103 protein-coding genes, 1 other RNA gene and 2 pseudogenes are annotated in these 101,356 nt (G+C 67.0%); 44 read left to right on the top strand and 62 right to left on the bottom strand.

Annotation, left to right across the window (positions count from 1 at the left end; all coding sequences use genetic code 11):
• The 5 genes from WC597_RS14325 to WC597_RS14305 all read right to left on the bottom strand — a co-directional run.
• Positions 1-1,004: DUF2336 domain-containing protein (locus WC597_RS14325; protein WP_372694300.1), on the bottom strand; the 1,004-nt coding region annotated here is incomplete at its 3' end.
• On the bottom strand, positions 1,001-1,852 hold the full coding sequence (locus WC597_RS14320; RefSeq protein ID WP_372694298.1) for a hypothetical protein: 852 nt from the start codon (positions 1,850-1,852) through the stop codon (positions 1,001-1,003). The genes WC597_RS14325 and WC597_RS14320, both read right to left, overlap by 4 nt.
• A 95-nt stretch (positions 1,853-1,947) precedes the next feature.
• Complete coding sequence (locus WC597_RS14315; protein WP_372694296.1) at positions 1,948-2,988, bottom strand: ABC transporter substrate-binding protein; 1,041 nt, start codon at positions 2,986-2,988, stop codon at positions 1,948-1,950.
• Between the two features lie 44 nt (positions 2,989-3,032).
• A complete protein-coding gene (locus WC597_RS14310; RefSeq protein ID WP_372694294.1) occupies positions 3,033-4,007 on the bottom strand; it encodes an XcyI family restriction endonuclease in 975 nt (324 codons plus the stop codon).
• The gene (locus tag WC597_RS14305; protein WP_372694292.1) at positions 4,004-4,864 is read right to left on the bottom strand and encodes a site-specific DNA-methyltransferase; all 861 of its coding nucleotides are present in this window, start codon (positions 4,862-4,864) and stop codon (positions 4,004-4,006) included. Before WC597_RS14305 ends, WC597_RS14310 begins: the two co-directional genes overlap by 4 nt.
• Positions 4,865-5,596: 732 nt before the next feature.
• On the opposite strand from WC597_RS14305, the gene WC597_RS14300 reads away from it, so the two are divergent.
• The gene (locus tag WC597_RS14300) at positions 5,597-8,494 is read left to right on the top strand and encodes a PAS domain S-box protein (RefSeq protein WP_372694290.1); all 2,898 of its coding nucleotides are present in this window, start codon (positions 5,597-5,599) and stop codon (positions 8,492-8,494) included.
• 71 nt (positions 8,495-8,565) lie between these two features.
• Here WC597_RS14300 and WC597_RS14295 read toward each other — a convergent pair.
• The 3 genes and pseudogenes from WC597_RS14295 to WC597_RS14285 form a co-directional block, all read right to left on the bottom strand.
• Positions 8,566-8,712, bottom strand: a pseudogene (locus WC597_RS14295) (IS5/IS1182 family transposase); the annotation flags it as partial.
• A 21-nt stretch (positions 8,713-8,733) separates the two neighbouring features.
• A pseudogene (locus WC597_RS14290) lies at positions 8,734-8,940 on the bottom strand (transposase); the annotation flags it as partial.
• A gap of 171 nt (positions 8,941-9,111) precedes the next feature.
• A complete protein-coding gene (locus WC597_RS14285) occupies positions 9,112-9,822 on the bottom strand; it encodes a LamG-like jellyroll fold domain-containing protein (protein WP_372694289.1) in 711 nt (236 codons plus the stop codon).
• 109 nt (positions 9,823-9,931) lie between these two features.
• On the opposite strand from WC597_RS14285, the gene WC597_RS14280 reads away from it, so the two are divergent.
• Both WC597_RS14280 and WC597_RS14275 read left to right on the top strand, forming a co-directional pair.
• Positions 9,932-10,330 carry a host attachment family protein gene (locus WC597_RS14280; protein ID WP_372694287.1) on the top strand — a complete coding sequence of 133 codons (399 nt, stop codon included), beginning with the start codon at positions 9,932-9,934 and terminating at the stop codon, positions 10,328-10,330.
• Positions 10,331-10,628: 298 nt separating this feature from the next.
• Entirely contained in the window at positions 10,629-13,805 is a 3,177-nt protein-coding gene (locus WC597_RS14275) for a TonB-dependent receptor domain-containing protein (RefSeq protein WP_372694285.1), read from the top strand.
• Between the two features lie 60 nt (positions 13,806-13,865).
• On the opposite strand, the gene ilvA is transcribed toward WC597_RS14275, so the two are convergent.
• The gene (gene ilvA, locus WC597_RS14270) at positions 13,866-15,380 is read right to left on the bottom strand and encodes a threonine ammonia-lyase, biosynthetic (RefSeq protein ID WP_372694283.1); all 1,515 of its coding nucleotides are present in this window, start codon (positions 15,378-15,380) and stop codon (positions 13,866-13,868) included.
• A gap of 167 nt (positions 15,381-15,547) precedes the next feature.
• Here ilvA and nadA point away from each other — a divergent pair, with 167 nt between their 5' ends.
• Genes nadA through nadC form a run of 4 tightly spaced genes read left to right on the top strand, consistent with a single transcriptional unit; the run spans position 15,548 to position 19,944 of the window.
• Complete coding sequence (gene nadA, locus WC597_RS14265; protein ID WP_372694281.1) at positions 15,548-16,663, top strand: quinolinate synthase NadA; 1,116 nt, start codon at positions 15,548-15,550, stop codon at positions 16,661-16,663.
• Between the two features lie 58 nt (positions 16,664-16,721).
• Positions 16,722-17,579: a metalloprotease gene (locus tag WC597_RS14260; RefSeq protein WP_372694279.1), complete on the top strand. Its 858-nt coding sequence runs from the start codon at positions 16,722-16,724 to the stop codon at positions 17,577-17,579.
• Positions 17,576-19,090, top strand: a complete 1,515-nt coding sequence (locus tag WC597_RS14255) for an L-aspartate oxidase (RefSeq protein WP_372694277.1) — start codon at positions 17,576-17,578, stop codon at positions 19,088-19,090. Before WC597_RS14260 ends, WC597_RS14255 begins: the two co-directional genes overlap by 4 nt.
• Entirely contained in the window at positions 19,087-19,944 is an 858-nt protein-coding gene (nadC, locus tag WC597_RS14250) for a carboxylating nicotinate-nucleotide diphosphorylase (RefSeq protein WP_372694275.1), read from the top strand. The genes WC597_RS14255 and nadC overlap by 4 nt, the downstream gene beginning before the upstream one ends.
• A 34-nt stretch (positions 19,945-19,978) precedes the next feature.
• On the opposite strand, the gene WC597_RS14245 is transcribed toward nadC, so the two are convergent.
• The gene (locus WC597_RS14245) at positions 19,979-21,130 is read right to left on the bottom strand and encodes a cell wall hydrolase (protein ID WP_372694273.1); all 1,152 of its coding nucleotides are present in this window, start codon (positions 21,128-21,130) and stop codon (positions 19,979-19,981) included.
• Between the two features lie 450 nt (positions 21,131-21,580).
• Between WC597_RS14245 and WC597_RS14240 the strand changes: the two genes are divergently transcribed.
• On the top strand, positions 21,581-21,766 hold the full coding sequence (locus tag WC597_RS14240) for a hypothetical protein (RefSeq protein WP_372694271.1): 186 nt from the start codon (positions 21,581-21,583) through the stop codon (positions 21,764-21,766).
• 251 nt (positions 21,767-22,017) lie between these two features.
• Complete coding sequence (locus WC597_RS14235; RefSeq protein WP_372694269.1) at positions 22,018-22,374, top strand: DUF6481 family protein; 357 nt, start codon at positions 22,018-22,020, stop codon at positions 22,372-22,374.
• Between the two features lie 64 nt (positions 22,375-22,438).
• Here the strand turns inward: WC597_RS14235 and WC597_RS14230 are convergent, their stop codons facing one another.
• Positions 22,439-25,714, bottom strand: a complete 3,276-nt coding sequence (locus tag WC597_RS14230) for a PAS domain S-box protein (protein WP_372694267.1) — start codon at positions 25,712-25,714, stop codon at positions 22,439-22,441.
• 203 nt (positions 25,715-25,917) lie between these two features.
• Between WC597_RS14230 and WC597_RS14225 the strand changes: the two genes are divergently transcribed.
• From WC597_RS14225 to WC597_RS14210, 4 genes are all read left to right on the top strand, one after another.
• A complete protein-coding gene (locus WC597_RS14225; protein WP_372694265.1) occupies positions 25,918-27,099 on the top strand; it encodes a cell wall hydrolase in 1,182 nt (393 codons plus the stop codon).
• An 80-nt stretch (positions 27,100-27,179) separates the two neighbouring features.
• The gene (locus WC597_RS14220; protein WP_372694263.1) at positions 27,180-29,117 is read left to right on the top strand and encodes a PAS domain-containing protein; all 1,938 of its coding nucleotides are present in this window, start codon (positions 27,180-27,182) and stop codon (positions 29,115-29,117) included.
• Between the two features lie 65 nt (positions 29,118-29,182).
• Complete coding sequence (locus WC597_RS14215) at positions 29,183-29,590, top strand: response regulator (protein ID WP_372694261.1); 408 nt, start codon at positions 29,183-29,185, stop codon at positions 29,588-29,590.
• A 71-nt stretch (positions 29,591-29,661) separates the two neighbouring features.
• The gene (locus WC597_RS14210) at positions 29,662-30,621 is read left to right on the top strand and encodes an aldo/keto reductase (RefSeq protein ID WP_372694259.1); all 960 of its coding nucleotides are present in this window, start codon (positions 29,662-29,664) and stop codon (positions 30,619-30,621) included.
• Between the two features lie 76 nt (positions 30,622-30,697).
• On the opposite strand, the gene trxB is transcribed toward WC597_RS14210, so the two are convergent.
• Positions 30,698-31,705, bottom strand: coding sequence for a thioredoxin-disulfide reductase (trxB, locus tag WC597_RS14205; RefSeq protein WP_372694257.1), 1,008 nt, complete (start codon positions 31,703-31,705; stop codon positions 30,698-30,700).
• A gap of 69 nt (positions 31,706-31,774) precedes the next feature.
• On the opposite strand from trxB, the gene WC597_RS14200 reads away from it, so the two are divergent.
• The gene (locus WC597_RS14200) at positions 31,775-32,056 is read left to right on the top strand and encodes a hypothetical protein (RefSeq protein WP_372694255.1); all 282 of its coding nucleotides are present in this window, start codon (positions 31,775-31,777) and stop codon (positions 32,054-32,056) included.
• Positions 32,057-32,371: 315 nt separating this feature from the next.
• Here WC597_RS14200 and WC597_RS14195 read toward each other — a convergent pair whose 3' ends face one another.
• From WC597_RS14195 to WC597_RS14175, 5 genes are all read right to left on the bottom strand, one after another.
• A complete protein-coding gene (locus tag WC597_RS14195; protein WP_372694253.1) occupies positions 32,372-33,337 on the bottom strand; it encodes a mitochondrial fission ELM1 family protein in 966 nt (321 codons plus the stop codon).
• Positions 33,338-33,521: 184 nt separating this feature from the next.
• Positions 33,522-33,995, bottom strand: coding sequence for a transcription elongation factor GreA (gene greA / locus WC597_RS14190; protein ID WP_346494833.1), 474 nt, complete (start codon positions 33,993-33,995; stop codon positions 33,522-33,524).
• Between the two features lie 146 nt (positions 33,996-34,141).
• A complete protein-coding gene (locus WC597_RS14185) occupies positions 34,142-34,342 on the bottom strand; it encodes a hypothetical protein (RefSeq protein WP_346494834.1) in 201 nt (66 codons plus the stop codon).
• A gap of 54 nt (positions 34,343-34,396) precedes the next feature.
• Positions 34,397-35,062: a glutathione S-transferase family protein gene (locus WC597_RS14180; protein WP_372694251.1), complete on the bottom strand. Its 666-nt coding sequence runs from the start codon at positions 35,060-35,062 to the stop codon at positions 34,397-34,399.
• Positions 35,063-35,120: 58 nt separating this feature from the next.
• A complete protein-coding gene (locus WC597_RS14175; protein WP_372694249.1) occupies positions 35,121-35,333 on the bottom strand; it encodes a cysteine protease in 213 nt (70 codons plus the stop codon).
• A 99-nt stretch (positions 35,334-35,432) separates the two neighbouring features.
• Between WC597_RS14175 and WC597_RS14170 the strand changes: the two genes are divergently transcribed.
• Entirely contained in the window at positions 35,433-36,716 is a 1,284-nt protein-coding gene (locus WC597_RS14170; RefSeq protein ID WP_372694247.1) for a dicarboxylate/amino acid:cation symporter, read from the top strand.
• Here WC597_RS14170 and WC597_RS14165 read toward each other — a convergent pair.
• The 5 genes from WC597_RS14165 to WC597_RS14145 all read right to left on the bottom strand — a co-directional run bounded on the left by WC597_RS14165 (position 36,706) and on the right by WC597_RS14145 (position 42,550).
• On the bottom strand, positions 36,706-36,990 hold the full coding sequence (locus WC597_RS14165; protein ID WP_372694245.1) for a DUF1294 domain-containing protein: 285 nt from the start codon (positions 36,988-36,990) through the stop codon (positions 36,706-36,708). The genes WC597_RS14170 and WC597_RS14165 overlap by 11 nt on opposite strands.
• Positions 36,991-37,054: 64 nt before the next feature.
• A complete protein-coding gene (gene carB / locus WC597_RS14160; protein ID WP_372694243.1) occupies positions 37,055-40,351 on the bottom strand; it encodes a carbamoyl-phosphate synthase large subunit in 3,297 nt (1,098 codons plus the stop codon).
• A gap of 25 nt (positions 40,352-40,376) precedes the next feature.
• Positions 40,377-40,691, bottom strand: coding sequence for a hypothetical protein (locus WC597_RS14155; protein WP_236547491.1), 315 nt, complete (start codon positions 40,689-40,691; stop codon positions 40,377-40,379).
• A 136-nt stretch (positions 40,692-40,827) separates the two neighbouring features.
• A complete protein-coding gene (locus tag WC597_RS14150) occupies positions 40,828-41,529 on the bottom strand; it encodes an HAD family hydrolase (protein WP_372694241.1) in 702 nt (233 codons plus the stop codon).
• A gap of 61 nt (positions 41,530-41,590) precedes the next feature.
• On the bottom strand, positions 41,591-42,550 hold the full coding sequence (locus tag WC597_RS14145) for an acyl-CoA thioester hydrolase/BAAT C-terminal domain-containing protein (RefSeq protein ID WP_372694239.1): 960 nt from the start codon (positions 42,548-42,550) through the stop codon (positions 41,591-41,593).
• 102 nt (positions 42,551-42,652) lie between these two features.
• On the opposite strand from WC597_RS14145, the gene WC597_RS14140 reads away from it, so the two are divergent.
• Together WC597_RS14140 and WC597_RS14135 are read left to right on the top strand one after the other, a co-directional pair.
• Positions 42,653-43,342 carry an SDR family NAD(P)-dependent oxidoreductase gene (locus WC597_RS14140; RefSeq protein ID WP_372694237.1) on the top strand — a complete coding sequence of 230 codons (690 nt, stop codon included), beginning with the start codon at positions 42,653-42,655 and terminating at the stop codon, positions 43,340-43,342.
• Positions 43,343-43,392: 50 nt separating this feature from the next.
• A complete protein-coding gene (locus WC597_RS14135; protein WP_372694235.1) occupies positions 43,393-44,649 on the top strand; it encodes a S41 family peptidase in 1,257 nt (418 codons plus the stop codon).
• A gap of 1 nt (position 44,650) precedes the next feature.
• On the opposite strand, the gene WC597_RS14130 is transcribed toward WC597_RS14135, so the two are convergent.
• The 6 genes from WC597_RS14130 to tkt all read right to left on the bottom strand — a co-directional run bounded on the left by WC597_RS14130 (position 44,651) and on the right by tkt (position 51,836).
• Entirely contained in the window at positions 44,651-44,884 is a 234-nt protein-coding gene (locus WC597_RS14130; RefSeq protein ID WP_372694233.1) for a YbdD/YjiX family protein, read from the bottom strand.
• Positions 44,877-46,964, bottom strand: a complete 2,088-nt coding sequence (locus WC597_RS14125) for a carbon starvation CstA family protein (RefSeq protein ID WP_372694231.1) — start codon at positions 46,962-46,964, stop codon at positions 44,877-44,879. Before WC597_RS14125 ends, WC597_RS14130 begins: the two co-directional genes overlap by 8 nt.
• A 261-nt stretch (positions 46,965-47,225) precedes the next feature.
• A complete protein-coding gene (gene purT, locus WC597_RS14120) occupies positions 47,226-48,422 on the bottom strand; it encodes a formate-dependent phosphoribosylglycinamide formyltransferase (RefSeq protein ID WP_372694229.1) in 1,197 nt (398 codons plus the stop codon).
• A 4-nt stretch (positions 48,423-48,426) separates the two neighbouring features.
• Complete coding sequence (locus WC597_RS14115; protein ID WP_372694227.1) at positions 48,427-48,831, bottom strand: VOC family protein; 405 nt, start codon at positions 48,829-48,831, stop codon at positions 48,427-48,429.
• Positions 48,828-49,673 carry an alpha/beta hydrolase gene (locus WC597_RS14110; protein WP_372694225.1) on the bottom strand — a complete coding sequence of 282 codons (846 nt, stop codon included), beginning with the start codon at positions 49,671-49,673 and terminating at the stop codon, positions 48,828-48,830. The genes WC597_RS14115 and WC597_RS14110 overlap by 4 nt, the downstream gene beginning before the upstream one ends.
• 171 nt (positions 49,674-49,844) lie before the next feature.
• Positions 49,845-51,836, bottom strand: a complete 1,992-nt coding sequence (gene tkt, locus WC597_RS14105) for a transketolase (RefSeq protein WP_372694223.1) — start codon at positions 51,834-51,836, stop codon at positions 49,845-49,847.
• Between the two features lie 94 nt (positions 51,837-51,930).
• On the opposite strand from tkt, the gene WC597_RS14100 reads away from it, so the two are divergent.
• The 7 genes from WC597_RS14100 to WC597_RS14070 all read left to right on the top strand — a co-directional run bounded on the left by WC597_RS14100 (position 51,931) and on the right by WC597_RS14070 (position 54,987).
• On the top strand, positions 51,931-52,179 hold the full coding sequence (locus WC597_RS14100; protein WP_372694221.1) for a hypothetical protein: 249 nt from the start codon (positions 51,931-51,933) through the stop codon (positions 52,177-52,179).
• A complete protein-coding gene (locus WC597_RS14095) occupies positions 52,179-52,499 on the top strand; it encodes a cell division protein ZapA (protein ID WP_372694219.1) in 321 nt (106 codons plus the stop codon). The genes WC597_RS14100 and WC597_RS14095 overlap by 1 nt, the downstream gene beginning before the upstream one ends.
• Positions 52,500-52,559: 60 nt before the next feature.
• Positions 52,560-52,722: non-coding RNA, 6S RNA (ssrS, locus tag WC597_RS14090), on the top strand.
• 205 nt (positions 52,723-52,927) lie between these two features.
• The gene (locus WC597_RS14085; protein ID WP_372694217.1) at positions 52,928-53,485 is read left to right on the top strand and encodes a 5-formyltetrahydrofolate cyclo-ligase; all 558 of its coding nucleotides are present in this window, start codon (positions 52,928-52,930) and stop codon (positions 53,483-53,485) included.
• Positions 53,486-53,516: 31 nt separating this feature from the next.
• The gene (gene vapB / locus WC597_RS14080) at positions 53,517-53,750 is read left to right on the top strand and encodes a type II toxin-antitoxin system VapB family antitoxin (RefSeq protein WP_372694215.1); all 234 of its coding nucleotides are present in this window, start codon (positions 53,517-53,519) and stop codon (positions 53,748-53,750) included.
• On the top strand, positions 53,747-54,169 hold the full coding sequence (locus tag WC597_RS14075; protein ID WP_372694213.1) for a type II toxin-antitoxin system VapC family toxin: 423 nt from the start codon (positions 53,747-53,749) through the stop codon (positions 54,167-54,169). The genes vapB and WC597_RS14075 overlap by 4 nt, the downstream gene beginning before the upstream one ends.
• A complete protein-coding gene (locus WC597_RS14070; protein WP_159849512.1) occupies positions 54,166-54,987 on the top strand; it encodes a TIGR00282 family metallophosphoesterase in 822 nt (273 codons plus the stop codon). The genes WC597_RS14075 and WC597_RS14070 overlap by 4 nt, the downstream gene beginning before the upstream one ends.
• A gap of 4 nt (positions 54,988-54,991) precedes the next feature.
• Here the strand turns inward: WC597_RS14070 and WC597_RS14065 are convergent, their stop codons facing one another.
• The 9 genes from WC597_RS14065 to purL all read right to left on the bottom strand — a co-directional run bounded on the left by WC597_RS14065 (position 54,992) and on the right by purL (position 62,776).
• Positions 54,992-56,068, bottom strand: a complete 1,077-nt coding sequence (locus tag WC597_RS14065; protein ID WP_372694211.1) for a glycosyltransferase family 4 protein — start codon at positions 56,066-56,068, stop codon at positions 54,992-54,994.
• A 64-nt stretch (positions 56,069-56,132) separates the two neighbouring features.
• Complete coding sequence (locus WC597_RS14060) at positions 56,133-56,705, bottom strand: tyrosine-protein phosphatase (RefSeq protein ID WP_372694209.1); 573 nt, start codon at positions 56,703-56,705, stop codon at positions 56,133-56,135.
• On the bottom strand, positions 56,702-57,136 hold the full coding sequence (locus tag WC597_RS14055) for a hypothetical protein (RefSeq protein WP_372694207.1): 435 nt from the start codon (positions 57,134-57,136) through the stop codon (positions 56,702-56,704). Before WC597_RS14055 ends, WC597_RS14060 begins: the two co-directional genes overlap by 4 nt.
• 5 nt (positions 57,137-57,141) lie before the next feature.
• Positions 57,142-57,489 (bottom strand): hypothetical protein, encoded by a 348-nt coding sequence (locus tag WC597_RS14050; protein WP_372694205.1) that lies wholly within the window; start codon positions 57,487-57,489, stop codon positions 57,142-57,144.
• Between the two features lie 60 nt (positions 57,490-57,549).
• The gene (locus WC597_RS14045; RefSeq protein ID WP_372694203.1) at positions 57,550-58,941 is read right to left on the bottom strand and encodes a cytochrome P450; all 1,392 of its coding nucleotides are present in this window, start codon (positions 58,939-58,941) and stop codon (positions 57,550-57,552) included.
• A gap of 28 nt (positions 58,942-58,969) precedes the next feature.
• The gene (locus WC597_RS14040) at positions 58,970-59,284 is read right to left on the bottom strand and encodes a type II toxin-antitoxin system RelE/ParE family toxin (protein WP_372694201.1); all 315 of its coding nucleotides are present in this window, start codon (positions 59,282-59,284) and stop codon (positions 58,970-58,972) included.
• 5 nt (positions 59,285-59,289) lie between these two features.
• On the bottom strand, positions 59,290-59,544 hold the full coding sequence (locus tag WC597_RS14035) for a type II toxin-antitoxin system ParD family antitoxin (protein ID WP_372694199.1): 255 nt from the start codon (positions 59,542-59,544) through the stop codon (positions 59,290-59,292).
• Between the two features lie 581 nt (positions 59,545-60,125).
• The gene (locus WC597_RS14030) at positions 60,126-60,563 is read right to left on the bottom strand and encodes a DUF305 domain-containing protein (protein ID WP_372694197.1); all 438 of its coding nucleotides are present in this window, start codon (positions 60,561-60,563) and stop codon (positions 60,126-60,128) included.
• On the bottom strand, positions 60,560-62,776 hold the full coding sequence (gene purL / locus WC597_RS14025) for a phosphoribosylformylglycinamidine synthase subunit PurL (protein ID WP_372694195.1): 2,217 nt from the start codon (positions 62,774-62,776) through the stop codon (positions 60,560-60,562). The genes WC597_RS14030 and purL overlap by 4 nt, the downstream gene beginning before the upstream one ends.
• A gap of 110 nt (positions 62,777-62,886) precedes the next feature.
• Here purL and WC597_RS14020 point away from each other — a divergent pair, with 110 nt between their 5' ends.
• Together WC597_RS14020 and WC597_RS14015 are read left to right on the top strand one after the other, a co-directional pair.
• A complete protein-coding gene (locus WC597_RS14020; protein WP_372694193.1) occupies positions 62,887-63,027 on the top strand; it encodes a hypothetical protein in 141 nt (46 codons plus the stop codon).
• Positions 63,024-63,275 (top strand): Tat pathway signal protein, encoded by a 252-nt coding sequence (locus tag WC597_RS14015; RefSeq protein WP_372694191.1) that lies wholly within the window; start codon positions 63,024-63,026, stop codon positions 63,273-63,275. The genes WC597_RS14020 and WC597_RS14015 overlap by 4 nt, the downstream gene beginning before the upstream one ends.
• A gap of 169 nt (positions 63,276-63,444) precedes the next feature.
• Here the strand turns inward: WC597_RS14015 and WC597_RS14010 are convergent, their stop codons facing one another.
• A complete protein-coding gene (locus tag WC597_RS14010; RefSeq protein ID WP_372694189.1) occupies positions 63,445-64,242 on the bottom strand; it encodes a hypothetical protein in 798 nt (265 codons plus the stop codon).
• 74 nt (positions 64,243-64,316) lie between these two features.
• On the opposite strand from WC597_RS14010, the gene WC597_RS14005 reads away from it, so the two are divergent.
• Complete coding sequence (locus WC597_RS14005; protein ID WP_372694187.1) at positions 64,317-64,742, top strand: hypothetical protein; 426 nt, start codon at positions 64,317-64,319, stop codon at positions 64,740-64,742.
• Between the two features lie 57 nt (positions 64,743-64,799).
• The gene (locus tag WC597_RS14000) at positions 64,800-65,000 is read left to right on the top strand and encodes a hypothetical protein (RefSeq protein ID WP_372694185.1); all 201 of its coding nucleotides are present in this window, start codon (positions 64,800-64,802) and stop codon (positions 64,998-65,000) included.
• Positions 65,001-65,131: 131 nt separating this feature from the next.
• On the opposite strand, the gene purQ is transcribed toward WC597_RS14000, so the two are convergent.
• The 9 genes from purQ to purC are packed head-to-tail and all read right to left on the bottom strand — an operon-like array spanning position 65,132 to position 69,788.
• Positions 65,132-65,794 carry a phosphoribosylformylglycinamidine synthase subunit PurQ gene (gene purQ, locus WC597_RS13995; RefSeq protein WP_372694183.1) on the bottom strand — a complete coding sequence of 221 codons (663 nt, stop codon included), beginning with the start codon at positions 65,792-65,794 and terminating at the stop codon, positions 65,132-65,134.
• A 33-nt stretch (positions 65,795-65,827) separates the two neighbouring features.
• Positions 65,828-67,030, bottom strand: coding sequence for an MFS transporter (locus tag WC597_RS13990; RefSeq protein WP_372694181.1), 1,203 nt, complete (start codon positions 67,028-67,030; stop codon positions 65,828-65,830).
• Between the two features lie 58 nt (positions 67,031-67,088).
• The gene (locus WC597_RS13985) at positions 67,089-67,568 is read right to left on the bottom strand and encodes a YbhB/YbcL family Raf kinase inhibitor-like protein (RefSeq protein WP_372694180.1); all 480 of its coding nucleotides are present in this window, start codon (positions 67,566-67,568) and stop codon (positions 67,089-67,091) included.
• 29 nt (positions 67,569-67,597) lie between these two features.
• Positions 67,598-68,002, bottom strand: a complete 405-nt coding sequence (locus WC597_RS13980) for a type II toxin-antitoxin system VapC family toxin (protein WP_372694178.1) — start codon at positions 68,000-68,002, stop codon at positions 67,598-67,600.
• Entirely contained in the window at positions 67,999-68,259 is a 261-nt protein-coding gene (locus WC597_RS13975) for an AbrB/MazE/SpoVT family DNA-binding domain-containing protein (RefSeq protein ID WP_372694176.1), read from the bottom strand. Before WC597_RS13975 ends, WC597_RS13980 begins: the two co-directional genes overlap by 4 nt.
• A 44-nt stretch (positions 68,260-68,303) precedes the next feature.
• Positions 68,304-68,540, bottom strand: a complete 237-nt coding sequence (gene purS / locus WC597_RS13970) for a phosphoribosylformylglycinamidine synthase subunit PurS (protein WP_372694174.1) — start codon at positions 68,538-68,540, stop codon at positions 68,304-68,306.
• Positions 68,540-68,824 (bottom strand): virulence factor, encoded by a 285-nt coding sequence (locus tag WC597_RS13965; RefSeq protein WP_372694172.1) that lies wholly within the window; start codon positions 68,822-68,824, stop codon positions 68,540-68,542. The genes purS and WC597_RS13965 overlap by 1 nt, the downstream gene beginning before the upstream one ends.
• Positions 68,824-69,030, bottom strand: a complete 207-nt coding sequence (locus WC597_RS13960; protein ID WP_372694170.1) for a hypothetical protein — start codon at positions 69,028-69,030, stop codon at positions 68,824-68,826. The genes WC597_RS13965 and WC597_RS13960 overlap by 1 nt, the downstream gene beginning before the upstream one ends.
• A complete protein-coding gene (purC, locus tag WC597_RS13955) occupies positions 69,030-69,788 on the bottom strand; it encodes a phosphoribosylaminoimidazolesuccinocarboxamide synthase (protein ID WP_159849540.1) in 759 nt (252 codons plus the stop codon). The genes WC597_RS13960 and purC overlap by 1 nt, the downstream gene beginning before the upstream one ends.
• A gap of 286 nt (positions 69,789-70,074) precedes the next feature.
• On the opposite strand from purC, the gene WC597_RS13950 reads away from it, so the two are divergent.
• Positions 70,075-70,398 (top strand): DUF1476 domain-containing protein, encoded by a 324-nt coding sequence (locus WC597_RS13950; RefSeq protein ID WP_372694168.1) that lies wholly within the window; start codon positions 70,075-70,077, stop codon positions 70,396-70,398.
• Positions 70,399-70,582: 184 nt separating this feature from the next.
• On the opposite strand, the gene WC597_RS13945 is transcribed toward WC597_RS13950, so the two are convergent.
• From WC597_RS13945 to purB, 5 genes are all read right to left on the bottom strand, one after another.
• Positions 70,583-71,215 (bottom strand): fasciclin domain-containing protein, encoded by a 633-nt coding sequence (locus tag WC597_RS13945; RefSeq protein ID WP_372694166.1) that lies wholly within the window; start codon positions 71,213-71,215, stop codon positions 70,583-70,585.
• A gap of 106 nt (positions 71,216-71,321) precedes the next feature.
• A complete protein-coding gene (gene purU, locus WC597_RS13940) occupies positions 71,322-72,164 on the bottom strand; it encodes a formyltetrahydrofolate deformylase (RefSeq protein WP_372694164.1) in 843 nt (280 codons plus the stop codon).
• Entirely contained in the window at positions 72,164-72,685 is a 522-nt protein-coding gene (locus tag WC597_RS13935; RefSeq protein WP_372694162.1) for a DNA-deoxyinosine glycosylase, read from the bottom strand. The genes purU and WC597_RS13935 overlap by 1 nt, the downstream gene beginning before the upstream one ends.
• A complete protein-coding gene (locus WC597_RS13930; RefSeq protein WP_372694160.1) occupies positions 72,682-73,413 on the bottom strand; it encodes a 2OG-Fe(II) oxygenase family protein in 732 nt (243 codons plus the stop codon). The genes WC597_RS13935 and WC597_RS13930 overlap by 4 nt, the downstream gene beginning before the upstream one ends.
• Positions 73,414-73,417: 4 nt before the next feature.
• Positions 73,418-74,716, bottom strand: coding sequence for an adenylosuccinate lyase (gene purB, locus WC597_RS13925; RefSeq protein WP_372694158.1), 1,299 nt, complete (start codon positions 74,714-74,716; stop codon positions 73,418-73,420).
• A gap of 154 nt (positions 74,717-74,870) precedes the next feature.
• Between purB and WC597_RS13920 the strand changes: the two genes are divergently transcribed.
• From WC597_RS13920 to WC597_RS13910, 3 genes are read left to right on the top strand one after another with little or no spacing between them, the layout of a single operon-like run.
• Entirely contained in the window at positions 74,871-75,191 is a 321-nt protein-coding gene (locus WC597_RS13920) for a multidrug efflux SMR transporter (protein WP_372694156.1), read from the top strand.
• A gap of 22 nt (positions 75,192-75,213) precedes the next feature.
• Positions 75,214-75,870, top strand: coding sequence for a glutathione S-transferase (locus WC597_RS13915; protein ID WP_372694154.1), 657 nt, complete (start codon positions 75,214-75,216; stop codon positions 75,868-75,870).
• Between the two features lie 57 nt (positions 75,871-75,927).
• Positions 75,928-76,059 carry a hypothetical protein gene (locus WC597_RS13910; RefSeq protein ID WP_372694152.1) on the top strand — a complete coding sequence of 44 codons (132 nt, stop codon included), beginning with the start codon at positions 75,928-75,930 and terminating at the stop codon, positions 76,057-76,059.
• Here the strand turns inward: WC597_RS13910 and WC597_RS13905 are convergent.
• The gene (locus WC597_RS13905) at positions 76,056-77,738 is read right to left on the bottom strand and encodes a lytic transglycosylase domain-containing protein (RefSeq protein ID WP_372694150.1); all 1,683 of its coding nucleotides are present in this window, start codon (positions 77,736-77,738) and stop codon (positions 76,056-76,058) included. The genes WC597_RS13910 and WC597_RS13905 overlap by 4 nt on opposite strands.
• An 85-nt stretch (positions 77,739-77,823) precedes the next feature.
• On the bottom strand, positions 77,824-78,636 hold the full coding sequence (locus tag WC597_RS13900; RefSeq protein ID WP_372694148.1) for a uracil-DNA glycosylase family protein: 813 nt from the start codon (positions 78,634-78,636) through the stop codon (positions 77,824-77,826).
• Positions 78,637-78,831: 195 nt separating this feature from the next.
• Here WC597_RS13900 and WC597_RS13895 point away from each other — a divergent pair, with 195 nt between their 5' ends.
• The 6 genes from WC597_RS13895 (at position 78,832) to glyS (ending at position 87,738) form a co-directional block, all read left to right on the top strand.
• The gene (locus WC597_RS13895) at positions 78,832-80,487 is read left to right on the top strand and encodes an electron transfer flavoprotein-ubiquinone oxidoreductase (protein WP_372694304.1); all 1,656 of its coding nucleotides are present in this window, start codon (positions 78,832-78,834) and stop codon (positions 80,485-80,487) included.
• 205 nt (positions 80,488-80,692) lie between these two features.
• On the top strand, positions 80,693-82,558 hold the full coding sequence (locus WC597_RS13890; protein ID WP_372694146.1) for a tetratricopeptide repeat protein: 1,866 nt from the start codon (positions 80,693-80,695) through the stop codon (positions 82,556-82,558).
• Between the two features lie 5 nt (positions 82,559-82,563).
• The gene (locus WC597_RS13885) at positions 82,564-83,436 is read left to right on the top strand and encodes a 4-(cytidine 5'-diphospho)-2-C-methyl-D-erythritol kinase (RefSeq protein WP_372694144.1); all 873 of its coding nucleotides are present in this window, start codon (positions 82,564-82,566) and stop codon (positions 83,434-83,436) included.
• Positions 83,437-83,643: 207 nt separating this feature from the next.
• Positions 83,644-84,537, top strand: a complete 894-nt coding sequence (locus WC597_RS13880) for a fasciclin domain-containing protein (protein ID WP_372694142.1) — start codon at positions 83,644-83,646, stop codon at positions 84,535-84,537.
• 100 nt (positions 84,538-84,637) lie between these two features.
• Positions 84,638-85,531, top strand: coding sequence for a glycine--tRNA ligase subunit alpha (locus tag WC597_RS13875; protein WP_372694140.1), 894 nt, complete (start codon positions 84,638-84,640; stop codon positions 85,529-85,531).
• On the top strand, positions 85,531-87,738 hold the full coding sequence (glyS, locus tag WC597_RS13870; protein ID WP_372694138.1) for a glycine--tRNA ligase subunit beta: 2,208 nt from the start codon (positions 85,531-85,533) through the stop codon (positions 87,736-87,738). The genes WC597_RS13875 and glyS overlap by 1 nt, the downstream gene beginning before the upstream one ends.
• 313 nt (positions 87,739-88,051) lie before the next feature.
• Here glyS and WC597_RS13865 read toward each other — a convergent pair whose 3' ends face one another.
• The gene (locus WC597_RS13865) at positions 88,052-88,405 is read right to left on the bottom strand and encodes an endonuclease domain-containing protein (RefSeq protein ID WP_372694136.1); all 354 of its coding nucleotides are present in this window, start codon (positions 88,403-88,405) and stop codon (positions 88,052-88,054) included.
• 214 nt (positions 88,406-88,619) lie between these two features.
• Between WC597_RS13865 and ppdK the strand changes: the two genes are divergently transcribed.
• Positions 88,620-91,298 carry a pyruvate, phosphate dikinase gene (ppdK, locus tag WC597_RS13860; protein ID WP_372694134.1) on the top strand — a complete coding sequence of 893 codons (2,679 nt, stop codon included), beginning with the start codon at positions 88,620-88,622 and terminating at the stop codon, positions 91,296-91,298.
• A 342-nt stretch (positions 91,299-91,640) separates the two neighbouring features.
• Positions 91,641-92,168 (top strand): porin family protein, encoded by a 528-nt coding sequence (locus WC597_RS13855; RefSeq protein WP_372694132.1) that lies wholly within the window; start codon positions 91,641-91,643, stop codon positions 92,166-92,168.
• 72 nt (positions 92,169-92,240) lie between these two features.
• On the opposite strand, the gene WC597_RS13850 is transcribed toward WC597_RS13855, so the two are convergent.
• Positions 92,241-92,501, bottom strand: coding sequence for a hypothetical protein (locus WC597_RS13850; protein WP_372694130.1), 261 nt, complete (start codon positions 92,499-92,501; stop codon positions 92,241-92,243).
• A gap of 144 nt (positions 92,502-92,645) precedes the next feature.
• On the opposite strand from WC597_RS13850, the gene WC597_RS13845 reads away from it, so the two are divergent.
• Both WC597_RS13845 and WC597_RS13840 read left to right on the top strand, forming a co-directional pair.
• Positions 92,646-93,839: a M48 family metallopeptidase gene (locus tag WC597_RS13845; RefSeq protein ID WP_372694128.1), complete on the top strand. Its 1,194-nt coding sequence runs from the start codon at positions 92,646-92,648 to the stop codon at positions 93,837-93,839.
• 40 nt (positions 93,840-93,879) lie between these two features.
• Entirely contained in the window at positions 93,880-94,341 is a 462-nt protein-coding gene (locus WC597_RS13840; protein ID WP_372694126.1) for a DoxX family protein, read from the top strand.
• Positions 94,342-94,344: 3 nt separating this feature from the next.
• Here WC597_RS13840 and WC597_RS13835 read toward each other — a convergent pair whose 3' ends face one another.
• The 5 genes from WC597_RS13835 to WC597_RS13815 all read right to left on the bottom strand — a co-directional run bounded on the left by WC597_RS13835 (position 94,345) and on the right by WC597_RS13815 (position 99,936).
• The gene (locus tag WC597_RS13835; protein ID WP_372694124.1) at positions 94,345-95,496 is read right to left on the bottom strand and encodes a beta-ketoacyl-ACP synthase III; all 1,152 of its coding nucleotides are present in this window, start codon (positions 95,494-95,496) and stop codon (positions 94,345-94,347) included.
• A 115-nt stretch (positions 95,497-95,611) separates the two neighbouring features.
• On the bottom strand, positions 95,612-97,666 hold the full coding sequence (locus tag WC597_RS13830; RefSeq protein ID WP_372694122.1) for a capsular polysaccharide biosynthesis protein: 2,055 nt from the start codon (positions 97,664-97,666) through the stop codon (positions 95,612-95,614).
• A 215-nt stretch (positions 97,667-97,881) separates the two neighbouring features.
• On the bottom strand, positions 97,882-98,715 hold the full coding sequence (locus tag WC597_RS13825; protein WP_372694120.1) for a CoA ester lyase: 834 nt from the start codon (positions 98,713-98,715) through the stop codon (positions 97,882-97,884).
• Positions 98,715-99,392 (bottom strand): SDR family NAD(P)-dependent oxidoreductase, encoded by a 678-nt coding sequence (locus tag WC597_RS13820; protein WP_372694118.1) that lies wholly within the window; start codon positions 99,390-99,392, stop codon positions 98,715-98,717. Before WC597_RS13820 ends, WC597_RS13825 begins: the two co-directional genes overlap by 1 nt.
• Before the next feature lie 46 nt (positions 99,393-99,438).
• Positions 99,439-99,936: a GAF domain-containing protein gene (locus WC597_RS13815; protein WP_372694116.1), complete on the bottom strand. Its 498-nt coding sequence runs from the start codon at positions 99,934-99,936 to the stop codon at positions 99,439-99,441.
• A 361-nt stretch (positions 99,937-100,297) separates the two neighbouring features.
• Here WC597_RS13815 and WC597_RS13810 point away from each other — a divergent pair, with 361 nt between their 5' ends.
• Both WC597_RS13810 and WC597_RS13805 read left to right on the top strand, forming a co-directional pair.
• Positions 100,298-100,576 carry a BrnT family toxin gene (locus WC597_RS13810; protein ID WP_372694114.1) on the top strand — a complete coding sequence of 93 codons (279 nt, stop codon included), beginning with the start codon at positions 100,298-100,300 and terminating at the stop codon, positions 100,574-100,576.
• The gene (locus tag WC597_RS13805; protein WP_372694112.1) at positions 100,530-100,808 is read left to right on the top strand and encodes a BrnA antitoxin family protein; all 279 of its coding nucleotides are present in this window, start codon (positions 100,530-100,532) and stop codon (positions 100,806-100,808) included. Before WC597_RS13810 ends, WC597_RS13805 begins: the two co-directional genes overlap by 47 nt.
• Positions 100,809-100,964: 156 nt before the next feature.
• On the opposite strand, the gene WC597_RS13800 is transcribed toward WC597_RS13805, so the two are convergent.
• Complete coding sequence (locus WC597_RS13800) at positions 100,965-101,261, bottom strand: TonB family protein (protein ID WP_372694302.1); 297 nt, start codon at positions 101,259-101,261, stop codon at positions 100,965-100,967.
• Between the last annotated feature and the right edge of the window lie 95 nt (positions 101,262-101,356).

Genomic DNA, 101,356 nt, shown 5'->3' with positions numbered 1-101,356 from the left:
TTGTCCTCGGCGCCCAGGACGGCGACGGCGTAGGTCAGATAGACGGCGCGGTCCATGTCGGCCGCCTTGCAGACCACCGACAGGGCGTCCAGGTCCTTGCGCTCGACGATGCCGCGCGCGGTGTGGAAGTCGATGTCGGCCAGTTTGGACAGGGCGATCAGGAAGGGCGTGCGGCCGTTCGAGCGCAGGAAGCGGATCAGCACCTGGGGCGTCAGCTGGCCGGCGGCCTTCAGTTCGTCCACATAGGCCAGGTTCTCGGCATAGTCGGCGGGCAGGGCGCCGTCGTCGGTGGCGACCCGCGTGCGGCCGGCGGCCAGGGCCGCCTCCAGCAGGTCGGGGTCCATGCGGGCGTTCTGTTCCAGGATCTGGTGACGCAGCCGGGCCTCGACGACGAAATACATCTCGTTCAGCAGGTCGGCGGGCAGGCTCTGGCGCTCGACCGTGGCGGCGTGCAGGGCCGGATTGGCCTTGGCGCGTTCGACGGCGGTCTCTGACGCCGCGCGCGACAGGCGGGCGCCGTCGTTGCGCAACAGGGCGTCCAGGGTGTCGTCGTCGCCGCGCTCGACGATGATGTCGGACACGGCCTCGGACACGACGGCGCGGCCCGAGACGGCGCGCAGATGACCCTGGCCGCGCTTGCGCACGACGTGGATCAGGTCTTCGTCGGTCAGGACGCTGGAGGCGCGCAGCACCTGTTCGGCGACCTCCAGCTCGTCGTCGGCGAAGCGACGGATCAGGCTGTGGGGGGCGTTGGGCGCCTCGGCGAACCGGGCGGCCAGTTCGGCGCGGACCGCGACCTCCATCTCGTCGGACAGCTTGGCCAGGACCGAGCCGTAGAGGTCGGTCTCGTTGGCGTTGTGGTCGGGAACGCCGAAGAAGTGGTCGGTCAGTTCGCGTAGCAGCAGGCGGCGCTTCTCGCTGGACTCCTCGCCGGCCAGGGCGATCAGCTGCGGCAGGCGCGAGCCGGGGATCACGGCAGGTTCGATCACGGCTTGATCGCTCATGGCAGGTTGTCGGCTTCGGTCTGGGGCACGGCGCGCAGCGAGCCGTTGGCGTTGCGGATCAGGGCCGGCGGACCGTCCGGCTGGGCCAGGTCGTTCGAGCGCGGCGTCTGGGTCATCTCGACCGGCAGGGCGTCCAGATAGGTCTGCTGCGGCGCGGGGATGGCGTCGGGATGACGGCCGGCCTGGCGGTGGACCGAATAGTAGCGGGCGCTGTTGTCGCCGGTCGGGGCCATCTGGGCCGCCTGCTGATTGGCGGCGACGGCGGCGGCGTCCACGGGAACGCCGGCCTGGGGGCGTTGCAGGCGATAGATGGGGGCGTCGCGGCGCGGGGCCATGGGGTCGGCGACGGCCGTCTGGGCGGCGGGTTCGACCGGTTGCGGCTGGGGCTCGGGGGCGGCCTGGACCACCGTCTGCTGCCGGGCGGGCGCGGGCGCAGCCTCGGCTTGCGGTTGCGGTTGGCTCTGGACCGGCTCGGGCGCCTGCGGTTGAGGCGCGGGGGTGTAGGGGGCAGGGGCGGCTTGCACGGGGGCAGGGGCGGGCTGGCCCATCCAGGCGCTGGCGGGCGTCAGGCCGTTGCTGCGCGGTGTGGCGGTGGAGGGTGCGGGCGCCAGGCGGGCCAAAGGAATGGCGCCGGGGATGGTGCGGTTGGCGGCGACGACGGTCGGTTGCGGCGCCTCTGGCCGCGTCACGGCGGGCGTAGGAACGGACCGCGCGGCGACCGGCGGCTTGCCCGGCCACGACAGGTAGCGCAGGCCGGATGGATTGGTCGACGCCTGCTGGGCGACGGCGGCGCTGGCCAGCGCGCTGGCGGCGGTAATGACTGTTGTTAAGACGAGGGCGCGGCGCAAGGCGGCTCTCCGGTGAGGAATTGCAGCCCGCACACTAGGGTTCGACCACTTAATCCCGCGCTAACGCCACGGCAGGTTCCGACACCAAAGGCGTGTCAGCCGCGACCGGGCAGATAGTTGTCGGTGAAGGCGTCGCGCCAGTTCAGCCCCGCCTCATAGACGCCGGCCTGGGAGGTGACGTCGAAGAAGGCCTGCCAGCGCTCCTCGGTCAGGGCGCCCAGGCCGTAGAGGGCGGCGTCGCCCCCGTCGACGATGGCGTTGTCGCGCAGCTTGTCGCGGGCCTGGTCCAGCACAGCCTGGGTCATGTCCGGGTTGTCCTTGCGGATCAGGGCGTCGGCGGCCGAGGCGTCGCCTCGAATATAGTCGCGCCACCCCTCGGCCGAGGCGGCGATGAAGCTGCGCAAGGCCGCGCCATTGTCGCGGGCGAAGGCGTTGGGCGCCAGGACCATGGCGGCGTAGGAGGGATAGCCCTCGTCGGCCATCAGGAAGACCCGGGGATCGAAATCGGCCGCCTGTTCGATGGCGTAGGGATCGCTGGTCAGATAGCCCTGCTGCACCGCGCGCGTGTTGGCGATGAAGGCGGCGGGGTCGTAGGCGTAGGGGCGCAGCTGCTCGTCGGTGAAGCCGTAGCGGGCCTTCAGCCAGACCCAGAAAGTGCTGACCGCCGTATCGGACAGCAGGAAGGGCCGGCCGGTCAGGTCGGCGATGGTCTCCAGCGCCGGATCGGGATGGGCCATCAGGACCTGGGGGTCCTTCTGGAAGAAGGCGGCGACGGCCTTCACCGGGGCGCCGGCCGCGACAAGGTTCATCGGGATGAAGCTGTTGGAGCCCATGCCCAGTTCGACGGCGCCCGAGGCCAGCAGGTGCGGCACGTTCACGCCAGGACCGCCCTGGACGATCTGGACGTTCAGCCCGCGCTTCTCATAGGCCCCGCTGGCCAGGGCCTGATAGAAGCCGCCCTGCTCGGCCTGGGCGCGCCAGTCGGTGGCGAAACGCAGGCGCACCCGACCCTGTTCGTCCACCGGCGCCTCCACCCGCCCGCAGGCCCGAAGCCCCACGGCGCCCGCCGCCACGGCCGCACCGCCCGCGATCAGAGCGCGGCGGCGGGTCAGCAAGCGATTCCCCGGTACAGTCATGCGCCTGACTTACGGGGGGATAGGGGCGTTGGGAAGGCGCGGCGTCAGTCGGGGTCCGCGATGCCGGTCAATGAGATCACGCGATCTCTAAAGTCGAGGAACGCTGCGCCTTCCTCTCGGATGATGTCGGAAATCCGATAGAAGCGGTTGGTGCTGGGAGATTCTTTCTCAGAAACTGCGACATCGATCTTGTCCACATTCACGACGGTCCAGCATTCCACGAAGCCGGCGCTCTTGGCTTTCTGGTGGCTCTTTTCGGCCTCGCCGATTCGGTTGTGAATATTCGAAAAGTCCGAGCCCGCCTTCACCTCAATGGCGATGAGTTGTCGATACGAACCCGACGACATCGCTTCACGGATGATGATGTCGGGGTCTGGTGCGAACTCGATAAAGACCGCTCGACCGGCCGCATTCTTCAGTTCGATCCTGGTGTCGGTGCTGCTGACGACGGCAGACGCGACGATGTCGTGGATCGCGTTGAATACGGTCTTGATGCCCGCGACGCCTTTTCTAACATTCGCTCCGCCTCGCAACTGCGGGCCGAGAGTCAGTAGGGTCAGATCGTCGAGAAGACCTGCACTGATCTTCTTGCTTCCGATGGCGGACAGCAGCACGGCCCCCGCCTGGCCCAAGGCGTCACAGGCCGCCGGAAGGTCCGCAAGGACTGAAGGAGCGATGACGCCCTTTTCTTCCATTCTTTTGAGCCGGCCGAAGCCGGTCGCCGACGTGTAGAATTCCTTCTGACTGAACCCATACAGAAGTCGATAGTAGCCAATCAGTTTGGGATTCTCTTTCAGGATCGCCGGAACGGGGAACATCATTTCACCTCGCAGGCCGTGGCCGGCGAGGATGGACAGGCTATGAGGCGGGACGTGCGTGGCGAGTTCCTGGTCGATCGCCGGAATGCTCAGAGATTTGACCGTGCGGCTCAGTGCGTTCTGCAAGAACGCTTCACGAATGCCGGAAAGGGACGTCGCGAAATCGACCTGGGTTTCGGGCATCGGCAGGACGAACGTCATGCCGCGATCTTGACGATCTTGCTTTCGCCCTCCGACAGGCGTTCAGCCGCCAACTTCACGTATTTGGGATTGAGTTCGATCCCCAGATATTCCCGGCCCAGGTTCTGGGCGACCAAGCCTACCGTGCCTGATCCGAAGAAGGGGTCGAGCACATACTGGCCGGGCTTGGTGGACGCCTTGATGCACGGTTCGATCAGTTTCGAAGGGAAAGTCGCGAAGTGCGCACCTGGAAACGCCTGGGTGTGAATATTCCAAACCGAACGAAGGTTGCGGCCGTTGGGTTCGATGACGGCAAGTCTGTCGTAAGAATATTTTTCCGACTTGGTGAACATGAAGATGTATTCGTGCGCGCGTGTCGGCCTATCTCTAACGCTTTCCGGCATTGCATTTGGCTTGTTCCAAATGATGTCGGCGCGAAGATACCATCCATCGTCTTGCAGCGCGAAGGCGAGCCTCCAAGGTATGCCGAGCAGATCTTTGGACTTAAGCCCGTCTGGCGTGTTCGGTCTGACGCTCATTGCGCGCGCGGGGTTCTTCTTGTCCGGCGCGCGCCAGCCTCGGTTCCCGCTGGTGTATCCGTCCCCGATGTTCAGCCAGAATACGCCGTCGTCAGCCAGAACGCGTCGGGCCTCTCTAAACACTGACCGAAGGCTGGCGATGAATTCCGGCAGGGTCTCTTCGAGGCCGATCTGGTCGTCCGTGTCATAATCACGCAGCCCCCAGTATGGCGGGGATGTCACGATGGTCTGAATGCTTTCCGAAGGCAGCCGACGCAGGGTCGTCAGCGCATCGCCCTCGTAAATTGCCGAACCCGACAGTGGCAGTTTCGCCGGTCGTATGACCTTGGTGGTGCGCATTCGATCCCCGATTCAAGGTGAATCAATATAGCGGCCAAAAGGGTCTTTGGTCGATCACAAAGCGGGTGTTTGCGGTGCGTGCGCAGATGGCCGGCGCCCCAATTGAGCGAGGGGACGAAGCGTGCGGGCAAGCCCGTGCTCTTCGTCCCCTCGCCAAGTCCGGGTTGGACTTGGCCGTTCGGGTCAGGGCCTTGGCGTCAGCGTCGTTTCGGGCGAACCCGAAAGGGCGGTCGGCTGTACCTCGTCGCGCTCCTGGTCTTGGGCGTCCCACGGTATTGCGACCGTGTCGTCCCTCGATCCCGATCCGGTTCTCCGGTTCCTTGTCGATCCTGAGACCGTCGAGGACTGGAGCCTGAATCCCGCCTACCGCACGTTACGATCCGAAGATCGCCCGATCGCGCCGGGTCGGAGAGCCGGGCCGGTTCGCTTGATGTCCGGGGTCTCCCCTGGATTTCCGCGCCGCCGTGTCCCTTGGCCTGTTGACGTTCCGATGAAACCGGCTATGAGGCAAGCGCCCGATCTCGCCCCGGTGTGCACGACTGGCCCGGCGGCGGTGGACAAGCCTGTGAACATCGGTGGACGGATCAAATTCGCGGTTGCGGATCAGCGTCTTGCCTTGTCCACAGAAACGCGGCGATAGACGACTGTGTCCGGCGCCGGACGGATCGATTGCAACCGGTCGCCGTGCTTTGTGTTTTGTGAAACCAAGACCGCTGTCTTTGGGGAAAGTGCTTGCCCGATAACGTCTCCAGCCAGGCCGAGAAAGCCGGGATCGATCGCGATCATCTGACTCAGATGTTCGCCCATGCGCCTGGGTTCATGGCGTTGCTGGTCGGGGCGGATCACAGGTTCGAGCTGACCAATCCCAATTATCAAAAGCTGATCGGCCATCGCGAGGTCTTGGGGCGCACGGTGGCGCAGACGCTGGCCGATGCGGTCGACCAAGGCTATCTGGATCTGCTGGACCGCGTGTATCGCTCAGGCGAGCCGCACCGGGCCGAGGGCGCGCTGTTTGCCGTTCAGGCCGAACCGAACGGCGAGCCGGTGGATCGCTACGTCGATTTCGTCTTTCAGCCCCTGAAGGACGCGAGCGGTCAGGTCTGGGGCATCTTCGTTCAGGGCGTGGACGTCACGGAACGGCATCAGGCGGCCAAGGCGCTGGCGGTCAGCGAGGCGCGATACGGCGCCCTGTTCGCGGCCATGGCGACGGGATTCTGCGTCATCGAGATGAAGTTCGACGCGGCGGATCGGCCGGTCGATTACAAGATCGTCGAGGGCAACCAGGCGTTCGAGGCGATGACCGGCCTGGTCGATCCTTACGGCAAATGGGTCAGCGAGATCGCACCGGGGCTGGAGCAGCACTGGTTCGATCTTTACGGCGGCGTGGCGCGCACGGGACAGCCGGCGCGGTTTGAAAACCCCGCCGACATCTTCGGCCGCTGGTACGACGTGCAGGCGCTGCGCATCGGTCAGCCGGGCGCCTGGCAGGTCGCGATCCTGTTCAACAACATCACCGAGCGCAAACAGAGCGAGGCGCGTCAGAACGCCCTGCTGGAGCTGAACGACGCCATCCGCGACCTGACCGACCCCGGCGAGATCGCCCAGGCGTCCGCCCAGGTTCTGGCCCAGACGATGGGCGTCAGCCGCGCGGGATACGGCACGGTGGACACGGTCGGCGAGACCATCACCATCGCGCGCGACTTCAACCAGCCGGGCGTGAGCAGCATCGCCGGCACCCTGGCCTTCCGCGAGCATGGCTCCTACATCGAGAACATCAAGCGCGGCGAGACGGTGACCATCGCCGACGTGGCGCTGGATCCCCGCACGGCCGCGACGGCGGAGGTGCTGAAGCGGATCAGCGCCGGGTCGTTCGTCAACATGCCGCTGATGGAGCAGGGCCGGGTCGTGGCCATGGTCTTCGTCAACCATGCGACGCCGCGCCATTACAGCGACAGCGACCTGCGCCTGATGCGCGACGTGGCCGAACGGGTGCGGTCAGCGACCGAGCGCGCCAGGAGCGAGGCCGCCCTGCGCGACAGCGAGGCCCAGTTCCGGGTCTTCGCCCAGGCCACGCCGATCCAGATCTGGGCCAGCTGGGCGGATGGGTCGCTGTATTGGTTTAACCCCCAGGTCTATGCCTATACCGGCCAGAAGGATGGCGATCTGGACGGGGCGGAGGGGTGGATCAGCAATGTTCACCCCGAAGATGCGCAACGGGCGATCGAGACCTGGTCCCGAGCGCTGGCGAGCGGCCAGGTCTATGAGACCGAGTTTCGCGTGCGTCGGCACGACGGGGTCTATCGCACCTTCATGGTGCGGGCCGAGCCGGTCCACGACGAGGAGGGCCGGATTACCCGCTGGGTCGGGTCCAACACCGATATCGAGGATCTGCGCAGCCAGGCGGCCGAACTGGCGATGTTCAACGAGACGCTGGAAGACCAGGTCGCAGAGCGCACCGCCTCGCTGATGCAGGCAGAGGAGGCGCTGCGCCAGAGCCAGAAGATGGAGGCGGTGGGCCAGCTGACGGGCGGCATCGCCCACGACTTCAACAACCTGCTGGCGGGGATCAGCGGCAGTCTGGAAATCATCTCCAACCGCATCGCCCAAGGGCGGCACAACGACGTGGAGCGGTTCACCGTCGCCGCCCAGGGCGCGGCCAAGCGGGCGGCGGCCCTGACGCACCGGCTGCTGGCCTTCTCGCGACGCCAGACCCTGGATCCCAAGCCGACCGATCCCAACCGCCTGATCCGCGGGATGGAGGAGCTGGTCCGGCGCACGACGGGGCCGGGCATCCATGTCGAGGTGGTCGCCGGCGCCGGCCTGTGGCCCGTGCTGATCGATGCGCACCAGTTGGAAAACGCGGTGCTGAACCTGTGCATCAACGCGCGTGACGCCATGCCGGGCGGCGGGCGGCTGACCATCGAGACCGGCAACCGATGGATCGACGCGCGCACGGCCAAGGCCCAGGATCTGGACCCCGGCCAGTATGTCTCCATCTGCGTCAGCGACACCGGCTCCGGCATGGCGCCGGAGGTCGCGGCGCGGGCGTTCGAGCCCTTCTTCACCACCAAGCCGCTGGGCGAGGGGACGGGGCTGGGCCTGTCGATGATCTATGGCTTCGTGCGCCAATCGGGCGGACAGGTGCGGATCTATTCCGAGCCGGGGCAGGGGGCGATGGTCTGCCTTTACCTGCCGCGCCACCACGGCGCGGTCGAGGAGGGCGAGGCGGTTCCCGAGGTCGAGGAGGCCCCGCGCGCCCAGGCGGGCGAAACAGTCATGGTCGTGGACGACGAGCCGACGGTGCGGATGCTGGTCGCCGAAATCCTGCACGAGCTGGGCTATCAGTGCATCGAGGCCTCGGACGGGGCGGCGGGGCTGAAGCTGCTGAACTCAGAGGCGCGGATCGACCTGCTGGTCACCGACGTGGGCCTGCCCGGCGGGATGAACGGGCGTCAGATGGCGGACGCCGCACGGTTGGAGCGGCCGGACCTGAAGGTGCTGTTCATCACCGGCTATGCCGAGAATGCGGTGGTCGGCAACGGCTACCTGGACCCCGGCATGCACGTCATGACCAAGCCCTTCGCCATGGAGGCGCTGGGCAGCCGAATTCGTGAGCTGATCGAGATCTGACCCCCCATCTCCCGCTCATCCCGGCGAAAGCCGGGATGAGCGGAAAGGTAAGGGGATGGTGCCCAGGTTCTGGACTCATAAGTTCTGAGCCAAAATCTTGTTGAAGCGAGCAGTACGACGGCGAGGAAGTTGCGGACGAGTTTGTCGAAGCGGGTGGCGACGCGTCAGAAGTGGTTGAGCTTGCAGAAGTAGCGCTCGACGACGTTTCGGTGTCGGTAGATGGCGGGGTCGATAATGGCCTGGGCTTCATGGCCTCGGTCGGCGACCAGAGCCTTGGCGGGTTTGAGGCCGTCGATCAGGGCCTCAACGGCGGCCTTGTCCAATGCCTGACCGGCCGAGAGCACGATCCGCAACGGCAGGCCGTCCTGATCGACCAGGGCGTTGATCTTGGTGCTCAGTCCTCCACGAGAACGGCCGATGGCGTGATCCGGACCCCCTTTTTCCACCGGCGGCGTGCTGGTGGGCCCGGATGATCGAACTGTCGATCACGGCGAGCTGGCAGACAAGGCCTCGAACACCCGGATTCAGACGTCAATCCGTTTCGCTCAAATCGTATCGCGCCATCCCAAGGCTCCTTTCAGAACCTCAAATCCCCGAACGCTTTATGAGTTCAGAACCTAGAGCCGCGTGAACCGTGCGGGCGGCAGGGCGGCGTGGGTGAAGCGGGCTTGGCGCACCGCGCCCTTGAAATAGTTCAAGCGGTTGATGCGACAGCCGACCGAGGCGCGGCCTGGCCCCTGAGGCTTGAACGGGACGGCATGTTCGCCCTGCAGCACGCCGTCGACATAGGCGCGGTACATCACGCCGTCGAAGGTCTGGGCGACGTGAAACCACTGGCTGCAAGGGTGGAGGCGCTCGGGAAAGATCAGGGTGTGGTTGTAGCCTGGGCCGCGCGTGAAGGCGTCCAGGTACCAGCGGTCCTGAACCACGCGGATCTCGAACAGGAAGCGCGTCTGGGACGGCGGCTGGCCGGCGGGCGCCTCTTCGGCGAGATGGAACCAGCGCTGCTCGAAGGCGCCGCCGTCGGGCCGGAACAGGGCCTCGAAGGTAAAGGTCTCGGCGCCGGCCAGCGGATGGTCCTCGATGAACAGGGCGTCGTCCACGCCGTCGAACCGCACCGCGCGACCATAGGGACTGTCGATCAGGGTCGGGTCGCCCTCGACGTTGGTCGCCACGCCGCCGATGTCGGCCAACCGATCAAAGGTCCACACCGTCTGGCGCGGCGCGGCGGCCCTCATCGTCGCGCATCCCGGCAGGATCGCGCCCGCAACGCCCGATGCGCCCAGGGCCATCAGGCGGCGGCGGTCCAGAGGCAGGGCGTCGGGCATGGGTCGTCTCACGGCGGTTTTGTCGCGCGACACTATGGGAATGGTCGCGCGAGGCAACGGCCTGCGCCCCGGTTCGTTGTCTCAATCCTTACAGACTGGAGTATCGACGATGAAACTTTCCAATGGCGCACTGGTGGCGGTGGTCGACGGCGAGAAGCTGGCCCTGTTCAAGAACACGAACGCCACGGACATCAAGCTGACGCCGCTGGAAAACCCGCCCATCGCGGATCGCGTTTCCGGCTCGGCCGGGCGCCGTTCCAACGAAGCCAATCCCGACAACGACACCCAGGCTGAAGACGGCTTCGCCATGGGCGTCGCCGAGGTGCTGAACAAATGGTCGGTCACCAACAAGATCGACGAACTGCTGGTGATCGCCGCGCCCAAGACGCTGGGTGAGTTACGCAAGCACTGGCACAAGGACCTTCAAGGCAAGCTGGTCGGCGAGATCGCCAAGGATCTGACGGGTCATTCCAGCGACCAGATCGCCGCGGCGATCGACAAGGCGTGACTTGAACGCGTTGCTCGCGACGCGAGAGGCCCGCTTGTGATGATCGGGAGGCCCCATGTCGCTGCAAGGCGATGTGGGGCCCTCTTGTTTACGGCGGTGCATCTCGAACGATGAATGGCGATTTGAATCAGGCCCTGCCTGAACTCTGGTTAACGCTTAGCACGTCATGGATTGTGCTGAGAAAGCGACAGCTTTGACACAAAGTTGCAGCTTTCGGTCTTCTTTCATTGACTGCGGCGGCTTTGCGGCAAAATCCTTGCCATCACCGCGACTCCTCTCGCGGTAATGGGGGATGATCATGCACAACAAGGCCGTTTTTCGCTCGATCCTGCTTGGCGGATCGATTCTGAGCGCGATAGCGACGCCCGCATTCGCTCAATCCACGCCGGATCAGCCGTCAGAGGTCGATGAGATCGTCGTCACCGGCTCGCGCCTGTCCGCGACCGCCGCCACCCAGGCGGCTCAGCCGGTTCAGGTGGTCACGGCGCAATCGATCGAGGCGCAAGGCGTGACCCAGGTCGCCGACCTGCTCGACCGCATTCCGGCGCTGCAATCCTCGACCAGTTCGGCCCAGGCGAATGGCGGCGCCGCGACCCTGAACCTGCGCGGCATGGGGGCGGAGCGCACCCTGACCCTGGTCAATGGGCGCCGTTATGTGGCCGGCGTGCCTGGATCGGCCGCCGTGGACGTCAGCAGCATTCCGGCCGGGCTGATCGAACGTGTCGAAGTCCTGACCGGCGGCGCATCCGCCGTCTATGGGTCCGACGCGGTCACCGGCGTGGTCAACTTCATCCTCAAGGACGACTACGAGGGCACCGAGATGACGGTGCAGGGCGGTCTGTCCGGCGAGGGCGATGCCGAGGAATTCTATATCTCGCTGCTCCATGGCCGAAACTTCGACAATGGGCGCGGCAACTTCACGATCGGGGTTCAGGGCAACGAACGCTCTGAGCTCTACTATGGCGATCGCAGCTTCTCGAAGAATAACGGCACCTACGACGACTACACCAACCCCGCGCTCTTCTTCCAGGTCGGGGATCCCCTGCCTCCCGGCCGCACTCTGGCCGATACGCGAGGTCGCACGATCCTGCTCGGCGGCGCGCCGCGTTTCGTCGGAACCGATGCGTCGCTGATCTCGCGCGCCCAGACCGCAACCCCGCGCGCCTTCATCGCCGATCCCCGCTTCTCGATCTCCAGCACCAGCGGCCTTATCGGGATCGATCTGGACGGCGACGGCTTTGCGGACCCGGCCGGCGCCTTCTCCAATCCGCAGGTCAACGCCGACTGCTTCAGCAATCGCAACGGACAACAGGGTTATGGCTGCTACACTGTCGATCCTGTCACGGGTCAGCTGCGGCCCTTCCAGGACGGCCTGTATGCCGGCTCCTCCAACCAGTCGGGCGGCGACGGCGCAGCGCAAGTGTTCGACGGCCAGAGCCTGTTGCCCAAGGAGTCGAGCTATTCGGTCAGCTTGACGGGCAACTACAACCTCTCGACCTTCTTCAATCCGTTCGTCGAGATCAACGCGTCATGGAGCCAGGGCACGACGTTCAGCCCCTACAACTCCTATGACGACTCCATCCCGATCTCGCTTGAGAACCCCTTCATCCCGGCGGCGCTGAGGGCCTTGGTCAATGCCGAGATCGCGGCCGATCCCAGCGTCGCCGGTACGGCGGGTATCGCACTCTCGCGAGACCACGCCGACGTCATGGATCCCAAGCGGGTCAATGATCGCCGCACCTATCGCGCGGTGTTCGGCACACGGGGCGAACTGGACCTCGGCTGGAACTACGAGCTGTCGTTCAACTATGGCCGCACAGAGCAGGACGCGACCTATGCCTTGCGGCTGGAGGATCGCTTCTTCGCCGCCGTCGACGCCGTCACCGATCCGGTGACGGGCCAGGCGGTCTGCCGCTCGACCCTCGATCCTACGGCGGCGCCGCCGATTTCGGGCCTCTATCCTCAGTTCGGCGGGCCGGTGCCCAACCCGTTCCAGACCTTCACGCCTGGCGCGGGTTCGGATTGCCGCCCGCTGAACCTGTTCGGGTTCGGCAACGTCAGCCCGGAAGCCTCGGCCTTCGTCGGACCGCAGGTGACCGACACCGCTCTGATCCAGCAGACGGTGGTCTCCGGCTTCCTGGCCGGTGATCTCTCGCGTTGGTTCAGCCTGCCGGGCGGCCCGATCAGCTTCGCCGTCGGCGGCGAGTATCGCAAGGAACAGAGCGACTTCAATCCGAACGACTTCGACGAACAGGGCGTGTCGTTCCGCTACGCCACCACGGCGGCCGTCTCCGGCGAGTTCGAGGTGTCGGAAGGCTTCGTTGAAATCAGCTTCCCGCTGCTGACGGACCTGCCGTTCGCCGAGACCCTGACGCTGAACACCGCCGCGCGGTTCGGCGACTATTCCAACATCGGCAATACGGAGACCTTCAAGGCCGACCTGGTCTGGGCGCCGGTGACCGACGTCCGGTTCCGCGGGGGCGTGGCCAAGGCCGTGCGTGCGCCCAATATCGCCGAACTGTTCACACCGCTCCAGACGGCCGGTTTCCGTCCGATCGATCCCTGCTCGGCGGAAAACATCACGCAGGGGACAAGCTCGCGCGAGGCGAACTGCCGGGCGGATCTGGCGCGTTACGGCGTGACGGTCGGCGCGGTCTACGACTTCGAAGACCCGCTGACGGCCCAGTTCTTCGGCGCGGCCGGCGGTAATCCCGATCTGCAGGCGGAAACCTCGGACTCTTGGACGGCGGGCGTGGTGCTGCAACCGCGCTTCATCCCGAACTTCACGCTGACGGCCGACTACTGGAACATCAAGATCGAGAACGCCATCGCCGCAGTCTCGGGTCAGGACATCGTCAACAGCTGCTATGACGCGCCCAGCATCACCAACCAGTATTGCGCCTTGCTCAGCCGCGACGACCGCCCCGGTTCTCTCACGCAGGGCGGCCTGGACTATCTGCAACAGAGCCAGGTGAACTTCGCCGGGCTGGAGGCGTCGGGCGTCGATTTCAACGCCGTCTATCGTCTGAATATGGACACCTTCGGCAAGCCGGAGTGGGGCTCGCTGGCCCTGGGCGTCGCCGGCACCTGGCTTGAGGACCGCAACGACTTCCCGTTCGCCTCAGACTCTGGCCTGGCCAATCCGGTCAAGGAACAGCTGAACTCGCCGGAGTGGGTGGTCAACACCTCCGTCCGCTGGAGCGTGGGCGACTTCACCGCCGGCCTGTTCTCGAACTATCAGAGCAAGCAGACCCGTGCGGGCGTCGAGATCGAGAATACGGTGTCCTTCGACGCGCCGTGGAACGATCCCATCTGGACCCACGACGCCTCGCTGTCCTGGGACATCGACGGCAAGAGCGACCTGATCCTGGGCGTCAACAACCTGACGGACGAAGAGCCGTTCCGCAGCACGGTGGCGACCCCGGTTTCGGCGCGCGGCCGCTACTTCTTCGTGCGGTTCAGCAAGAAGCTGTAAGCGCAAGGTCGAACCGAAAGTGAGGAGCGGCGACCGGCGACGGTCGCCGTTTCTTTCGTTTCAGGCGCCGTCCAGGAACAGCCGGCACGCCGGGTTGGCGGTTTCGTCCACGTAAGGATAGCCCAGGTCGGCCAGGGCAGCGGTCAGTTGGGCCTGCTCCTGCGGCGGCACGCTAATGCCCGCCAGCACCCGGCCCACGTCGTCGCCGTGGTTGCGATAGTGGAACAGGGTCAGTGCCCAGGCGGGCTGGAGGCTGTTGAGGAAGCGCAGGAAGGCGCCGGGCCGTTCGGGGAACTGGAAGCGCAGGATGCGTTCGTGCGGCAGGCCCACGGTGCGGCCGCCAACCATGTAGCGGACGTGCAGCTTGGCGGTCTCGTTGTCGCTCATGTCCTCGACGGCGTAGCCGCCCGAGCGCAGCGCCGCGATCAGGTCGTCACGCTCATGCGGTCCGTTTCTCAAGGCCACCCCGACGAAGATCTGGGCGTCGCCGTCGCCGGACCAGCGATAGTTAAACTCGGTCACCGACCGACCGTCGAGGGTGTCGAGGAAGCGGCGATAGTCGTCGCGGTCGTCCTTCATGGCCACGGCCAGCAGGGCCTCGGCGCCCTCGCCGATCTCGGCCCGTTCGGCGACGTGACGCAGCCGGTCGAAGTTCAGGTTGGCGCCGGAGTTGATGGCGATCAGGCTGCCGTTTCCAGGATGGGCGGCGGCCCAGGCCTTGAGCCCCGCCAGCGCGACGGCGCCCGACGGCTCGGCGATGGCGCGGCTGTCGTCGAAAATGTCCTTGATGGCGGCGCAGATGGCGTCGGTGTCCACCAGCACGATCTCGTCCAGCAGGTCCTTGCACAGGCGGAAAGTCTCGGTCCCGGCACGACGCACGGCGACGCCATCGGCGAACAGGCCGACCTCGTTCAGGGTCACCACCTCGCCCGCGTCGATGGCGGACTTCATGGTCGGCGCATCGACGGGCTCGACACCGATCACGCGGGTCTCGGGACGCAGGAATTTGACGATGGCCGCGACCCCGGCGGCCAGACCCCCGCCGCCAATGGGCACGAAGATCGCCTCGATGGGATCGGCGTGCTGGCGGGCGATCTCAAGTCCCACGGTGCCCTGGCCGGCGATCACGTCGGGATCGTCAAAGGGGTGGATGAAGGCCGCGCCGGTCTGGCTTTCCAGATGGCGGGCGTGGGCATAGGCCTCGTCGAAGCTTTCGCCGTGCAGGACCACCTCGCCACCCAGGGCGCGGACGGCGGCGACCTTGATGCCGGGGGTGGTGGTCGGCATGACGATGGTGGCGGGCGTATTGCGGCGGGCGGCGGCCAGGGCGACGCCTTGCGCATGATTGCCGGCCGAAGCGCAGATGACGCCCTTCGACAGTTCGTCCTCCGACAGGGCGGCGATCTTGTTGTAGGCGCCGCGGATCTTGAACGAGAAGACCGGCTGCAGGTCCTCTCGCTTGAGCAGGACGGGCCGGTCCAGCCGCGCCGACAGGCGGCGCAGCGGGTCGAGAGGCGTTTCCTCAGCCACGTCATAGACGCGGGCAGTGAGGATGCGGCGGATGGTGTCCTGCATGGAAATGTCGCGAATAGGCTTGAAGCGGCAAAGAAGTGGGCTGTCATCTAGGCGAAGTCGGCCGTCTTGGGAACGGTTTTTGCAAATCCGTGCTGCCTATGCCTTCCGAGGATCGGTTTGGATTTCCTCTTGCACCGCGTCCGCATCGGCCTACATTGTTCCTGCTTATGCTAACATTGAGCATAAGGGTATGGGAGATGATCATGGCTGACGGCGCCTTTGGTCTGACGAAAGAGCTTGAGCGGGAGACCGCCGGGGTGTGGGCCAAGGTCAAGGACCACGTCACGCCCCTGGAGTGGCCCGAACAGGCGCGGCTGATCAGCGAGATCAACCGGCTGAAGCGCCAGCGCGACGCCGTGATCCTGGCCCACAACTATATGACGCCCGAGATCTTCCACGGGGTCGGCGACTATGTCGGCGACAGCCTGGGTCTGGCCAAGGAGGCCGCGCGATCGGACGCGAAGGTGATCGTTCAGGCGGGCGTCCATTTCATGGCCGAGACGTCCAAGATCCTGTCGCCCGAGAAGACCGTGCTGATCCCCGATCTGCGGGCCGGATGTTCGCTGGCGTCGTCGATCACGGGGGCCGACGTGCGGCTGATCAAGCAGCGCTATCAGGGCCTGCCGGTCGTGACCTATGTGAACACCACTGCCGATGTGAAGGCCGAGACCGACATCTGCTGCACCAGCGCCAACGCGGTTCAGGTGGTGGAATGGGCGGCGAAGGAATGGGGCGTGGACCGCGTCATCCTGATCCCCGATGAATATCTGGCGCGCAACGTCGCGGCCCAGACCACGGTGGGGATCATCGCCTGGAAAGGCCGCTGCGAGGTCCACGAGCGGTTCACGGTGGACGACATCGCCGAGATGCGCGCCGCCTATCCGGGCGCCGAGATCCTGGCCCACCCCGAATGCCCGGAAGACGTGTTGGCGGCGGCGGACTTCGCCGGATCGACTGCGGCCATGACCGACTATGTCGAGACACGGCGGCCCAAACAGGTGGTGATGATCACCGAATGTTCGATGGCCTCGAACGTGGCCGGCGACGTGCCGGGCGTGCAGTTCATTGGCCCGTGCAACCTGTGCCCGCACATGAAGCGGATCACGCTTCAGAACATCCACGACTGCCTGCTGCACATGCAGTTCGAGGTCACGGTGCCGGCCGACATGATCGAACGCGGTCGCCTGGCGGTGCAGCGGATGATCGACCTGCCGCCGCCGCTGGTTCCCGCGCGCTATGACCTGGTCAAGGCCAGGCATCATGTCGATGTGGAGCTGATCTGAGCGTGACGCGGCGATCGGTCCCGGCGACGGGGCCGATGCGCGCGCCCATCTGGACGCCATGAGCAACACCGACACCCCAAACCCCACACCCGCCCCCGGTCCCTGGGATCCCCGGCCCGAAGCCGCCGCCGTGCGCGAGGCGCCGGTCGAGCGCGCCGCCATCGACGCCCCGGTCGAGAAGGACCAGAGCCTGGTCTGGGCCTTGGCCTCCACGGCCCTGATGGGCGCCTTTCTGTGGTGGGTCACGGGCAGCGCCATCGTGGCGGGGGCGGTGCTGATCGGCCTGTTCGTTCACGAGGCGGGGCACGCCTTGGCGATGAACAAGCTCGGCATGGGTCCGGCGCGCATCTACATCATTCCCTTCCTGGGCGGACTGGCCAAGGCGCGGCGCGAGCCGAAGAGCGAGTGGGACGGCGTGCTGGTGTCACTGGCCGGACCGGCGTTCGGCCTTCTGGCCATGATCCCCTTCGTCGGGGTCTGGATGGCGCTGGGGCAGGGCGAGTGGCTGATGGGCGCCTTCTTCATCGCCATGCTCAACCTGGTGAACCTGGTCCCCGCGCCGCCGCTGGACGGGTCCAAGGCCCTCGGGCCGGTGCTGACCCGCGTGCATCCACGCCTGGAGCAGATCGTGCTGCTGGTCATCGGCGTGGCGGTCGTCTGGTGGGGTCTGTCCACCGGGCGGTTCATCCTGGCCGCCTTCCTGGCCCTGTCGGTGTTCAGCCATCTGAAGCGCGGCGTGTGGCGCGCGGCCTGGGGCACGCTGAGCTGGCCCGAGGCGGGCAAGAGCCTGGCGCTGTATCTGCTGACCCTGGCGGTGTGCGCTGCGGCGGCCGTCGGCGCCCTGATGCCGATGACCGGGGGCGATCCCGCAGGCGCGATGCAGTTGGGCCTCAACTATCTCGGAGTGCGGGGATGAACCGGACGCGGCATGACGGACCTCTGATCGTCGGCGCAGGCCTGGCGGGGCTGTCGGCCGCGCTGGAGGCGGCGAAGGCGGGGGCCAGGGTTCTGGTCGTGACGCCGGAGCCGTTGTTGAACGCCTGTTCGTCGGCCTGGGCGCAGGGCGGGATGGCGGCGGCCCTGACGGCGCAGGATTCGGCCGAACGCCATGCCGAGGACACCCAGGCGGCGGGCGCAGGCTTGGTCGAGCCGGTCGCGGCGCGCGCCCTGACCGACGCCGGGCGCGAGACGGTGGAGTGGCTGGCGGCCCTGGGCGCGCCTTTCGACCGGGATGCCGACGGTGGATTCGTCGTCAGCCTGGAGGCGGCCCACTCCGTTCCCCGTGTGGCGCGTGTCGGCGGCGACGGGGCGGGCCGGGCGATCCTGTCGGCCGTGGTCGCGGCCGTGCGGGCCGAGAAGCGGATCGAGGTGTGGGACGACGCACGACTGAAAGGCTTGTTGCAGGACGCCGACGGCCGGGTGGTCGGGGCGGTGGTCGTGCGCGGCGATCGTCTGGTCGAGATCACGGCGACGGCGGTCGTGTTGGCCACCGGCGGTGCGGGCGGCCTGTTCGCCGCGACCACGACCCCGGCGGCGCTGAAGGGCGAGGGGATGGCCTTGGCCGCGCGCGCCGGCGCCGAAATCCTCGATCCCGAGTTCGTGCAGTTTCACCCCACCGCCATCGACGTAGGGCTCGACCCCGCCCCCCTGGCGACCGAGGCCTTGCGCGGCGAGGGGGCGCGGCTGATCGACGGTCAGGGGCGGTTCCTGCTGGGCGAAGAAGCCGACGCCGATCTGAAGCCGCGCGACGTCGTGGCGCGGGCGGTCCATGCAGCGCGGGCCGAAGGACGGGGCGCCTTTCTGGATGCGCGCACGGCCATCGGCGAGGCCTTCCCGCACGAGTTTCCCGCTGTCTTCGCCGCCTGTATGCGCAGCGGTCTGGACCCGCGCATCAGCCCCATTCCGGTGATGGCGGCCTGCCACTATCACATGGGCGGGATCGCCGCCGACGCGGACGGACGCACCACGGTTCCGGGCCTCTATGCCGTCGGGGAATGCGCAGCGACGGGGGTGCATGGCGCCAACCGGCTGGCCTCCAACTCCCTGCTCGAAGCGGCGGCCTTCGGTCGGCGTGCGGGCGTGGCTGCAGCCTTGGAGGCAAAGGGCGGCCGTCATGCTCCGGCCGAGATCGCGCCCGACCTGCCCGACGCAGCGATGGCTGAACTGCGAACGGCGATGACGGCTCATGCAGGCGTGGTGCGCGATGCGGAGGGTCTGTCGGGCGTGATCGCCCTGATCGACCGGCTTGAGGCCCAGCACGGGGCGGCCGCCGTCCTGCTGGCGGCGCGGCTGATCGCCCAGGCGGCGCTGGATCGGCGCGAGAGCCGAGGCGGTCATTATCGTTCGGACTATCCTCTGACGGCGGCGCGCGCCGACCATACGCGGGTGCGGATCACGCGCCCGGTGGCGCTGGAGGCGGCGGAATGAGACGGCTTCCCGATCTGCTGATCGAACCCGTCGTGCGACTGGCTTTTGCCGAGGATCTGGGCCGGGCGGGCGACGTGACCGCCATGGCCTGCATTCCCGAGGGCGCGCGCATGAAGGCGGCGTTCGCGGCGCGCAAGCCGGGCGTGCTGGCCGGGATCGACTGTGTGCGGCTGGCGGTGCTGGCCATGGATCCGAAGGCGTTCGTGGACGTGCGCCTCAATGACGGCGACGCCTTCGACGCCGGTGCGGTGCTGGCGGTGGTCGAGGCCGACGCCCGTGCCTTCCTGTCAGCCGAGCGGACGGCGCTGAACCTCGTCGGGCGGCTCAGCGGCGTGGCGACCCTGACGCGGGCCTATGTCGATGCCGTCGCAGGAACGCGGGCGCGGATCGCGGATACGCGAAAGACCACGCCCGGCCTGCGCGCGCTGGAGAAGCATGCCGTGGCCTGCGGCGGCGGGATGAACCATCGCTTCGGGCTGGATGACGCCATTCTGATCAAGGACAACCACGTCGCCGTGTGCGGCGGTGTCGCCGAGGCCGTGCGGCGGGCCAGGGCCTTCGCACCACACCTGATGAAGGTCGAGGTCGAGGTGGACGGTCTGGATCAGCTGGACGCCGTGCTGGCCCTGATCGACGAGGGCGCGGCGCCGGACGTGATCATGCTGGACAACTTCAGCCTTGATGACCTCAGGGCCGCCGTGGCGCGCGTCGCCGGGCGGATCGTGCTGGAGGCCTCGGGCGGGGTCGATCTGACGACCGTTCGCGGCATCGCCGAGACGGGCGTCGACGTGATCTCGGTCGGCGCCCTGACCCATTCGGCGCCGGTTCTCGACATCGGCCTGGACGCGCTTTAGCCAGCCGCCGCTCGTTGCGCCAGACCTGGGCCGATCAGGCGGGGGTGGAGGCCGTTTCGACGATGTCGGTCTTGGCGGGGGCTTCGGCCGGACGCGCGGGACGCGACGCCGGCTGCGTGTTGGCGGCGCGGGCGGCCGTCGGCGCCGGGGTCGTCGCAGCGGCGGGACGTGGCGGCGTCGCCGGTTGGGCGGCCGGAGCCGGCAGGGATCGGCCTTCCTGCGCCAGCACCATCGTATAGGCCACGGCCTGGCCTGCCTGACGCGCGGTCTCCACCGGATTGAGGCCGGCCTGGATCAGGCGCGGCTGTTCCGCAGGGGCCGAAGGCCGCGCCGCATAGGTGAAGGCGCCGCTGGAGCCCGAACGCCCGCCGAAGCGATAGAACAGATGGCTGCCGACCTGGCTGACCTGGATCAGCGACGACCTCCAGCCCGGCGCGACGGCGGTGGTGTGGAAGTGGGTGGCGTTGCCGACGCGGGCGAAGACCGAGCCCGACATGGCGTCCGATGCGACGGTGCGCGCGCGGTTCCAGGCGGCCTGGTTGACGCGGCCGCGCATTACGCCCGAGCAGGTGAAGGAGAACTGACAGCCGGTGCTGCGGGCCGCGCCCTGGAACACCACGCCGCAGACGGTCTTTGGGAAGGCGGGGTGGCGGACGCGGTTCAGAACCACCTGGGCCACGGCCTTCATGCCGTCGCCGCCTTCGCCGCGGGCTTCGTAATAGACGGCCTGAGTCAGGCAATCGAGATCGCGGCTGGCGTCCAGGGCGTTGGCCATCTGGAAGGGGCGGGCGGCGGTCGGAGCGGTCAGGCTGGCGCGGCGAAGATTGGCGTCGCCGGGCGCACGGAGTTGTTCGAGACGGGCGGCCAGCAGTTCGGCCTGTCGGTCGCGCTGGGCCGAGCCGGCGCTGGTATAGGGGTCGTGGCGACGCGCGATGGTCAGGGCGCTGGCGTCCAGACCGCCGGCGGCGGCGGCGAGCGCCTCTTCGGTGAAACCAGCGGCGGTCGCGCCCTGAATCCGTTCAGCCTGAGCGCGCAGCGTCGTCGCGCGCGCAGCCGTGCCGCCCAGATAGGCGCAACCGATCGCCAGTCCCACCAGACCGCCAAAGGCTGCGGCGGCCGTCATGGGCTTGATCTTGGCCACACGATCGGCGCGCAGAATGGCGCGCGTCTGCGAGGAATGCGACAACGAGGTAGTCCTGTTCAGCAGGGCGAGAAACGCGGCCCCCGGGGGTAGTCTTGCCGGCGAGGCGACTCTGCGGTCGCATTCCAGCCTGCAATTTCCGGCGCTCGGCTCAGTGGCCCGGGCGTCGAGGATGGGCCTTTAGCCAGCCTTTTATGGCCTCATTGTGTTCGATTCGCAATCCGATGGTTAAGGTGGCGAAACGACTAGGTATTTTTCAGATGGCTGGCGGCTTGTGGCGGGAATCCGGCGCATCGGACATAATCGAACTATCGAATACTGTATTCGGTTACACAGGAACTGCCCGACGATCGGCGTGTTGCGGTGCAGCGGACTAAAGGTGCCGTCTTGGTCTGTTCAAGATTGTGACAGCGCGCGTAATCGCTACTAGAGCGAAGGGCCCGGAACCGCGACGCGGTGTTCGCGTTGAAGCTTGGCCTTTTGGAGAGAAGCATCATGTCCCGAACCCTCATCCTGACTGCCGCCGTCGCCTCTGCCCTGACCTTGGCTGCGTGCGGCGCCACCGTCGAACAGAAGGCCGCCAGCGGCGCCATCGCGGGCGCCGTCGTGGGCGGCCCTGTGGGCGCTGCTGTCGGCGGAGCCGCCGGAACGGCCGTGGGCCAGGCTCAAAAGCCGAACTGACCCGACGCCAGTCGCGCCCGCCCGCAGGGCTGACCTTGCCATCGGGCGGGCGCGACCTACCTTATAATAGGCGTGTCGATGGCGACGCCGTCGCACGTCAAATGACGCACAGGATCGATTTCCAGGGGGCGAACCTTGATTTTCGCCCGGTTATCGGCTTTGTGCGCCCCGCTTCGGGATGCGCGTTTTTCTCGCCGCCCGACCCCCGACGGCCGCCCCTGGTCGTTCACAAGGAACCCTGACGCTTTCGCATGAAAGATCTGAAGACCGGATTTTCCGACCGCATTACCGCCCAGCAGGAAGCCAAGAAGGCCCTGCTCGCCAAATTCAAGCCGAAGGCCGCTGCGCCCGACCCCGAGTTCGATCGGCTGGCCGAGAAGCGCGCCGCCGAGAAGGAAGCCCTGCGTCAACAACACGAGCTGGCCAAGGCTGAACAGCGCCGCGAGAAGGCCGAGAAGGACGCCGCCCGCATGGCTGCCGACCTCGCCGCTCAGGAAGCGATCGACGCCGAGAAGCGCGCCGACCGCAAGGCGCGCAAGCAACTGACCAAGGAAGAGCAGAAGGAAAAGCGCGACGCCCGTTACGCCGCGCGCAAGGCCCGCCGCTAGGCTCAACGCCGACTGCTGAAGAGATCGACGCGTCGCAGCTCTGCGGCGCGTTTTTCTTTGCCTGTCAGCTTGCCGGCGCGGCGCTCAGTCGCTCCAGAAGGGCGCGCAACTGATCGGACGAATAGGGTTTGCGCAGCAGCGGCCAGGTCGTGTCGGCCAGCACCGCGTCCACATCCTCGCCGACATAGCCCGAGGTCAGGGCGATCCGCAGCTCGGGCCACTCGACCGCCGCCATACGCGCCAGCTCCACCCCGCTCATGCCGCCGGGCATGACCACATCGGTCAGCATCACGTCGAAGCGATCTGCGTGTAGGAACTTCAGCGCGTCGTCGCCATTCTCGGCCCAATCGACCTCAAGCCCAAAACCTTCCAGGATTTCCAGCGCCACGGCGGCGACGCCGGGATCGTCCTCGACCAGCAACATCCGTCCGCCCTCGGCCAGGGGAGCGTCGTCCCGGGACACCGCGACCGGCGCCGCCACCGCATCCTCGACGGACAGGGGGGGCAGATAGAGACAGATCTCGGCCCCCTGTCCCGGCTCGGACTCGATATGAACGCCGCCGCCCGACTGGCGTGCGAAACCATAGACCTGGCTGAGGCCCAGGCCCGTGCCCTTGCCGACGCCTTTGGTGGTGAAGAAGGGTTCGAACACCCGGTCCCGGATTTCGGGCGACATGCCCTCGCCATTGTCGGACACGGCGACGCAGACATAGTCGCCGGCCGCCAGTTCGGCGACATGGCCGGCCTCGACGGTGCAGGCCCGCGTCTGGACCGTGATCCGTGCATGGCGACCCTTGGCCCCCGTCACGTCGCCCAGGGCGTCGCGGGCGTTGACGATCAGGTTCAGCAGCGCCGCCTCGAACTGGGCCGGGTCCACATTGGCGCGCGCGCCGCCGCGCTTCAGCTTCACCTTGAAGTCGACCGCTTCTCCGACGGCGCGACGCAGCAAGGGTTCGCTTTCGCGGATCAGGGCGTTCAGGTCGATCGGCTCGGGCCTGAGGGCCTGACGCCGCGAGAAGGCCAGCAACTGGTGCGTCAGGCTTTCGCCACGTCGCGCCGCCGCCAGGGCCGCCTCGCCCAGCTTCTTGCGCTTGGCCGGGTCGTCGCTGCGCAGGATGATGTCCAGGGCGCCGATCACCACGGTCAGCAGATTGTTGAAATCGTGCGCCACCCCGCCGGTCAGCCGCCCGACCGCCTCCATCCGCTGGGCGTGAACCAGCTGGGCCTCGGCCTGGGCCTTTTCGATCAGGGCCTCATCGACCCGCTCCGCCAGCAGTTCGTTGATCCGTTTCAGGTCGTCCTCGGCGCGCTTGGCGTCGGTCACGTCCAGGCAGGCGCCGACATAGCCCTGGAACAGGCCCGAGGCGTCGAAGCGCGGCACGCCCTCGTTGCGCAGCCAGCGCAGGCCGAGCACGGGATGGTTGACCCGTGTCAGCGCCTCGAACCGATCCCTGGCCTCGAAGGCACGCATGAAGGCGGCGACGAAGACGCCCTCGTCGTCCGGGTGGATCAGGGCGCGCCAGCTGTCGGGCAGATGGCCGTCGGCCTCGACCCCGAAGAAGGTGCGGTATCGCCTGTTGGCGAACACCATCTGCGCGGCGTCGTCGCTCATCCAGATCAGGGCCGGCGCGCTGTCGGCGACGGTGCGGAAACGGTTTTCCGACTCCTCCAGCCTGGCTTGAGCCACGCGCATGTCGGTGACATCGAAGGCCACGCCGACGAAGCCGACGACCTCTGAGCCGTTCAGCCGGGGGCGTGAGAAGGACTTCAGCCAGCGCCATTCGCCGTCATGCCGGCGATAGCGGGCCTCCATCGAGAACGGTTCGTGCGTCTCTTCCCCCGCCACCGATTCCGCCAGGATGCGGGCATGATCGTCGGGGTGCAGCACGTCGCGCCAGTCCAGTGTGCGCACCGTCTCATAGTCCGACCCATAGAAGTCGACATAGGCCTGGTTGACGAAGGCGCGCGTGCGGTCCTGCTGCGTGACCCAGATCAGGACCGGGGCCGTGTCGGCGACGGCCCTGAACCGCTGCTCGCTCTCGCGGGTCTCGCTCTCGGCACGGGCGCGCTCGACCTCGGCCCAGGTCCGGGCGGCGACCTCCTCGACCAGGGCGACCTGGGCCTCGGTCCACAGACGCGGCGTCGCGGAGTGGACATAGAGGAAGGCGCGCAGGCGGCCCGTGCGGATCAGCGGCGCGCGGATCAAGGCGCGGGTCTGGATGGCTTCGAAGGCGTCGGCGAAGGCGGCCGTGCGTGCATCCTCTCGGACATCCTCGATCTGGATCGTGCGGCCTTCCGCCAGATCCGCGATCAGGCCTTCGCCGAAGGCGTTCAGGCTGAACTGGCCCTGGGCGCTGGCGACACCGGCGGTCCAGTCGCGGCTCATGGAGACGACGCCCGCCGCCTGATCCACCTCGCCATAGCCGACCCGGTCGGCGTCCAGCAGGGCGCCCAGGGCGCTCTCGACATCGGCCATGATCTCTTCGGGATCGGTCAGGTCGCGCAGGCGGTCGCTGAGGTCCAGCAGGAAGGCCTGGCGACGCTCGGCCCGCGCCGCCGTCTCCAGCGCCTCACGCGTCTCCGTCACGTCGAACGAGATGCCAGCATAGCCCAGGAAGACGCCCTGTCCGTCGAAGCGCGGTCGCACGATGGCCCGCATCCAGCGCCAGACGCCGTCCTGCCCTTTGATCCGCCCCTCCATCTCATAGGGCAGGCGGTCTGCGGCGGCGGACCGCTCGGCCGCCTTGATGGTCTCCAGGTCGTCGGGATGAACCGCCGCCTTCCAACCGCCCTCGCGCAGGGCTTCCACGGTCAGGCCATGCAGGGCGAAGACCGCCGCATTGACGAACTCAAACTCGCCCTCGGCGTTCAGCAGCCAGATGGGAGACGGCGCGGTATCGGCCAGCTGCCTGAACCGCGTCTCGCTTTCGCTCAGTCGCGAAATCGCGCTGCGCAACGACGCGCCGACCAGGGCCATGAACAGGCCGACCAGGACGAAGTTCCAGGTGGCGACCCCGCCTATGGCGCTCAAGATCCCGTCCCGGCCTGTCGTCGTCAGGGCGACGATGGCCCAGCCGCCTCCGGTGCAGATGGCGAGGGCCGCAAGGGCGCCGGCCCAGCCGCCCGCCAGCGCCGCGAGGGTCACGGCCGGCAGCAGGATGGCGAAACCGGTCACCTCGCCATAAAGGGCGGACGCCGCCGCGCGGACCGCCAGCCCGGCCAGGGCGAAGCCGACGCCGATCAGCACGCGACGCAGGGGCGATGTCGCGGACAGGCGCGCCAGGCCGATCAGCCAGCCGTCCATTCCCGCGATGCGCCGTGAGGCCGCGCCTTGGCTCATGCTGTTCCGCTTCCCCGGCCGAGTTGTCATCTCGCGACGTCGGAACGCAGCTTTACACCTTGCGTTTCGAGCGACCACCCCCGTCGCGCAGCGGGGGTCGTGATAACGACGGTCGTCGGATCGCCGGAAAATGGCCTATAAGTCCGACTAGATGCGCGGTTTCAGCGAGAGGCGATGGCGCCGATCGCGGCTGTGGATGGTGAATGACCCTGTTGCCCTGGAAGACGATGTGGACGGCGCTGCGGCGTTCGGCGGCGGCCCTGCCCGCGGCCGGCGCGGTGCTGGGCGTCGCAATGGCCGCCGGGTCCAGCGTGCGCCCGGATGTGGACCGTACCGCCGAGGCCGTGTCGCGCATCACCGGCGGCGATCTGGGCGAGGGCGGGCTGGCGGCGATCAGAGGTCGCCTGACCCCGTCGCAACTGGCCATGGCCATGCGTCATGACCCCAGCCTGCTGCAACCGGCCCTGTATGGCCTGACGCCGGGCTGGGAAAGCCTGACCCTGGCGGGCAAGCCGGGTCTGGAATTGGGCAAGAACGGGCTGGAGGCCCAGCGATTGAACGCCGCCATGGCGCCCGCTTCCGGCGCGCTGCGTCCCGCCCTGCCGTTCGTGTTCAAGGGCAGCGCCGAAGATCGCAGGCGCGCCCTGCGCTGCCTGACCCAGGCCGTCTATTTCGAGGCGGCGCTTGAGCCGGATAACGGCCAGGCGGGCGTGGCCCAGGTGGTGCTGAACCGCGTGCGCGATCCCAACTACGCCAACACGGTGTGCGGCGTGGTGTTCGAGGGCGCCGAGCGGACCACGGGCTGCCAGTTCAGCTTCACCTGCGACGGCTCGCTGGCCCAAGCGCCGGTCGGCTGGGCCTGGGACCGGGCGCGCAAGGTCGCGGAGAAGGCGCTGAACGGCGAGGTCGCCCAGCAGGTCGGCACCGCCACCCACTATCACGCCGACTATGTGCGTCCCTGGTGGGCGCCGACGGTGGCCAAGGTGACTCAGATCGGCGCGCACATCTTCTATCGCTGGAAGGGCGTTTATGGCGAAACCGCCGCCTTCCGCAAAGTCTATAACGGACGCGAGCCGGTCATCGATGAGGCGCGCTTCTCGCGGCCCCGCCTGACCATCGCCGCCGGCGCCGCGACCGGCGGCCCCGACCCCGACGCCCTGGCCAAGGACGCCCCGCTGCGCACCGTCGAGGTCGATGGTCAGCAGCGCGTCGTCGGCGTGATCAGCCTGGGTGGACGCCGCCTGCCGACCCGCGACGAGGTCGCGGCCATCAATGCCCGCCTGACCGCCCTGGAACGGCCGGCGACGGCGTCGAAGCCCGCCGCTCCCGCGCCCGAGGGCGTGGCGACCATGGACGTTGAAGAAGTCGGTCGTCCCACGAACTGAAATCCCGCATTGCAACGCTTTGACAGGTCTGGGCATTGATGCACGTGCCCGGACGTGACCGGCCCGACGAGGACGCCTGCTTGACCCACCCCAAAGTCGAATGTCCTAGGTGGGACGAGGCTGACCGTCTGAGGGCGCTCAAACAGTACGGCGTGCTGGATACGACGCCCGAGGCGTCGTTCGACGACCTCGCCAATCTGGCCGCGCGCATCTGCGAGACGACCATGGCCGCCGTCAGCCTGGTCGATGCCGAGCGTCAGTGGTTCAAGGCCGAGATCGGCCTGGGCGCGCGCGAGACGCCGCGCCCCCTGTCCTTCTGCGCCCACGCCATGCTCGCCGACGACGCCATGATCGTGAAGGACGCGCTTCTGGATCCCCGGTTCGCAGACAACGCCCTTGTGACGGGCGCGCCTCATATCCGCTTCTACGCCGGCCATCCGCTGAAGACGCCGGACGGCGTGTCGCTTGGCGCGCTGTGCGTGCTGGACGAAAAGCCGCGTCCCGAAGGCCTGACCGAGCTTCAGGCCATGGCGCTGAAGACCCTGGCCGAACAGGTCATGACCCAGCTGGAGCTGCGTCGCGCCCTGCTGGAGCGGGATCGCAGCCAGCACATCGCGCGCCTGGCGATGGAGGCCTCGGCCTATGTCGGCGCCTGGGACTGGGACATCACGCAAAATCTGGTCGTGGCCGACGAACGGTTCGCCCGCATGTATGGCGTCGACGCCGCCGCCGCCCAAAATGGCGCGCCGATCGAGGTCTTCACCGCCAGCGTCCACCCCGACGACGTCGCCCGCGTCCATGACGAGATCGAACGCGCCAAGTCGGGCGAGGGGATATTCGTCAGCGAATACCGTCTGACCAGCAATGGCGTGGTGCGCTGGGTTCTGGCGCGTGGTCAGGTCTATTTCGACCGCGCGGGCGAAGCCGTTCGCCTTCCCGGCATCGCCGTGGACATCACCGAGCGCAAGCAGATCGAGACGGATCTGGCCGAGACCGCGCGGGCGCTGAGCGAGAGCGAGACCCGGTTCCGCGTCCTGGCCGACGCCATGCCGCAGATGGTCTGGTCGACCCTGCCGGATGGGTTCCACGACTACTACAACGCCCGCTGGTACGAGTTCACGGGCGTGCCGGCCGGTTCGACGGACGGCGAGGGCTGGAACGACATGTTCCATGCCGACGACCAGCAGCGCGCCTGGGGTATCTGGCGTCATTCGCTGGAGACCGGCGAGCCTTATGAGATCGAATACCGGCTGAAGCATCACAGCGGCGTCTATCGCTGGACCCTGGGCCGGGCCGTCGCCGTGCGCGACGAACAGGGCGAGATAACCCGATGGTTCGGCACCCTGACCGACATCGACGAGCTGAAGAAGCTGGAGCAGGGCCGCGAACTGGTCAGCCAGGAGCTGAGCCACCGGATCAAGAACATCTTTGCGGTGATCACGGCCCTGGTGGCCCTGTCGGCGCGACAGTATCCCGAGGCCAAGGCCTTTTCCGCCTCGCTTCGCACGCGAATCGCCGCCCTGGCCCGCGCGCACGAGTTCGTGCGGCCGCATACCGAGACGTCAAAGACCACCATCGGCGCGACCACCCTGCATTCCTTCCTGTCCGACCTGTTCAAGGCCTATGCCGACGAGACGGGGACGCCGCGCGTCAGGATCGACGGTGACGACGCCGTGTTCGACGACCAGGCCGCGACCTCGGTCGCCCTGCTGTTCCACGAGCTGGCGACCAATGCGGCCAAATACGGCGCCCTGTCGGAAAAGGGGGGGCTGGTCGATCTGTCCACCGCACGCGACGAGGATCGGTTCGTCCTGACCTGGACCGAAAGCGGCGGTCCGACCGTGCAGGGAGAACCTTCGCGCACCGGATTCGGCTCGTCGCTGGCGACATTGTCGGTGCAGGGACAATTAGGCGGACGGCTGGAACGCGAATGGCGGGCGGAAGGTTTGAAGGTCATCGTCGATCTGCCGGCGACGGCGCTGTCGCGCCGCAGGGCCGCCAATGCTGTTGGAAATTAGCGTTATGTTGAAACCTATCGGTCAAAGTTGCGTTGTGTACGCTCCCGAGCATAAGCACTGACCCCATGACTGCGCGTATCCTCATCATCGAAGACGAAACCCTGGTTGCGATGGAGCTGCGTTTCGTACTGGAAGATCTGGGACATGAAGTCTTGGGTGTCGCCGCGACCGCAAAGGCCGCGCGCGATCTGGTGCGCGAGAACGATGTCGATCTTGCGCTGGTCGATATCCACCTGTCCGACGGCCCCACCGGCATCAACCTGGGCCGCGAACTGGGTCAGGAGATGGGCGTCTCCGTCCTGTTCATGACCGCCAACCCCGGCATGGTGCGCGACGGCGTCGCGGGGACCATCGGCGTTCTGTCCAAGCCGACCGACGAACAGGCGGTTCAGACCGCCGTCGATTACGCCCTGCGCCGCCGCCAGGGACAGCCGGTCGATTACGCGCCGCCGGGTCTTCAACTCTTCGGCTAACCGCTTCCGAGGCGGTTGCGGTCGCTGCGATGCGGCATATGTCGAGCGCTCCCCACAAGGAGACCTCCCCCATGACGACCGTGACCAAACGCAAGCTCGGCTCCAGCGGGCTGGACATCGCGCCTCTGGTGTTCGGCGGCAACGTCTTCGGCTGGACGGCGGACGAGGCGACGTCATTCGCCCTGCTGGACGCCTTCGTCGAGGCCGGCTTTGACGCCATCGACACCGCCGACGCCTATTCCCGCTGGGTTCCGGGCCATTCGGGCGGCGAGAGCGAGGTCATCATCGGCAAATGGCTGAAGGCGCGCGGTCGGCGCGACGACGTCAAGATCCTGACCAAGGTCGGGTCGGATATGGGCCAGGGCCACAACGACCTGTCGCCGGCCTGGATCGAGACGGCGGTCGAGGCGTCGCTGCGCCGGCTCCAGACCGACTATATCGACCTCTATCAGACCCACTGGCCCGATCCGAAGACGCCGCAGGAAGAGACTCTGCGCACGCTGGACAAACTGGTGAAGGCCGGCAAGGTCCGCGCCATCGGCACGTCGAACCATTCGGCCGAACAGGTAAGCGAGGCGCTGGCGATCTCCGACCGCGAAGGCCTGGCCGCCTATGCGACGATCCAGCCGCACTACAACCTCTACAGCCGCGACACCTTCGAGGGCGGGTTGCAGGATGTGGCGGTCGAGAAGGGGCTGGGCGTCATCACCTATTTCAGCCTCGAAAGCGGCTTCCTGACCGGCAAATACAAGACCATCGACCAGATCGTCGGGACCAAGCGCGAGGGGATGCTGAAGGACAAGTTCGACGAGCGCGGCGTGCGTATCCTGGCGGTGCTGGACGCTGTGGCCCAGAAGAACGAGGCGACTTCCGCCCAGGTGGCCCTGGCCTGGCTGCTGGCGCAGCCGGGCGTGACCGCGCCGATCGTCAGCGCGACCTCGACCGAACAGCTGGCCGACACCCTGAAGGCGGCGACCCTGACGCTGTCGGACGAGGATGTGGCGGAGCTGACGGAAGCGTCGGCTTACTGAAGTTTGGGGCCGTCCCCACCCGGTCTCGCTTCGCTCGACCACCCTCCCCTGAAGGGGAGGGAGATGCAAGTGAAGCCTACCAGACCCCGATCTTCTCCGCCTCGGCGTGGCTGATGGGGTGGTGAGCCTTGGCGTGGTCTTCTTCGGCGAGGAAGCGGCTGACTTCCAGGGCGGCCATGCAGCCCATGCCGGCGGCGGTGACAGCCTGGCGATAGACGTCGTCGGTGACGTCGCCGGCGGCCCAGACGCCCTCGATCTCGGTCGAGGCGGTGCCGGGTTTGACCCGCAGGTAGCCGCCGCTGTTGGTCTCCAGCTGGCCCTTGAACAGTTCCGACGACGGGGCGTGGCCGATGGCGATAAAGACGCCGTCTGCGGGGATTTCCCGGGTCGAGCCGTCATGGACGTTCTTGAGACGGACGCCGGTGACGTTTTTGGCCATGCCATCGACCACGCCGACGATCTCATCGACCGCCACGTTCCAGATCACCTGGATCTTGGGGTGGGCGAACAGGCGGTCCTGCAGGATCTTCTCGGCGCGGAACTCGTCCTTGCGGTGGATGACGGTGACCTTGGAGGCGAAGTTGGTCAGGAACAGCGCCTCTTCGACGGCGGTGTTGCCGCCGCCGACCACGACCACTTCCTTGCCGCGATAGAAGAAGCCGTCGCAGGTGGCGCAGGCCGACACGCCGAAGCCCTGATAGGCGGCCTCAGACTCCAGCCCCAGCCATTTGGCCTGGGCGCCGGTGGAGATGATGACGGTTTCGGCCAGGATCTCGTCGCCGCCGTCCAGCTTCAGCTTGAACGGGCGTTGCGACAGGTCGGCGGAGACGACGATGTCGTGGATGACTTCCGTGCCGACATGCAGGGCCTGGGCCTGCATCTGCTCCATCAGCCACGGACCCTGGATGGTCTCGGCGAAGCCGGGATAGTTCTCCACGTCGGTGGTGATGGTCAGCTGGCCGCCGGGCTGGATGCCGGCGATGACGACGGGATTCAGCGAGGCGCGGGCGGCGTAGATGGCGGCGGTCCAGCCGGCGGGGCCGGAACCGATGATGGCGACGCGAACGGTACGAGCTTGGGTCATGACGCCTATTTAGGCAGTGATTCCCGTTTGCGCGATGCTAGTCTCGCCTGACGAGAAGGGGAGATGGGGATGACGAACAAGGGTGCAGCCTTTTTGCCGATCGGAGTCGGCATGGGGATTTCGATCGGGGTGGCGCTGGGCGTCGCGCTGGATAACATCGGCCTGGGTCTCGCCTTGGGCACGGCCATCGGATCGGGCTTTGGCGTGGCGCTGATGGGCGCGGTGAACGCCAAGGCCAAGCCCACGAAGAATGGCGACGGGTCGGACGGCGGCGGTGCGGTGGTCCCGACGTCGGACACGCATCATCAGAGCGGCCATGACGGCGGCTCGGACGGCGGCGGGGGCGACTAAACGCCACTATAATTTTTTTGAGTGCACTTTAGTGCAGATTTTTGCGAGCCATTCTTAAGGCCCCTCCTTAGCTGGTGATCGACCTTAGGTCGCGCCTGCGTCAAGATCGGACGTGATGGAGGGCGTTGTTGTCTTCTTTCGTCATCCTCCGGCAAGCCGCTTGCGGCGCAGACCGGGGGAGCCAGCGGCGCCGAAGGCGATGTGTCCGTTGCGAGATGTTGGAAGCTGTTCGTCCGCGACAGGTTCGCGCTCTCGTGCGCCGCTGGGTCCCCCGGTCGCTGCGCGCCGGAGGATGACGAAAACGAAGGAAGGGAGTTACCGCGCCCGCATCGCTTCCAGCACGGCCCGCGCCGCGCGGTCGGTCTCGGCCAGGGGATCGTAGGTCCAGCTGTCCAGCGTGCCGTCAAAGGGCTGCGTCGCGCCGCGTGATTGCAGGTCGTCGTGCAGGCGGGCGAACTTGTCGCCGGACTTCAGCGGGATCATCGGCAGGATGTGGACAGGATTGCCGGTCGAGGCGGCCTCTGCGGCCATGTTGGCGCTGTCCTCGGTGACCAGCACGTGGTCGGCGTAATGCAGGAAGCCGAACAGGGGGTTGTCGCCGGTCCCGTCCCAGATCCAGCCGGGCAGTTTCGACAGGCGGGCGGTCATGGCCGCCTTGGCCGCGTCGGGCGTGCGGCGCGAGAAGGTCAGCATCAACGAACCGCCCGACGCTCGCACGGCGTCCGCGATCTGATCGGCCAGGTCCGCCGCATGGGCCTCGGGCAGGTCGAAGGCCCTGGACTTGCCGCCGATCAATACGGCGACGCGCGGATGGGGCAGGGGGGCGATCCGGTCGGCGAAGGCGGGCGCGGCCTCGGCGATCCGCTGCGGCGTGATGCGGTGTGGCGAGCCGGTGATCTCGAAGACATTGTCGCCCGACAGTTCGTCATGGGCGGGGGCCACGATCAGGTCGTAACGGTCGTTGGCCCAGCGCGGATCCTGGGTCTGGACGACGAAGGTCTTGCCGCCGCTCCAGGCCTTGACGCGGGTCGAGAGGGGCAGGGTCGCGCGGCCGGTGGCGATCCACAGATCGGGCCACGGACCGGTCAGAGGCGCGGACGCCAGCATGGCCGGGGTCTTCAACGTCGAGGGCAGGCGGTCGAACAGCGGCCGCCAGCGGATGTGTTTGATCGCGATGTCGGAAGGGGTCAGACGCTGAACGGCCTCGGCGAGGCCCAGCGCCTGGTTCTCGATGCCGGCGCGGCCGTCGGAGACGACCCAGATGGAGAGGGGTGGTGTCATCTGCTCTCTCTCCCCCTGCGGGGGAGGGTGGCCGAGCGCAGCGAGGTCGGGTGGGGAGGGCGGAGCGAAACCCCACTGACCTCACATGTTTCAGACAGTGCGTCCCTGCCGGGCCGCCCCAACCCCGTCGCTGCGCGACGACCCTCCCCGGAACGGGGAGGGAGAAGGTCGTGCGAAGTGTGGCTTACTTCCACTCGACCTTGAGGATTTCGTAGGCCTTCACGCCGCCGGGGGTGTTGACCTCGACGACGTCGCCGACCTCCTTGGAGATCATGGCGCGGGCGATGGGCGAGGCGATGGAGACCTTGCCCTTCTTCACGTCGGCTTCGTGCTCGCCGACGATCTGGTAGCGGGCCTCGTCTTCGGTATCCTCGTCGACCACGGTGACCGTGGCGCCGAACTTGACCTGGCTGCCCGACAGTTTCGACACGTCGATGACCTGGGCGCGGCTGATCTTGTCCTCGATGTCCGCGATCTGGCCTTCGATCCAGCCCTGCCGCTCCTTGGCGGCATGGTATTCGGCGTTTTCAGACAGGTCGCCATGTTCGCGGGCCTCGGATATGGCCGCGATGACGCTCGGCCTTTCGACCGACTTCAATTGCTTCAGTTGATCGTCGAGGACACGGTAGCCCTCGCCCGTCATCGGCACTTTTTCCATTGGTGTCGTGATTTTTCTGGTTCGCCCGGAGACTGGAAAGACGCGGAGTAAGCATACAAAAGGCCGCGGGGCGGGCGCGGCCGGGCATCAATACTAGGGTTTCCCGCTCAAGTTTTCAAGAGCGGGACCCCGAGCCGATGAAAACATCAGGCTCGGGCGGGAGGTTCGGACTTGGGATCGCGGCGCAGGACGCCCTTGATCAGGCTGTAGGCCAGCCAGGCGACGGCCGCGAGACCGGCCAGCATGAACAGGCCCGAGACAAGGGCGGCTCCTGCAGCCATGAAGGCCAGGATGAAGGCGACGGCCGCTGCAAGTCCGGCCACGATCTGAATTGTTTGAAGGCGCATGGCCTATTAACGTTCTGGGCGACGACAGGTTGCGTCGCCCCGATCACGATCCGATCACGCGTAGCTGTAGGGGCCGCCGCGCTCCAGGGCGCGCTGATAGGCGGGGCGGGCATGGATGCGGGCCAGGAAGGCTTTCAAGCGGGGTTTCGTCGCCGCGTCGAACGCCCGGTCTGCGCCGGCCTCGACGGGGAAGCTCATCATGATGTCGGCGGCGGTGAACTGATCGCCCGCGAACCATTCCGACCGGCCCAGTTCGTCTTCCCAAAAGCCGACATGAGTCTTCAGCTGCGGATCGACGAAGCTGGTCAGGGCCTTGTTCGCGATGCTCTTCACCAGCGGCTTCAACAGGGCCGGCGCGCGGCGTGGAAGCATGCCGAACACCAGTTTCAGCAGCAGGGGCGGCATGGCCGAGCCCTCGGCGTAGTGCAGCCAATAGGTGAAGCGGCGACCGTCCTCGGTCCCCACCGCCGGCCGCAACCGACCCCGGCCGTAGGTGTCGAGCAGATATTCGACGATGGCCCCGGTCTCGGCGACCTTGACCCCGCCGTCCTCGATCACCGGCGACTTGCCCAGAGGATGGATAGCCAGCAGTTCGGGCGGCGCCAGGCGGTTGCCTGCATTTCGTTCATAGCGGATGACTTCATAGTCCACCCCCAGCTCTTCCAGCAGCCACAGGACACGCTGGGAACGGCTGTCGTTCAGGTGATGGACTTTGATCATGGGTCGGCTCCAGGCGACGAGAGGCGACTATTCGCATCGCCGCCCCAGAAGTCGAGCGCTATAGCGGCCGGCGACCGCTCCACCGCGCTCGGGGCTCGGGCGCCGGCTTAGGCGTGATTTGCGGCTTGCCGCCTTCGCGGCGATTGCGCCAGACCTCATAGGCCAGGGTGGCCAGCGCCAGCTTGCCGGCATGGCGACCGGCGACGCGGCGTCCGCCCTTGGACAGCAGCAGGCCGCCGAGGATGGGAACGAGTTTGTTCAGACGGGACATGATTGATCTCCTTCCCCCACCCAACGCGCGGAACGACATCGCGTTTCGACCTGCGACGACAGTGTTCGCGCGATGCGAAAGCAGTGCTAGCCCTGTCGCATGACACGTTCTCGCTTCGCCGCCTTCTTCACTTCGCTCAGCTTCTTCGTCATCGCCGCCCTGGTCGCGGGCGTGGTCGTGGGGGCCTTGGCCCAAGGGACCGACGCCCCCTGGCTGACCGGATCGCTGGGGGTGGTCGAAAGCCTGGGCCAGGTCTGGCTGAACGCGCTGCGGATGACCGTCATTCCCCTGGTGTTCAGCCTGCTTGTGACCGGCATCGTCTCCATCGCCGATGCCGCGGCGACGGGGCGGATCGCCGTGCGGTCGCTGGTGGTGTTCGGCATGCTGCTGGTCGGGGCCACCGTCTATGCCATCTTGGCGGGGCTGGGCCTGCTGGCGATCTGGCCCATCGACCCGGAGGCCGGCAGGGGCCTGCTGGCGGGGGTGTCGGCCGATTCGCTGGCGACCGTGGGCGAGGCGGCGCGGACGGACGGTCTGCGCGCCTTCCTGGCCAGTTTGGCGCCGGCGAATGTGATCAAGGCGGCGGCGGACGACGGGGTGCTGGCGGTCGTGGTCTTCGCCGTCGCCTTCGGCTTTGCGGCGACGCGGATCAAGTCCGAGCTGCGCCGGCCGCTGGCCGGCTTCTTCGAGGCGGTGGCTGAGACGATGGTCGTGATCGTCCACTGGGTGCTGCTGGCCGCGCCGTTCGGCGTGTTCGCCCTGGCGCTGGGCGTCGGCCTGCGGGCCGGGCTGGGGGTGGCGGGGACGCTGGCCCACTATGTCGCCATCGTCTGCCTCAGCCAGATCGGCCTGATCCTGATCACCTATGTGGTCGCCATCGTCTGGGGACGAATTTCGCTGGCCCGGTTCGCTCGGGCCGTGGCCCCGGCTCAGGTCGTCGCCGTCTCGACCCAGTCGTCGCTGGCCAGCCTGCCGGTCATGATCGAGCGGGCGCGCGACTGGCTGGGCGTGCCGCAATCGTCGGCTGGTCTGGTGCTGCCGTTGGCGGTGGCGGTTTTCCGCATCACCAGCCCCGTCGCCAACCTGGCGGTCTGCCTCTATGTGGCGCAGTTGCATGGGGTGGAGCTCAGCCTGGGCGTGTTGATCGCGGGCGGGCTGACGGCCATCGCCGTGTCCATCGCCTCGGTCGGCTTGCCGGGCCAGGTCAGCTTCTTCGCCGCCATCGGCCCCATCTGCCTGGCCATGGGCCTGCCGCTGGGCGTCCTGCCCCTGCTGCTGGCGGTCGAGGTCATTCCCGACATCTTCCGCACCGTCGGCAACGTCACCGCCGACCTGGCCGCGACGCGGATCGTGGCGGGTGAGGACGATCCCGCTACAGAATGACCCAGGCGGCGCCGGCCGCCAGCAGGATCAAATGCAGCACGACGACCAGGCCGAACTGCGTCCTGAACGGCTCCTTGCGCGTCTTGTGGCGGAGCAGATGCTGACCCATCCAGGCGCCCAGGCCGCCGATCAGGCCAAACAGCAGCAGGGTCGCCTCCGGCGTGCGCCACAGACCGGCCTTGGCCTTTTGCTTGTCCCTGGCGAAGGCGACGAACCCCAAGACTTCAGCGATCAGGATCGCAATCAGGGCGAGGTCGAGATTTGAGATCGGCATGTCCCTGGTTTCCAGCCGCTACGCGTTCGCAGCGTACATCCGGAAACCGGAGATTTCGTAAACGTCAGGCGTAGTCCTGGATCGGGCGGACATCCAGGTCGCCGGCCTTGATGGCGCCGATGGCCTGGGCTGCCGCCAGGGCGCCGGCGGTGGTGGTGTAGTAGGGGATCTTCATCATCAGGGCGGTGCGGCGCAGGCTGAAACTGTCCTGCAGCGACTGCTTGCCCGAGGTGGTGTTGAAGACCAGGTGGACCTCGCCGTTCTTCATGGCGTCCACGATGTGCGGACGGCCTTCCAGCACCTTCTTGACCAGTCCGACCTCCAGCCCTTGTTCCACCAGATAGGTGTGGGTGCCGCCGGTGGCCATCAGGGTGAAGCCTTCGGCCAGCAGCGTCCGGGCCGCATCGACGATGAAGGGCTTGTCCTCGTCCTTGACCGAGATGAAGGCGCAGCCCGAGGTCGGCAGGGTGGTGCCGCCGCCGATCTGGGACTTGGCGAAGGCGCGGGCGAAGGCGGGGGCCATGTCGGCCTCGCCGTCGCGCTTCCAGTCCAGGCCCATGACCTCGCCGGTCGAGCGCATTTCCGGGCCCAGGATGGTGTCGACCCCGGCGAAGCGGGCGAACGGGAAGACGGCTTCCTTGACCGCGATATGGTCGTAGGGCTTGTCCGCCAGGCCGAAGGATTTCAGCGGCACGCCGGCCATGACCTTGGCGGCGATGGAGGCGATCGGCTGACCGATGGTCTTGGCGACGAAGGGCGCCGTGCGCGAGGCGCGCGGGTTCACTTCCAGCACGAAGATGCGGGGTTCGGCGCTGTGCGGCTCTTCGATGGCGAACTGCACGTTCATCAGGCCGCGCACCTTCAAGGCCTTGGCCATTTCGGTGGTCTGGCGCTTCAGCTCGGCGACGATCTCGTCCGACAGTGAGAAGGGCGGCATGGAGCAGGCGCTGTCGCCCGAGTGGACGCCGGCTTCCTCGATATGTTCCAGCACGCCCGCCACGAACACCGTCTCGTCGTCGCACAGGGCGTCGACGTCCACCTCGGTGGCGCGGTTCAGATAGTGGTCGATCAGGACGGGGTCAGAGCCCGAGACGCGCATGGCCTCGTGGACGTAGCGGTCCAGTTGTTCGCGGTCGTGGACGATCATCATGCCGCGGCCGCCCAAGACGTAGGAGGGGCGCAGCACGACGGGATACCCGACCTCTTCCGCCTTCTGAGCGGCTTCTTCGGCCGAACGGGCCAAGCCGTTGGGCGGCTGGCGCAGGCCGATGCCTTCAAGCATCTGCTGGAACCGCTCGCGGTCCTCGGCCAGGTCGATGGAGTCGACGGACGTGCCCAGCACAGGGATGCCGTCTTCCTGCAGCGCATGGGCCAGCTTCAGCGGAGTCTGGCCGCCGAACTGGACGACGCAGCCGATCAGGTCGCCGTTCGAGCGCTCGACATCGATCAGTTCCAGCACATCCTCTTCCGTCAGCGGCTCGAAATACAGGCGGTCGGAGGTGTCGTAGTCGGTCGAGACGGTCTCGGGGTTGCAGTTGACCATGATCGATTCGACGCCGATGTCGTCGAAAGCGAAGGCCGCGTGGCAGCAGCAGTAGTCGAACTCGATCCCCTGGCCGATCCGGTTCGGACCGCCGCCCAGGATGATGGCCTTCTTCTTGTTGGTCGGCTCGGACTCGCACTCGGGGATCTGGCCCAGGGCGCCGGTCTCATAGGTCGAATACATATAGGCGGTGGCCGACGCGAACTCGGCGGCGCAGGTGTCGATCCGCTTGAAGACGGGGCGCACGTTCAGGCCGCGACGGGCCAGGCGCACGGTCTTTTCGGTCGCGCCGGTCAGTTGCGCCAAGCGGGCGTCGGAGAAGCCCTTGGACTTCAGGCGGCGGAACTCGGTCGGATCGGCCGGCAGGCCCTTGACCCGCACATGGCCTTCCTCGCGCACGATGTCGGCGATCTGGCGCAGGAACCACGGCTCATACGAACAGGCGGCGTTGACCTCCTCGACCGTCAGGCCGTGGCGGAAGGCCTGGGCGATGACGCGGATGCGATCGGGCGTGGGGATGCCCAGCGCACGCACCACGGCGTTGCGGGCGGTGTCGCCGTCCGCGCCTTCCACGCCGTCGATCTCGATCTCGTCGAAGCCCGACAGGCCGGTCTCAAGCCCGCGCAGGGCCTTCTGCATCGATTCCTGGAAGGTCCGGCCGATGGCCATGACCTCGCCCACCGACTTCATCGAGGTGCCCAGCAGGGGCTCCGAGCCGGGATATTTCTCGAAGGCGAAGCGGGGGATCTTGGTCACGACATAGTCGATGCTCGGCTCGAACGAGGCGGGCGTGACCTGGGTGATGTCGTTGGTCAGTTCGTCCAGCGTGTAGCCGACTGCCAGACGCGCCGCGACCTTGGCGATGGGGAAGCCGGTGGCCTTGGACGCCAGGGCGGACGAGCGCGACACGCGCGGGTTCATCTCGATCACGACCATGCGGCCGTCGGCCGGGTTGATGGCCCACTGGACGTTCGACCCGCCCGTCTCGACGCCGATCTCGCGCAGGACGTTGATCGAACCGGTCCGCATCCGCTGATATTCCTTGTCGGTCAGCGTCAGGGCGGGGGCGACGGTGATGCTGTCGCCCGTGTGGACGCCCATCGGGTCGATGTTCTCGATGGAGCAGATGATGATGCAGTTGTCCGCCGTGTCGCGGACGACTTCCATCTCATATTCCTTCCAGCCCAGCACCGATTCCTCGATCAGGACCTCGGTCGTCGGCGACAGGTCCAGGCCGCGCAGGACGATCTCCTCGAACTCCTCGCGGTTGAAGGCGATGCCGCCGCCGGTGCCGGCGAGCGTGAAGGACGGGCGGACGACGGCGGGCAGGCCGACGAACTCAAGCCCCTCCAGCGCCTCTTGCATCGAATGAGCCGCCTTGGAGCGGGGGCTTTCCAAACCCAGCTTGTCCATGGCGTCACGGAATTTCTGGCGATCCTCGGCCTTGTCGATCACGTCGGCTTTCGCCCCGATCATCTCTACGCCGTATTTTGTCAGGGCGCCCGACGCGTCCAGGGCCAGGGCCGTGTTCAGCGCCGTCTGGCCGCCCATGGTGGGCAGCAGGGCGTCGGGGCGTTCCTTGGCGATGATCTTCTCGACCATCTCGGGCGTGATCGGCTCGATATAGGTGGCGTCGGCCACCTCCGGGTCCGTCATGATGGTGGCGGGGTTCGAGTTGACCAGGATGACCCGGTAGCCCTCCGCCTTCAGGGCCTTGCAGGCCTGAACGCCGGAATAGTCGAACTCGCACGCCTGGCCGATGACGATCGGGCCGGCGCCGATGATGAGGATGGACTTGATGTCTGTGCGCTTGGGCATCGCCAGCTCTTCTTCTTATTGAACGCTAATGGGTCACGACCGCGCAGTCCCAGCCGTCGTAGTCCAGCTGGAAGGCCGCGGCCCAGGTCTGCATCATGGCGGAGGTCGCGGCGAACGACGCCTCGTCCACCGCCATGGTGGTCTCAAGTGTGGTGGAATCGTCGGCGCCTCCGGTCAGGAAGCCGGCGCGACGCGCGACCTCGTTCAGGTCGCCGTGGTCGCCTTCGCCATAGAAGTAGAAACGCGTGTGACGCGGGGTCACGCCGCTGTCGCCCTGTTCGGCCAGCGCCGCGCGCACCATGGCGTCGCGTTCGTCATGACTGATGTCCGAGGCGTCCAAGGGGCTGCGTCGTCCTTCGTTCTCTGTCGTTCTCTGGGCGCGCGAGAAGTCCCCGCAGAGCCTGGCCCTGCGACGCTCACGTCTGCTTATCGGTTAAGCGGCCCGTTTAGAGAGGGAGTGGCGAGGGGGCAAGACCTTATGCGTCCGCGATCGCCGCGATCCAGTCGGGGAGTTCGCCGATGCGGGCCAGCGAGACGTAGCGGGGCTCGTTGACCGGGGCGTCGGCCAGTTCGTGGGCCCAGGTGACGTGGTAGGGGATGTGGACGCCGAAGGCGCCGGCGGCGATGGCGGGCAGGACGTCGGACTTCATGGAGTTGCCGGCCATGACGGCCTCGGCCGCGCCGGCGCCATAGCGGGCGAAGACGCGGTCGTAGGTGGCGCGGTCCTTTTCCGAGACGATCTCGACGGCGCTGAACCGTTCGCCCAGGCCCGAGGCGGCCAGCTTGCGTTCCTGGTCCAGCAGGTCGCCCTTGGTGATCAGGACGAGCCGGTATTTTTCGGACAGTTCGGCGATCACCTCGTCCACGCCGGGCAGGGTCTCGACCGGGTGGGCCAGCATTTCGCGGCCGGCGGCCAGGATCTCGCGCACCACATGGGGCGGGGCCTCGCCGCCCGTCAGCTCCATCGCCGTCTCGATCATCGACAGGGTGAAGCCCTTCACGCCATACCCATAGAGGCGCAGGTTGCGTTGTTCGGTCTCGGCGAGGCGCGCCTCGATGGTCGGTTCGTCGCCGTGGTCGGCCAGAAGATCGACGAACCGCGCATGGGTCAGGCGGAAGATCGTCTCGTTGTGCCAAAGGGTGTCGTCGGCATCGAGGCCGACCGTGGTGATGGGCATGGGCAGGGTCCGGTTGCGACGGGCCGCTTTGGCCCGTCACGCGCCGGATCGCAAGCCTGCGTCAGTCCGCCAGCGCCTGTTTCAGGAAGGCGACGGTCCTGGGCCAGACATCGTTGCGCGCCGCGACCAGGCCTTCGGCCGTGCCGCCCAGGAAGGGCAGCTGGGCGCGGACATTGGGCGAAGCCTCGGCCATGGGTGGGCCGAAGACGCCGTGTCCGGCATGGTCATAGGCTAGGTGCGTCACCGGATAGGCGAAGGCGTGGGCCTTCAGCCGCGCCTCGATGCGCCGTCCCATGTCCGTCGAGGGCCACAGGCCGTCGTCGGTCGCCGAGACCAGAAGCACAGGCCCCGCGATCCGCTCGACCGCGATCTCGGCGTCCGGTGACGCCTTGGGCAGGCTGTCGGCATACAGGCGATAGACGCCCTGGAAGCCGTTCGGCATCTCGTAGCGCACATAGGGCAGGGGCTGGCCGGCGGCGGTCCAGGAGGCGCCGGTCTCGCCGCCGCTCATGTCGATGCCTTGCCAGACGAGGTTTGTGGGCACGCCGGCGACGACGGCCTTGATGCGGTCGTCGCGGCTGGCGGTTAAAAGGGCAAGTTCGGCCCCCTTCGAGACGCCCAGGACCGCGATCGGCTCGTCGCCCTCGCCGGGGCGCGCCCGCAGCCAGTCGATGGCTTTGCCGACAGGCTCTATCGGGATGAGGTCCAGTTTGGCCGTCTGATCGGGGCCGCCGAAATAGGAGACGGCGATGGCGTCCAGTCCGTCGGCCGCCAGCCGGCGCGCCATCGCGCGAGAGCCGTTGAAGCCGCCCTCAGACCCGCCCAGCACGACCACGGCGCCGCGCGACGCCGCACCCGCCGGAGCGGCGAAATATTCGGCGACGAGATCGCTTTGGCGGATCACGGCGGTCGCGGCGGCCGGGGTAACCGCGGTGGTTTGGGGCGCTGGCGTCTGGGCCATCGCGGGCGCGGACAGGCAGGCGAATGCGAGAAGCGAGAGAGACAGCAGGGGGCTGCGCATGGGGAACTCCGTTGAGATGAGTACTTTAAAATACAAAGAACTTATCGTGTCAACGTGTCTCGGGCATTCTGGTCTGGTGATTGAGCGATGGAGCGGCGGACGATGAGGGATGCAGCGGCGGTCGTCATCGGGTCTTCGGGCGGGATCGGCGCCGCCTTGGCCGACGCAGTAGAGCGCGGCGGGGATTATGCGACGGTCCACAGGCTGTCGCGATCCCAGGGCGGCCTCGACCTGGAAGACGAAGCCTCCATCGCCGCTGCTGCTGGCCTGGTAGGAAAGGGGCCGTCCGTGCGCCTGGTCCTGATCGCGACCGGCGTGCTGCATGATGGGTTCGAACCGGAACGGTCCTTCAAGGCAATGACGGCCGAGCATCTGATGCGGGACTATCGGATCAACGCCGTGGGGCCGGCCCTGGTCGCCAAACATTTCGCGCCGCTGATGCCGCGCAATGAGAGGGCGGTGTTCGCGGCCCTGTCGGCGCGGGTGGGATCGATTTCCGACAATCGGCTGGGCGGGTGGCACGCCTATCGCGCGTCAAAGGCGGCGCTGAACATGATCCTGCGCAATCTGGCCATCGAGATGGCGCGCAGTCACCCGATGGCGGTGATCGCCGGCCTTCACCCCGGCACGGTGGATACGGGGCTGAGCGCGCCGTTCCAGAAGGGGGTGGCCGAGGGCAAGCTGTTCACAGCCGACCATTCCGCAGAGCGGTTGCTGGCGGTGTTGTCGGACCTGACCCCGGCCGACAGCGGCGGAGTCTTCGCCTGGGACGGGAAACGCGTCCCGGAATGACGCGCAGTCGTGACTTGAGCGCGAGAGGCTTAGAGCGTCAGATGCCGTCCATGCGTCTCAGAGCTTCCGCCCGGATTTTCAGCCTCCTGTTGCTCGGCCTGCCGCTGAGCGTTCCGGCCGTGGCCCAGCCCGTCCTCAATCAGGTCGCGGCGCCGCCGACTCGCGAGCGCGTGCGGCTGAACCAGAGGGTGTTCGACCGGGTGTGGACCGAGGTCCGGCGCGGCTATTACGAACCGACCCTGCACGGCGTGGACTGGAATGCGGCGCGGGCGCAGTTCCGGCCCCAGGCCCTGGCGGCGACCGACGAGCGAGGGCTGTACCGGGTCGTCAACCAGATGCTGGAACTGCTGGACGACGGTCATGCCGCCGCCAGTCCGCCGGCTGCGGTTCGGCGTCAGGAGGCGCAGTTCGCCCGGCGCGCCGTGATGGGGCTGACCCTGATGCGGGGCCAGACGCCCGACGACTGGACCGTCGAACGCATCCGCCCCGGCTCTCCGGCTGAGGAGGCGGGGGTGCAGTTGGGCTGGGCCTTGAACAGCGTGGACGGTCAACCCTGGGGCCCGGATGTCGAGACGCACGAGGGCGTGCCGGTGCATCTGGTCCTGACCGACGAGACGGGGCAGCGTCGCGAGACGACCCTGACGCCGCGCATCATGGATGCGGTCGAGCCCTTCACCGCCGACACCTCGCGGCCCGGCGTGCTGGTGCTGCGGGTCGAGCAGTTCGACAAGGGGCTTGGGCCGTGGATGGGCAGCGAACTGGAAGGTCTGCCCGCCGATGTCGATGTGGTGCTGGACCTGCGCGGCAATCCGGGCGGGCGGCTGATGGAGGCGGAATCGGTCCTGACCTGTTTCCTGCCGCGCGACCAGGTCTGGGCGACGCGGACGGGACGAAGCGGCCGGCCGGTGGTGCTGCGGGCGGCGGGGGACTGCGGCGACCGGCGCGATCCGCTGGCGAACGCCGTCGCGGTTCTGGTGGATCAGGGCAGCCGCAGCGCGGCGGAACTGACGCCTGCGGCCTTACAGGAGGCGCGGCGCGGGATCGTGGTGGGCGAGAAGACGGGCGGATCGGTGCTGATCGCCCAGGAAACCAACCTGCCCGACGGTGGGAAACTGACGCTCAGCCGGGCGGACTTCGTGACCTCGGGCGGCATGCGGCTGGAGAAGCATGGGGTGACGCCGGATATCGCCGCGCCGCGTAGCGTGGCCCAGCGTCGGGCGGGTGACGACCCTGCGATGGAGGCCGCCATCGCCGCATTGCAGGCGGAGGATCGGGCGAGGGCCTCAACCCCCGCCAGCGGCCTCTAGATCAGCAGCATTTGAAGCCGCCGGCGCCGCCGAAGCGGCGCTGTTCGTGCAGGCGGAAGAAGGCCGTCTTGTCCAGCGGCGGCTGGTCGGGATGGGTCGCCGCCGCGTGGGCGACGTAGGTCTCATAGTCCGGCTGGCCGATCATCAGACCGGCCGTGCGCCTGACGCCGCGACCCCACCGCAGGGCGGTATCGCGGCACAGGCAGAGCAGGTCGTCGTTCGAGGGGTTAAGCACGGGCGATGTCCGCCGCTTCGTCGGCCGGCGTCAGGTCGTGCGCTTCGGGATATTCGCGCACGGTCGGCCGGTTGTTCGCATAGGCCTTGCGGCACGCCAGCACGCCGTAGATCACCATGGTGACCACCACGAACAGGAAGCCCGCTGTCAGGACCGAGTTGACGTAGTCGTTGACGATGATGCGGTGCATGTCGCCGACGCTCTTGGCCGGGGCGATCAGTTCGCCGGCGCCCAAAGCCTCCTGATACTTGCGGGCGTGGGCCAGGAAGCCGATGCGGACCTCGGGGTGGAACAGCTTCTGCAAGCCGGCCGTCAGGGTGCAGATCAGCAGCCAGGTCGCCGGGATCATCGTGACCCAGGCGTATCTCTCGCGCTTCATCTTGAACAGGACGACGGTGCCCAGGATCAGGGCCACGGCGGCCAGCATCTGGTTGGCGATGCCGAACAGGGGCCACAGGCTGTTGATGCCGCCCAGCGGATCGACCACGCCGGTGTAGAGGAAATACCCCCACAGACCGACCGTCAGGGCCGTGGCGACCACGTTGGCGCCCCACGACTTGGTCTCGCGCATCTTGGGCACGGCGACGCCCAGCAGGTCCTGGATCATGAAGCGGCAGACACGGGTGCCGGCGTCGACCGTGGTCAGGATGAACAGGGCTTCGAACAGGATGGCGAAGTGATACCAGAAGGCCATCATGGCCTTGCCGCCGATGACGCTGGACAGGATGTGGGCCATGCCGACCGCCAGGGTCGGTGCGCCGCCCGCCCGCGACAGGATCGAGTTCTCGCCCACGTCGCGGGCCAGTTGCTCAAGCTCTCCCGGCGTGATGTGGAAGCCCCACTGGGCGACCGCAGCGGCGGCCGAGACCGCGTCGTTGCCGATGATGGCGACCGGGCTGTTCATGGCGAAATAGACGGCCGGGTCCAGCACCGTGGCGGCGATCAGGGCCATGACGGCGACGAAGCTTTCGCACAGCATGGCGCCATAGCCGATCAGCGGGATCTGGTTCTCGTTCTCCAGCAGCTTGGGCGTGGTGCCCGACGAGATCAGGGCGTGGAAGCCGGAGACCGCTCCGCAAGCAATGGTGATGAACAGGAAGGGGAACAGGGCGCCGGCGAAGACCGGGCCGGTGCCGTCGATGAAGGGGGTGACGGCCGGCATCTGCAGGTGCGGACGCACGATGATGATGCCGATGGCCAGGGCCACAATCGCGCCGATCTTCAGGAAGGTCGACAGATAGTCGCGCGGGGCCAGCAACAGCCACACCGGAATGACCGAGGCGATGAAGCCGTAGATCATCATCAGGATGGCCAGGGTCGGGCCGGTCAGGGTGAAGGCCGGACCCCAGAACGGATCAGCCGCGACATGGCCGCCGCCGATGATGGCCAGGATCAGCAGGACGACGCCGATGACCGAAATCTCGCCCACGCGGCCCGGCCGCAGATAGCGGGTGTACAGGCCCATGAAGATGGCGATTGGGATGGTGGCGGCGACGGTGAAGGTGCCCCAGGGGCTTTCCGCCAGGGCCTTGACCACGACCAGGGCGAGAACGGCCAGGATGATGACCATGATCATCAGCACCCCGACCTGGGCGATGATGCCGGGGATGGTGCCCATTTCGGTGCGGATCATATCTCCGAGAGATTTGCCGTCGCGACGGGTGGACATGAACAGGACGATCATGTCCTGAACCGCGCCCGCCAGAACCACGCCGACCAGGATCCACAGCACGCCGGGCAGATAGCCCATCTGGGCGGCCAGCACCGGCCCGACCAGCGGCCCCGCGCCGGCGATGGCGGCGAAGTGGTGACCGAACAGGACGTTGCGGGGTGTCGGCACATAGTCCAGCCCGTCGTTGCGGCGCATGGCCGGCGTCAGACGTGCGGGGTCCAGCTTCAGCACCTTGTTGGCCAGGAAGCGGGCGTAGAACCGATAGGCGATGGCGTAGGTGCAGACGGCGGCGACCACCATCCAGACCGCGCTGATGCTCTCGCCCTGATGCAGGGCGATGATGCCCAAGGACACGGCCCCCAGAATGGCGATGGCGCCGAAAATTATGGGTGTGCTGAGTTTGCCCACGACAGATCCCTCCCGGCCGGCTGACTGCGGCCCTCGCCCTTGGTTTGCACCACAATGCGGGACAAGGCCAATCGACTAAAGTCGTAGAAATGCAGGATCACAATTCTCCTCCCTGCGGAGCGGGGAGGTGGCGCGGCGCGCCTTCGCGCCGTGACGGAGGGGTTCTGCGACGCATCACATGCGTCCGTGGGACTTCAAGAGCCCCTCCACCACGCTACGCGCGGTCCCCCTCCCCATTGCATGGGGAGGAGACGGTCGGAGTCAGCCCCGCACCACTTTCACGCGCCCGGCGGCTTCTCGCGCCCGTTCGCGGGCTTCCTCGACATCGGCGCCGCGCGCCGTGGCCACGCCCATGCGGCGACGCTCGAAGGCTTCGGGTTTGCCGAACAGGCGCAGGTCGGCGGTGGGGACGGACAGGGCTTCCGCGACACCCTCGAAGGCGACCCCTTGCGCCTCCATGCCGCCGTAGATGACCGCGCTGGCGGCCGGCTCGCGCTGGGTCACATCGACCGGCAGGCCCAGAATGGCACGGGCGTGCAGGGCGAACTCGCTCATGGTCTGGCTGGCCAAGGTGACCAGGCCGGTGTCGTGGGGGCGGGGCGAGACCTCGGAGAACCAGACCTGGTCGCCCTTGACGAACAATTCGACGCCGAAGACCCCGAGGCCACCGAGCGCGTCGGTGACCTTGCCGGCGATGTCCTGCGATGCGGCCAGCGCAACGGGCGTCATGGCCTGGGGCTGCCAGCTCTCGACGTAGTCGCCCTTGACCTGGCGGTGGCCGATTGGAGCGCAGAAGTCCGTGCGGGTTTCGCCGTCGGCGGCGCGCGAGCGGACGGTCAGAAGGGTGATCTCGAAGTCGAAATCGATCCGGCCCTCGACGATGACGCGGGCGCCGGCGACGCGCCCGCTGTCTTGGGCGTAGGTCCAGGCGTCGGCGATCTCATCGGCGCTTTCGACGAAGGATTGCCCCTTGCCGGACGAGGACATGACCGGCTTGACGAAGTTGGGATAGCCGACGGTCTCGGCGCCGGCCGCCAGTTCCTCGGCCGAACCGGCGAAGGCGTAGGGGCTGGTGGCCAGGCCCAGGTCCTCGGCGGCGAGGCGGCGGATGCCCTCGCGGTTCATGGTTAGTTGCACGGCGCGGGCGGTGGGGATGACCACGGCCATGCCGGCGGCCTCGATATCGGCCAGAACCTCGGTGGCGATGGCCTCGATCTCGGGCACGATGAAGTGCGGGGCCTCGGCCATGATCAGGCCGTTCAGCATCTGGGGGTCGGTCATGGGGATGACGTGGCTGCGGTGCGCCACCTGCATGGCCGGGGCGTTGGGATAGCGGTCCACGGCGACGACCTCGACGCCCAGCCGCTGAAGCTCGATGGCGACTTCCTTGCCCAGTTCGCCGGAGCCCAGCAGCATGACGCGGACGGCGGTGTCGGAAAGCGGGGTGCCGAGTTTCATGGCGTCAGGCTCCGGTAGCGGGTTCGATCAGATCCCAGGCGTTGCCGTAGAGGTCTTCGAAGACCACCACCTTGCCATAGGTCTCATGTCGCGGGGTTTCGCGGAAGTGGACGCCGGCGGCAAGCCAGGCGGCGTGGTCGCGCATCAGGTCGTCGGTTTCGAGGAACAGCCAGACGCGGCCGCCGGCCTGGTTTCCGACCTGGGCCTTCTGGTCGTCGGTCGCAGCGCGGGCGAGCAGCAGGCTGGTCTCGCCACCTTTGGGCGTGACCCGCACCCAGCGTTTGCCGCCGCCCATGTCCGTGTCCTCGCTGAGGTCGAAGCCCAGCGTGCCGACATAGAAGGCGATGGCGGCGTCGTAGTCGTGGACCAGCAGGCTGATCGCGCCGAGCCGGTGCATGGGCCGGCTCATTTCGCAGGCTCCGCATAGAGCTGGCGGAAGGCGTCCAGCGCCGCGCCATGATAGATGGTGGCGTGGGTCTCGGTCGGGCGGGGCGTGAAGCTCCAGGTCACGCCGGGCAGGGCGTAGTCGCGCAGATTGGCGGTCAGGACGTCCATCGGCGCCTGCATCTCGGGGCCTTCGTCGCCCAGGGTCAGGATCAGGGTGCGCGGGGCGTTCGACTGGTCGCGCAGGCGGGCGCCGGACTGACGCGCCAGTTCGCCCCCGTCCCACCACAGGCTGGGGCTGACGGCGACATAGGCGTCGAACATCTGGGGTTCCTTGAGGAAGGTCTCGACCACGAACAGGCCGGCGAGGGATTCCCCCATCAGGGCCGTCTCGCCGCTGGTGCGGAAGCGGTTTTCGATGAAGGGCTGGACCTCCTCGGCCAGGAAACGGCGGAAGCGGTCGGACTGGCCTTGCGTCGGATAGCGGGCGATCAGGTCGGGATCGGTGGTCGGCAGGGCCAGTTCGTTGCGGCGGTCCACCGAGGCGATCCCGACCACGATCACGTCGCGGGTCGTGCCGACGACGGTTCCCAGCTGGGCGATGCCCGAGATGTGGTGAAAGTCCTGATCCTGACCGCCGTCGAGGACATAGAGAACGGGATAGGTCTTGCCGCTGTCGGCATAGCCGGGGGGCAGCCAGACGTTGATCTCACGCGTCGCGCCATAGACGTTCGACGGTACGGCCCATGATGATCCGATAACGATAGGCGTGGCGCGGACGCCCATATCGAGAGCTTGGGCATAGGGGGCTGGGGTGAAGGCCGTGGCCACGACTATGGTCAGCAGCAAACCGCGAACCGAAATCATCGACATCTCCACAAGCCGTCCCTCTCCTGCTGGGAGAGGGCTTGAGCGCACGGCGGCGACAGCCGTCGTTCTTGCGCGAAAGGGTGAGGGTCGGGTGGTGCGAACTGGCCCACCAGCCGACCCTCATCCGGCCCTGCGGGCCACCTTCTCCCAACGGGAGAAGGACAGATTTTAGAGTCGCGCCTTGACCGCCGTGACGACGGCGTCGGTCGTGACGCCGAACTTGTCGTACAGGACTTCGGCTGGCGCGCTCGCGCCGAAGCCGGTCATGCCGATGAAGGCGCCGTCTTCGCCGATGAACCGTTCCCAGCCCTGCTTGATCGCGGCTTCCACCGCGACGCGCACGGTGCCGCGGCCGATGACGGAGGCCTGGTAGGCGGCGTCCTGCTGTTCGAACAGTTCGAAACAGGGGACCGAGACGACGCGGGTCGGCGTGCCTTCGGCTTCAAGCTTTTCGGCGGCCTTCAGGGCCAGGGCCAGTTCCGTGCCGGTGCCGAACAGGGTGACCCTGGCCTCGGTCGAGGCGGCCTTGATCTCATAGGCGCCCTTGGCTGAGAGGTTCTCGGTCGCGGCGAGGGTGCGGACGGCGGGGGTCTTCTGGCGCGACAGGGCCATGGCGGAAGGCGCGGTCTTGGTCTCCAGCGCGATCTTCCAGCATTCCATGGCCTCGACCGTGTCGGCGGGGCGGAAGACCATAAGGTTGGGGATGGCGCGTAGGGCCGCCAGATGCTCGACCGGCTGGTGCGTCGGGCCGTCTTCGCCCAGGCCGATCGAGTCGTGCGTCAGGACGTGGATGGCGCGCACGCCCATCAGGGCGCCCAGGCGGATCGCCGGGCGGCTGTAGTCCGAGAAGACCATGAAGGTGCCGGCATAGGGGATGACCCCGCCGTGCAGGGCCAGGCCGTTCATGGCGGCGGCCATGCCGAACTCGCGGATGCCCCAGTTGACGTAGCGGCCCTCATAGGCCGGCGCGTCGAGGATCGGCGTGCCGGCGACGAAGGTGTTGTTCGAGCCGGTCAGGTCGGCCGAGCCGCCGATCAGTTCGGGGATGGCGGCGAAGACTTGGTCCAGGGCGGCGCCTGAGGACTGGCGCGTGGCCTGGGCCGGCTGGGTCTCGATCAGTTCGGCGATCTTGGCGTTCAGGGCGTCGAAGGCGGCCTCGGGCAGGTCGCCCTTCATGGCGCGGGTGAAGTCGGCGGCCTGACCCGAGGCGGCCAGGCGGGCCTCCCACTTCTTGCGGTCCTTGGAGCCGCGACGGCCGACCTTGTGCCAGGCGTCGGCGATGGTCTGGGGCATTTCGAAGGGTTCGTGATCCCAGGCCAGGCCCAGGCGGGTGGCGGCGATCTCGGCCGCGCCCAGGGCGGCGCCGTGGGTCTTGTGGCTGCCTTCCATGGTGGCGGCGCCCTTGCCGATCTTGGTCTTGCAGGCGATCAGCGTCGGCTTGTCCTGACGCGTGGCCCATTTCATGGCGGCCTTGATGGCGTTCATGTCATGGCCGTCGATGGCCTTGACCGCCCAACCGGCGGCCTTGAACCGGGCCTTCTGGTCGGTCGCATCCGACAGGGAGACCTTTCCGTCGATGGTGATCTCGTTGTCGTCCCACAGGACGTGCAGCTTGTTCAGCTTGTAGCGGCCGGCCAGGGCGATGGCTTCCTGCGACACGCCTTCCATCAGGCAGCCGTCGCCGGCGATGACCCAGGTGCGGTGATCGACCAGGTCGTCGCCGTATTTGGCGGCGAGGTGACGCTCGGCCATCGCAAAGCCGACGGAGGTGGCCAGGCCCTGACCCAGCGGGCCGGTGGTGACCTCGACGCCGGGCATGTGGCCGTATTCCGGGTGGCCTGCGGTTTTGGAGCCCCACTGGCGGAAGTTCGACAGTTCTTCCTTGGTCGCGGCCTTGTAGCCGGTCAGGTGCAGCAGGGCGTAGATCAGCATCGAGCCGTGACCGGCCGACAGGATGAAGCGGTCGCGGTCGGCCCAGTCGGGGCGGCTCGCGTCGAACTTCAGGAAGCGGCTGAACAGCACGGTGGCGACGTCGGCCATGCCCATCGGCATGCCGGGGTGGCCCGATTTGGCCTTCTCGACGCCGTCCATGGCGAGGACGCGAATGGCGTTCGCCATCTGCTCGGGCGTGGCCTTTGGTGCGGTTTTGGCGTCGGTCACGGTGGAGACCTCTGTTGGGAAGGCGGAAAAAGGGGGCGCGCCGCTTTACCCCGACGCGTCCTCGGGTTCTATACGCAATTTGAAGGAGCGACCGATGGCAGACGCCACCACGGCCGCAAGGACGCGTATCGACCGCGCCCTGGCCGAACTGGAACGCAAGATCCTGGAGCTGAAGGCGCGCCCCGCCTCGGCGCCCGCCATTGCGGACGACGACCTGTTCGCGCCCCGTGCATCGGATCAGCGCGTCGCCGAACTGGAGGCTGCAGGACGCGAGGCCTCCGACGCCCTGGCCCGCGCCGCCGAGGCCGTGCGCGGCGTGTTGGCTGAAAGCGAGGCCGGCTGATGGCGACGGTGACGGTAGAGGTCAACGGGCGGCCCTATGCGGTGGGTTGCGCCGACGGTCAGGAAGAGCGGGTCCGCATCCTGGCCAAACAGTTCGACAACCAGGTGCGCCAGGTGGCCCAGGACGTGGGCCATGTCGGCGACCTGCGCCTGTTCCTGATGTCCGCCCTGATCCTGGCCGACGAACTGCACGAGGCGCGCCTGAACGGCGGCAAAGCGGGGCCGTCCCCAATGGTCTCGGCACCGGCCTCGACGGATGGGGTCGCCGAGGCGCTGAACGCCGTCGCCGCCCGGATCGAGAAGATCGCCCAGGGGATTTGATCAAAGATTCGACGCAGGCTGGCGCAAGGCGAGGCGACGGCCTATCTTGCTCGACGGCGGGTCTTGCTGCGGCCCACGTCGAAGGCATACATTTCCTCGCGACCTTAATTCACTCAAAGGGATCTGTCCCTGTCCGGGCTTGAGGGCCTGGGCATATGGAGCCCACCTGGCTACCCAGGTTCGAGAGGATTTAAACGCCCTTCACGGTTCTTGCGGCGCCGCCAACTTCTCTCTTTTTTTGTGTGCTACCGCTCGCCGCGCGGCGGCTCGCTGCATGAGCACGCTTGCGCTATCTCTCGCGACACGGTCGCTCCCTGCTTGAGCGCGCGCGCTGACCGGCTGCGGTCGCTCCGCTACTGAGTGCGTTTTGCTATTGCGTGCGCGTCGCTTTGGTTCGCTAGGGTCGGGGCATTGGTAGGGGTGGCCGAATGATCCAGGACAAGCATGAGCTCCGGTCCGCCGCGCGGGCGCTTCGCAAGCGGCTGGCCGAGATCGATCCCCTGGCGGCGTCGCGCGCGGCGGATCATGCGGACGCCTTGCCGCCCGCCGAGATCGTGGCCCTCTATCGCGCCATGGGATCCGAACTGGATGCCGACGCCCTCGCCGTGGCGCTGAACGCCGCCGGCCGCCGGCTGTGTCTGCCGGTGGTGGTCCAGCGCGACGCCCCCATGGAGTTTCGCGCCTGGTCGCCCGGGGAGCCGCTGGAACTGGACGCCGCCGGATGCCCCGCGCCCCTGCCGCTGGCGCAAGTCGTCACGCCCGACCTGATCCTGACGCCCCTGCTGGCCTTCGACGATCAGGGCGGTCGTCTGGGCCAGGGCGGCGGCTATTACGACCGCACCTTCGCCGCCCGCCCCGACGCGCTTCGCATCGGCTTCGCCTACGTCGGCCAGAAGGTCGAGCGGCTGGACCTGGAACCGCACGATGTCCGACTGGATGGGATTCTGACCGAGGCGGGCTATGCGGATTGTGGCATATCCCATTGACATATACATGCGCTAGGCCGATATCGACGCCATGAGCCCTCCGCTGAAAGCCACGGTCTTCAAGTCCAACCGTTCGCAGGCCGTGCGATTGCCCAAGGCCGTCGCCTTTCCCGACGACGTGAAGGAGCTTCGCGTCATCAAGGAGGGCAAGAGCCTGCGCCTGGTGCCGCTGAACGCCTTGTGGGACGACTTCTTTGACCGGCCCGGCATCCCGGACTGGCCGGATCGGGATCAGCCGGGGATGCAAGAGCGGGAGGACTGGTGAGCACCGGCTTTATGCTGGACACCAGCATCTGCATCGACATTTTGCGGACACGCAGCGCTGCGTTGATCAACCGTCTGAAAACCGAGCGCGAGCCGTTGTATCTCTCGACGGTCGTCGTCATGGAACTGGCGGTAGGTCCGAACAAATTGGCGGATCCCCGCCGCGCCGAACTGCTGGAGGCGTTTCTGGCGCGTCTTGACATTCTTCCCTTCGACGAAGACGCCGCACGGCATACGGCGGCCATCCGCGCCGTGCTGGAGCGTCAGGGACGCCCTATCGGACCTTATGACTATCAGATTGCGGGTCACGCCCGCAGTCGGGGGCTGACTGTCGTCACCCGCAACACAGGCGAGTTCGAACGCGTCGCTGGCCTGACGGTCGAGGATTGGTCGGATCGTGCTAAAGGCTTTCACGAATGAGACTGGCATTTTTCGGCGACGTCATCGGCAAGTCCGGTCGTGACGGCATCAGCGATCATCTTCCGGGCCTGAAACGGGACCTGAAGCTCGACTTCGTGGTGATCAATGCGGAGAACGCGGCGGGCGGGTTCGGCATCACCGAGAACACGGCGCGCGAGCTGTTCATGGCGGGCGCGGACTGTCTGACGCTGGGCAACCATTCGTGGGACCAACGCGAGGCGCTGACCTATATCGTGCGTGAGCCGCGCCTGATCCGGCCGGCCAACTATCCGCGCCTGATGGATGCGCCGGGCGCCGGGGCCAATCTGTTCGAGACCCATTCGGGCCGCACCGTTCTGGTCATGAACGTGCTGGGCCGGGTGCATATGGACCCGATGGACGATCCGTTCGGCGCGGTAGAGCGCGAACTGGCCGCTGCTCCGCTGGGCGCTGTCGCCGACGCGGTCATCGTCGACATGCATGCCGAGGTCACGTCCGAGAAGATGGCCATGGGGCATTTCTGCGACGGGCGCGCGTCGCTGGTCGTCGGCACCCACACCCACGTCCCGACCGCCGACTGCCAGATACTGCCCGGCGGCACGGCCTATCAGACCGACGCCGGCGGTTGCTGCGACTATGACAGCGTGATCGGCAACGAGAAGGAAGAGCCGTTGCGGCGCTTCACCACCCGCATCTCGGGCGGTCGCTATATGCCAGCGTCGGGTCCTGCGACCATCTGCGGCGTCTTCGTCGAGACCGACGACAAGACCGGGTTGGCCACGCGCGTCGAGCCGATCCGCGTCGGCGGTCGCCTGTCCCAGGCCGTGCCGGTCCTCTGAGGCCTCAGGCGGCGGCCCGGCGGCGCTCGATCAGGGTCCGGCGCACGGCCTGAAGATCGGCCGCGCGACGCTGGGGCGTATGGGTGGCCAAGACATAGGCTTGGCCCGCGCGCGCCAGGGCCAGCCGTTCCTCGGGCGCCGAGATCAACCGCTTCATCGCCGCCGCCAGCGTCTGCGACGTCACCGCATCGACATAGAGGGCATGCGGCCCGCTGGCTTCGCGCAGGCCCCCGCGGCCGGACGAGATCAGGGCCGCGCCTGCTGCATGGGCCTCGATCGCCGTCAGGCCGAACGGCTCGTCCCAGACCGACGGCGTCAGGGCGATGGCCGCCGTCTGCATCCGCCGCCGCACCTGCGCCAACGGCGCGGACTTCAGCACCTCGACCCGGTCGCCATACCGCTTCAGCGGCGCGACATGCCGGGCGGCCCATTCTGCATGTCTGCCCCAGTCGTTCAGCATCAGCACGGCGCGCCAGTCGGGATGGGCGTCCAGCACGGCGGGCAGGGCGGCGCACAGGACATCGACGCCCTTCTCTGGCATCGCCCGTCCGGCGAAGGCGATCACCGGCTGTCGATCCTCGGGCGAGGCCAGCCAGGCGCCGGCGTCGATGGGATTGGGCACGGCGAACGCCCAGTCTTCCAAGTCGGGGAAGGTGCGCACGAAGGCGTCGCGTTCGGCGATGCTGACGAAGAGCAGGCCGTCCAGCCGATCATAGCGGGCCTTGTAACGCCAGCGGTCGATGGGGTGGCGCGGCGGGCGCAGGGCGTTGTGGCGATAGAGCAGATGGGGCGTCTCGGGCAGGGCCTGCTGCACCGCCATCGCCTGTTTCACCTGCTGATGATGTTCGATCACGTCGGGTCGAAAGGCGCGCAGCCGTTCGATCAAGGTCGGCATGCGGATGCGGCCCGGCGGCAGGGCGTCCACGCCGGGAGCATTGTGATCGTCCGCCCCGACGCAGCAGAAAATGCGCGTCTCGCCAGCCTGGTCGGCGCCCACCATCGTCCGCACGACGGTCTCCATCGAGTTGGGCTGGGCTTCGGAAAAGAGACAGCCCGGAGGGAGCAGGACGGCGGTGCGCAAGGGTTTGATCCGATGGGAGGACCGCGCGACCTATAGACGGTTCGTGGCGGAACGGCGACGGCGTCTAGCTGTTCGGATAGCCCAGTTCCGGCTCCATCCGCTCGAAGGTGCGGTTCATGGCGTAGGCGTCCAGATTTGGCAGGGCGATATGGCCGAAGCGCAGCGACAGCTGATCCTCGGCGCGCGTCTCTCCGCCTCGGGATACGGCGGCGACATAGAAGGCCGACGCCAGGCCCGTGCGATCCGATCCGCCGGCGCAGTGGATCAGCAGAGGCTTTGGCGCATCGCGCATGATGGCGATCAGGGTTCGGACCTCCTGCGGCGTCAGTTCTTCCTTTGACGACATGCGGAAGTTGATGTGCTGGATGCCCAGGCGACGGCTGTCGGCGACCTCGTCATCGTACCAGGGTGAGCCGGGGTTGGGACCACGCAGGTTCAGCACCGTGCGGATTCCGTGTTGGCGCTCCATCCGGTCCAGCAGGCCGGGGCGCGGCTGACCGGCGCGATAGATCTCGCCGGGAATGACGGTGTGGACATTGCCGCTCAAGGCGACGCCGACGATGTAGGCGATTAGGCAGACGAGGCCGATGGCGGCCGAGATCAGCGCCAGCTTCAAGGATGAGACACGGCGGATCACGCGGGGCGCGCTCCGGTGAACCATTTGCGATAGTCAGCCGTGGTGGCGATCAGCAGCACGACCAACAGGCCCAATCGCGCCGCGGTCGAGCCGATCGTGCCCAGGTCCAGCCCGCCCTTGGCGTGCGATTTCGTCAGCAGGTCGCCCATTGTCGCTCCAAAGGGTCGGGTCAGGACGAAGGCGATCCAGAACAGGACGGTGGTCGAGATGCGGGTGAACTTCCAGGCCAGGATGGTCAGGGCGATGCCGCCCGAGATCAGGACATTGCTCCATAGATAACCCAGGCCCGAGGTGTCGGCCAGGAAGTCGCCCAACGCCGTCCCCAGTGTGTTCGACGCCAGGATCGCCAGCCAGTAGAAGGTCTCGACCCCCGGCTCGCGGATATGATCGACCTTCAGCGAGCCATAGGTCAGCCGCCAGGCCGTCAGCACGGCGATCAGGACGCCGGCGATGATCGTCGCGCCCGTGGCGGAGCCCAGGCCCAGGCTGCGATCATGAAGTCGGACAGGGTCGTGCCCGCCGTGCTCGTGGACAGGATGACCAGCCAATAGAGGGCGGGGTGAAACCGCTTGGACCGTAGCTGGGCGACCAGGGTGATGACGAAGAAGGCCAGCAGGATCAGCGAACTGACGGCGTAGCCGACCTTCAGCGTCATCGACACCAGATCGCCGCCGGTCTCGCCGACCGTCGTCGCGCAAATCTTCATCAACCAGAAGGCCAGGGTGACCTTCGCCACCTTGTCCACCGTCCCGGCGGCAGAGGGTTCAGCGGGCGTGGTGCTCATCGCGGCGATCCGGTTTCGACGGTCCACGACGCGCTGGATTTGCGGCCAAGATTGGGCTGATCAGCCCTTGCGCCGCGTCCTCAGGCGCAGTCGCATGGGTTCGCGGCTGCGCAGGGTGATCTGGTGGACCGGGCGGGGCTCGACCGTGGTCAGGGCCTCGACATCTGCGACGCGCAGGATGGCGGCCAGGGCGATCATCGCCTCCTGCAGGGCGAATGCCGCGCCGATGCAGACGCGCGGCCCGGCGCTGAAGGGGATGTAGGCGTAGCGGTCGATGCTCTTGCGGTTTTGCGGCAGGAAGCGTTCGGGTTTGAAGGCGTCGGGGTCGTCCCACAGTCGCTTGTGGCGCTGGAGGATCCACGGCGAGATGATGACGGTGGCGCCGGCCTTGATCGTCTGCCCGCCGATCTCGTCGTCGGCCAGGGCCTTGCGGGCCATGGTTGGGGCGGGCGGGAACAGGCGCATCGTCTCCTCCAGCACGGCGCGGGTCCAGGGCAGGGCGTCGGCCCATTTCGGATCGGAGACGTCGAAGGCGTCGGCCTCGGCCTGAAGATGCGCCAGATACTCCGGCTGGCGTGACAGCAGGTGCAGGGTCCAGCCCAGGGCGCGGGCCGTGGTTTCGTGCCCCGCCAGGATGAAGGTCAGGATGTTGGCGGCGACCTCTTCATCCGACAAGCCGGGTCCGCCGTTATCATCCCTGGCCAGCAGCAGGGCGCTGAGCAGATCGGCCGGCGGGGCGTCGCCCGTTTCGATGCGCGCACGACGGGCTTCGACCAGCGTGGTGACGCGCTGCTCGAAGAAACGGGCTGAGCGGAAGCTGGCCAGTCGGCCCAGGCGCGGGGCCCAGTCCGGCGCGCCCAGCACGTCCAGCGGATCGATGCGTGCGCCATTGGCCAGGAACTGGTTCAGCGCCCGCTCGAACCCGCGCGCCTCGCCGCCCAGTTCGTCCGAGAACATGGTCGCCGACAGGATGTCGAAGGTCAGGCCCGACATCTCGCTGTCGATATCCAGCACTCGCCCCCGCGCCGACAGAGACCAGGCGGCGACGCGCGCGTGACAGACCTCGGCCATACGGGCGTTCAGCGTCGCCATCTTGGCCGGGGTGAACAGGGGCGCCAGGATGCGCCGGGCGCGTCGCCAGACCTCGCCCTCGGTCAGCAGCAGGCCCTCGGCCAGCATCGGCCCCAACACTCGGCGTTGCAGGTCGCCCTTCTCGTAGTTGGCGGCGTTTTCGGTCAGGACGTGCCGAACGCCCTCGGGATGGCTGACCACCAGGATTTCGCCGAAGGCGCTATTTCCATGCAGTTGCTGCTCGGTGAAATGCCGTTCGGACCACATCTGGATCGGGTCGCGCCAGCTGATCCACAGAAAGGGCAGCAGCGACAGGGGCTTGCCCGTCCGCCGGGGCGGTATGGCGGGGCGGAAGATGGTGTCGGCGGTCGTCGCGTCCATAGGACGGTCCCTCAAGCAAATCGCCGGCTCAGCCGGGCGCATCGTCCCTGAAACGCGCGATCTGGTGCATGCGTTCATGCAGGATCGTCACGATCCCGACGGCGCCATCCGACAATATGCGCCAATAGACGTAATGATGTTCGCATCGTGTGTAGAAGCCCTCGACGCCGAACTCGGCGGGGATCGCGCGCCATGCGATACGGCGGGCCGCAATGTCCTCGAAACACGCAAACAGACGACGGATATGGGTCTGCCCTTGTACCTCTCCCCAGGTCTCGCAGCTGTAGGCGTAGATGTCGTCAAGCCGACGGCTGGCCCCTTCCTGAATTCGAAAGTCGGCCACGTTGGTCAGCGTCGGGCGCGAGCGAACACGGCGTCGGCGTCGAGAGCCGTGTAGCTGGACTCAGGCGCAGCGAAGGCAGACGTCAGCTCGGCTTTGAGCCGTTCGAAACTCGCAGCCTCGACCCGCTCCCGGTCACGTCTGATGAGGTCGCGGACATACTCGCTGACGTTCTCATAGGCGCCGTCCCTGCCCACGTTTTGTGAAACGAAGTCACTCAACGGGCCGGTGACGCGGACGTTCAAGGTCATAGAGTTTGGCACGGCGCTCTCCTCGTTCCTCAATATGAGGGATATTGAGGACACTGCAAGTGGCCTGAAGCCTGCCGATCAATGACGTCAGCGAGGGCGTGACGCCCTGGCGATGGCGCCGAGCAACCGCGCCATATCTTCAGCGGCCGAATCCTTCGCGCGTTGGTTTGAGGGTGCGGGTTTCAAAACCGGGGCCGACGGCGCCGCTGGAGCCGTTTGAGAGGCTCTCTTCTTTTCGCGCTGCTCGAACAGAAAGCGTTGAAGACCCCAGACGAGGTGAGGCGTCCACGGCTGGCCGCAGGCGGTGCTCTTGCCCGCCTTGTTCAGGAGGCCGGCGACCTCATTGGGTCGGGTGAAGCCGCTCTTGAAACAGGCGCGGAGCAGGGGGTCGAGCTCATCCAGGAACGCCTCCCTGGAGCGATCGCGAAAGGCGAAATGCTTCAGTTCGTCTCTGGTGATCTGTGACGGCTTGGACTGTGGGCGTCCGGCAGCCCGCTCCGGCTTCTGCGCCCGAGAGCGTCCCGTCGGCGTCGCCTTGGCTTTGGAGGGACCCGCCCGTTTTCCACCCCCGAGATAGGGTCCTTTAGCCATCCTCAGTTCGCCGGAGCGGAGGTCGGCGCCCAGGCCTTCATCTCGGCGATCTCGCGCGTCTGGGCCTCCACCACGCTCTGGGCCATGCGCCGGATTTCGGGATCGCGGCTGTCGCGCAGAGCGACTTCGGCCATGGCGACGGCGCCTTCGTGGTGGGCGATCATCTTGGCGACATAGGCCTGATCGACGGTCTGGCCGGATGCGGCGGCCATTTTCTTGTGCATCTCGGCTTCGGACGCGGCGAAGGCCCGATCGCCGGGGGTGGGGCCGGCCTTATCGTGACCCGCGTGGCTGGCGGCCTGGGTCTCGGCCGTCGTGCGGGCCGCCGCCGCATGGTTGGCGGCGGACGTGTCGCGCAGCGCCTGCTGCACCGGATCACCGCCGCCGTCGCAGGCCGCCAGCAAGCCTAGCAACGCGACAGGCAGGGCGGCGCGGATCATGCGGCGTCGCCCAGCCAGCCCGGCATCCAGCCTTCGTGCCATTCGCGCAGATGGGCGACGGGGATGCTGAACAGGTCGGTGGACCCAAAGGCGTCGCCGCCCGCGCGGCCGACGACCGAGGCGTGCAGACCGGCTTCGCGCGCCTTGGCGATGATGGCGTCGGCGTCCGGCACGGCGACCAGGTAACGGGCCTGGTCCTCTCCGAACAGGAAGATGTGGGCGTGGGTCGCGCTGGTGGCGTCCAAGGTCACGCCGACATCGGAGGCCAGCACCAGGTCGGCGGCGGCGCCGATCAGGCCGCCGTCGCTGAGGTCATGGACCACGGTCAGGTCGCCGCCCTCGATCAGGTCGCGCACAAAGTCGCCGGTCTTCTTCTCCAGCTTCAGATCGACGGGCGGCGGGGCGCCGTCCTCGCGGCCCAGAACCTCGCGCAGATAGATCGAGGCGCCCAGTTCGCCATGCGTCTGGCCGATCAGGACCAGGGTGTCGCCCTCGGCCATGGTCGAGAAGTTGGTCACCACGTCATAGTTGGGCAGCAGGCCCACGGCGCCCACGGTCGGGGTCGGCGGAATGGCGACGCCGTTGGTTTCATTATAGAGGCTGACGTTGCCGCTCACGACCGGGAAAACCAGTTCGCGGCAGGCCTCGGCCATGCCGTCGATGGCGCGGACGATCTGGCCCATGATCTCGGGGCGCTGGGGATTACCGAAGTTCAGATTATCGGTGATGGCGATGGGGCGCGAACCCACGGCGGTCAGGTTGCGCCAGGCCTCGGCTACCGCCTGTTTGCCGCCCTCATAGGGGTCGTTCTGGACATAGCGCGGGGTGCAGTCCGAGGTCACGGCCAGACCCTTGTCCGTGCCGTGCACCCGCACCACGCCGGCGTCGGCGCCGGTGGCCGAATCCTGCAGCGTGTCGGCCATGACGTGACGGTCGTACTGCTCCCAGATCCAGCGCTTGGACGCCATGTCGGGGCAGGCGATCACCTTGATGACCGCATCGGCCCAGTTCTCGGGCGCGGGGATCTCGGCGTGGTTCAGTTTGGGCTGCAGCTCCGGCTGGACCCAGGGGCGGTCATACAGGGGCGCGTCGTCGAACAGGGGCGCCAGGGGCACGTCGCAGACGGTCTCGCCGTGATGCTTCAGAACCAGACGGCCGGTGTCGGTGGTGACGCCGATCGTTGCGGCGTCCAGGCCCCATTTCTTGAAGATGCGTTCGCCGTCGGCCTCGCGGCCGGGCTTCAGGACCGCCAGCATCCGCTCCTGGCTTTCCGACAGCATCATCTCATAGGCGCTCATGCCCTCTTCGCGCTGGGGCACGGCGTCCATGTTCAGCTCGATGCCGACGCCGCCCTTGCCGGCCATCTCGACCGAGGAGGAGGTCAGGCCCGCCGCGCCCATGTCCTGAATGGCGGCGACGGCGCCCGAGGCCATCAGCTCCAGCGTCGCCTCGATCAACAGCTTCTCGGCGAAGGGATCGCCGACCTGGACCGTGGGGCGTTTGGATTCCGACTCGTCGTCGAACTCGGCCGAGGACATGGTCGCGCCGTGGATGCCGTCGCGGCCGGTCTTGGAGCCGAAATAGACCACCGACAGGCCCGCCGAGGGCGCGGCCGAATAGAAGATGCTGTCCGACTTGGCGATGCCCACGCACATGGCGTTGACCAGGATGTTACCGTTGTAGCCCGAATGGAAGTTGGTCTCGCCCGCCACGGTCGGCACGCCGACGCAGTTGCCGTAACCGCCGATGCCCGAGACGACGCCCTTGACCAGGCGCTTGGTCTTCTCGTGGCTGGGATCGCCGAAGCGCAGAGCGTTCAGCAGGGCTACCGGGCGCGCGCCCATGGTGAAGACGTCGCGCATGATGCCGCCCACGCCCGTCGCCGCGCCCTGATAGGGTTCGATGTAGGAGGGGTGGTTGTGGCTCTCCATCTTGAAGATGCAGGCGTCGCCGTCGTCGATGTCGATCACGCCGGCGTTCTCGCCCGGACCGCAGATGACGCGCTCGCCGGTGGTGGGGAACTTGCCCAGGTGGATCTTGGACGATTTGTACGAGCAATGCTCGGACCACATGACCGAGAAGACGCCCAGTTCGACGTGGTTGGGCTCGCGGCCCAGCCGGTCGAGGACGACCTGATATTCATTGGGGGCCAGGCCGTATTCGGCGGCCAATTCAGCCATCGACTTTTCGGGGGTCTTTTGCGGAGCGCTCATGGGCGGCGCTTCTAGCCGCAGATGGGCCAAATGTCAGCCCGCACGGCGCAAGATCGGGGAACATCGAACATCTCAGACGGTTGATTCCGACGACAACCACAGGAGCCGCCATGACCGACGCCCCCATCGACCCTGCCGCAACCCCCGAAGACGACGACCTGCCCGAGATCGCCGCCGACGACGCCGGCGCCTCCGCCCTGGCCGAAAAGGCCCAGAAACAGGCCGACGACACCGAGGAGGACCCGGCATGAGCAATCCCCACACCGACCGCATCGTCCCCGCTTTAGGCCAGCAGATGGATCGCTCGAACGATCCTGACACCACGCGCCAGATGGATGCGGCGGCGCCGGAGGCTGCGCTGGCCAGCCGTCGCCAACGATTGACGGGCTCGGCTGTCGGCGTCGGCAGCGTCGGTTTCGATGAGGACGGCGCCTTCGGCGTCGGCGCCGACGATCACGAACCTCAGGACAACGCGATCACAGACACGCCCAAGCCCTGATCCATCTCTTTTTCGCTCATCCCGGCGAAAGCCGGGACCCAGTCCTTTGGGCGCAAGCTGCGTGAGATCAGAGGTTAGTGGTCATCCGACGCACTGATAGATGCGAAAGCACTAGGTCCCGGCTTTCGCCGGGATGAGCGGGAGAAAAGTAATAAGCGCGTTCTGAAAACTAACGGGCGCGTTCGATGCCCGGCCGCAGGCGGAAGGTCAGCAGCAGCCCGCCGACAAGCAGGACGATGGCGCCGGCCAGGGCGGTGAAGGCGACGGCTGGCTTGTCCGCCTGTTCGGCGACGAAGGCGCCCAGCAGGCCCCAGGCCGTCGGCAGCGGATAGGCCATCGTCCTCAGGACCGCCGTCACCGCCAGGGCGACGACCACGACCGAAACGATGGCGACGATGGCCCACAGGCTGGGCGACAGGGCGGCGGGCAGGGCGTCGAACGCCGTAACCGTCGTGATCAGGTTCAGCGGCGCGGCCACAGTCAGCCAGCCGGCCAAAGCGGCGAGCGGCCAGGCCAGCAGGATGCGCTCGCGATCCATCAGCCGCAGCGCGCGGATATGTCCCGAAACCGCCAGCAGCGGCAACAGCAGGGCGATCAGCGAGGCGAAGATCACCCCGACGCTGGCGGCCTTCAGGTTCATGGCCGCCACGATGATCCAGAAGCCGATGCCGAAGAAGGCGACGGCGGACGGCAAGCCCATCCGGCCTAACAGCGGGCTCTCGCCCGTTTGAGGCAGGGCCTGGCGGATCGCATAGGCCAGGATGCCGATATAGATCAAACCCCAGATCGAGAAGGCGTAACCGGCGACCCGCAGGGTGGTGTTCCCGTCGGCGGCGAACTCGGCCTGGTTCAGGCCCAGGCCGGCCAGGTTCTGAACCAGCGGCACGACGATGGCGAAGAGGGCGGCGGCCAGGACGACCAGGCGCCGGGTGCGCTGGCGGGGCGTGGGGCGGATGATGGAGGACATTCGGGTTCCAGTGCGACGCTTATCCGGCCTTTACGCGCCGAACCGACAGAAGGTTCATCCCGAAAGCCAGAAAAGTGAAGCTTGCATTGGCGACCGGCGGCCTCATCCTGTGGGACATGACGCTCCGGGTCCGCCTTCTTTGTCTGTGCCTCGCCGCCTTCGCCGCCGTTGCTGTCGCGGGCGAGGGGCGGGCGCAAAATGCCTCGACCCTGACGGCGTCGGTCCAGACGGCATGGACCCGCGTCCGCGCCGCCCTGACGCCAGAGCAACAGGCCAATGAGGTTCGCGGTTTCATGGCGGCCCTGGCCTCGGCCAATGGTCGACCGACCCTGCCGCCGCTGGATGCGCGCGACATCGCCTCGGGTCGTGCGGTGTCTCTGGACGATCCCGCCCTGCTGCAACGCCCTCAGGCGCACGAGATCACCGTGACGGTCGGCGGCCAGTTCCTGATCTTCCGCCCCCTGTCGCGCGCCAGCCTGGAGCCGTTTTTCGGTCGGTAGGAACAATCGCCGGGACCGAACGGTTGTCAGGATGATCCCTCAACACAGGAAACTCCCATGGCCGACATCGACAACGACCAACCCTCGCTCGAAGAAGAGGTCGAAGCCAACCGCGCCATCGAGCAAGGCCTGGGCGTCGGCGCCCGTGAACTGGCCGCCCGGCGCGAGGCCGGCGAAAAGGCGTTCGACGACGAAGAGGTCGAAGACGACGCGGCCGCAGACCTTTCGGACGGACGCGCTCAGATCAAGGATATCTAGACGGGCTCAGGGTTTGACCTGAAAATGACGGCGAAGCGAACAAGGCGGCCGGTGCGCAGGCGTGCCGTCAGCGGACTTTCGATAACACGGACATCAGAGCCCGCGCCGTGCCTACCAACCCGCGATTGCCGTCAAGCGGCGGCGTAGACGCTTTGGAACAGCGTCGCGCCGTCGGCCGAACCCAGCTCGGCTTCGAAGGCGCGGTCGGGGTGGGGCATCATGCCCAGGACGTTGCCGCGCGCGTTCTGGATGCCGGCGATGTCGTTGACCGAGCCGTTGGGGTTGTCGACATAGCGGAACACCACTTGGCCCTCGCCCTCGATGCGGGCCAGGGTGTCGCTGTCGGCGAAGAAGTTTCCGTCGCCGTTGCCCTGGGTCATCGTGACTTCGGCCTGGCCTTTATAGCCGGCGGTGAAGCGGGTCTGGGCGTTGGCGACCGTCAGGGCGATGGGCTTGCAGACGTATTTCAGGCCCTTGTTGCGCAGCAAGGCGCCCGGCAGCATGCCGGCCTCGCACAGGATCTGGAAACCGTTGCAGATGCCGACCACGGCGACGCCGTCGTCAGCGGCTTTTTTGACGGCCTGCATCACGGGGGACTGGGCCGCCATGGCGCCACACCGCAGATAGTCGCCATAGGAAAACCCGCCGGGAATGACGATCAGGTCCAGACCCTTGGGCAGTTCGGTCTCGGCATGCCACACCATGGAGACGGGCTCGCTGGTGGAGCGTTCGACGGCGACCTTGCAGTCGCGATCACAGTTGGAACCGGGGAAGACGATGACGGCTGCACTCATGGCGCGGCCCTTTAGCAGGGTTCTGAAGCCTTGTCAGGCCGTCACGCGCGCCCGACCCGTCAGCCAGGCCACGATGAAGATGGCGAACCCGCCCAGCGACAGGCCGACGCCGACCCAGGCGGTCGAGGTCCAGCCGTAACCCGCAGCGATCGCCATGCCGCCCAGCAGGGGGCCGATGGCGTTGGCGGTGTTGAACGCCGAATGGTTCAGCGCCGCCGCCAGGGTCTGGGCGTCGCCGGCGACATCCATCAGCCGCGTCTGCAACACCGAGCCCAGGCCGCCGCCGCCGCCGATCAGGAAGACCACCCCCATCACCGCCCACAGGTTCGACGCCGCCATGGGATACAGCGCCAGAGCCGCCGCGCTCCACAGCAACAGGCCGCCGGCCGCTTTGAACCCCACATGGTCCGCCGCCCACGCGCCCAGGATATTGCCCAGGAACATGCCGACGCCGAACACTGCGAAGACCCAGGGCAGGACCTCGGCCCCCACGCCTGTCACCGCCTGAAGCGTCGAGGCCAGATAGGCGTAGACCGCGAACATGCCGCCGAAACCCACGGCGCCGACGCCCAGCGTCAGCCAGACCTGGCTTCGCTTCAGCGCGCCCAGTTCGCGCCACGGGCTGGCATCGGGATGGGCTGGATCGCGGGGCGCGAACAGGGCGACCAGGGCCATGGTGATCACAGCCAGCACACCCACAATGGCGAAGGTCCAGCGCCAGCCATAGGCGTGGCTGATGATGTTGACGACGGGCACGCCCAGCACCGTCCCGACCGTCAGCCCCATCAGGATGGTCGAGACCGCCCGGGTGCGGAAATGCAGCGGCACGATGGAGGCCGCGACCAGGGCCGCCACCCCGAAATAGGCGCCGTGCGGCAGGCCGCTGAGGAACCGGAACACCAGCATCCAATGATAGGTGGGGGCCAGAGCGCTGAGCACGTTGCCGACGGCGAACAGGGCCATGAAGCCGATCAGCAGATGCCAGCGCGGCAGCCGCGCCCCCAGAACCGCCAGGATGGGCGCCCCCACCACGACGCCGGCGGCATAGGCGCTGATGACATGGCCGGCGGTCGGCGCATCGACGCCCAGGCCGGCGGCGAAGTCGGGCAGGATGCTCATGGCCGCGAACTCGGTCACGCCGATGGCGAACCCGCCCATGGCCAGGGCGATCAGCACGAGGGCGACCGCCCCGCGCGAGCGGACGGGAAGGGCGGTGTCGAGGGCGGCGTCTGTCATGTTGCACTGCAAACTAATCAGCGTTCATGACACCACAAGGGCGGCCGGCCGACAGCGATCACGCTTTGTTTTCGTAGGTCGCGGTGATCGAGGCCTTGGCCAGGGTGTGGAAGTGCAGGTTGAAGCCGAACACGGCGCCCGAGTTGTCGGCCGTGACGTCCAGGCTTTCCACATCCACGGCGAAGACGGTGAAGATGTAGCGGTGCGGGCCGTGGCCGGGTGGCGGGGCGGCGCCGCCGAAGCCTGCCTGGCCGTAGTCGGTGCGGCCCTGGATGGCGCTGTGCGGCAGGTGTCCGCCGGCCGATCCGGCCCCGCTGGCCAGTTCGGTCACGTCGGCGGGAATATTGGCCACGGTCCAGTGCCAGAAGCCCGAGCCGGTCGGCGCATCGGGATCATAGCAGGTGATCGCATAGCTCTTCGTACCCTCCGGCGCGCTGGACCAGGCAAGGTGCGGCGAGACATTGCCCTTGGCATGAACCTGGGCGTCCGGCAGCACGCCGCCGTCCTGAATGTCGGTGGAGGTGAGGGTGAAGGTCATATGAAGGGGCTTTCTCGGGACTGTAGAAATCAGGCGGCGGACAGGAGGCGCGCTTTCACGCCGTTGCGATGCAAGAGCCGCACCGCCTGAACGTCGAACGAGACGAAGGTTTCCCCGCCCAGCCATTGTCCGTCATGGGCGATGACGCCGTCCGCGAAATCGCCGCCCGCTTCCAGCACGGCGAGGCCGGCCTCGGCGGCCGTGCGATCCACCGAAATGTTGCGCATATCCAGCAGACGACGAATGGCGGTGGCGATGTCCTCGCGAGAGGCGCGATAGCCCCGCGCCAGAACCCAGGCGAACTCGCACAGGGATTGGGTGCTGACCGCGACCCGATCCGCGGTCTCCAGGGCCTCGACCGCCAGACGCTGCTGGTCTTCGTCGTCGCCGACGACGGCCCGTAACAGGACATTGGTGTCGGCGGTGATGTTCACGGCTGCTCGGGGGCTTCGCCGGCCTGCGCGGTCAGGGCGCCGATCTCTTCGATCGACAGGCGCGCGCCGTTCGTCCGGCCCTTCAGGAAACCGGACAGGTCGGACCATGAGCCGGTCATCTGTTCGGCGCTCAGCTCCGCGCGCCCGTCAGGCAGCAGATCCAGACGGATCTTCTGCCCCGGCTGGATGCCGAGATGCTGCAACACCTCCTTGCGGAAGGTCACCTGGCCTCGGCTCGTGACGGTCAGCGTGGTCATCTCGTCAATGTAATGCGATCATGCATTACATTCAACAGTCAGTGTCAGGCCGCCTCGATGCGGTAGCTTTCGATCACCGTATTGGCGAGCAGTTGCTCGCACATCTTCTTAGCCTCGGCCTGGGGGTCTTCGGCGCCGGCGAGGTCGAACTCGATCAGCTTGCCGACGCGGGCGTTCGAGACGCCCGACCAGCCCAGACCCTGCAGCGCGCCCTCGACGGCCTTGCCCTGAACGTCCAGGACGCCGGGCTTGAGGAAGACGTGAACCTTGATTTTGGCCATCAGCCGTTACCTTTCATGAAGGGGGTGAAGTCGGACCATTGTTCGATGCGGAAGGCTCGAACATCCCGAACACATTGTGGGAACCAGGTCAGCGCCTTCAGCGCGTTCATGGCTTGAAGCAGATTGGCCAGGTCCTCGACCTCGGTGACGTAGCCGCTGCCCTGGATGCGAGCAAAGCCGTAACGCTTGAGCGTGCGGCCGATCTCGTCATAGGCCTGGGTCACGCCTTTCGGATGGACGGCTTCCGTTTCGGCCACCACCAGGTCGAAAGCGATGGCGAACATCAGGCCTTGGGATCCTGTCGGGCGGCAGCGGCGGGATAGGTCAGTTCCTCGCCGCTTTGGACGACACGAATCCGAACCCTGTCGTCGCCGCTGGGACCCAGGATTTCGTATAGGGGACCTTCTGCGCCGAAGTGGCGAAACCGTGCGACGCCCGTCATGTCGACGTCGTGGGCGAACACGGCTCCGGTCTCTTCGACGCTGCTCATCAATGCAGGCCGCCCTGGATCACCGTCGGCATGCCCTTCATGATGCCCAGGCGACGCGCGACTTCGGTATAGCTCTCGATGACATTGCCCAGGTCGCGGCGGAAGCGGTCCTTGTCCAGCTTCTCGCCGGTGGTGGTGTCCCACAGGCGGCAGCTGTCGGGGCTGATCTCGTCGGCCAGCAGCACGCGGCTGAAGTCGTTTTCCCAGACGCGGCCGAACTCGATCTTGAAGTCCACCAGGGTGATGCCGACGGCGCCGAACATGCCCGACAGATAGTCGTTCACGCGCACCGTCATCGCCAGCATGTCGTCCAGTTCCTGGGTCGAGGCCCAGTTGAAGGCGGTGATATGCTCTTCGGTGACCATCGGGTCGTTGAGCTCATCCTTCTTGTAGTAGAATTCGATGATCGAGCGGGGCAGCGGCGTGCCTTCCTCGATGCCCAGGCGCTGGCTCATCGAGCCGGCGACGATGTTGCGGCAGACGACTTCCAGCGGAATGATCTCGACTTCGCGGATCAGTTGCTCGCGCAGGTTCAGGCGCTTGATGAAGTGGTTGGTCACGCCGATGCCGTTCAGGCGCGACATGATGAATTCGCTGATCTGGTTGTTGACCACGCCCTTGCCTTCGAGGACGGCCTTCTTCTGCGCGTTGAACGCAGTGGCGTCGTCCTTGAAATACTGGATCAGGGTGCCGGGCTCTGGTCCTTCGTAAAGGATCTTGGCCTTGCCTTCGTAGATTTTCTTGCGCTTGCTGTTCATCGTCCGGTCCCGCTTACGGGCGCCCTCCAGAAACAAAAATCGCGCGGCCATGATGGAGGGGAAGACCCGGTCCTGGCGGCGCGTTTCGGAATCGTTCGGGCAGTCAATCTCGTTCGGGGTCTCCTTAGCCGATGGCGAGCCGCGATACAAATGAGGATGGCGAAGGGCGCAAAGGATGGGGACAGGATGTCCACCCGAGTGAAGTCATGTTGCGTTCAGGGATGGGCGGTCTATAGACGGCCCTTGCCCCGACGTTAGCGGGGCGTACGGAGCTATGCTGAGCGAAATGACGACCTTCGACGATCGGGAAAAGGCCTTCGAGGCCAAGTACGCCCTCGATCAGGAGCAGGAGTTCAAGGCCATCGCCCGGCGCAACCGGATGATGGGCCTGTGGGCGGCCGAAAAGATGGGCCTGTCGATCGAGAGCGCCGATCAGTACGCCGCCGCCGTCGTGCGCGCCGATTTCGAGCAGCCGGGCGACGAGGACGTGTTCCGCAAGGTCGCCGGCGACTTCAAGGCCTCGGGCCTGTCGGTGTCGGAAGGCGAGATTCGCTCCAAGATCGACGAACTGGCATCGATCGCCCGCGAAGGCATTCGCGCCGGCGAATAGGCTATCGGCCTTCTGGCTGATCTGAGAATTCGAAAGGGCCGCACCCGGGGGAAAGTGCGGCCCTTTCTTTTTTGCCGGGGACGTTGGGGGATGTCTCACCCGGCGTACTGTGCGTCTCGCGCCCTTCAATAACTCGGGCGCCCAGATTTGGTTTCAGCCCTAAATGGGTGAGACGCGATTATTTTTACGGCATCAAGACCGTGTCCACGACGTGGACCACGCCGTTGGACTGACCCACGTCGGCCTGGGTGATGGTGGACTTGCCGCCCTTGGCGTCGGTGATGACCCAGGTGTTGTTCGGGCCGGCCGAAACCTTCAGTTCTTCGCCCTGAACCGTCTTCAGCGTGGCGGTGCCGCCGTTGGCCTGGGCCTGGGCTGCGATGTCGGCTGCCGTCAGGCGACCGGCGACGACGTGATAGGTCAGGATCTTGGTCAGATCGGCCTTCATCGCCGGCTGCATCAGGCTGGTGCGGGTCGCCTCGGGGATCTTCTCGAAGGCGGCGTTGTCAGGCGCGAAGACGGTGAAGGGGCCGGGGCCCTGAAGCGTCTCGACCAGACCAGCGGCGGTCACGGCCGACACCAGGGTGGTCAGGTTGGAGGCCTTGGACGCATTGGCGACGATGGTCTCGTTGGGGCTCATGGCGGCGCCGCCCACCATCGGATCGGTCGCGGGGGCCATGGCGGCGCCCTCGGCCGGAGCCATGGCGGTCGATTCAGCCGGGGCCGTGGCGGCCGGTTCATTGTTGTTGCAGGCGCCCAGCGCCATCAGCGCGCCGCCGGATACGGCGACGAGCATGAGATTGCGAAGATTGGTCATTGTGTTTCGTTCCCTTTGGGCCGCTCTCAAGGCGGTAACGGGAACGTTACGTTCGAAACCGCATAAAGGATGCGTGTCGCGCGACAAGAAATCGCAGCTTCACCATTCAGTCTTCGAACACCACTGTCTTTGTGCCGTGCAGCAAAACGCGGTCTTCCAGATGGCGACGAACGGCGCGCGCCAGGACGCGGCGTTCGATATCTCTCCCCTTGCGGATCAAATCTTCGGGCGTGTCGCGGTGGCTGATCCGCTCGACGTCCTGTTCGATGATGGGGCCTTCGTCCAGGTCGGGGGTGACATAGTGGGCGGTGGCGCCGATCACCTTCACGCCTCGCGCGTGGGCCTGATGATAGGGGCGGGCGCCCTTGAAGCCGGGCAGAAAGGAGTGGTGGATGTTGATGCAGCGTCCCTCCAGCTTGCGACTGAGGTCGTCGGAAAGAATCTGCATGTAGCGCGCCAGCACGACTAGCTCGGTCCCCGTCTCTTCGATCAGCCGCAGCAGTTCGGCCTCCTGCGCCGGCTTGTCGGCGGCGTTGACCGGCAGGTGGTGGAAGGGCAGGTCGCCCAGATCGACATGGCCGATCAGCTCGCGCGGGTGGTTCGACACGACCGCCGTCACCTGCATCGGCAGTTCGTCGATGCGCCAGCGATACAGCAGGTCCGCCAGGCAGTGATCGAACTTTGACGCCAGGATCATCACCTTGCGCGGCGCGGGACCTCGCAGGGTCCAGTCCATGGCGAACCGCTCGGCCAAAGGCGCAAAGGCGTCGTGGATCGCGGTCTCGGCGTCGCCGTCCGCCGGTTCAAACACCACCCGCATGAAGAAGGTGGCGCTGGAGGCGTCCCCGAACTGTTGGGCGTCGGAGATGTTGGCGTCCCGCTCCAGAAGGAAGGCGGAAACGGCCGCGACGATGCCGTGGCGGTCGGGGCAGGAAAGGGTCAGGATCATCAGGCGGCAGGCCTATCCGGGAGAAACTTTCCCAGTATGGCCCAGCTGTCCGCCTTTGCCGACAAGGATATTGCATGGGCGGGGCTGGACGACGGCAGATCGACCAGGGCGACGCCCTCCAGATCGCTCAGAATGCGCCGCCCCAGCCGGGCCGCCAGCCCGCCGTTGAAGGCGACGGCCCGCAGGTTGGGCAGGCTTTCGACCAGCCCCCGCAGATCGGCCGCCTCGGGCGAGCGGATCGCCGCGTCCAGACTGCCCGATCGCTCCGCTGAAGCGATCACGTCCCACAGACCCACGCCGCGCGCCTTCAAACGTTCGAGCCGTCGCTCATAGGGCAGGGCGGCCAGGTCTTCGCCCAGCACGCCGCCAATCAGGGGCCAGAAGCCGTTGCGTGGATGGGCGTAATACTGCGCCGCCTTCAACGAGGTGTCGCCCGGCAGGCTGCCCAGAATCAGTAACCGGGTCTCCACATCGACCACGGGAGCGAAGCCTTGCCTGCGGTCGCCGGTAGGGCCCTTCACTTGACCGGCGGGTCGTCGCGCAGCCAGCCGGTGATCGAGCGACGCTTGCCGCCGGCATAGGCGGCGACCGGCGCGACCGAGTGCATCCGCGGCGTCTTGAATACGGTCCAGACGTTGAAGCCCGGTTTGAAACCACGCTCGATGTCGCCGTTCGCATCGTGGAACATCAACTGACCGCCCCAGTCGGGCCGCCAGTCGCGCGACAGGCCCAGCGTATAGGCCGCGCGCCGTTCGCCCACGCCCGTGTCGTCATGCCGGGTCAGGAAGTCGCCGGGCCGGAACCAGGTCGCCTGGGCGTCGATCTTGGTCACGCCGGCCTCGCCCGTCACCGCCTTGGCGAAGGTGGTGAAGGGCGTGTCGTTGAAGAATTGCAGCAAGACATGGGTGGCGTGACCCTGGTCCTGGCCGGTCAGCAATGCCGGGATGATCGGATAGGCCAGATAGATGAAGGAGAATCCGCTGCGGGCTTCCGACAAGGCGTGCTGGATTCTGGCGGTGACCGCTTCACGACTCAACTCGGCCATCTCCTGAGGCGACAGCAGCTTGCCGCCTTCGGGGGTCTTCAGCGACAGGCGCCAAGCCGTGTCATGTTCCAGCGCAAGGTCCAGCCATTGGGCGCTTTCCTCGTCCAGCAGGTCTGGCACCTGCACCATGCCGTCGCGCGCATAGGCCGTCGCATAGTCGCGGGGATCGAGCCGGGGATTGAGCCGGATCGTGCGCTCGCTCATGGTCTCAGTCTCCGAACACCCGCTTGAACACCACGTCCACGTTCTTGGTGTGATAGTCGAGGTCGAACAGGGCTTCCAGTTGTTCGGCGGGCAGGGTGACGCGGTCGTCGGCCTTCAGAAAGTCGATGAAGACCCCTTCGCCACGCCAGACCTTCATGGCGTTCTCCTGCACGGCGGCATAGGCGTCTTCGCGCGAGATGCCGGCCTGGGTCAGGGCCAGCATGACCCGTTGCGAGTGAACCAGACCGCCCAGGCGGTCGATGTTCTTCTGCATGTTCTCAGGATAGACGTTCAGCCGCTCGACCACATTGGCCAGGCGCTGCAGGGCGAAGTCCAGGTGGATGGTGGCGTCCGGGCCGATGCCGCGCTCGACCGACGAATGGCTGATATCGCGCTCGTGCCACAGGGCGACGTTTTCCATCGCGGGCGTCACGGCCGAACGGACCAGACGGGCCAGGCCGGTGAGGTTCTCGGTCAGGATTGGGTTGCGCTTGTGCGGCATGGCCGACGAACCTTTCTGGCCCTTGTCGAAGAATTCCTCGGCTTCAAGGACTTCCGTGCGCTGAAGGTGGCGGATCTCGACGGCGAGGCGTTCGACCGAAGAAGCGACGACGCCCAGGGCGGCGAAGAAGGCGGCGTGGCGGTCGCGCGGGATGACCTGGGTCGAGACCGGCTCGACCTGCAGGCCCATCTGGTCGGCCACATACTGTTCGACCGCCGGATCGACATTGGCGAAGGTGCCGACGGCGCCCGAGATGGCGCAGGTGGCGATCTCTTCCTTGGCCGTGATCAGGCGGCGCTTGGCGCGCTGGAACTCGGCGTGGTAGCCGGCCAGCTTCAGGCCGAAGGTCACCGGCTCGGCGTGGATGCCGTGCGAACGACCTACGGTCGGTGTGTATTTATGCTCCTTGGCGCGTTTCTCCAGCGCGGCCAGAACCCGGTCGACGCCGTCGATCAGCAGGTCCGACGAGCGCGCCAGCTGGACCGCGAAACAGGTGTCCAGCACGTCCGACGAGGTCATGCCCTGGTGCAGGAAGCGGGCTTCCTCGCCCACGATTTCCGACACATGGGTCAGGAAGGCGATGACGTCGTGCTTGGTGGTGCGTTCGATCTCGTCGATGCGGTCGGCGTCGAAGGTCGCATCCTTGCCCTTGGCCCAGATGGCGTCGGCCGCCTCCTGCGGGATCACGCCCAGCTCGGCCATCTTGGTGGCGGCGTGGGCCTCGATCTCGAACCAGATCTTGTATTTGGTCTCTTGCGACCAGAGGGCGGCGGCGACGGGGCGGGAGTAGCGCGTGATCATGGGCCGGTCGTGTCGGTCTCAAGGGGCTCGGAGTCAAGGTTCGTCGCTTGACTTCCGGTCGGCCTGTCCCAGATTATCGGCTCAGAGGACGACCTCTCCCTTCATCGGGCATGACCGCCGGGACGACCCGGCTCGCCATGCAAGGGAGACCGTCATGGCCTGGATATTCCTTCTTTTCGCCGGCCTGCTCGAAGTCGTCTGGGCCTTTCTGATGAAGGCGTCGGCCGGTTTCACCAAGCCGTGGCCGACCATCGGCATGCTGGTCTTCATGATCGGATCGTTCGGCCTGCTGTCGATGGCGATGAAGACCCTGCCGCTGGGCACGGCCTATGCCATCTGGACCGGGATCGGGGCGGTGGGCGCCTTCGTCGTCGGGGCGGTGTTTCTGGGCGAGCCGCTGACGCCGCTCAGGATCGTGGGCGTGGTTCTGGTGGCTTCGGGCCTGGTTGTGCTGAAGCTGGCGTCCAGCCATTGAGAGAGCGAACGGGAGACCTGCAATGGAACTGATCATCGGGCTGCGGGCCTATTCGACCTGGTCGCTGCGCGGCTGGCTGACGATGAAGGCGACGGGCGCGGACTTCTCCGTCATCGACGCCCGCTATGACACGCCGGAACACAAGGCGGCGCTGGAGGCCGTGTCGCCGTCTGGCTTCGTGCCGGCGCTGCGGGTCGGCGGCGAGTTGATCTGGGACACGCTCAGCCTCGCCGAATGGGCGGCGGAGACCTATCCGCAGGCGAAGCTATGGCCCGCCGATCCCATGACGCGCGCCCTGGCCCGGTCCGCGACGGCCGAGATGCATTCGGGATTCTCGGCGCTGCGCAGCTTCTGCGGCACGGGGCCGGATCATCCGATGGTGGGAGAGGCGCGGGCCGAGACCCCGTCCGATCCTGCGCTGGACCGCGACCTGGCGCGGCTGGTCGCGCTGTTCGGTCAGATGCGCAGGCGTTTCGGCATCGACGGTCCCTGGCTGTTTGGTCAGAGATGCATCGCCGATATCTTCTTCACTCCGGTCGCGGCGCGGGTGCGGCATTTCCAGATCGACCTTGCCGATCATGGCGACGACGGGACGGCGGTGACCTACCTGGCGGCCCTTCTTGACCACCCCGACTTCCGCCAATGGGAGGCGGAGGCCTTGGCTTCGACGTGGGCTTAACGGGCGAAAACCATCCCGGCTGACGCCGCGTTAAACGGACGCTGTTATCCGTTGGGAATGAAAAGCCCGACCCTCCCGACCGATCCGGCCGAACCCGTCTCGCGCGGCATTCATCCGGTCATGGGCTATGGTCTGGCGGCCCTGATCGGCGCAGCCTTCTGGGCCAGCCTGCTGTTTACGGTCTTCTAGCGAACGCCGGCGACGGTGGTCGCCTCGGCGATCAGGACTGGCTCGGCCTGGGGCGGCGGGGCGACATAGTCCAGCGCGACCGGAACGGCCTTGGCGCCCGACGCCAGGGCGTCCAGCGTCTTCAGCGGGGCGCCGAACAGCCGCTGATAGATCCAGTAGCTCGCCACGACCTTTTCGACGTAGTCGCGCGCCTGGGGCACATCGATCGTCTCGATCAGCAGCAGGGGATCGGCGTCCGGTCCCAGCTTGCGCACCGCCGCCAGCATCGGACCCGGCCCGGCGTTGTAGGAGGCCACGGCCCGCAGCAGGTCGCCCTGGAAGGCCGGCAAGGCCAGCATCCGGTTGATGTAGGTCTGGCCCAGACGCATGTTCACGGCCGGGACCAGCAGTTTGGACGGGTCGGAAACGAAGGTGCGATCTCCCGTCATCTCGGCCGCCGTCGTCGGCATCACCTGCATGATCCCATAGGCGCCGACGCTGGAGCGGGCGTTGGGATTGAAGTCGGTTTCCTTCAGCGCCAGCGCATAGACCAGCGACTTCTCGATGACGAAGCCGCCCTCGGGCGCCAGGTCCGGCATCGGATAGCGGGTCGCGTCGATACGGGTCGCGTCCGCATTGCCGACCGGCATGATGGCGCGCGCCAAGGCCGTCCACATCTTGGCCGCGTCGCCGACGGCGGTGCGCAGGCCAGAACGCAGCTCGCTCTCGGCGTCGGCGCGACGTCCGACCTCATAGAAGGCGACGGTGCGGCGGGCGCGGGCATCGGCCTGAACGAAAGCTTCCAGCGCGGTCGGCTCGACGGCGGCGCTCTTGGGCACATAGGCGGCGCGGCGCAGGCGCGGCTCGGCCTCATAGGCGCGGGGTCCCATGTTCTCGATGGTCGGCTCCTCGCCCAGCTGACGCAGGGCGATCTGACCATAGAAGGTGGCGGGCCACTGGGCCGACAGGCGCAGATAGTCGGTCACCCGATCCTGACGTCCCGACTGGCCGGCTGCGCGTGCGGTCCAGTAGGCGGCGCCGGCGCGAACCCAGGGGTCTTCGGTCGGATCGTTGGCGACGCGTTCGAAGGCGGCGAAGGATTCGTGGAATTGGCCCAGTCGCCATTCCGCCAGGCCGACCGTCCACCAGTCGCCGATCTGGCGGCCCATGGCCGAGGCGCCGGTCAGGTCGTCGTTGTTGTAGGCGACGCGGGCCGCCTTGGCCGGGTCGTCGACGCCGCCGCCGGAAACGGCCGTCACCAGACTGTTCCAGGTCCGGCCGATCACGCCGCCGGGCCGCATGGGCTCGGGCGCGCCATCGGGGCGGCGACGCAAAGCCAGCGTATAGACGCGGTCTGCGCACGGCAGGTCGGAATAGTTTTCCAGCCAGGCCGTCAGCTCTTCATAGGTGGCGACATGGTCGGGGTGGAACAGGCTCTCGAACTCGACCTGACCCAACAGGACCCGGTCCTGCGCCTGGCGCGCCGAGGCGCGGGCGGTCTCGATGTCGCCGCGCCGCAGGGCGTCGAAGGCGGTGGTGTAGGAGATGCGGTCCGCAGAGCTGAGGGCCGTGGGGCGGGCGGAACCAGCGCTCGATTCGGCCGTTGATCCGTAAGGCGTTTCGGCGATGGCCGCGCCCGCTAGGGCGCTGAAAGCCACAGCAAGCGTCGGCGCGAGGAACGCGCGGCGGAACAGAAACATAAGCGGCGGCCCCCTCGTTGGCGACGCGCGTAATCTACTAGGCGCGTGTATGGCGATCGGTCGTCAGCATGCGAGCATGCAGCGATTAGCCTTGTTCTTCAACCGAGTCCGTTTCAAGGCGAACGGACAGCGCCAACAGGTCGGCCCACACCTGACGCTTGGCCTGGGGCTGACGTAGCAGGAAGGCCGGGTGCAGGGTCGGCATGACGGGGGCGGACACCGCGCCTTCGGCCAGACGCCATTCCTTCCAATTGCCGCGCAGCTTCATGATCCCCTCTTCAGCCTGAAGCACGGACTTGGCCGAGGCCGCGCCCAGCAACAAAACGGCCTTGGGTTGCAGCAGGGCGAAGGCGCGCTCAACGAAGGGGGCGCAGACCGCCTGCTCCTGCGGGCTGGGCGTGCGATTACCGGGCGGGCGCCAGAAGACGGTGTTGGTGATGAAGACCTTGTCGGTCAGGCCCGCCGCCGCCAGCATCCGGTCCAGCAGTTGACCGGCCTTGCCGACGAAGGGCTGGCCGATCCGGTCCTCGTCCCCGCCGGGGCCTTCGCCGATGATCAGGACTGAGGCGTTGGGATTGCCGCGCCCGAACACCGACTGGGTCGCCCCCATGCCGCGCAGGGGACAGCCCTCGAACGCCGCGACGGCCGCCGCCAGATCCTGAAGCGTCGCCGCGCCGGCCGCCAGTCGGCGCGCCTCGGCGATGGCGTCGGCGGCGTTCGCTCCGGCCAGCGGCATGACGACCGAGGCGGTCGCCTTCTGCACGGCTTTTACCGCTGGCGGCGGGGCCACATGGGTGTGATCGACGGGCGCATCGGCATAGCAGGCGTCCACCCCCGCATCCCGCCAGAAGGCGAGCAGGCTTTCGACTGCAGCGATGTCATGGGGTTGCGCGTTCATGTCTCGGGCTACCGATAAGCCTTGACCGCCCTCGCGTCACCTTCCGATAAGCGGCATAACCACACGGACAACCGGGATTCAGGGGAAATCATGGCCGAAGAAGCCATCGAAGGCGGCGCGGAGAACGCCCGTCAGGAAGCGATCATCGACAATCTGCCGCCGCTGCAGGCGCTGGAAGGCGTCGAACGCGAGGTCATGGAATACGATGTCGTGATCGTCGGCGGCGGCCCGGCCGGCCTGTCGGCCGCTATCCGTCTGAAGCAGCGCGCCGAAAAGGACGGCAAGGACATCACCGTCGCCGTGCTGGAAAAGGCGGCCGAGGTCGGCGGCCATATCCTGTCGGGCGCAGTGATCGATCCCAAGGCGCTGAACGAACTGTTCCCCGACTGGAAGGAACGCGGCGCGCCGCTGGAGACGCCGGTCACCAAGGATAAATTCCTGCTGCTGGGTCCGCAGGGCGAGGCGTCTCTGCCCATGCCCCTGCTGCCGCCCTTCATGCACAATCACGGCTGCTACATCGCCTCGCTGGGCAATGTCACCCGCTGGCTGGGCGAGCAGGCCGAGGCTCTGGGCGTCGAGGTCTATCCCGGCATGGCCGCCAGTCACGTCGTCTGGGAAGAAGAGACGGGTCGGGTCAAGGGCGTCGTCGCCGGCGTGTTCGGCATCGACCGCGAGGGCAAACCGACCGGCGACTTTCAACCCGGCATCGAATTGCACGGCAAATATGTCTTCATCGCCGAGGGCGTGCGCGGCTCCCTGGCCAAGACCATCATCGCTAAGCACAGGCTTCAGGACGGCAAGTCGCCCCAGAAATACGGCATCGGCCTGAAGGAGCTGTGGCAGGTTCCGGCGGAACAGCACCAGCCCGGCCTGGCCCAGCACACGACCGGCTGGCCGCTGGACGAGCACACCGGCGGCGGCAGCTTCCTGTATCATTTCGGCGACCGCTACGTGGCCGTCGGCTATGTGGTCCACCTGAACTACAAGAACCCGTTCCTGTCGCCGTTCGACGAGTTCCAGCGGTTCAAGCACCACCCGTCCATCGCCCCGCACCTGGAAGGCGGCACGCGCATCTCGTACGGCGCCCGCGCCATCACCGAGGGCGGGTTGCAGTCGATTCCCAAGCTGTCGTTCCCCGGCGGCGCCCTGATCGGTTGCTCGGCCGGCTTCGTGAACGTGCCCCGCATCAAGGGCAGCCACAATGCGATGAAGACCGGCATGCTGGCCGCCGACGCCGCCTATGACGCGGTTCAGGCCGGGCGCAGCGGCGACGAACTGGTCGAATATCAAACCGCCTTCGAAAAGAGCTGGGTCTTTAAGGAGCTGTCCGTCGTCAAGAACGCCAAGCCCCTGCTGTCCAAGTTCGGCACGACCCTGGGCGGGGCGTTCGGCATGTTCGACATGTGGTGCCGCACCCTGCTGGGCGGCTGGTCGCCGGTCCCGACGCTGAAGCACGAAAAGACCGACGCCGCCTCGACGGGCCTGGCCGCCGACCATAAGCAAATCAGATATCCCAAGCCGGACGGGAAGCTGTCGTTCGACAAGCTGTCGTCGGTCTTCATCTCCAACACCAACCATGCCGAGGACCAGCCCGCGCACCTGAAGCTGCTGGACCCGTCCAAGCCGATCCAGGTCAACCTGCCCAAATACGGCGAGCCGGCCCGGCTCTACTGTCCGGCGGGCGTCTATGAGGTCGTCTATGCGGACGAGGTCGCCAAGACCGATCCGCGTTTCGTCATCAACGCCCAGAACTGCGTCCACTGCAAAACCTGCGACATCAAGGATCCGTCGCAGAACATCGTCTGGACTACGCCTGAAGGCGGCGGCGGTCCCAACTATCCGAACATGTGACGGAATAACCCCTTTAACCCGCTCATCCCGGCGAAAGCGGGGACCCAGTGCTTTCACATCGTCCGTGCGTCGGATGACCACCGGCCTCCGACATAGGCGCCTTTCGCCCAAAGACCTAAGTCCCGGCTTTCGCCGGGATGAGCGGAGTGGGGAAGCAATCATCTGTCCTCTTGCGGGGGCGGGTGAAAGCGTGAAGGGTCGAGGCATGATCGCCTCCCGTTCGCGCCTGTTCGCCGCCTCCCTGACCGTTCTCGCCCTGGCCATGGCCGGGCAGGCTGCGGCCCAGCAAATGCCCACACCGACCACGCCGGCTCAGGACGGCCCGGCCGCTATGCCGCCGGCCGTCATCGTGGAGCCGGGGCCTCCCGCTTCGGGCCAGGACGCCGCGCCCGATCCCCACATCATCATCACCGACACCCCGGTCACGCCGCCGATCCCTGCGGTCTGGGCGCCGATCCCGACAAACGCCGAGGGCCGCAGCGCCTATGGCCTGTATCTGGCGGGCAAGCTGGCCCTGATGCAGGGCGAGGGCGCGATCGGCTCGAACTATCTGGCCCAGGCCGAGCAACTGGCGCCGGAACAGCCGCGCGTGCGCGAACAGGCCTTCACCTCGGCCCTGCTGACCGGCGATCTGGACGTGGCGGCCGCGCTGGCCCCCACCGATGCGACCGCCTCGCCCGCCTTCGTCGAGGGCGGTCGTCTGGTCCGGCTGGTTCAGGACTTCGTGCGCGGCGACGCAAAAACGCCCAACGCCGCCCTGGCCCAGCAACCCATCGGCGCCCCCCATGCCCGCGCCGGCCTGCTGGTCGCGCCGTGGATCGCGGCGGCGGCCGGGGACTGGACCCGCGCGCTTCAGCCTGCGCCCATCAGCGGCGATCCCCTGACCCTGGCCTTCGCCCGCATGAACCGCGCCGCCCTGCTGGAAAAGCGTCGCGACTATGCCGAAGCCGAGGTTGAGCTGAAGGCCGCGGCCGACGTGGCAGGGGTCGGCGCCCTGTTCAAACGCCCCTATGGCGAGTTCATGGAACGGCGCGGCCGTCGCGACGACGCCATCGCCCTGTATGAAGCCGCGATCGCCATCCAGCCCGTCGATCCCGGCGTCGTCCGCGCGTTGCAGCGGGTGCGCGACGGCGGTCGGCCTCCGGTTCTGCCCGACTTCCGCGAAGGCGCGGCCCAGGGTTTGATCACCGCCGCCGCCCAGGCGTCGGCCGAACGCGGCAACGAGTTCGCCGCCGTCTATCTGCGCCTCGCGCAGAACCTGCACGATGACGACGAGACCGAGTTCCAGCTGGCCCAGGTGTTGTCGCGCGCCGGGCTGAAGTCGGCCGCCCGCAGCGCCCTGTCGCGCGTCGGGACCGACGATCCCCAGCTCTACGCCGCCGCCCGCGCCCAACTGGCCATCGCGCTGGAAGAGGACGGCCAGTCGGAAAACGCCTTGGCCGAACTGCGCCGCGCCGCCGCCGCCAGCCCCGACGACCGCCGCATCGCCCTGGTCCTGGCGGGGCAGTTGATGCAGCTGAAACAGCATGACGAGGCGCTGATCTTGCTGGACGGGCCGGTGCTGAACGTCGCCGATCAGGGCGCCAGCGTCCACTTCTTGCGCGGCGCCGCCTATGAGGCCCTGGGCCGCACGCCCGAGGCCGAGGCCGAGCTGTGGGCCGCCCTCCAGACCGCGCCCAACGACGCCGACATGCTGAACTATCTGGGGTATCTGTGGGTCGACAAGGGCCTGCGGGTACAGGAGGGCGCCGACATGATCGCCCGCGCCCATGCGCTGGAACCCGACAACGGCAACATCCAGGACTCGCTGGGCTGGGCCCAGTTCAAGCAGGGCCAGTTCGAAACCGCCGTCGACACCCTGGAACAGGCCGTCGACAAGGAACCCGCCAACGCCGAAATCAATGACCACCTCGGCGACGCCTATTGGCGGGTGGGCCGCGAACGCGAGGCCGTCTGGCTGTGGAACCGCGTCCTGGTGCTGGAGCCGGAACCCGAGCGCCGCGCCGATGTCGAGCGCAAGATCGCCAATGGGCTGGATGGCGCCGCGCCTGCCAAGGGCGTCTCTCAATAGTTTCCATGCCCGCGCTAACCGCCCTGGCTCCGGCCAAGATCAATCTGTTCCTGCATGTCGGGGCGGTGGACGCCTACGGCTATCATCCGCTGTCCAGCCTGGTCGCCTTCGCCGATGTGGGGGATCAGGTCTCCGTCGAACCCGCTGACCGGCTTTCCCTGACCGTAACCGGCCCTTTCGGCGAGGCGTTGGGCGCTGCGCCCGACAATCTGATCCTGCGCGCACTTCGGCGTTTGGGCGAGGTCACAGGCGCCGGCGAACCCAAGCTGAAGGTGACGCTGGACAAGCGCCTGCCCATCGCGGCCGGGCTTGGCGGCGGGTCGTCCGACGCGGGCGCGGCGCTGAAGCTGGCGCGCCGCGCCCTGTCGCTGGACATCGACGATGCGGCGCTGGAGGCAGTCGCGGGCGTCGTGGGCGCGGACGGCCCCATGTGCCTGCGCATGCGCACTGCCTTGGCCGAGGGCAGGGGAGACGTGCTGACCGACGAGCCACGCCTGCCGCCGCTGGCGGCCGTCCTGTTCAACCCCGGCGTCCCGTCGCCGACCGGCGCCGTCTACCGGGCCTATGATGCGGGACCGATGCGTTCGTCCGACCGTCCCGATCCGCCGCAAGACTGGTCCGTCGCCGCCGTCATCGACTGGCTGTCGGTTCAGCGCAACGACCTCCAGCCCCCGGCGCTGGCCCTGACGCCCACCATCGCGGACGCGCTCGCCGCCGTCTCCGCCACGCCCCAGGTCGCCCTGACCCGCATGTCCGGCTCGGGCGCGACCGTATTCGGCCTGTATCTCACCGAAGCGGCGGCCCAGGCGGCGGCGCGAACGCTCGCCGTCGCCCATCCAACAGCCTGGGTCACAGCAACGCAGCTGGCCGTTCAGTAGCGTTCTAGGTTTGTGGCCGAATACTGGCCATTCGCCCTCTGTAGCGCGGATATCGCCAAGGTCTCGACTCGATCATCACGAATGTTACCGATTGTATCAAAATCTCGGAACCAGATCACGGTGTTCTGATTTGAGTCCGCAGTTCCGATGACTGGAACGGATCGCCACCTCCCGGAAGCGATCCTCAAACAGAAAAAGGATATCGCCATGCTTCGTGCAAAACTGCTTGCCGCAACCGCCGTCGTCACCCTGATGGCCGCTCCCGCCTTCGCTCAGGAAGTCACCCCGCCGACCTCGCCCGCTCCGGCTGAGGCCCCGGTGCCGCAGACCGATCCATCCATGCCTGCCGCGCCCGAGGCTGCGGCGCCCACCGCCCAGGCGACCGCCCCGGCCGCGACAGAAGTCGCCGAGGCCACGCCGGCCGCCGGTGAGACTGTCGTCGACAAGCTGAAGGAAAGCGGCCAGTTCACCACCCTTCTGGCGGCCCTCGACGCGGCGCAACTGACCGACACCCTGGCGACGCGCCCGGCCATCTCCATCTTCGCCCCGACCAACGCGGCCTTCGCCGCCCTGCCTGAGGCGGACCGCACGCGTCTGATGGACCCGGCCAATGCCGCCGAGCTGCGTCAGCTGCTGCTCTATCACGTCATCGTCGCCGATGTGACGCCCGACCAGATCATGGGCAAGAAGGGCGGCGTTCCGACCGCCGCCGACAGCCAGGTCCTGCTGGACGGCACAGGGTCGGCCATCAAGGCTGACGGCGCCACCGTGGTCAGCGCCGAACTGGACGCCTCGAACGGCGCCATCTTCCCGATCGATCAGGTCCTGAACCCGGCGAACTCCATGGCCGCCATGGGCGATGAAGAGGCCGCCGCCCCGGCTGAAGCTGCAGCCCCTGCCGAAGCCGCCGCGCCTGCGGAAGAGGTCGCGCCCGCCGCCACCGCTCCGAGCGGCGAACCGGCTGCGGCCACCACCACCACAGCCTCGCCCCCGGTCGCCAATCCGACCGACGGTCAGGTCGACACCTCGGCCACGCCTCCGGTCGATGCGGCTGATCCTGCCGCTGACGGTGGCGACGAGGCTGCTCCGACCCCCCAATAATACGGGCCATACAATCGCTCGCTTGGTAGCGTGTTGAAGCGGAAGGCGGCGGGCCCTATGGTCCGCCGTCTTTTTTCCAGCCCCTCCCCACGAGCCCGATTTGACCACCTCGACCGAGCCGCTCGCGTTTCAGGACCTGATCCTGACGCTCCACCGCTATTGGGGCGAGCAGGGCTGCGCCATTCTCCAGCCCTATGATATCGAGGTCGGGGCCGGCACGCTCCACCCCGCCACGGTCCTGCGCGCGCTCGGCCCCAAGCCTTGGAAGGCCGCCTACGTTCAACCGTCGCGCCGCCCCGGCGACGGCCGCTATGGCGAGAACCCCAACCGGCTCCAACACTATTACCAATACCAGGTCATCCTGAAGCCGAACCCGGACAATCTTCAGGAGCTCTATCTCGGCTCTCTGGCCGCCATCGGCATCGATCCGAAACTGCACGACATCCGCTTCGTCGAGGACGACTGGGAGAACCCCACCGTCGGCGCCTGGGGCCTGGGCTGGGAGGTCTGGTGCGACGGGATGGAGGTGACGCAGTTCACCTATTTCCAGGGCGTCGGCGGCATCGAGGTCGATGTGGTCTCGGGCGAGCTGACTTACGGGCTGGAGCGTCTGGCCATGTATGTGCAGGGCGTGGACAATGTGTACGACCTGAAGTTCACCAAGGAGGGGCTGACCTACGGCGAGGTCTTCCTGGAAAACGAGCGCCAGCAGTCGGAGGCCAACTTCCACGGCTATGACGTGGACGGGCTGAAGCGCCGGTTCGAGGACATGGTGTCGGAGGTCTCGCGCCTGCTCGACATGCGCGGGCCGCAGGATCAGCCGCTGGTCCTGCCCGCCTATGACCAGGTGCTGAAGGCCAGCCACCTGTTCAACCTGATGGACGCCCGCGGCGCCATCGCCGTGGCGGAACGTCAAAGCTACATCGGCCGCATCCGCGACCTCTGCAAAGCCTGCGCCCTCGCTTACGTCGAACAAGAGCGGAAAACCGCCTGATGCCCCAACTCCTCCTCGAAATCTTCTCCGAAGAAATCCCCGCCCGCATGCAGCAGGGCGCCGCGCGCGACCTTGAGCGCATGGTCTCCGACCGTCTCAAGGCCGCTGGCCTGACCTGGGATGCGCTGACGACCTATGCCGGGCCGCGCCGCCTGACCCTGGTCATCGACGGCCTGCCCGTCGCCACGCCCGACCGCGAGGAAGAGGTCAAGGGCCCGCGCGCCTCGGCGCCCGAACAGGCGCTGGAAGGCTTCCTGCGCAAGACCGGCCTGACCCGCGATCAACTGACCGAGCGTGACGGCGTCCTGTTCGCGGTCCTGTCGTCCAAGGGCCGCGCCACGACCGATCTGGTCGCGGAGACGGTGGACCATGTCGTGCGCACCTTCCCCTGGCCCAAGTCGATGCGCTGGGGTTCCGGCACGCTGCGCTGGGTGCGTCCGATCAAGCGCATCCTGTGCCTCTTCGACGGCAAGGTCGTGCCGTTCGAGATCGACGGCATACCGTCCGACGCGATCACCGAGGCCCACCGCTTCATGGGCTCGGGCCAGCCGCTGAAGGTCAGCGACTTCGTCGACTACCGCGCCCAACTGGAGAAGAACTTCGTCCTGATCGACGCAGCCGACCGCAAGCTGCGCATTCTGGAACAGGCCAAGGCCGCCTGCGCCGCGCGGGGTCTGAGCCTGGTCGATGACGACGGCCTGCTGGACGAGGTGGCGGGTCTCGCCGAATGGCCGACCCCGATCCTGGGCGACATGGACCCGCAGTTCCTGGCCCTGCCGCCTGAGGTCGTGCGCCTGTCGATGAAGGTGCACCAGAAGTATTTCGCCGTGCGCGATCCGTCGAAGGAAGGCCTGGCGCCCAACTTCCTGGTCGTCGCAAACGTCGAGGCGACCGACGGCGGCAAGGCTCTGGCCGCCGGCAACTCCAGAGTCCTGTCCGCCCGCCTGAACGACGCCCGCTTCTTCTGGGACGAGGACCAGAAGGTCGGCTTCGACGCCTGGAACGCCAAACTGTCCGGCGTCACCTTCCACGCCAAACTGGGGACTCTGGCCGACCGCGTCGAGCGCATCACGGCGCTTGCCCGCGAAATCGCCCCCCTCGTGGGCGCCGACGCGGACGAAGCCGAGATGGCGGCGCGTCTATCCAAGGCCGACCTGCTGTCGGGCATGGTCAGCGAGTTCCCGGAACTGCAGGGGATCATGGGCGGCTATTACGCCCGCACCGCAACGAACTTCCCCACCCGGGCCTCGCTGCGCTCCGCCGTCCCTCCCCATGAAGGGGAGGGAGAATTCGCGCCCGATCCTCTCCCTCCCCTTCATGGGGAGGGACCGGGAGGCGAAGCCGACCGCGGGTGGGGCCGTGACCAGCGCGACCGCATCGCCGACGCCGTTCGCGACCACTACAAGCCACAAGGCCCCGCCGACACGGTCCCGACCGCGCCCGTCACGGTCGCCGTCGCCCTGGCCGACAAGCTGGACACCCTGGTCGGCTTCTTCGCCATCGACGAAAAGCCCACGGGGTCGAAGGACCCGTTCGCGTTGCGTAGAGCAGCGCTGGGCGTGCTTCGTCTGATTCTGAATAATGAAATCCGCCTTGCTCTAACCGATGACGCTTTCGCTCCTGCAATTGCGCTGATCACAAGTCAGGGCAAGGTAGAGCGTCAGGTCGACAAGCTGTCCCTTGGGTCAGAATTGGCGTCCTTCTTCGCCGACCGCCTGACCGTCCTCCTGCGCGACCGAGGCCAGCGCCACGACCTCGTCGCCGCCGTCTTCGCTCTGGGCGACGACGACCTTGTCCGCATCGTGCGTCGGGTCGAGGCGCTGGCCGCCTTCCTCGCCACCGACGACGGCACCAATCTGCTGGCTGGCTACAAGCGCGCCTCCAACATCCTGCGCGCCGAGGAGAAGAAGGGCCCTCTGCCGACCGGCATGGTCCAGACCGGCCTGCCGAACCAGCCCGAGCCCGAGACCGTCCTGGCCTTCGCCGTCGGCGCCGCCCGCATCGCCGTCGAGGCCGCGCTGGAAACCGAGGACTTCGCCGCCGCCATGACGGCCCTGGCCCGCCTGCGCGCCCCGGTGGACCGGTTCTTCGAGGACGTGCTGGTCAACTCCGACGTCCCCGCCGAACGCGAAAACCGCCTGAAGCTGTTGGGCCAGGTGCGCGACGTGATGGGCCAGGTCGCAGACTTCGGTCAGATCGCGGGGTAGGGGCCGCATCGTCTCCTCCCCACTTGTGGGGAGGGGGACCGCGAAGCGGTGGAGGGGCTCTTGAAGTCCCACGGCTGCGATGGGGTGAAGAACCCGTCCGTCACGGCGCAAGCGCGCCGCGCCACCTCCCCATGAAATGGGGAGGAGACGGGACCTAGCCGCATCGTCTCCTCCCCACTTGTGGGGAGGGGGACCACGAAGTGGTGGAGGGGCTCTTGAAGTCCCACGGCTGTGATGGGGTGAAGAACCCCTCCGTCACGGCGCGAAGATTCGCCGCGCCACCTCCCCATGAAATGGGGAGGAGACAGTCAGGTCAGCGGCGGATTCGGTCTCTTGCGGTCGAGGCGATGACATCCAGAACCGCGCCCAGATTTACCCGCACCGATTCCGCAGAGAAGCGGATGACATAAATGCCCTGGCTTTCCAGCCAGCGTGTGCGCTGCGCATCGTATTCGAAACGGTCGGCGTGGCTTTCGCCGTCCACCTCGACGGCCAGCATCGCCTCGGCGCAATAAAAGTCGAGCACATAGACGCCGACCGGGTGCTGGCGGCGGAACTTCAATCCGTCGAGGCTGCGGCGGCGCAGGTGGATCCACAGCCGGGCTTCAGGCGGCGTCAGGGCGCGGCGCAGGATGCGTGCGCGCGAGACGGAGCCTTCATGCGTCAAAGAACCCCTCCACCACTTCGTGGTCCCCCTCCCCATGAAATGGGGAGGAGGCGGTGACGTCAAGGTTGTGCGAGTGCGCCACCAAGGAAACCGGTTACCTGCTCACGCATTGTTACATCCGCCATGGTCAAGCCGGTTCCTCCGCGCTAGATCGTGCTGCATGTGCGAGCGGGGCCAACCCGCCGGACGATCCGAAAAGCTCAGGGACTGCAATATGACCAAGTGGGTGTACGGCTTCGGCGGAGGCTCCGCCGACGGCGACGCGTCGATGAAGAACCTTCTCGGGGGCAAGGGCGCCAATCTGGCGGAAATGTCCTCGCTGGGTCTGCCGGTCCCGCCGGGCTTCACCGTCACCACCGAGGTCTGCACCCACTATTACGCCAACGGCGAGACCTATCCCGCCGATCTGGAAGCCCAGGTGAAGGCCGCTCTGGATCAGGTCGAGGCCATCGTCGGCAAGACGTTCGGCGACGTGAACAACCCGTTGCTGGTCTCGGTCCGCTCGGGCGCGCGGGCCTCGATGCCGGGCATGATGGACACGGTCCTGAACCTGGGTCTGAACGACCAGACGGTCGAGGGTCTGGCGAAACTGTCGGGCGACCGCCGCTTCGCCTTCGACAGCTATCGCCGCTTCATCACCATGTATTCGAACGTCGTGCTGGGCCTCAGCCACGACGATTTCGAAGAGGTGCTGGACCAGCACAAGGACCGGCTGGGCGTCACCATCGACACCGACCTGAAGGCCGAAGACTGGCAGAAGGTGGTCGCCGACTACAAGGCCGTGGTCGAGCGCGAGCTGGGCCATCCCTTCCCGCAGGATCCCAAGGACCAGCTGTGGGGCGCCGTGGGCGCCGTCTTCGCCAGCTGGATGAACGACCGGGCCAAATTCTATCGACGCATGCACGACATCCCCGAAAGCTGGGGCACGGCCGTCAGCGTCCAGTCGATGGTGTTCGGCAATATGGGCGAGACCTCGGCGACCGGTGTGGCCTTCACCCGCAACCCGTCGACCGGCGAGGCGCGCCTGTACGGCGAGTTCCTGATCAACGCCCAGGGCGAGGATGTGGTCGCGGGCATCCGCACGCCGCAGTCCCTGACCAGGATCGGCCGCGAGGAGATGGGCGAGACCGCCCCCTCGATGGAAGAGGCCATGCCCGAGGTCTTCGGCCAGTTCGTCGAGGTGGTGAACAAGCTTGAAAGCCACTATCGCGACATGCAGGACATCGAGTTCACGGTCGAACAGGGCCGGCTCTGGATGCTGCAGACCCGTAACGGCAAGCGCACGGCCAAGTCGGCGCTGAAGATCGCCGTGGATCTGGCGGCCGAGGGCGTCATCACCCAGGAAGAGGCCATCAGCCGGGTCGAGCCGTCGGCCCTGGACCAACTGCTTCACCCCACGCTGGACCCGGATGCGGCACGCACCGTGGTCGCCGCCGGCCTGCCGGCCTCGCCCGGCGCCGCCACCGGCAAGATCGTCTTCGACGCCGACGAGGCCGAGCGCATGTCCGGCCTGGGCGAGGCGGTCATCCTGGTGCGCGAGGAAACCTCGCCGGAGGACATCCACGGCATGCATGCGGCGCGCGGCATCGTCACCGCACGCGGCGGCATGACAAGCCACGCCGCCGTCGTGGCGCGCGGCATGGGGCGCGCCTGCGTCTCCGGCGCCGGCGAAATCCACATCGACGAGGCCAAGGGCACGTTCACCGCGCGCGGCCGCACCTTCAAGACCGGCGAGATCATCACCATCGACGGTTCGAAGGGCGAGGTGCTGGACGGCGCCGTGGCCATGATCGAGCCCGAACTGACCGGCGACTTCCAGACGCTGATGGCCTGGGCCGACAAGGTGCGCCGCCTCAAGGTCCGCGCCAACGCCGAGACCCCGCTGGACGCCAAGACCGCGCGCGGCTTCGGCGCCGAGGGCATCGGCCTGTGCCGCACCGAGCACATGTTCTTCGACGACACCCGGATCGCCGCCGTGCGCGAGATGATCCTGGCCGACGACGAGGCCGGCCGCCGCACGGCCCTGGCCAAGATCGCGCCGTTCCAGAAGTCGGACTTCGTCGAGCTGTTCGAGATCATGGCCGGCCTGCCCGTGACGGTGCGCCTTCTGGACCCGCCGTTGCACGAGTTCATCCCGCACACCGAGGAAGACATCGACGCCCTTGCCGCCTCGTCCGGCATCGACGCCGACAAGCTGAAGCGTCGCGCCAAGGAACTGCACGAGACCAACCCCATGCTGGGCCACCGTGGCTGCCGCCTGGGCGTGGCCTATCCCGAGATCTACGAAATGCAGGTCCGCGCCATCATCGAGGCGGCGCTGGAGGTGCAGAAGACGTCGGGCCAGGCCCCGCTGCCGGAGATCATGCACCCGCTGGTCGCCCTGGGTCTGGAAATGAAGTTCCTGCGCGAACTGACCGACCGCACCGCCAAGGCGGTGTTCGACGAGACGGGTCAGAGCATCGACTATCTGGTCGGCACCATGATCGAACTGCCGCGCGCCGCCATCCGGGCAGGAGACCTGGCCGAATACGCCCAGTTCTTCAGCTTCGGCACCAACGACCTGACCCAGACGACCTTCGGCATCAGCCGTGACGACTCAGGGCGCTTCCTGCAGGCCTATCTGGACAAGGGCATCTTCGAGACCGACCCGTTCGTGCGTCTGGACCAGGACGGCGTCGGCGGCCTGATCGAGATCGCCGCCGAGCGCGGTCGCGCGGTGCGACCCGAGGTCAAGCTGGGCATCTGCGGCGAACACGGCGGCGACCCGTCGTCGATCGCCTTCTGCGAGAAGGCCGGCCTGGACTACGTCTCCTGCTCGCCCTACCGCGTGCCGATCGCGCGCCTGGCGGCGGCGCAGGCGGCGTTGAACGTGGAGCGCGAGAAGGACCGCTAAGGCCTCACACACGTCGTCATCCTCGGGCTCGACCCGAGGATCGGAGGCGCCGCCGCTGGTGCGACGATTTTGAAGCACAGCCCGACCAACGCCTGGTCCTCGGGGCGAGCCCGAGGATGACGGGGTGGGGGAAGTATCGAAGGGCGGTCTCTGCCGAGGTCGCCCTTTTTCTTTGTCACAAAACCGCCAACCTTGGCGGAACGGCGTATGTGTCCCGGCGTCCACAGGCATTCGTTGTGTTTCTCAGCCTCTGGAACAGATGACGGCCTGACCTATTTATGCACTCGCTGGATGGGGCTGATGATCGGTCCGGTCATCACATCTAGGAGTTAATAAGAAACAATGCGTAACATTCTTCTCGCCGCCGTCGCCGTTTCCGCAATCGCCGCTCCGGCCTTTGCTCAAACCAATCCCGAGCCGCGCGGTTACGGCTCTCTGGGTTACACTCATCTTGAAGGTGACAATGCAACGACGGGCGCCGTCACCGGTCGTCTGGGCGTAAACCTCAACCGTTACATCGCGCTGGAAACCGAAGCCTCGGTCGGCGTCAAGGACGACGACTTCACCGTCGCCGGCGTCGATGGCTCGATCAAGCACGAGTGGGACGCCGCCGGTTACGTGGTCGGCAAATACCCGGTCTCCGACAAGCTGGAACTGTTCGCGCGCGGCGGCTACGGCCACACCGAGCTGAAGCAGGAACTGCCCGGCGCCAAAACCGACGTGGGTGCGGACAGCTGGAACTACGGCGCCGGCGCCAACTACTATCTGGATGGCGTGAACGGCGTGCGGGCCGACTGGACCCGTCGCGACTATCGTGACGATGCGGGCAAGGCCGACGCCTATTCGGTCAGCTACATCCGTCGGTTCTGATCCGAAGGATCAGTCAGAACGACGAAGGCGCGCTCCGCAAGGAGCGCGCCTTTCGCGTTCAGGGCCGGCGGTTCAGCCGAAGTCGCCCGCGAGAGCCCAGCGCTGAGAGCCTTCGCCGAACGGACGCACGAACCAGTCGCGATACTGTTCGAAGGTCTCGATGATCTTCTGGCGAAGATCGGGCGCGTTCACGGCCTCTCCACGCTGGCGTTTCATCGCCGCGACACAGTCCACGACCATATTCTGATGCGCGGAACCGCCCATGCTTTTCAGCACGGCGGCGATGTCTTGGGCCAAGCTTTCGAGCACCTGCTTAGGCGTCTTGTGAGCCATCCGGGAAATCCCCTGTTCTCGACAACCGAATGGGTGACAAAAACTGATGACAGTTTCAAGCGTGGCCGAGCAAGAATCATCATGGACGGGAATTAACCTGACAGAACGCGGGTCACGCGCTTTGGTTCTCTCAAGGGAGAATCCATGACGAAATTCGATCCGGCGGTCGCCACGGCCCAATGGTTGGCGACGCTGTCGCCGCAAGAGACGGCGCGCGCCGTCGCCTATACTCACGGATCGCACTGGCTGATCCTGTGGGCGTTCCTGGTCTCGGCGCTGGCGGCCTGGGTCATCGTGCGCACCGGCCTGCTGGTCGCGATCCGCAGCCGGATCGAGCGGCGTCGGCGTCGCCCACTGGTGGCCAGCTTCGCCGTCGCCCTGGTCTATTCGATCATGAGCTGGGCGCTGACCCTGCCGTGGGCGATCTATGAAAGCTGGTGGCGCGAGAAACAGTATGGCCTGACCAGTCAGGCCCTGGGCGGCTGGCTGGGCGAGGCGGTGATCGGGGCGGCCATCTCGGTCGTCGTGACCGCGTTGCTGCTGGTGGCCATCTACGCCCTGATCCGGCGTGCGCGGCGGTTCTGGTGGGCGTGGGCGTCGGCGGTGACAGCGGCCTTCATCGTCATCGGCCTGGTGATCTCGCCCCTGGTGATCGAGCCGATCTTCAACACCTATACGCCCGCGCCAAACGGCCCGGTGCGCGACGCCGTCGTGGCGCTGGCGAAACAGACCGGCACGCCGTCGGACAAGATCTTCATCTACAACGGCTCCAAACAGTCCGACCGCTACACCGCAAACGTCTCGGGCCTGTTCGGCACAGCGCGCGTGGCCATGAGCGACACCATGTTCAAACAGGGCGCGGATCTGGCCGAGGTGCGCGGCGTGGTCGGCCATGAAATGGGCCACTACGCTCATGCGCACATCCTTTGGACCGTCGGCATTCTGGTCATCCTGTCGGCCCTGGCCTTCTGGCTGACCGATCGGCTGTATCCAGTCGCGCACCGCCTGCTGAGTGCCGACCGGGTGGGCGACATCTCCGATCCGGCCGGACTTCCCGTGCTGGCGCTGGTTCTGGCCTTCCTGGGCGTCCTGGCGACCCCGGTCTTCTCCACCATGACGCGGACGATGGAGGAGGACGCCGATCATTTTTCGCTGGTCCACGCCAATGAACCGGACGGCCTGTCCAAGGCTCTGATCAAGACCGCCGAATACCGCGCCCCGTCGCCCTCCGCCGTCGAGGAGTTCATCTTCTACGACCATCCCAGCGTCGAGAACCGCATCCGTCGGGCGATGGAATGGAAGGCGACCCATCCTCCGGGGCAACCGACCCAACCCTGAGGCATTGAAGGCTCCGCCATCCAGGCGGAGCCTTTTCCACATGATCGACCTCTATCGCGGTTTCGGCCTGGGCGTCCCGGCGCTGATGGACATCGCGCCCCTGATCGCGCGGGTCGTGGTTGGGGGAATGTTCTTCCTGTCCGGCTTCTACAAGCTGTTCACGCCGGCTCAAGCCGAGAAGATGCAGAAGACGATGGTCGAGGCCGGCGTCGCCGCGCCGCGTCAGACCGCCCGGTTCGTCTCGGTGTGCGAGTTCGCCTTCGGCGCCCTGCTGATCATGGGCCTGTTCACCAGCCTGGCGGCGCTGGTGCTGCTGATCATCAGCCTGGTCGCCCTGGTGACGGTGGCGTCCAAGTCTGTCGAGGGGACCAGTCTCGGCTATCGCCTCTCCAGCTATTTCGACCTGCCCGAGACCCTGCTGATGGTGATCCTGATCTGGCTGATCGCCAATGGGCCAGGGCTGTGGAGCCTGGACTTCGTCCTGTTCCTGCCCCGGCTTTAGATCTTAAGCGCGCTTCCTGACGAAGACCGTCCCGGCGGAATAGCCGGCGCCGAAGCTGCAGATCAGGCCGGTGTCGCCCGCCTCGAACCCGTCGTTGTGCAGGTGGAAGGCGATGATCGACCCGGCCGAAGAGGTGTTGGCGTAGTCGTCCAGGATGATGACGTTCTCGTCCGCCGAGGGCTCGCGCCCCAGCACCTTCTTGCCGATCATCGTGTTCATGTTGATGTTGGCCTGGTGCAGCCACAGCCGCTTCAGTTCGTTCGGATCCAGGCCCAGTTCGCCGGCGTGATCCACGATCATGTCCGACACCATCGGCACCACGTCGCGGAAGACCTTGCGGCCCTGCTGGATGAACAGCTTGTCGTTCTGAACGCTGTCGTCGGCGGCCGGCGTATCCAGATGCTCGGTGTCGCGCGCGTTGCGGTTCAGGAAGCCGAAGTTGTTGCGGATATTGTTCGAGAATGTGGTCTTCAGCCGCGTACCCAGCACGTCCCAGCCGCCCGGTCCCGCCGTCTCGGAAGACTCGACGATCACCGCCGTCGCCACGTCGCCGAAGATGAAATGGCTGTCGCGGTCGGTGAAGTTCAGGTGGGCCGAGCAGACCTCGGGGTTGACCATCAGCACCGCCTTGACCGAGCCGCCGGCGATGAAGTCCGTCGCCGTCTTGATGCCGAAAGTGGCCGAGCTGCACGCCACATTCATGTCGAAGGCGAAGCCCTCGATGCCCAGAGCCTGCTGCACCTCGATCGCCATGGCGGGATAGGCGCGCTGCATGTTGGAGGCGGCGCACAGGACGGCGCCGATCTCGCTGACCGGCTTGCCCCAGGCCTCGATCGCCTGACGCGCGGCCTTGACCGCCATCTCGGCCAGGATCGAGATCTCGTCGTTGGAGCGTTCGGCCAGGTTGGGGGCCATCCGCTCGGGATCGATGATCCCGGCCTTGTCCAGCACGAACCGGCTCTTGATGCCCGACGCCTTCTCGATGAACTCGGGCGATGAGTGGGCCTTGGCCTCCAGTTCGCCGGCCTCGATCTGGGCGGCGTGGCGGGCGTTCCAGCCGTCGGCCCAGGCGTTGTAGCTGTCGACCAGTTCGGCGTTGGAGACCGACTGCTCGGGGGTGAAGAGGCCGGTGGCGGCGATGACGGCGTGGGTCACTTTTTTGTTCCTATCGCTCGGCCCGCGGGGCCTTGCTGCTTGAGGAGTGTTGTTCCTATCGCTCGACGCGCGGCGTCTCGCTGCTTGAGGACAGTCCGTTTCCTATCAGAACGCGTCAATAGGACGGCGGCGGCCTGCGGTCGAGACTGGCGAGGATTCCTGTGGCCCAGCGCTGCACCTGACCGCGCGGCGCCTTGGGCGTCGGCTGGTCGCGCGCCGCGATCAGGGCCTCCACCAGATCCTCGGCCTCGCAAGGCCAGCCCATGGGCGTGACATAGATCGGATAGTGAATCAGCGCCGCCAGTATCAGATGATCCACCGTCGCCCGGCGCGTCCGACGCGCAAACGCCAACCGGTCATCGGTCAGTCCCCACCCCGCATAGAAGGGCCGCCCATAGACCGACACGGCTTTGCCCCGCATCAGCGCTTCGAACCCCGTCAGGGACGTCAGGGTCGCCACCCGGCGACAGGCGTTGAGACAGTCGACGATGTCCAGCCCGTCCGCGCTGGCGTCCACCGAGGCCATGGCCGAGGCGTCCAACTTACCGGGCCGATTGCCCGCCAGCACGTCGGGATGGTTGCGATAGATCAGAAAGGCGTCGGGATGATCGGCCCGCGCGGCCTCGACCAGGGCGGAGTTGGTGGCCAGGTCCGGCTCGCAGCCCAGCAGGATCGACTTGTCGTTCTCGACCTGGCCGACGACCAGCAGGATCTCGCGATCCGCAGGCCAACCGGCCGGCGCCTGACCTTTCAGATTGTATTTCGACAGACCCGCCTGGACGATGCGCGCGCCCAGCGCTCCAGCGCGCGCCAGCTGCTGCGGCGCGGCCTGCGTCGTCTCTATCAGGGTCTCCAGACGCGACGGCCGCGACGGGTCGTAATAGACGCCTTGGTCGTCCAGGGCGACCGACAGGGCGCCGACGAAATCGGACCCCAGGCCGCGCGACCGGATGAAGCCGTCCTCCATCCGCACCGTCGGGCCGCTGAACGAAGCGGCGGCCTGTCGCGTCGCCTCGCTCTCCTTGCCCGCCCACCAGATCAGCCGACCGTTCGTCGCGGTCGCATGGGCGGCGGCCCGCGACGGCGACATGAAATAGCGCATCGTCGCCTTGGGCGAGTTCAGCAGCCGGCGCACAGGCGGACGCTTGGCCGGCGCAAACCCCACCGCCGACCACGACCCCGCCAGCCGGTCGGCCCTGTCGCGCAGCGCGATCAGCCGTTCCAGCGCCTGTTCGGCCTCGCACCGCTCGCCCGTCACCGGATCGACATAGCGGCTGTAGGCGATCAGGGCGGCGGCGGCGACCTGTTCGATAGACCGCGCCACGCCGCGCCTTCCGGTCTGGACCGCATCGGTCGTTAGGCCCCAGCCGGAATAGAAGGGCACCCCGAAACATCGCACGGATAAGCCGCGCAACAGGGCCTCGAACCCCAGCGCCGAGGTGACGCAATAGACCGCATCCACCGCCGCCAGCAGGTCGGCGGGCCGCACGTCCGTATCGACCAAGGTCACGCCAGCCAGGTCGGTGACGCAGCCGCGCTTCCTGCCTGCCGCCACCGCCGGATGACGTTTGACGATCAACTGGGCGTCCGGTTCGTCGCGCCGGGCGGCTGCGATCATGGCGTCAAAGCTTTGCGCCGTCGCCAGACCATGGGCGATGGAGGCGTCGCCGAACGTCTGGTCCACGATCAGGACACGCCGGCCGGGCTTCAGCAGGACCGGGTCCAGCGGCCCGCCCATGTTTGTCTTGGACACGCCCGAGGCGACGATCCGGTCGATCAGCCCCCGTGCTCGGGCGGTCATGGCCGCGTCGCACCAGTCGTCGGCCGTCTGGATCAACTGCTCCAGCCGGCTGGGCCGCGTCGCATCGTAATAGACGCCCAGATCATCGACGATCAGGCTCAGGCTGGTCGCCCCCGCCTCGCCGATCCCGACCGAGCGCAGGAACCCGTCCTCCAGCGCCACATAGGGCCGCCCGTTCTTTTCGGCCCACCGCCGCCCCGCCGCCGCCGTCGGCTTCATCCCCCAGCCCAGCACCGCCTGAACCTCGTCCCCTGGCAGGCGATGCAGGTCGTAGTCGGCCAGGAAGACGTCGAGAAAGGGGACCTTCAGCACGCCGGGCGCACAGACCCAGGCCGGGATTTTCGAAGGCGTGTCGGCAGATAGGGGCAAGGCGGGTCCGCTGAGTTTCGACGCGAGGTTTAGGGCGGTTGCGTAAAGGCGGCTAGGGTCCACACCCGTCTCCTCCCCATTTCATGGGGAGGTGGCTCGAAGCGCAGCGGAGAGACGGAGGGGTTCTGCACCGCATCACAGGCGTCTGTGGGACTTCAAGAGCCCCTCCACCGCTCCGCGGTCCCCCTCCCCACAAGTGGGGAGGAGACAGGAGGTCAGCCTTCCGCTCGCGCCAGCAGCGCCTGCGCCTGCTCCAGATGCAGGCGTTCGACCATGGCCCCGTCCACACGGATCGCGCCCTGACCCTCGGCGTCCGGCTCGGCAAAGGCGGCGACGACGGCGCGGGCGTTGGCGATCTCGGCGTCCGACGGCGAGAAGGCGGCGTTGGCCGCGGCGATCTGGGACGGGTGGATCAGGCTCTTGCCGTCGAACCCGTACAGCCGCCCTTGCGCCGCCTCAGCCGCCAGACCGTCCGCGTCGTCGATCCGGTTGAACACTCCGTCGATGGCCAGCAAGCCATTGGCCCGCGCGGCGGCGACCAGAATCGCCAGCCACGGCTTGAACGGCTCGCGATCCGGCGAGGCACCGGTCCCCAGCGCCTTGGCTAGGTCGTTGACCCCCAGCATCAGCCCGTCCAGCGCACCGTCCGCCGTGGCGATGTCGGCCAGCGCCATCAGGGCGTGCGGTGTCTCGATCATGGCCCACAGGGCGCAGCCCTTGGCCAGGCCGGCGGACAAGGCGTGGACCGCCTCGGGCGTCTCCACCTTGGGCGCGACCACCAGTGTGGCCCCCGCCGCCTTCATCGCCGCCAGATCGTCCAGCCCCCATTCGGTGTCCAGCCCATTGATCCGCACGCCCAGGCGCGGCCCGAACCCGCCGCCGCGAACCGCCTCGACGGCGGCGGTGCGCGCATCGGCCTTGGCCTGGGGCGCGACCGCGTCCTCCAGGTCGAGCACGGCGACATCGCAATCCAGCGTCCGCGCCTTGTCGATCGCCCGCGCATTGGAGGCGGGCAGATAAAGGACGCTGCGGACCCGGTCGCTGCGCATCAGACGCGGCCCGTCACGGGGACCAGGGCGCCGGTCATGGCCCGGCTCTCGGGCGAGGCGAGGAACAGGATCACCGCCGCCAGATCGGCCGGCGCCACCCAGGTCGCCGGGTCGGCGTCGGGCATGTCCTTGCGATTGGCGGGCGTGTCGATGATGGAGGGCAGGGCGGCGTTCACGGTGACGCGGGTGGTCTTCAACTCGTCCGCCAGCGCCTGGGTCAGGGCGTGGACCCCGGCCTTGGCCGCGCCATAGGGCCCCATGCCGGCGTCGGTCTTCAGAGCGGCCGCCGAGCCGACATTGACGATCCGACCCTCGGGCGAGGCCTTCAGCGCATCCAGCGCGGCGCGGCTGGCGTTGAAGGCGGTGGTGACGTTCAGGGCGTACATCCGGTCCCAGGCCGGTTCCGCATCGTCGGTCGTCTGCCAGACGAAGCCGCCGGCAATATTCAACAGCGCGTCCAGCCGCCCGAACCGTGCGATGACCGCATCGATCGCGCCCTGCGCTTGTTTGGCGTCCGTCAGATCGACCCCGCCGACCTCCAGCACGCCCTGCGGCACGGGATGGCCCGCCGCATGATCGATGACCGCGACCTGCCAGCCGGCCTTCAACGCCGCCTCCAGCACCGCGCGGCCCAGGACGCCATGCCCGCCTGTGATTGCGACTGTCCGCTGTGTCATCTGATCCTCCATGTCGCGGAGGACCATAGAGCCGGGCGTGGCGGGATCAACCGACCGCGAAAACCTTCGCCATCAACCGCTCCAGCGCGATCTGATCCTCGGCGTCGAAGGCGGCGGGCGTCGTCGCATCCACGTCCAGCACCGCGATCAACGCGCCCGAGGCGTCCAGCACGGGAACCACGATCTCGCTGGCCGAGCGGCTGTCGCAGGCGATGTGACCCGGAAAGGCGTGAACGTCCTCGACCAGTTGCGTCTGGCGCGTCGCCGCCGCCGTCCCGCACACCCCGCGCCCGAACGCGATCCGCAGACACCCCAGCGTCCCCTGATACGGCCCGACCACCAGCTCGTCGGTCTTGTCCGGCGCCACGACATAGAAGCCGGTCCAGAAATAGTGCTCGAACGCATCCGCCAGCATCGAAGCGACCGTCGCCATCCGCGCCGTCACGTTCGGTTCGCCTTCCAGCACGGCCAGGATCTCCGCCTCGACCTCCAGATAGCGCGCGGCCTTGTCCGAGGGACGATCGGTGCGAGCGACATAGGCCATGGGGGAACTCCGAAAGGAACAGGCTGGCGATATAGGAGGAATGCGCCATGCAGGGGAGGGATAATCCGCAGCCACATCGCGGAGTATTTATTGTAGCACCGCAATTGACGGCGTCAATTTTTGTGCTACATTAATGCTGTCGGAGTGAAGCCTCCGGCAGGCGCTATGCGTCCGAAAAATGTGAAACTGAAAAACGCAGACAAAACAGTAAGCCAAAAATCAATTACGCCCAGAAAAAAACCAACGACCTGTAATCCAACGAAAAACGAATCCAACAAGTAAAAGAGACCAAACATGACCGCCCAAAACTTGCCGAAAGGCCCCGGAAACCCTCTGAAGAGGGCGCTTAGGATCAACCACAATGGAAATAAGCTACGATGAGGCAAAGCGGCGCCAGACCCTAAAAGCGCGAGGTCTGGATTTCCGCAGCGCCAACTTGGTGTTCACTGGCATCTGCCTCACTGTCGAGGACGATCGCCACGATTATGGAGAGACGCGTTATCAAACCATGGGCCAGCTCAACGACGAAGTCGTGATGCTGGTTTGGACACCTCGCGACAATGGGCGCCGCATCATCTCTATGAGAAAATGCAATGGCCAAGAACGAGAATATTACTACACCGAATTGGCAGGATTCTGATGACGCTCCGGCTTGGTCGCCGGAAGTCTTCAAGCGAGCCGAGATCAGTCGTGGCGGCGATGTCGTCCGCCAAGCGTCGGGCACACTTAAGAGGGGACGTCCAAAAGCAGACGTAACCAAGGAGCACGTGTCCCTTCGACTAGACAGGGATGTCCTTGCCCTATGGCGAGAATCTGGTCCTGGCTGGCAAGGACGGATCAATGAAGTGTTGCGGAAGGCGGTGGGTGCTTAACCCGCCGCCCCCAAGCACAGGATTGTTGGTAAGCCCGGAGGAAGTGACCTTCCGGGCTGGATCAATCGGTTAGGCTGTCAAACCGGGTGTCGGTCGCTCCCGCCGCCGCTGGGTAATACAGGGCGGTGTCAAACCATTCTGAGAATCATCTAGGCTCTAATCCTCGCCGAAGCTGACGGTGAACCTGTGGCTACCGCCGGCATCCACAGTGGCTGGCGAGAACCTTGCCGAACGCATTGAGCGGAGCGCGGCTTCGCCGAAGCCCACGCCAGAGGGTAACTCAAACACCACCGAACAGTTGGTAGGGGTGCCGTTCGATTGAGATGTGCAAAGCAGTTCAACGCTGCCGGTGGTCACGCCGCGCTCTGAGGCTCGCTCTGGAAAATCCGGTCTAGGTTCGCGGGACCACGAGGCATCAGGTTTGACGTGACCCCCTGAAACTCCTCCAGGAATAGCTAGAGTCCGCCCCTCGAAAGGACGGACAGAATGAAGCGATCAAGATTCACGGAAGAGCAGATCATCGGGATCCTGCGCGAGCAGGAGGCCGG

The organism is Brevundimonas sp. (assembly GCF_041648115.1).
Lineage (GTDB): Bacteria > Pseudomonadota > Alphaproteobacteria > Caulobacterales > Caulobacteraceae > Brevundimonas.
The sequence above is the reverse complement of the archived record's forward strand: the minus strand, read 5'-3'. Positions and strand labels throughout refer to the sequence as shown.

Excerpts from the sequence above, each read along its gene's own strand:
- WC597_RS13960 (WP_372694170.1), bottom strand. The coding sequence starts at position 69,030 with ATGAGCAGCGTCGAAGAGACCGGAGCCGTGTTCGCCCACGACGTCGAC.
- WC597_RS14095 (WP_372694219.1), top strand. The coding sequence starts at position 52,179 with ATGGCGACGGTGACGGTAGAGGTCAACGGGCGGCCCTATGCGGTGGGT.
- WC597_RS14310 (WP_372694294.1), bottom strand. The coding sequence starts at position 4,007 with ATGACGTTCGTCCTGCCGATGCCCGAAACCCAGGTCGATTTCGCGACG.
- purB (WP_372694158.1), bottom strand. The coding sequence starts at position 74,716 with ATGATCACGCGCTACTCCCGCCCCGTCGCCGCCGCCCTCTGGTCGCAA.
- nadC (WP_372694275.1), top strand. The coding sequence starts at position 19,087 with ATGAGACGGCTTCCCGATCTGCTGATCGAACCCGTCGTGCGACTGGCT.
- WC597_RS13965 (WP_372694172.1), bottom strand. The coding sequence starts at position 68,824 with ATGTTCGCCATCGCTTTCGACCTGGTGGTGGCCGAAACGGAAGCCGTC.
- WC597_RS13855 (WP_372694132.1), top strand. The coding sequence starts at position 91,641 with ATGCGTAACATTCTTCTCGCCGCCGTCGCCGTTTCCGCAATCGCCGCT.
- WC597_RS13880 (WP_372694142.1), top strand. The coding sequence starts at position 83,644 with ATGCTTCGTGCAAAACTGCTTGCCGCAACCGCCGTCGTCACCCTGATG.
- WC597_RS14165 (WP_372694245.1), bottom strand. The coding sequence starts at position 36,990 with ATGCCGATCTCAAATCTCGACCTCGCCCTGATTGCGATCCTGATCGCT.
- WC597_RS13975 (WP_372694176.1), bottom strand. The coding sequence starts at position 68,259 with ATGACCACGCTGACCGTCACGAGCCGAGGCCAGGTGACCTTCCGCAAG.
- WC597_RS13890 (WP_372694146.1), top strand. The coding sequence starts at position 80,693 with ATGATCGCCTCCCGTTCGCGCCTGTTCGCCGCCTCCCTGACCGTTCTC.
- WC597_RS14280 (WP_372694287.1), top strand. The coding sequence starts at position 9,932 with ATGAAACTTTCCAATGGCGCACTGGTGGCGGTGGTCGACGGCGAGAAG.
- WC597_RS14185 (WP_346494834.1), bottom strand. The coding sequence starts at position 34,342 with ATGCGCCTTCAAACAATTCAGATCGTGGCCGGACTTGCAGCGGCCGTC.
- WC597_RS14175 (WP_372694249.1), bottom strand. The coding sequence starts at position 35,333 with ATGTCCCGTCTGAACAAACTCGTTCCCATCCTCGGCGGCCTGCTGCTG.
- WC597_RS14150 (WP_372694241.1), bottom strand. The coding sequence starts at position 41,529 with ATGCCCATCACCACGGTCGGCCTCGATGCCGACGACACCCTTTGGCAC.
- WC597_RS14030 (WP_372694197.1), bottom strand. The coding sequence starts at position 60,563 with ATGATCCGCGCCGCCCTGCCTGTCGCGTTGCTAGGCTTGCTGGCGGCC.
- WC597_RS13950 (WP_372694168.1), top strand. The coding sequence starts at position 70,075 with ATGACGACCTTCGACGATCGGGAAAAGGCCTTCGAGGCCAAGTACGCC.
- WC597_RS14200 (WP_372694255.1), top strand. The coding sequence starts at position 31,775 with ATGACGAACAAGGGTGCAGCCTTTTTGCCGATCGGAGTCGGCATGGGG.
- WC597_RS13990 (WP_372694181.1), bottom strand. The coding sequence starts at position 67,030 with ATGACAGACGCCGCCCTCGACACCGCCCTTCCCGTCCGCTCGCGCGGG.
- WC597_RS13905 (WP_372694150.1), bottom strand. The coding sequence starts at position 77,738 with ATGTTTCTGTTCCGCCGCGCGTTCCTCGCGCCGACGCTTGCTGTGGCT.
- WC597_RS13930 (WP_372694160.1), bottom strand. The coding sequence starts at position 73,413 with ATGAGCGAGCGCACGATCCGGCTCAATCCCCGGCTCGATCCCCGCGAC.
- WC597_RS14275 (WP_372694285.1), top strand. The coding sequence starts at position 10,629 with ATGCACAACAAGGCCGTTTTTCGCTCGATCCTGCTTGGCGGATCGATT.
- WC597_RS14210 (WP_372694259.1), top strand. The coding sequence starts at position 29,662 with ATGACGACCGTGACCAAACGCAAGCTCGGCTCCAGCGGGCTGGACATC.
- WC597_RS14240 (WP_372694271.1), top strand. The coding sequence starts at position 21,581 with ATGTCCCGAACCCTCATCCTGACTGCCGCCGTCGCCTCTGCCCTGACC.
- WC597_RS14070 (WP_159849512.1), top strand. The coding sequence starts at position 54,166 with ATGAGACTGGCATTTTTCGGCGACGTCATCGGCAAGTCCGGTCGTGAC.
- WC597_RS13820 (WP_372694118.1), bottom strand. The coding sequence starts at position 99,392 with ATGACACAGCGGACAGTCGCAATCACAGGCGGGCATGGCGTCCTGGGC.
- WC597_RS13805 (WP_372694112.1), top strand. The coding sequence starts at position 100,530 with ATGGCCAAGAACGAGAATATTACTACACCGAATTGGCAGGATTCTGAT.
- trxB (WP_372694257.1), bottom strand. The coding sequence starts at position 31,705 with ATGACCCAAGCTCGTACCGTTCGCGTCGCCATCATCGGTTCCGGCCCC.
- WC597_RS13885 (WP_372694144.1), top strand. The coding sequence starts at position 82,564 with ATGCCCGCGCTAACCGCCCTGGCTCCGGCCAAGATCAATCTGTTCCTG.
- ppdK (WP_372694134.1), top strand. The coding sequence starts at position 88,620 with ATGACCAAGTGGGTGTACGGCTTCGGCGGAGGCTCCGCCGACGGCGAC.
- glyS (WP_372694138.1), top strand. The coding sequence starts at position 85,531 with ATGCCCCAACTCCTCCTCGAAATCTTCTCCGAAGAAATCCCCGCCCGC.
- WC597_RS14100 (WP_372694221.1), top strand. The coding sequence starts at position 51,931 with ATGGCAGACGCCACCACGGCCGCAAGGACGCGTATCGACCGCGCCCTG.
- WC597_RS14285 (WP_372694289.1), bottom strand. The coding sequence starts at position 9,822 with ATGCCCGACGCCCTGCCTCTGGACCGCCGCCGCCTGATGGCCCTGGGC.
- WC597_RS14140 (WP_372694237.1), top strand. The coding sequence starts at position 42,653 with ATGAGGGATGCAGCGGCGGTCGTCATCGGGTCTTCGGGCGGGATCGGC.
- WC597_RS14255 (WP_372694277.1), top strand. The coding sequence starts at position 17,576 with ATGAACCGGACGCGGCATGACGGACCTCTGATCGTCGGCGCAGGCCTG.
- WC597_RS13840 (WP_372694126.1), top strand. The coding sequence starts at position 93,880 with ATGATCGACCTCTATCGCGGTTTCGGCCTGGGCGTCCCGGCGCTGATG.
- purU (WP_372694164.1), bottom strand. The coding sequence starts at position 72,164 with ATGATCCTGACCCTTTCCTGCCCCGACCGCCACGGCATCGTCGCGGCC.
- ilvA (WP_372694283.1), bottom strand. The coding sequence starts at position 15,380 with ATGCAGGACACCATCCGCCGCATCCTCACTGCCCGCGTCTATGACGTG.
- WC597_RS13920 (WP_372694156.1), top strand. The coding sequence starts at position 74,871 with ATGGCCTGGATATTCCTTCTTTTCGCCGGCCTGCTCGAAGTCGTCTGG.
- WC597_RS14260 (WP_372694279.1), top strand. The coding sequence starts at position 16,722 with ATGAGCAACACCGACACCCCAAACCCCACACCCGCCCCCGGTCCCTGG.
- WC597_RS13910 (WP_372694152.1), top strand. The coding sequence starts at position 75,928 with ATGAAAAGCCCGACCCTCCCGACCGATCCGGCCGAACCCGTCTCGCGC.
- WC597_RS13845 (WP_372694128.1), top strand. The coding sequence starts at position 92,646 with ATGACGAAATTCGATCCGGCGGTCGCCACGGCCCAATGGTTGGCGACG.
- carB (WP_372694243.1), bottom strand. The coding sequence starts at position 40,351 with ATGCCCAAGCGCACAGACATCAAGTCCATCCTCATCATCGGCGCCGGC.
- WC597_RS14180 (WP_372694251.1), bottom strand. The coding sequence starts at position 35,062 with ATGATCAAAGTCCATCACCTGAACGACAGCCGTTCCCAGCGTGTCCTG.
- WC597_RS13810 (WP_372694114.1), top strand. The coding sequence starts at position 100,298 with ATGGAAATAAGCTACGATGAGGCAAAGCGGCGCCAGACCCTAAAAGCG.
- WC597_RS14215 (WP_372694261.1), top strand. The coding sequence starts at position 29,183 with ATGACTGCGCGTATCCTCATCATCGAAGACGAAACCCTGGTTGCGATG.
- WC597_RS13815 (WP_372694116.1), bottom strand. The coding sequence starts at position 99,936 with ATGGCCTATGTCGCTCGCACCGATCGTCCCTCGGACAAGGCCGCGCGC.
- WC597_RS14230 (WP_372694267.1), bottom strand. The coding sequence starts at position 25,714 with ATGAGCCAAGGCGCGGCCTCACGGCGCATCGCGGGAATGGACGGCTGG.
- WC597_RS14020 (WP_372694193.1), top strand. The coding sequence starts at position 62,887 with ATGACCGACGCCCCCATCGACCCTGCCGCAACCCCCGAAGACGACGAC.
- WC597_RS14000 (WP_372694185.1), top strand. The coding sequence starts at position 64,800 with ATGGCCGACATCGACAACGACCAACCCTCGCTCGAAGAAGAGGTCGAA.
- WC597_RS14045 (WP_372694203.1), bottom strand. The coding sequence starts at position 58,941 with ATGGACGCGACGACCGCCGACACCATCTTCCGCCCCGCCATACCGCCC.
- purS (WP_372694174.1), bottom strand. The coding sequence starts at position 68,540 with ATGGCCAAAATCAAGGTTCACGTCTTCCTCAAGCCCGGCGTCCTGGAC.
- WC597_RS14195 (WP_372694253.1), bottom strand. The coding sequence starts at position 33,337 with ATGACACCACCCCTCTCCATCTGGGTCGTCTCCGACGGCCGCGCCGGC.
- WC597_RS14115 (WP_372694227.1), bottom strand. The coding sequence starts at position 48,831 with ATGAGCCGGCCCATGCACCGGCTCGGCGCGATCAGCCTGCTGGTCCAC.
- WC597_RS14085 (WP_372694217.1), top strand. The coding sequence starts at position 52,928 with ATGATCCAGGACAAGCATGAGCTCCGGTCCGCCGCGCGGGCGCTTCGC.
- WC597_RS13915 (WP_372694154.1), top strand. The coding sequence starts at position 75,214 with ATGGAACTGATCATCGGGCTGCGGGCCTATTCGACCTGGTCGCTGCGC.
- WC597_RS13850 (WP_372694130.1), bottom strand. The coding sequence starts at position 92,501 with ATGGCTCACAAGACGCCTAAGCAGGTGCTCGAAAGCTTGGCCCAAGAC.
- WC597_RS14305 (WP_372694292.1), bottom strand. The coding sequence starts at position 4,864 with ATGCGCACCACCAAGGTCATACGACCGGCGAAACTGCCACTGTCGGGT.
- WC597_RS14145 (WP_372694239.1), bottom strand. The coding sequence starts at position 42,550 with ATGCGCAGCCCCCTGCTGTCTCTCTCGCTTCTCGCATTCGCCTGCCTG.
- purL (WP_372694195.1), bottom strand. The coding sequence starts at position 62,776 with ATGAGCGCTCCGCAAAAGACCCCCGAAAAGTCGATGGCTGAATTGGCC.
- WC597_RS13825 (WP_372694120.1), bottom strand. The coding sequence starts at position 98,715 with ATGCGCAGCGACCGGGTCCGCAGCGTCCTTTATCTGCCCGCCTCCAAT.
- WC597_RS14110 (WP_372694225.1), bottom strand. The coding sequence starts at position 49,673 with ATGATTTCGGTTCGCGGTTTGCTGCTGACCATAGTCGTGGCCACGGCC.
- WC597_RS13945 (WP_372694166.1), bottom strand. The coding sequence starts at position 71,215 with ATGACCAATCTTCGCAATCTCATGCTCGTCGCCGTATCCGGCGGCGCG.
- purQ (WP_372694183.1), bottom strand. The coding sequence starts at position 65,794 with ATGAGTGCAGCCGTCATCGTCTTCCCCGGTTCCAACTGTGATCGCGAC.
- WC597_RS14015 (WP_372694191.1), top strand. The coding sequence starts at position 63,024 with ATGAGCAATCCCCACACCGACCGCATCGTCCCCGCTTTAGGCCAGCAG.
- WC597_RS14225 (WP_372694265.1), top strand. The coding sequence starts at position 25,918 with ATGACCCTGTTGCCCTGGAAGACGATGTGGACGGCGCTGCGGCGTTCG.
- WC597_RS14170 (WP_372694247.1), top strand. The coding sequence starts at position 35,433 with ATGACACGTTCTCGCTTCGCCGCCTTCTTCACTTCGCTCAGCTTCTTC.
- WC597_RS14235 (WP_372694269.1), top strand. The coding sequence starts at position 22,018 with ATGAAAGATCTGAAGACCGGATTTTCCGACCGCATTACCGCCCAGCAG.
- purT (WP_372694229.1), bottom strand. The coding sequence starts at position 48,422 with ATGAAACTCGGCACCCCGCTTTCCGACACCGCCGTCCGCGTCATGCTG.
- WC597_RS14315 (WP_372694296.1), bottom strand. The coding sequence starts at position 2,988 with ATGACTGTACCGGGGAATCGCTTGCTGACCCGCCGCCGCGCTCTGATC.
- greA (WP_346494833.1), bottom strand. The coding sequence starts at position 33,995 with ATGGAAAAAGTGCCGATGACGGGCGAGGGCTACCGTGTCCTCGACGAT.
- WC597_RS14050 (WP_372694205.1), bottom strand. The coding sequence starts at position 57,489 with ATGAGCACCACGCCCGCTGAACCCTCTGCCGCCGGGACGGTGGACAAG.
- nadA (WP_372694281.1), top strand. The coding sequence starts at position 15,548 with ATGCTAACATTGAGCATAAGGGTATGGGAGATGATCATGGCTGACGGC.
- WC597_RS13985 (WP_372694180.1), bottom strand. The coding sequence starts at position 67,568 with ATGACCTTCACCCTCACCTCCACCGACATTCAGGACGGCGGCGTGCTG.
- purC (WP_159849540.1), bottom strand. The coding sequence starts at position 69,788 with ATGAACAGCAAGCGCAAGAAAATCTACGAAGGCAAGGCCAAGATCCTT.
- WC597_RS13895 (WP_372694304.1), top strand. The coding sequence starts at position 78,832 with ATGGAATACGATGTCGTGATCGTCGGCGGCGGCCCGGCCGGCCTGTCG.
- vapB (WP_372694215.1), top strand. The coding sequence starts at position 53,517 with ATGAGCCCTCCGCTGAAAGCCACGGTCTTCAAGTCCAACCGTTCGCAG.
- WC597_RS14010 (WP_372694189.1), bottom strand. The coding sequence starts at position 64,242 with ATGTCCTCCATCATCCGCCCCACGCCCCGCCAGCGCACCCGGCGCCTG.
- WC597_RS14135 (WP_372694235.1), top strand. The coding sequence starts at position 43,393 with ATGCGTCTCAGAGCTTCCGCCCGGATTTTCAGCCTCCTGTTGCTCGGC.
- WC597_RS13900 (WP_372694148.1), bottom strand. The coding sequence starts at position 78,636 with ATGAACGCGCAACCCCATGACATCGCTGCAGTCGAAAGCCTGCTCGCC.